Annotated in this window: 90 protein-coding genes and 2 tRNA genes (1 of these 92 only partly in view); 58 read left to right on the top strand and 34 right to left on the bottom strand. The window is 62.2% G+C overall.

Annotated features, from left to right (window positions below; translation table 11 throughout):
* On the top strand, window positions 1-607 hold the 3' end of the coding sequence (locus ACFWAD_RS11240) for an ABC-F family ATP-binding cassette domain-containing protein (RefSeq protein ID WP_003946255.1). 1,202 nt of this gene lie to the left of the window's left edge; 607 of the gene's 1,809 nt are visible here — the last part of the coding sequence; its start codon lies off the left edge, out of view; the stop codon is at window positions 605-607.
* On the opposite strand, the gene ACFWAD_RS11245 is transcribed toward ACFWAD_RS11240, so the two are convergent.
* Window positions 604-927: a TetR/AcrR family transcriptional regulator gene (locus ACFWAD_RS11245; protein ID WP_378543634.1), complete on the bottom strand. Its 324-nt coding sequence runs from the start codon at window positions 925-927 to the stop codon at window positions 604-606. The genes ACFWAD_RS11240 and ACFWAD_RS11245 overlap by 4 nt on opposite strands.
* A 219-nt stretch (window positions 928-1,146) precedes the next feature.
* Between ACFWAD_RS11245 and ACFWAD_RS11250 the strand changes: the two genes are divergently transcribed.
* Window positions 1,147-2,385 (top strand): DUF222 domain-containing protein, encoded by a 1,239-nt coding sequence (locus ACFWAD_RS11250; protein ID WP_378543637.1) that lies wholly within the window; start codon window positions 1,147-1,149, stop codon window positions 2,383-2,385.
* An 80-nt stretch (window positions 2,386-2,465) separates the two neighbouring features.
* Here the strand turns inward: ACFWAD_RS11250 and ACFWAD_RS11255 are convergent, their stop codons facing one another.
* A complete protein-coding gene (locus tag ACFWAD_RS11255) occupies window positions 2,466-3,953 on the bottom strand; it encodes an acetyl-CoA acetyltransferase (protein WP_378543640.1) in 1,488 nt (495 codons plus the stop codon).
* A gap of 142 nt (window positions 3,954-4,095) precedes the next feature.
* Between ACFWAD_RS11255 and ACFWAD_RS11260 the strand changes: the two genes are divergently transcribed.
* A complete protein-coding gene (locus tag ACFWAD_RS11260; protein WP_003946247.1) occupies window positions 4,096-4,920 on the top strand; it encodes an AraC family transcriptional regulator in 825 nt (274 codons plus the stop codon).
* A gap of 43 nt (window positions 4,921-4,963) precedes the next feature.
* Here the strand turns inward: ACFWAD_RS11260 and ACFWAD_RS11265 are convergent, their stop codons facing one another.
* Together ACFWAD_RS11265 and ACFWAD_RS11270 are read right to left on the bottom strand one after the other, a co-directional pair.
* Entirely contained in the window at window positions 4,964-6,721 is a 1,758-nt protein-coding gene (locus ACFWAD_RS11265; RefSeq protein ID WP_378543643.1) for an ABC transporter ATP-binding protein, read from the bottom strand.
* Complete coding sequence (locus ACFWAD_RS11270) at window positions 6,718-8,376, bottom strand: ABC transporter ATP-binding protein (protein WP_378543646.1); 1,659 nt, start codon at window positions 8,374-8,376, stop codon at window positions 6,718-6,720. The genes ACFWAD_RS11265 and ACFWAD_RS11270 overlap by 4 nt, the downstream gene beginning before the upstream one ends.
* Before the next feature lie 257 nt (window positions 8,377-8,633).
* On the opposite strand from ACFWAD_RS11270, the gene ACFWAD_RS11275 reads away from it, so the two are divergent.
* Genes ACFWAD_RS11275 through ACFWAD_RS11295 form a run of 5 tightly spaced genes read left to right on the top strand, consistent with a single transcriptional unit; the run spans window position 8,634 to window position 13,603 of the window.
* Window positions 8,634-9,521 carry a siderophore-interacting protein gene (locus ACFWAD_RS11275; protein WP_378543648.1) on the top strand — a complete coding sequence of 296 codons (888 nt, stop codon included), beginning with the start codon at window positions 8,634-8,636 and terminating at the stop codon, window positions 9,519-9,521.
* Window positions 9,518-10,645 carry a Fe(3+)-siderophore ABC transporter permease gene (locus tag ACFWAD_RS11280; protein WP_378543650.1) on the top strand — a complete coding sequence of 376 codons (1,128 nt, stop codon included), beginning with the start codon at window positions 9,518-9,520 and terminating at the stop codon, window positions 10,643-10,645. The genes ACFWAD_RS11275 and ACFWAD_RS11280 overlap by 4 nt, the downstream gene beginning before the upstream one ends.
* The gene (gene fepG / locus ACFWAD_RS11285; RefSeq protein WP_378539464.1) at window positions 10,642-11,691 is read left to right on the top strand and encodes an iron-enterobactin ABC transporter permease; all 1,050 of its coding nucleotides are present in this window, start codon (window positions 10,642-10,644) and stop codon (window positions 11,689-11,691) included. Before ACFWAD_RS11280 ends, fepG begins: the two co-directional genes overlap by 4 nt.
* Window positions 11,692-11,714: 23 nt before the next feature.
* On the top strand, window positions 11,715-12,566 hold the full coding sequence (locus tag ACFWAD_RS11290) for an ABC transporter ATP-binding protein (RefSeq protein WP_378543652.1): 852 nt from the start codon (window positions 11,715-11,717) through the stop codon (window positions 12,564-12,566).
* Window positions 12,563-13,603, top strand: coding sequence for an ABC transporter substrate-binding protein (locus tag ACFWAD_RS11295; RefSeq protein WP_378543654.1), 1,041 nt, complete (start codon window positions 12,563-12,565; stop codon window positions 13,601-13,603). The genes ACFWAD_RS11290 and ACFWAD_RS11295 overlap by 4 nt, the downstream gene beginning before the upstream one ends.
* Before the next feature lies 1 nt (window position 13,604).
* Here ACFWAD_RS11295 and ACFWAD_RS11300 read toward each other — a convergent pair whose 3' ends face one another.
* Complete coding sequence (locus ACFWAD_RS11300) at window positions 13,605-14,579, bottom strand: ABC transporter substrate-binding protein (RefSeq protein WP_378543656.1); 975 nt, start codon at window positions 14,577-14,579, stop codon at window positions 13,605-13,607.
* Window positions 14,580-14,650: 71 nt separating this feature from the next.
* The gene (locus ACFWAD_RS11305; protein ID WP_378539468.1) at window positions 14,651-15,292 is read right to left on the bottom strand and encodes a TetR/AcrR family transcriptional regulator; all 642 of its coding nucleotides are present in this window, start codon (window positions 15,290-15,292) and stop codon (window positions 14,651-14,653) included.
* A gap of 84 nt (window positions 15,293-15,376) precedes the next feature.
* On the opposite strand from ACFWAD_RS11305, the gene ACFWAD_RS11310 reads away from it, so the two are divergent.
* The 7 genes from ACFWAD_RS11310 to ACFWAD_RS11340 all read left to right on the top strand — a co-directional run bounded on the left by ACFWAD_RS11310 (window position 15,377) and on the right by ACFWAD_RS11340 (window position 23,359).
* Window positions 15,377-16,759 carry an MFS transporter gene (locus ACFWAD_RS11310; RefSeq protein WP_378543658.1) on the top strand — a complete coding sequence of 461 codons (1,383 nt, stop codon included), beginning with the start codon at window positions 15,377-15,379 and terminating at the stop codon, window positions 16,757-16,759.
* A gap of 51 nt (window positions 16,760-16,810) precedes the next feature.
* A complete protein-coding gene (locus tag ACFWAD_RS11315; protein ID WP_378543661.1) occupies window positions 16,811-17,803 on the top strand; it encodes an ABC transporter substrate-binding protein in 993 nt (330 codons plus the stop codon).
* The gene (locus ACFWAD_RS11320) at window positions 17,800-19,665 is read left to right on the top strand and encodes an ABC transporter ATP-binding protein (protein ID WP_378543664.1); all 1,866 of its coding nucleotides are present in this window, start codon (window positions 17,800-17,802) and stop codon (window positions 19,663-19,665) included. The genes ACFWAD_RS11315 and ACFWAD_RS11320 overlap by 4 nt, the downstream gene beginning before the upstream one ends.
* Complete coding sequence (locus ACFWAD_RS11325) at window positions 19,662-21,398, top strand: ABC transporter ATP-binding protein (RefSeq protein ID WP_378543667.1); 1,737 nt, start codon at window positions 19,662-19,664, stop codon at window positions 21,396-21,398. Before ACFWAD_RS11320 ends, ACFWAD_RS11325 begins: the two co-directional genes overlap by 4 nt.
* A 21-nt stretch (window positions 21,399-21,419) precedes the next feature.
* Window positions 21,420-22,061: a TetR/AcrR family transcriptional regulator gene (locus tag ACFWAD_RS11330; protein WP_378446472.1), complete on the top strand. Its 642-nt coding sequence runs from the start codon at window positions 21,420-21,422 to the stop codon at window positions 22,059-22,061.
* A gap of 97 nt (window positions 22,062-22,158) precedes the next feature.
* Window positions 22,159-22,659, top strand: a complete 501-nt coding sequence (locus ACFWAD_RS11335; protein WP_283301938.1) for a nuclear transport factor 2 family protein — start codon at window positions 22,159-22,161, stop codon at window positions 22,657-22,659.
* 25 nt (window positions 22,660-22,684) lie between these two features.
* A complete protein-coding gene (locus tag ACFWAD_RS11340) occupies window positions 22,685-23,359 on the top strand; it encodes a pyridoxal 5'-phosphate synthase (protein WP_378543670.1) in 675 nt (224 codons plus the stop codon).
* A 30-nt stretch (window positions 23,360-23,389) separates the two neighbouring features.
* Here the strand turns inward: ACFWAD_RS11340 and ACFWAD_RS11345 are convergent, their stop codons facing one another.
* Window positions 23,390-23,698, bottom strand: coding sequence for a hypothetical protein (locus tag ACFWAD_RS11345; RefSeq protein WP_283301934.1), 309 nt, complete (start codon window positions 23,696-23,698; stop codon window positions 23,390-23,392).
* 55 nt (window positions 23,699-23,753) lie between these two features.
* Here ACFWAD_RS11345 and ACFWAD_RS11350 point away from each other — a divergent pair, with 55 nt between their 5' ends.
* Window positions 23,754-23,930 carry a hypothetical protein gene (locus ACFWAD_RS11350; RefSeq protein WP_378543673.1) on the top strand — a complete coding sequence of 59 codons (177 nt, stop codon included), beginning with the start codon at window positions 23,754-23,756 and terminating at the stop codon, window positions 23,928-23,930.
* A gap of 87 nt (window positions 23,931-24,017) precedes the next feature.
* On the opposite strand, the gene pnuC is transcribed toward ACFWAD_RS11350, so the two are convergent.
* Both pnuC and ACFWAD_RS11360 read right to left on the bottom strand, forming a co-directional pair.
* Window positions 24,018-24,674, bottom strand: a complete 657-nt coding sequence (pnuC, locus tag ACFWAD_RS11355) for a nicotinamide riboside transporter PnuC (protein ID WP_378446474.1) — start codon at window positions 24,672-24,674, stop codon at window positions 24,018-24,020.
* On the bottom strand, window positions 24,674-26,278 hold the full coding sequence (locus tag ACFWAD_RS11360; RefSeq protein WP_378543859.1) for a peptide chain release factor 3: 1,605 nt from the start codon (window positions 26,276-26,278) through the stop codon (window positions 24,674-24,676). The genes pnuC and ACFWAD_RS11360 overlap by 1 nt, the downstream gene beginning before the upstream one ends.
* A 352-nt stretch (window positions 26,279-26,630) precedes the next feature.
* Between ACFWAD_RS11360 and ACFWAD_RS11365 the strand changes: the two genes are divergently transcribed.
* Window positions 26,631-28,265: a fatty acyl-AMP ligase gene (locus tag ACFWAD_RS11365; protein ID WP_378543676.1), complete on the top strand. Its 1,635-nt coding sequence runs from the start codon at window positions 26,631-26,633 to the stop codon at window positions 28,263-28,265.
* A gap of 3 nt (window positions 28,266-28,268) precedes the next feature.
* On the opposite strand, the gene pth is transcribed toward ACFWAD_RS11365, so the two are convergent.
* Complete coding sequence (gene pth / locus ACFWAD_RS11370; RefSeq protein WP_317554351.1) at window positions 28,269-28,841, bottom strand: aminoacyl-tRNA hydrolase; 573 nt, start codon at window positions 28,839-28,841, stop codon at window positions 28,269-28,271.
* Window positions 28,842-28,949: 108 nt separating this feature from the next.
* Window positions 28,950-29,558, bottom strand: a complete 609-nt coding sequence (locus ACFWAD_RS11375) for a 50S ribosomal protein L25/general stress protein Ctc (protein ID WP_230814263.1) — start codon at window positions 29,556-29,558, stop codon at window positions 28,950-28,952.
* 290 nt (window positions 29,559-29,848) lie between these two features.
* On the opposite strand from ACFWAD_RS11375, the gene ACFWAD_RS11380 reads away from it, so the two are divergent.
* Window positions 29,849-31,054: a GAF domain-containing protein gene (locus ACFWAD_RS11380; RefSeq protein ID WP_378543679.1), complete on the top strand. Its 1,206-nt coding sequence runs from the start codon at window positions 29,849-29,851 to the stop codon at window positions 31,052-31,054.
* On the opposite strand, the gene ACFWAD_RS11385 is transcribed toward ACFWAD_RS11380, so the two are convergent.
* Both ACFWAD_RS11385 and ACFWAD_RS11390 read right to left on the bottom strand, forming a co-directional pair.
* Complete coding sequence (locus tag ACFWAD_RS11385; protein ID WP_378543681.1) at window positions 31,051-32,511, bottom strand: FAD-dependent oxidoreductase; 1,461 nt, start codon at window positions 32,509-32,511, stop codon at window positions 31,051-31,053. The two genes, ACFWAD_RS11380 and ACFWAD_RS11385, sit on opposite strands and share 4 nt — an antisense overlap.
* Window positions 32,512-32,593: 82 nt before the next feature.
* Window positions 32,594-33,775 carry an aminotransferase class V-fold PLP-dependent enzyme gene (locus ACFWAD_RS11390; RefSeq protein ID WP_378543684.1) on the bottom strand — a complete coding sequence of 394 codons (1,182 nt, stop codon included), beginning with the start codon at window positions 33,773-33,775 and terminating at the stop codon, window positions 32,594-32,596.
* A 14-nt stretch (window positions 33,776-33,789) separates the two neighbouring features.
* Between ACFWAD_RS11390 and ACFWAD_RS11395 the strand changes: the two genes are divergently transcribed.
* The 5 genes from ACFWAD_RS11395 to egtD all read left to right on the top strand — a co-directional run bounded on the left by ACFWAD_RS11395 (window position 33,790) and on the right by egtD (window position 39,386).
* Window positions 33,790-35,064 carry an APC family permease gene (locus ACFWAD_RS11395; protein WP_378543688.1) on the top strand — a complete coding sequence of 425 codons (1,275 nt, stop codon included), beginning with the start codon at window positions 33,790-33,792 and terminating at the stop codon, window positions 35,062-35,064.
* Between the two features lie 78 nt (window positions 35,065-35,142).
* Window positions 35,143-36,366 carry an ergothioneine biosynthesis glutamate--cysteine ligase EgtA gene (gene egtA / locus ACFWAD_RS11400; protein ID WP_378543691.1) on the top strand — a complete coding sequence of 408 codons (1,224 nt, stop codon included), beginning with the start codon at window positions 35,143-35,145 and terminating at the stop codon, window positions 36,364-36,366.
* A complete protein-coding gene (gene egtB, locus ACFWAD_RS11405) occupies window positions 36,363-37,670 on the top strand; it encodes an ergothioneine biosynthesis protein EgtB (RefSeq protein WP_378543694.1) in 1,308 nt (435 codons plus the stop codon). The genes egtA and egtB overlap by 4 nt, the downstream gene beginning before the upstream one ends.
* A gap of 1 nt (window position 37,671) precedes the next feature.
* Entirely contained in the window at window positions 37,672-38,418 is a 747-nt protein-coding gene (egtC, locus tag ACFWAD_RS11410; RefSeq protein WP_378543697.1) for an ergothioneine biosynthesis protein EgtC, read from the top strand.
* Window positions 38,415-39,386, top strand: a complete 972-nt coding sequence (gene egtD / locus ACFWAD_RS11415) for an L-histidine N(alpha)-methyltransferase (RefSeq protein WP_378539482.1) — start codon at window positions 38,415-38,417, stop codon at window positions 39,384-39,386. The genes egtC and egtD overlap by 4 nt, the downstream gene beginning before the upstream one ends.
* A gap of 12 nt (window positions 39,387-39,398) precedes the next feature.
* Here the strand turns inward: egtD and ACFWAD_RS11420 are convergent, their stop codons facing one another.
* The gene (locus ACFWAD_RS11420; RefSeq protein ID WP_378543700.1) at window positions 39,399-39,743 is read right to left on the bottom strand and encodes a DUF4288 domain-containing protein; all 345 of its coding nucleotides are present in this window, start codon (window positions 39,741-39,743) and stop codon (window positions 39,399-39,401) included.
* Window positions 39,744-39,838: 95 nt separating this feature from the next.
* Here ACFWAD_RS11420 and ACFWAD_RS11425 point away from each other — a divergent pair, with 95 nt between their 5' ends.
* Both ACFWAD_RS11425 and ACFWAD_RS11430 read left to right on the top strand, forming a co-directional pair.
* A complete protein-coding gene (locus ACFWAD_RS11425) occupies window positions 39,839-41,380 on the top strand; it encodes a DUF222 domain-containing protein (RefSeq protein ID WP_378543703.1) in 1,542 nt (513 codons plus the stop codon).
* A 107-nt stretch (window positions 41,381-41,487) separates the two neighbouring features.
* Window positions 41,488-42,693, top strand: coding sequence for a PQQ-dependent sugar dehydrogenase (locus ACFWAD_RS11430; RefSeq protein ID WP_378543706.1), 1,206 nt, complete (start codon window positions 41,488-41,490; stop codon window positions 42,691-42,693).
* A 3-nt stretch (window positions 42,694-42,696) separates the two neighbouring features.
* On the opposite strand, the gene ACFWAD_RS11435 is transcribed toward ACFWAD_RS11430, so the two are convergent.
* From ACFWAD_RS11435 to ACFWAD_RS11460, 6 genes are all read right to left on the bottom strand, one after another.
* On the bottom strand, window positions 42,697-43,584 hold the full coding sequence (locus tag ACFWAD_RS11435) for a cyclase family protein (protein WP_378543709.1): 888 nt from the start codon (window positions 43,582-43,584) through the stop codon (window positions 42,697-42,699).
* Entirely contained in the window at window positions 43,584-45,164 is a 1,581-nt protein-coding gene (locus tag ACFWAD_RS11440; protein WP_378543712.1) for an SLC13 family permease, read from the bottom strand. Before ACFWAD_RS11440 ends, ACFWAD_RS11435 begins: the two co-directional genes overlap by 1 nt.
* Window positions 45,165-45,243: 79 nt before the next feature.
* Entirely contained in the window at window positions 45,244-45,900 is a 657-nt protein-coding gene (locus ACFWAD_RS11445) for a hypothetical protein (RefSeq protein ID WP_378539486.1), read from the bottom strand.
* 239 nt (window positions 45,901-46,139) lie between these two features.
* Window positions 46,140-47,120 (bottom strand): ribose-phosphate diphosphokinase, encoded by a 981-nt coding sequence (locus ACFWAD_RS11450; protein ID WP_003946284.1) that lies wholly within the window; start codon window positions 47,118-47,120, stop codon window positions 46,140-46,142.
* Complete coding sequence (gene glmU, locus ACFWAD_RS11455; protein ID WP_378543715.1) at window positions 47,117-48,607, bottom strand: bifunctional UDP-N-acetylglucosamine diphosphorylase/glucosamine-1-phosphate N-acetyltransferase GlmU; 1,491 nt, start codon at window positions 48,605-48,607, stop codon at window positions 47,117-47,119. Before glmU ends, ACFWAD_RS11450 begins: the two co-directional genes overlap by 4 nt.
* 90 nt (window positions 48,608-48,697) lie before the next feature.
* Window positions 48,698-48,768: transfer RNA gene (locus ACFWAD_RS11460), tRNA-Gln, on the bottom strand.
* Window positions 48,769-48,922: 154 nt separating this feature from the next.
* On the opposite strand from ACFWAD_RS11460, the gene ACFWAD_RS11465 reads away from it, so the two are divergent.
* The 11 genes from ACFWAD_RS11465 to ACFWAD_RS11515 all read left to right on the top strand — a co-directional run bounded on the left by ACFWAD_RS11465 (window position 48,923) and on the right by ACFWAD_RS11515 (window position 63,481).
* A complete protein-coding gene (locus ACFWAD_RS11465) occupies window positions 48,923-49,576 on the top strand; it encodes a TetR/AcrR family transcriptional regulator (RefSeq protein WP_095972137.1) in 654 nt (217 codons plus the stop codon).
* A gap of 189 nt (window positions 49,577-49,765) precedes the next feature.
* Window positions 49,766-50,407, top strand: a complete 642-nt coding sequence (locus ACFWAD_RS11470; protein WP_003946317.1) for a ScbR family autoregulator-binding transcription factor — start codon at window positions 49,766-49,768, stop codon at window positions 50,405-50,407.
* Window positions 50,408-50,693: 286 nt separating this feature from the next.
* Window positions 50,694-51,140 carry a holo-ACP synthase gene (locus ACFWAD_RS11475; protein ID WP_378539488.1) on the top strand — a complete coding sequence of 149 codons (447 nt, stop codon included), beginning with the start codon at window positions 50,694-50,696 and terminating at the stop codon, window positions 51,138-51,140.
* Window positions 51,133-51,375, top strand: coding sequence for an acyl carrier protein (locus tag ACFWAD_RS11480; protein WP_283301892.1), 243 nt, complete (start codon window positions 51,133-51,135; stop codon window positions 51,373-51,375). The genes ACFWAD_RS11475 and ACFWAD_RS11480 overlap by 8 nt, the downstream gene beginning before the upstream one ends.
* Entirely contained in the window at window positions 51,372-52,562 is a 1,191-nt protein-coding gene (locus tag ACFWAD_RS11485) for an acyl-CoA dehydrogenase family protein (RefSeq protein WP_378543718.1), read from the top strand. The genes ACFWAD_RS11480 and ACFWAD_RS11485 overlap by 4 nt, the downstream gene beginning before the upstream one ends.
* The gene (locus tag ACFWAD_RS11490) at window positions 52,559-53,515 is read left to right on the top strand and encodes an amino acid--[acyl-carrier-protein] ligase (RefSeq protein ID WP_378543721.1); all 957 of its coding nucleotides are present in this window, start codon (window positions 52,559-52,561) and stop codon (window positions 53,513-53,515) included. The genes ACFWAD_RS11485 and ACFWAD_RS11490 overlap by 4 nt, the downstream gene beginning before the upstream one ends.
* A complete protein-coding gene (locus ACFWAD_RS11495; protein WP_378543724.1) occupies window positions 53,515-54,501 on the top strand; it encodes a DUF1839 family protein in 987 nt (328 codons plus the stop codon). The genes ACFWAD_RS11490 and ACFWAD_RS11495 overlap by 1 nt, the downstream gene beginning before the upstream one ends.
* A gap of 2 nt (window positions 54,502-54,503) precedes the next feature.
* Window positions 54,504-57,080, top strand: a complete 2,577-nt coding sequence (locus ACFWAD_RS11500) for a glycosyl hydrolase (RefSeq protein ID WP_378543727.1) — start codon at window positions 54,504-54,506, stop codon at window positions 57,078-57,080.
* Between the two features lie 128 nt (window positions 57,081-57,208).
* Window positions 57,209-60,835 carry a transcription-repair coupling factor gene (mfd, locus tag ACFWAD_RS11505; protein WP_378543730.1) on the top strand — a complete coding sequence of 1,209 codons (3,627 nt, stop codon included), beginning with the start codon at window positions 57,209-57,211 and terminating at the stop codon, window positions 60,833-60,835.
* A 7-nt stretch (window positions 60,836-60,842) separates the two neighbouring features.
* Window positions 60,843-61,679, top strand: coding sequence for a MazG family protein (locus ACFWAD_RS11510; RefSeq protein ID WP_378543733.1), 837 nt, complete (start codon window positions 60,843-60,845; stop codon window positions 61,677-61,679).
* 320 nt (window positions 61,680-61,999) lie between these two features.
* On the top strand, window positions 62,000-63,481 hold the full coding sequence (locus ACFWAD_RS11515) for a sugar transferase (RefSeq protein WP_378543736.1): 1,482 nt from the start codon (window positions 62,000-62,002) through the stop codon (window positions 63,479-63,481).
* Window positions 63,482-63,495: 14 nt separating this feature from the next.
* Here the strand turns inward: ACFWAD_RS11515 and ACFWAD_RS11520 are convergent, their stop codons facing one another.
* The 6 genes from ACFWAD_RS11520 to ACFWAD_RS11545 all read right to left on the bottom strand — a co-directional run bounded on the left by ACFWAD_RS11520 (window position 63,496) and on the right by ACFWAD_RS11545 (window position 69,124).
* Window positions 63,496-64,017, bottom strand: a complete 522-nt coding sequence (locus tag ACFWAD_RS11520) for a YdcF family protein (protein ID WP_378543739.1) — start codon at window positions 64,015-64,017, stop codon at window positions 63,496-63,498.
* A 66-nt stretch (window positions 64,018-64,083) separates the two neighbouring features.
* Window positions 64,084-65,205, bottom strand: a complete 1,122-nt coding sequence (locus ACFWAD_RS11525) for a glycosyltransferase (RefSeq protein WP_378543742.1) — start codon at window positions 65,203-65,205, stop codon at window positions 64,084-64,086.
* Window positions 65,202-65,738: a DapH/DapD/GlmU-related protein gene (locus ACFWAD_RS11530; RefSeq protein ID WP_378543745.1), complete on the bottom strand. Its 537-nt coding sequence runs from the start codon at window positions 65,736-65,738 to the stop codon at window positions 65,202-65,204. Before ACFWAD_RS11530 ends, ACFWAD_RS11525 begins: the two co-directional genes overlap by 4 nt.
* Window positions 65,735-66,715 carry a GDP-L-fucose synthase family protein gene (locus ACFWAD_RS11535; RefSeq protein ID WP_378543748.1) on the bottom strand — a complete coding sequence of 327 codons (981 nt, stop codon included), beginning with the start codon at window positions 66,713-66,715 and terminating at the stop codon, window positions 65,735-65,737. Before ACFWAD_RS11535 ends, ACFWAD_RS11530 begins: the two co-directional genes overlap by 4 nt.
* Window positions 66,712-67,749, bottom strand: coding sequence for a GDP-mannose 4,6-dehydratase (gene gmd, locus ACFWAD_RS11540; RefSeq protein ID WP_378543751.1), 1,038 nt, complete (start codon window positions 67,747-67,749; stop codon window positions 66,712-66,714). Before gmd ends, ACFWAD_RS11535 begins: the two co-directional genes overlap by 4 nt.
* An 82-nt stretch (window positions 67,750-67,831) precedes the next feature.
* Window positions 67,832-69,124, bottom strand: coding sequence for a glycosyltransferase family 4 protein (locus ACFWAD_RS11545; protein ID WP_378543754.1), 1,293 nt, complete (start codon window positions 69,122-69,124; stop codon window positions 67,832-67,834).
* A gap of 408 nt (window positions 69,125-69,532) precedes the next feature.
* Here ACFWAD_RS11545 and ACFWAD_RS11550 point away from each other — a divergent pair, with 408 nt between their 5' ends.
* The 7 genes from ACFWAD_RS11550 (at window position 69,533) to ACFWAD_RS11580 (ending at window position 79,350) form a co-directional block, all read left to right on the top strand.
* Window positions 69,533-70,795 (top strand): hypothetical protein, encoded by a 1,263-nt coding sequence (locus tag ACFWAD_RS11550; RefSeq protein WP_378543757.1) that lies wholly within the window; start codon window positions 69,533-69,535, stop codon window positions 70,793-70,795.
* A 181-nt stretch (window positions 70,796-70,976) separates the two neighbouring features.
* A complete protein-coding gene (locus ACFWAD_RS11555) occupies window positions 70,977-72,281 on the top strand; it encodes a hypothetical protein (RefSeq protein WP_378543760.1) in 1,305 nt (434 codons plus the stop codon).
* The gene (locus tag ACFWAD_RS11560; protein ID WP_378543763.1) at window positions 72,278-73,714 is read left to right on the top strand and encodes an oligosaccharide repeat unit polymerase; all 1,437 of its coding nucleotides are present in this window, start codon (window positions 72,278-72,280) and stop codon (window positions 73,712-73,714) included. Before ACFWAD_RS11555 ends, ACFWAD_RS11560 begins: the two co-directional genes overlap by 4 nt.
* Window positions 73,711-74,514, top strand: coding sequence for an SGNH/GDSL hydrolase family protein (locus ACFWAD_RS11565; protein ID WP_378543766.1), 804 nt, complete (start codon window positions 73,711-73,713; stop codon window positions 74,512-74,514). Before ACFWAD_RS11560 ends, ACFWAD_RS11565 begins: the two co-directional genes overlap by 4 nt.
* Window positions 74,511-75,926 (top strand): hypothetical protein, encoded by a 1,416-nt coding sequence (locus ACFWAD_RS11570; protein WP_378543769.1) that lies wholly within the window; start codon window positions 74,511-74,513, stop codon window positions 75,924-75,926. The genes ACFWAD_RS11565 and ACFWAD_RS11570 overlap by 4 nt, the downstream gene beginning before the upstream one ends.
* The gene (locus ACFWAD_RS11575; protein WP_378543772.1) at window positions 75,923-77,743 is read left to right on the top strand and encodes a Wzz/FepE/Etk N-terminal domain-containing protein; all 1,821 of its coding nucleotides are present in this window, start codon (window positions 75,923-75,925) and stop codon (window positions 77,741-77,743) included. Before ACFWAD_RS11570 ends, ACFWAD_RS11575 begins: the two co-directional genes overlap by 4 nt.
* Window positions 77,744-77,937: 194 nt before the next feature.
* Window positions 77,938-79,350, top strand: coding sequence for a glycoside hydrolase family 71 protein (locus tag ACFWAD_RS11580; protein WP_378543775.1), 1,413 nt, complete (start codon window positions 77,938-77,940; stop codon window positions 79,348-79,350).
* A 3-nt stretch (window positions 79,351-79,353) separates the two neighbouring features.
* Here the strand turns inward: ACFWAD_RS11580 and ACFWAD_RS11585 are convergent, their stop codons facing one another.
* Together ACFWAD_RS11585 and ACFWAD_RS11590 are read right to left on the bottom strand one after the other, a co-directional pair.
* Window positions 79,354-80,553, bottom strand: a complete 1,200-nt coding sequence (locus ACFWAD_RS11585; protein WP_378543778.1) for a lipase family protein — start codon at window positions 80,551-80,553, stop codon at window positions 79,354-79,356.
* A gap of 29 nt (window positions 80,554-80,582) precedes the next feature.
* Window positions 80,583-82,226 carry a serine aminopeptidase domain-containing protein gene (locus tag ACFWAD_RS11590; RefSeq protein ID WP_378543781.1) on the bottom strand — a complete coding sequence of 548 codons (1,644 nt, stop codon included), beginning with the start codon at window positions 82,224-82,226 and terminating at the stop codon, window positions 80,583-80,585.
* A gap of 348 nt (window positions 82,227-82,574) precedes the next feature.
* Here ACFWAD_RS11590 and ACFWAD_RS11595 point away from each other — a divergent pair, with 348 nt between their 5' ends.
* Complete coding sequence (locus tag ACFWAD_RS11595) at window positions 82,575-83,870, top strand: hypothetical protein (RefSeq protein ID WP_378543784.1); 1,296 nt, start codon at window positions 82,575-82,577, stop codon at window positions 83,868-83,870.
* 15 nt (window positions 83,871-83,885) lie between these two features.
* Here the strand turns inward: ACFWAD_RS11595 and efeB are convergent, their stop codons facing one another.
* From efeB to efeU, 3 genes are read right to left on the bottom strand one after another with little or no spacing between them, the layout of a single operon-like run.
* Window positions 83,886-85,166, bottom strand: a complete 1,281-nt coding sequence (gene efeB / locus ACFWAD_RS11600; RefSeq protein ID WP_378543787.1) for an iron uptake transporter deferrochelatase/peroxidase subunit — start codon at window positions 85,164-85,166, stop codon at window positions 83,886-83,888.
* Entirely contained in the window at window positions 85,167-86,297 is a 1,131-nt protein-coding gene (efeO, locus tag ACFWAD_RS11605) for an iron uptake system protein EfeO (RefSeq protein WP_378539505.1), read from the bottom strand.
* Between the two features lie 14 nt (window positions 86,298-86,311).
* On the bottom strand, window positions 86,312-87,214 hold the full coding sequence (gene efeU, locus ACFWAD_RS11610; RefSeq protein ID WP_378543862.1) for an iron uptake transporter permease EfeU: 903 nt from the start codon (window positions 87,212-87,214) through the stop codon (window positions 86,312-86,314).
* 140 nt (window positions 87,215-87,354) lie between these two features.
* Here efeU and ACFWAD_RS11615 point away from each other — a divergent pair, with 140 nt between their 5' ends.
* From ACFWAD_RS11615 to ACFWAD_RS11640, 6 genes are all read left to right on the top strand, one after another.
* Complete coding sequence (locus tag ACFWAD_RS11615; RefSeq protein WP_378543790.1) at window positions 87,355-88,167, top strand: lytic transglycosylase domain-containing protein; 813 nt, start codon at window positions 87,355-87,357, stop codon at window positions 88,165-88,167.
* 213 nt (window positions 88,168-88,380) lie between these two features.
* Entirely contained in the window at window positions 88,381-89,667 is a 1,287-nt protein-coding gene (eno, locus tag ACFWAD_RS11620; protein ID WP_347874312.1) for a phosphopyruvate hydratase, read from the top strand.
* A 176-nt stretch (window positions 89,668-89,843) separates the two neighbouring features.
* On the top strand, window positions 89,844-90,413 hold the full coding sequence (locus ACFWAD_RS11625; RefSeq protein WP_378543793.1) for a septum formation initiator family protein: 570 nt from the start codon (window positions 89,844-89,846) through the stop codon (window positions 90,411-90,413).
* Window positions 90,410-90,955, top strand: a complete 546-nt coding sequence (locus ACFWAD_RS11630; protein ID WP_378543796.1) for a DUF501 domain-containing protein — start codon at window positions 90,410-90,412, stop codon at window positions 90,953-90,955. Before ACFWAD_RS11625 ends, ACFWAD_RS11630 begins: the two co-directional genes overlap by 4 nt.
* Window positions 90,952-91,917: an exopolyphosphatase gene (locus tag ACFWAD_RS11635; RefSeq protein ID WP_378543799.1), complete on the top strand. Its 966-nt coding sequence runs from the start codon at window positions 90,952-90,954 to the stop codon at window positions 91,915-91,917. The genes ACFWAD_RS11630 and ACFWAD_RS11635 overlap by 4 nt, the downstream gene beginning before the upstream one ends.
* A gap of 34 nt (window positions 91,918-91,951) precedes the next feature.
* Window positions 91,952-92,028: transfer RNA gene (locus ACFWAD_RS11640), tRNA-Leu, on the top strand.
* A gap of 91 nt (window positions 92,029-92,119) precedes the next feature.
* On the opposite strand, the gene ACFWAD_RS11645 is transcribed toward ACFWAD_RS11640, so the two are convergent.
* The 3 genes from ACFWAD_RS11645 to ACFWAD_RS11655 all read right to left on the bottom strand — a co-directional run bounded on the left by ACFWAD_RS11645 (window position 92,120) and on the right by ACFWAD_RS11655 (window position 94,893).
* On the bottom strand, window positions 92,120-92,806 hold the full coding sequence (locus ACFWAD_RS11645) for an ammonium transporter (protein ID WP_378543802.1): 687 nt from the start codon (window positions 92,804-92,806) through the stop codon (window positions 92,120-92,122).
* A 927-nt stretch (window positions 92,807-93,733) separates the two neighbouring features.
* A complete protein-coding gene (locus tag ACFWAD_RS11650) occupies window positions 93,734-93,928 on the bottom strand; it encodes a hypothetical protein (protein WP_378539510.1) in 195 nt (64 codons plus the stop codon).
* 287 nt (window positions 93,929-94,215) lie between these two features.
* Complete coding sequence (locus tag ACFWAD_RS11655; RefSeq protein WP_378539511.1) at window positions 94,216-94,893, bottom strand: tellurium resistance protein; 678 nt, start codon at window positions 94,891-94,893, stop codon at window positions 94,216-94,218.
* Window positions 94,894-95,273: 380 nt separating this feature from the next.
* On the opposite strand from ACFWAD_RS11655, the gene ACFWAD_RS11660 reads away from it, so the two are divergent.
* The 8 genes from ACFWAD_RS11660 (at window position 95,274) to ACFWAD_RS11695 (ending at window position 105,606) form a co-directional block, all read left to right on the top strand.
* Entirely contained in the window at window positions 95,274-97,496 is a 2,223-nt protein-coding gene (locus ACFWAD_RS11660; protein ID WP_378543805.1) for a putative bifunctional diguanylate cyclase/phosphodiesterase, read from the top strand.
* Complete coding sequence (locus ACFWAD_RS11665) at window positions 97,489-99,894, top strand: putative bifunctional diguanylate cyclase/phosphodiesterase (protein WP_378543808.1); 2,406 nt, start codon at window positions 97,489-97,491, stop codon at window positions 99,892-99,894. The genes ACFWAD_RS11660 and ACFWAD_RS11665 overlap by 8 nt, the downstream gene beginning before the upstream one ends.
* 46 nt (window positions 99,895-99,940) lie before the next feature.
* Window positions 99,941-100,792 (top strand): SDR family NAD(P)-dependent oxidoreductase, encoded by an 852-nt coding sequence (locus ACFWAD_RS11670; RefSeq protein ID WP_378539514.1) that lies wholly within the window; start codon window positions 99,941-99,943, stop codon window positions 100,790-100,792.
* 3 nt (window positions 100,793-100,795) lie between these two features.
* Complete coding sequence (locus tag ACFWAD_RS11675) at window positions 100,796-101,701, top strand: TIGR03619 family F420-dependent LLM class oxidoreductase (protein WP_378543811.1); 906 nt, start codon at window positions 100,796-100,798, stop codon at window positions 101,699-101,701.
* Between the two features lie 68 nt (window positions 101,702-101,769).
* On the top strand, window positions 101,770-102,456 hold the full coding sequence (locus tag ACFWAD_RS11680) for a nitroreductase (protein WP_378543814.1): 687 nt from the start codon (window positions 101,770-101,772) through the stop codon (window positions 102,454-102,456).
* A gap of 90 nt (window positions 102,457-102,546) precedes the next feature.
* Complete coding sequence (locus tag ACFWAD_RS11685) at window positions 102,547-103,683, top strand: class I SAM-dependent methyltransferase (RefSeq protein ID WP_378543817.1); 1,137 nt, start codon at window positions 102,547-102,549, stop codon at window positions 103,681-103,683.
* A 194-nt stretch (window positions 103,684-103,877) separates the two neighbouring features.
* Window positions 103,878-104,729 (top strand): Bax inhibitor-1/YccA family protein, encoded by an 852-nt coding sequence (locus tag ACFWAD_RS11690; protein WP_378543820.1) that lies wholly within the window; start codon window positions 103,878-103,880, stop codon window positions 104,727-104,729.
* A 121-nt stretch (window positions 104,730-104,850) separates the two neighbouring features.
* The gene (locus ACFWAD_RS11695; RefSeq protein WP_378543823.1) at window positions 104,851-105,606 is read left to right on the top strand and encodes an enoyl-CoA hydratase/isomerase family protein; all 756 of its coding nucleotides are present in this window, start codon (window positions 104,851-104,853) and stop codon (window positions 105,604-105,606) included.
* The last annotated feature ends 69 nt before the right edge of the window (window positions 105,607-105,675 follow it).

The raw sequence follows: 105,675 nt of genomic DNA on the forward strand, positions 1-105,675 counted from the left end.
GGGCTTCACACCGGCGCGTCAACGCACCCCCGTCGGTGACCTGTCCGGTGGTGAGCGCCGACGTCTGCAGTTGACGCGTGTTCTCATGGCCGAGCCCAACGTCTTGCTTCTCGACGAGCCCACCAACGATCTCGACATCGACACGCTTCAGCAACTCGAGGATCTGCTCGACGGCTGGGCAGGCACCATGGTTGTGATCTCGCACGACCGGTACCTGATCGAGCGAATCTGTGACACCACCTGGGCGCTCTTCGGTGATCGCAAGCTCACCAACCTGCCCGGCGGTATCGAGGACTACCTGCGTCGACGCGCCGCGATGGGGGATGGCGACAACCCGTCAGTTGCCTCGACCGCGAGTGGTGCGTCGAAGAGCAAGCAGGTTCGCGACGGTGCCGCGGATCGCGCTGCGCGCAAGGAACTTTCGAAGCTCGAGCGGTCCATCGCGAAGTTCGACGATCGTGAGAAGAAGCTGCACGCATCACTCGCCGACGCGGCCACCGACCCGGACAAGCTGCAGAAGCTCGGCGCAGAACTCAAGCAGGTCATCGCCGACAAGGAAGCCGCCGAAGAGCAGTGGATGGAGCTCTTCGCGGAGCTGGACGGCTAGGGGAACTTCGCCCCGAACTGCTTGGACGAGGTCATGTCGCGTTCGATCAAGATGGCAACAAATCGATCCCGACCACGCACCAGTTCCACTGCGAGGTCGGGATCGTGGAATGACGCGATGATCAGTTCGTAGCGGGCACGAGTGCGACCGGACTCAGGCCCCAGCCATCGGGTCACCTGTTGCTTGGGTGTCTCGCCCGGGCGAGGAAGATCACCGTCCAGAAGGTGTCGCACCACTTCGGCTATCAGTCCACGTTGGTTTGCGAAGTAGTGCCGTGCGCTGCCGTGTGGCACGCCGGCTACGTCCTCGACGCCACTCATCGAACAAACGCGAAACCCAGCCCGGCTCTTCTTTTTCGACATCCTGCTTGTGCTGTGCGTTGTTGCGATTGTGTGTTTCGCGGGATATGTTCTCTATCGCGTCGTCTTTGACTACTAGCTGAATGTTGATGTACTTCAACGGGTCTCGGGTATTCTTTGCTTTTGAAGTTGTCCGTTATGTCTCTGGTTATCGAAAGTATGTTCGATTAAACTTTGGGTATGGACAGTCGGGATGCGTGGCAGCTGGATGGTGAGGGCCTCAAGTGTGAGGTTCTGGATCTGGTGCGTGTCCGGCATGAGTTGCAGTCGCGGATGGTGTTGTTGATCGTGGAGATGTTTTCCCGGGAGACTGTGGTCGGGAAGGGTTTTCGGGCGATCGCGCAGTGGTTGCACGGTTCGACGAATTTGGAGATCGGTGAGTGCAGTCTGTTGGTCAGTCTGGCGCGGTTGTTGTTGCTCGAACCTGTTGTCGCCGATGCTTTTCACCGGGGTGATGTGGATGCGTTGAAGGCGCGGCAGGTGGCGTCGTTTTGTCAGCATCCGCCGAAGAATATGACGCCGGCGGATGTGGACAAGGCCCGCGGGATCCTGCTTCACTTGGCGTCGAAGAACATTGCGGATTGTGATGCGGTGCGGGCGGCGATCCGGCGGATCGAGAAGCAGTACGGAAAACGCGAAGACGGCGTCCCTGTCGGGGAGGATTCGGAGCGCAACGAGTTCTACGCCTCGAAAGGCCTGTACGGGCGCGTGTCGGTGAAGGGCGATTTGGATGCGGTCAACGGGGCCCGTCTGATCACGTTGTTGTCGAGCCTGTCGGCGCCGACACCGGAGAAAGACGGCGTCAAAGACGCCCGTACTCCGGCGCTGAGGCGGGCGGATGGGTTTTGCGAGTTGTTGCGGCGGTACGAGCGGGCGGGGTTGGGTCCGATCGAGGGCGGGGTGAAACCGCACATCACGGTGACCGCGTCGGCAAAAGATATGACGGACCTCAAAGCCTTGAAGGATCTACTGCCGTCGACTCAGGAACTGGGTTTCGCGTGGACGGATTGGGTGGGTCCGATCAGTATCGACACTGCCCGGATGTTGGCGTGCGACTGCACCGTGACGCGGATTCTGTTGGATGAGAACGGTGTTCCGCTCGACTGCGGCAAGGAAGCAAGGACCGCGACGGTGCCGCAAAGGCGGGCGTTGGCTGTGCGCGATGGAGGGTGCGCGTTTCCGGGATGCGGGACACCGCCGGGGTGGTGCGATGCTCACCATATTGTTCACTGGAACGATCGCGGCCCAACAGATCTCGACAATCTGATCTTGTTGTGCGGTCATCACCACCGGACGATGCACCACACCGAATGGCGGGTGGAGATCGGCCCGGATCGGAAGACTGTGTTCTATCCGCCGATGTCGATCGATCCGTTCCAGCATCCGATCGGTGGGAACAGTCCACCGACAGCGGCGTGAACCTCCACAACTGAAGGCTCGAGCACCGGGGCATCACCATGCCCCGGTGCTCACCGCTGTCTACTGTCAGAACGCTACTGTCAGAACGTGAGCGTGAGTCGCCCGTTCTCGTCGCTGATGTGAACAGTTCGCCCGATCGCCGGCGGGTTGTCACCGCGAAGCTGCGTCAGTTCGGCGGCATTCTCGGGACCGGTGTGACCGGCGACGCGGCGGCCGTCCGGCGTCGTCGCGATCACGAACCCGATCTCAGGCTCGCCGGTGCGGCCGTATTCGACAGAGGCCGTGACTATTTCCGCCGTGCCCGTGTAATCAGTGATCATTCCCGGAACCTCCGCAGTTAACGCGCGTGCGTCGGGGTCGCCGACGTACCCGTCAGCATGAGCAGAGGCGGACAGTAGTACGCAGTGCTGGTAGGTGAGGAATCCACCGTTGCCGTGGACGAGGGCAAGGTTCGCGCCGTCGCGAATTCGCCGGATGACCTCGGCGACGGAATGCAGTGTGTAGCTGTTGAGTGGCCCACCGAAGAACGAGTGACCTCCGGTGACACTCGGGATCGCGGTATCCGGGAGCCCGAGTTCACGGATCAACAGCTTGGGCACGATCGGGAAGCAGCTGTAGGCATCGACGATGTCGAGTGCGTCGGCACCGACTCCGGCACCATCGAGTGTGCGATGCACGGCGTCGTGCATCGCGGCTGAGCTGTCGAAGCCGTTGCGGCTGAGGATGTCCAATGGATCACTGGCGCCCGCGCCGCCCCAGAGGTAGACCAGTTTGCCTTCGTCGATACCGAATTCGAGGGCCGTCGACAACGAGCAGACGACAACGGCCGCAGCTTGATTGACGAAGGGCATGGCGTTGAGCATCAGTGGGTACGGCTCGGAGACCATCCGATTGCCGGGGCCGACGGTGCCGATCTCTTCCGCCGATCGGATCTCCGACGTCCAGGAAGCGGGATTCTTCGACGCCAGCTCCGAGAACGCGGCGTACATCCTCGCGGACCAGGCGAGCGATTCGCGGGCGCCGTGGCCCTCGGCTGCACTGAAGCAGTTCTCGAAGAGCGGGTAGACGCGCGTCGGCACGATGAAACCGGCGCGCTGCATTTCGGGGCTTCCCAGGTCGGTCGGATCGAATCCGGGAGGCCCTCCGGGCGCTGCCGTCCACCCGATCGAGTCGGGAGCGACTCCGGACTTTCGCAGCGCGGTGCTGCTGGCGTGCGATTCTCCGCCCACGAGCAGAGCAACCGAAGATTCACCGCGGGCGATGGACGCGCCGATCCGATCGAGGAGCGCCGCGGGCCAGTGGCCACCGATCGGCGAGGTAGAGGTGACCTTGGGGGTCGCGCCTAATCGTGAGGCAAGCAGCCCGGGGAGATCGTCGTACGACCAGCTGACTGTCTTGATCGCGAACACGGAATCGATCTGTGTTCCCAGTTCAGCGTGTCCACTGTCGTTCAATGCGGAGACGGTGGCATCGTGAATCAGATCGAGAGGTTCGCGGTGCCCGTCGGCTGGGTTCCAGCGCAGATCGCCGACGCCGACGATGACCGGTATTCGTGATGCGTCAACCATCGTGTACCTCTCGTTGCCGACCCGTAGCCGGGAGTTGCAGTCACGATATCGGGGACCCCGGTATGTGTAACTCGCGGGTCACAGTCAACATTTTTCGGGTTCCTATTTAGGTATGCCTAACGAAAGTCCTATACTCGTCATCATGACAGCTGTGGCAGAGAGAATCTCGGTGCCCGTGGGGCCGCGTTCCATCGATCACCCCTACTCGATGACAACGGTGACTCTGAAGCTCTCTCACCAGCGGCAGTGGGCACCGCATCGTCACCCTGAGCACGAGCTGATCTGGGGGAACTCCGGCGGAATGCTCACGGTTGTCGCTGACGGCATCACTTGGGAGGTTCCGCCTTCGGCCGGACTGTGGCTGCCCGCCGGCGCGTTGCATGCCGTGAAGGCGGGCCCAGGTACCGAGTTCTTCTGCACCTACTTCCGGCCTGAGGCTCATGCTGCCCCCTCGGGCGTTCCGGGCTTGTTCGGTGTCAGTGCTCTGCTGCGTGAGGTACTCCTGCACATGCATCGGCGGAACATGCCCGACGAGGCGCGTAGTCGCGCCGAGCGGGTGGCATTCGACATGCTGCAGCCGCTCGAAGTTGCTGCGGTGGAGGTTCCGATGCCGACCGATCCGCGGGCGCTGTTCGTTGCCGAAGCATTGGTCGCCAATCCGGCAGACCAGCGGTCGCTGTCGGAATGGGCACTGACGGCTGGCGGCAGCGTCCGTACGTTGACGCGAGTGTTCGCTCAGGGCACGGGAATGACCTTTGCACAGTGGCGAATTCAGGTTCGAGTCCGCGCAGCCCTGACGTATCTGGCTGCTGGAGTTCCGGTTTCGGTTGTCAGTAGGCGAGTCGGGTACGAAACTCCGAGTGCGTTTGTCGCAGTGTTCCGTCGGGTCACCGGTCGTACGCCCGGCAGCATGATGAACAAGGGGAGTGTGGCGCCCGAATCGGTGCCGTACCTTCTGCACGCTTGAGGTAGGTCGCACCGGGCGGTAGTGCCCGGTGCAACCGTCGCGGTCAACGTCGCGGCGCGGACCACGCTTCCCACAGTTCCGCGTACCGACCCCCGAGGTTGACCAACTCGTCGTGAGAGCCTTGCTCGACGACGCGGCCGTCGTTCATGACCAGGATTTGGTCGGCGTCGACGGCCTGTGAGAGTCGGTGTGCCACTGTTACAGCAGTGCGACCCCGGGTCAGGGCCAGCGCGGCATCGTCGAGGACCCTGGCTCCGGCGCTACCCGCTTCGGCGGTCGCCTCGTCGAGAATCAGCAGCGGCGGATCCAGCAATTCGATTCTTGCCAACGCGAGTTGCTGTGCCTGAGTCGCGGTCAGCCGGTGTCCACCGTCCCCGATTACGGTTTCGAGCCCGTCCGGCAGGGCCCGCAGCCAATCCGACGCACCGACGGTATCGAGCGCCGCGGTGATGTCGTCGTCGGTTGCCGACGGGTCAGCCAGCCGTAGATCCTCGGCCAACGTGCCGGCAAAGACGTGGACCTCCTGAGTCACGAGGGCCACCGCGCTCCGAGAAGTCGACCGTGGCAATTCGTTCCGGGGCACCGTCCCGATCTTCACGGTGCCTTCGGTCGGCTCGTAGGTACCCGCGATCAGTTTTGCGACCGTCGATTTTCCGGCTCCGGTTGCGCCCACGAGTGCCGTGACGGTCCCGGCCGGAATGGTGATGTCGATGTCTCGCAGAACAGGAGCGTCGCCGCTGCGGTACGAGAACGTCACCTCCTCCAAAGACGCTGAACTGTCGACGGGTTCATGTGGATCGGACGGCGCGGGTGGCACGGGCGCAAGGGTGACTCCGACCAGCCGAGCCAATGCGATTGTGCCTTCCTGCAATTCGTCGAACACGCTGAGAACCGCGCCGACCGGATCGAAGAGCCGGTGGAAGAACAATGCTGCGGCGGTGGCGGCGCCGATGCTGATCTGACCGTCTCGCACCAGCCAGAAGCCTGTGATCAGCACGGCGGACAGGCCGATGAATTCCGCGATGTTGAGTCGGCCGAAGAACCTGGTGCGTAGACGCGTGGTCAACAAGCTGAGCCGGACGGCCGTCATCGATCGAGATTCGATCTGTTCCAGGTGTGGCTGAGCCAGACGTAGTGATCCGACGGTGTCGGAGTTACTCAGTGAGTCCAGGAGTTGTTGCGCACGTGCACCTTCTGCCTCCCGCTCCTCGCGGTAGACCGGTGCCGACTTCGAGAGATACCAGCGCAGCGCCTGGATCTGGATGGGCGCCGCGATCACCGCGGCAATGGCGAATCGCCAATCGAGGCTGCCCAATCCGATCAGGGTCAACACGATGGTCAGTGCCGCGGTGGCAAAAACCGGAAGTGCTTCGGATACAGCGCGGGTCACCAAGCGGACGTCCCCGGTGATGCGGGAGACGAGATCTCCGCGCCCGGCTCGTTCGACGTCGCTCTGCGGAAGATCGAGAACCCGGACGACAACTTCTTCGCGCAGGTCGGCGACAACCCTTTCGCCGACGCCGGCGAGCAGGTAGTTGCTGACTCCGACGAGAAGGGAGGAGGCAACCGCGATGGCGACCAACGCGAGAGTCAGCGTGCCGATGCGCGAGACAGCGTCGCCGTCTCCGTCCGTCACAGCGTCGACCATCGCGCCGAGGACCAGCGGCGTGAGCAGGCCGATCGCGGTCGCAGCAGTCAGAGTGACGACGGCGGCGACGGCGGATATCCGGTGCGGACCCATCAACCGAAGTGCTGCGCGGCGTGCCTGTTTCGGTGTCGCGGTGGGGAGTAGTTCGTTCACAGCTCGATCACCCGATCGCAGATATCGAGCAGCACGGGGCTGCTGGTCAGAAGAAGAGTCGCGTGAGCACCGCGTACCTCGGCGATCCCGCGTGCAATTCGCGCTTCGGTGACGGAGTCGACGGCAGTGGTGGGGTCGTGCAGCACCAGGACCGGAGCTTCGCTCGCCAGTGACCTTGCCAAGGCGATGCGTTGTCGCTGACCGCCGGAGAGCGAATTTCCCTGCTCGGTGACTCGAGTGGCGAGGCCGAGTGGAAGGACCGAGATCACCTGATCTGCGGCGGCGGCAGCGATTGCCTCGTCACTGCGGCTGCCGATCGGTGCGAGTGCCTCGATGTTGTCACCGACTGTGCCGATGAACAGTGCCGCGTCGTGCGGCGCAGCCAGAACATGGGTCCGGAGCTCGTCGATGTGCAGTTCGTGAATGGCGTTGTCGCCGAGATGAATCGTTCCGCTCGAAGGCTCGATTCGACGAGCCAACGCGTCGACCAACGCGTCCGCCCAGGCCGCATTCTCGGTGACGATGCCGATGATCTCGCCGCGTTTGACATCCAGGTCGACTGGTGACGCTCCGGCCAACACGACGTCACGCAGCGTCAGGAACTCCGAGTGGTTCAGGGGTACAGGTTCACTCGCGGGTGTGACAGCCTCGTCGGTCCCGAGAAGCGCTGCGACGCGGTTGGCGGAAGCGCGGGCCCGTGCCAGACCGGCGCCGAAGTAGATGATGTCGATCAACGGACCTCGAAGGAACTGTGCCAGACCCACCACGGCCACGAATTCACCGACCGAGATGCTCCCGGATGCTGCCATCCGTCCACCGACGTACGCGATGACGGCCAGGAAAGCGCCGGCGATCGCCACGTTCGCGGCGGAGTACATCGCCTGGTATCGCTGTGCGCGAAGGGTTGCTTCCAGCGAAGTCCGGCTGGCTCCCCGATAACGCTGCGCTGCAGCGTCTCCGGCGCCGATTCCGGACAGGATCCGGAGCCCCGACAGGAGGTCTGCGGCCAGTGCACCGGCTTTGGCTCCCTGCCATTGATCGGTTTCGGCCCGGCGTTCGAGCGGTCGGCTGACCACCTGCATGAGGGCGAGCACCGGGGGAGTGCCGAGGATGACGAGGAGGCCGAGCGGTACCGAGATCACGAGTAGCGAGATCGCTGCGGTCAGTACTCCGCAGGCCGCGGCGAGTTTTGTGCTCAGTGTGTGCGTGAATCCGGCCACCGAACCCGCGTCGGATGTTGCGATCGAGTAGACCTCGCCGGGCATGCGCCGCGGTGACATGCCGTGCGGATCGAGGCCTCGTCGCGCGATGTCCATCCGCAAGCGGTGTGCTCCGTGCTCGGTGACGGAATCGGAGATGCGCGCCGCAAAGCGCCAACTGAGCAACAAGCCGGTGAAGAGAATTCCGAGAACGAGGATCCACTTTCCCAGTGCTGCCGCATCGCTGGTCGCCACAGCTCGGTCGATGACCGCACCGATCACCACCGGCACCAACGCTTCCGCGACCTGGTGGCCCGTGAAGCCGACGGACGCTGCCGCCAGCTTGGCTCCGCGTCCGTCGGAGGCGATCGCGCGTGTGATTACCTGGCGCGGCGTGATCGCCGGGCTGGTTGGGGGGCCGTTTGTATCGGCCGAAAGAAGTGGTGTCGAAGGCACTGGGTCCACGCTAGGGACCGTGGCCGGTAGTCAGAAGTCACACAGGTGCCAATACTTGTCGTGAACAGGCCATACGTCTGGCGGTGGCCGAATCGCGATAGTAGTTGGCCCCGTTGCGGCGGGGAAGGCATCGACTCATCGACAACACTGCAATAAATTAAGGTCTACCTTACTTAGCGCGGGTTAACTATGTCCGGAAGTCGGATTGATCCTCGTGTTCGGGTCCGGTTCATGTTCCATCGATGTTGGAGATTGTTGTGAGTCTTGTGTTCGGCGAGGTACTTCACAAGGAGTACGTGACCCCGGGAATGGTTCGTATCGTGTTCGGTGGGGAGGAGCTGACCGCGTTCGAAACCACCGGCACCGGCGACGAATACCTGCGTCTGCACTTCCCGGTCCCGGCCACGGGCAAGTTCGTTCTGCCGGCCGAAGATCCGGACGCGCCGCGCGGTTGGCGGTACCCGGAGGGCGAGGAACCGTCCCCGTGCCAGCCGTACACCGTGCGACGGTTCGATACCGAAGCCAGCCGCATGACGATCGACTTCGTCGTTCACGAGGGCGGCATCGCCAGCGACTGGGCACAGAAGGCCGAGATCGGCGACAAGTTGGCGATCGGAGAATCTCGCGGGCTCTACGAGCCGCCGGCCGACGCACGCTGGCAGGTATTCGTCGCCGACGCGACTGGACTCCCCGCACTCGGGCGCCTGATCGAACAGTTGCCCGCCGGCATCTCGGCAAAGGCAATCGTCGAGGTGGTGGACGAGTCTCACAAGCAGCAGATCACCTCCGCGGCCGACGTCGAGTTCATCTGGCTTGTCGGCAGCGGCAACGGTGTTGCACCGTCGAAACTCCCGGACGCGGTCCGGGCGATGAACCTGCCCACCGATCTCGGATACGTGTGGGTGGCCGGCGAAAGCACGATGCTCCGTGACATCCGCAAGTACCTTCGCCACGAACTGAAGTTGCCGGGTGAGCAGTACAAGGTCATCGGTTACTGGACCTACAAGGCCGAGGTGTGGAACGCGAAGTACGAGGCCCTCGACGAAAGTGTCCGTGCGGCACTCGATGCGGCCTGGGAATCGGACCGCGACGAGGAAGAGATCCGCGACGAGGTCGAGAAGACTCTAGAGAGCGCCGGCTTGTGACCGTTGGATTCGACAAGAGTGCTGTCGACAAAAGTGTTGTAGACAAAAGTGCAGTCGACAAACACACCGAAGAGCTGATCGACGAGTCGCTGCAAGAGAAGCAGAAGCAACCCGACGGGCTGGTATCGACCAACTCTCGTCGTATGGCAGGTCTTCTGGTGTGCCTAGTGGTGCTCGCCGCCGTGCTCCTTCTGAGTATCGCGGTGGGTTCGAAGACCATTCCTTTCGGCACCGTGATCGACGCTTTGGTGAACTACGACGACTCCAATGACCACGTGATCATCCGTGACCTGCGGTTACCGCGTACTCTGCTCGGTCTGATAGTCGGTATGGCGCTCGGTGTAGCCGGTGGCCTGATCCAGGCGATGACACGAAATCCCTTGGCTGACCCCGGAATTCTCGGTGTCAATGCCGGCGCGGGGTTCGCGATGGTTGTTGCCGTCGCGGTCTTCGGATTGACCAGCATCTGGTCCTACATCTGGTTCGCCTTCCTCGGAGCGGTGATAGCCACGGCGATCGTCTACACGTTGGGGTCGATCGGCCGAGGTGGTGCGACGCCCATTCGGCTGACCCTGGCCGGCGTTGCCATCGGCTCGGTGCTCGGCGGCATCTCGTCCGGCATCACCCTGCTCAACCCGACCGCCTTCGACCAGATGCGTCAGTGGAATGCCGGCTCACTCAGTGGACGTTCGTTGGAAATCGTTCTGGCCGTTGCCCCCTTCATTCTCATCGGACTCTTCCTGGCGCTCGCGTTGGCGCGCCAACTCAACGCCGTGGCCTTGGGTGACGATCTGGCACGTTCGCTCGGTGCCAACATCACCCGCACTCGTATTCTCGGCGTCATTGCGGTGACCTTGCTGTGCGGCGCGGCGACCGCTGCGGCCGGCCCGATCGGATTTGTCGGTCTGATGGTTCCCCACGTCGCGCGATGGTTCGTCGGGCCAGATCAGCGATGGATTCTCCCGTACACGTTGGTGTGCTCGCCGATTCTTCTTCTCTTCTCCGACGTCGTCGGCCGAATCGTGCTGCGCCCGGGTGAACTTCAGGTCGGCATCGTCACGGCCTTCATCGGTGCTCCGGTGCTGATCATGCTGGTGCGTCGAAGCAAGGTGAGCGGTCTGTGAGCATCGATTTCGGGCGCCCCACCACGGTGGTGCGCTCACCCAAAGAAGGCTGGTCCGCGCGGATCGACGTCCGTACGGTCACTGTCTGCCTCATCCTCGTTGCGCTTGCACTGGCGATCGGTGTCATCGCCCTCGGCAGTGGTGATTACCAGGTGCCGATCGGGGACGTCCTCGGCGCCCTGTTCGGCGAAGCTCCCGCGCGTATCCACATGGTCGTCGTGGAATGGCGTCTGCCCCGAGTTCTGTTGGCGCTGATGCTCGGTGCGGCACTGGGCATGAGTGGTGCGATCTTCCAGTCGCTCACCAGGAATCCGCTAGGTAGCCCGGACATCATCGGCTTCAACTCCGGTGCGTACACGGGCGCTCTGGTGGTCATCCTCCTCATCGGTGGCACTTATTACGAGATCGCAGTCGGCGCTCTGGTGGGCGGAATCGCCACCGCAGCAGTCGTTTACCTTCTTGCGTACAAACGTGGCGTGCAGGGATTCCGGCTGATCATCGTCGGTATCGCCATCAGCGCGATGTTGGGCTCGGTCAATACCTGGATGATCCTCAAGGCGAAGCTCGACGACGCCATGGCTGCCGCAGTGTGGGGTGCCGGTTCGTTGAACGGTCTCGGCTGGACTCAGGTGTGGCCGGTGGTTGTCGTGCTGGCCATCCTCATTCCGCTGATCCTGGTGTTGGGCAGGCGGATGCAGATGCTCGAGATGGGCGACGACGCCGCCAAGGCGCTCGGCGTCCGGGCCGAACCGACCCGGCTTTCCCTGGTTGTTCTCGGTGTTGCATTGACAGCCATGGTGACGGCTGCGGCCGGGCCCATCGGGTTCGTTTCGCTGGCGGCTCCGCAGTTGGTCAGACGATTGACCGGTAGTGCCGGAGTGACCCTGCTGCCGTCGGCGGCGATGGGTGGAGCACTGCTGATGATCAGCGACTGGGTGGCGCAGCGAGCTTTTGCACCGACGCAGTTGCCGGTCGGCGTCGTCACCGTCTCCATCGGTGGCATCTATTTTGTTTGGCTTCTCGCGCGAGAGGCACGTAAGCAGTGATCGGTGAAGGAACGAGGAACAGTGTGAACGAGACAAGTGCGGCCGCCGTCGTGCCTGAAAGGACGAATCGGCTTCGCGCCGAGGACGTCACGATCGGTTACGACAAGCGCGTCATCTCGGAGCACCTCGACGTCGAGATCCCCGACGGCGGCTTCACCGTCATCGTCGGTCCCAACGCCTGCGGCAAGTCGACGCTTCTGCGTGCATTGTCGCGGTTGCTCAAGCCGACGACCGGCAAGGTCCTCCTCGACGGCAAGGCGATAACGTCGTACCCGGCCAAGGAAGTTGCGAGGCGACTCGGGCTTCTGCCGCAGACGTCGATCGCTCCGGACGGCATCAAAGTCGCCGATCTGGTTGCGCGCGGACGTTATCCGCACCAGAAGCTGATCCGCCAGTGGTCCCGAGAGGACGAGGCCGCCGTCATCAAGGCGATGGAGGCAACCAAGGTCACGGATCTGTCGGCCAGACCGGTCGACGAACTGTCCGGCGGTCAGCGCCAACGCGTCTGGGTCGCTATGGTTCTCGCGCAGCAGACCCCGTTGGTGCTGCTGGACGAACCGACGACCTTCCTCGACATCGCTCATCAGATCGAGCTGTTGGAGCTGTGCCGCGATCTGAACGAGAACGACGGACACACGTTGGTGGCCGTGCTTCACGATCTCAATCACGCGTGCCGCTACGGAACTCACATCATCGCGATGAAGGACGGCGCAGTAGTCGCCGAAGGCCCGCCCGCGGAGATCATCACCGAAGAACTGGTACAGGAGGTGTTCGGCATGGCGTGCCGCATCATCGACGATCCGGTTTCCCACACACCGCTGGTCATTCCGCTGGGACGCGAGCGTCAGCGAAACAACGAAGGAGCAAACGTATGACACTCGTCCTGGATACGCAGGTTACCGACACGGAGTGGGCTCAGATCGTCGACCGCATTTCACGACGCCGATTCTTCGGTGGCGCTGCCGGTGTGGCTGCAGCACTGGCGCTGAGCGCCTGCGGAAGCTCCGATGGCGAATCCGACTCGGCCAGTGACACTCTCCCGTACATGTGGGCCGAGTTCAGTGGCGACGTTCCACGCGACCCCAAGCGTGTGGTGGTGCTCGACGGCCGGGTCGACCTCGAATTCGCGATGATGATGGACTACCCGATCGTCGGTTCGGGCAACTTCTGGTTCCCCGACGCCAAGGCGGGATTCCAGTTTCCCGGCCGCACCATCGAGGACGCGAGCTTCGTCAACGTCGCCGGCGACTTCTCCACCAACTTCGAGGCGTTGCTCGCTCTCGAGCCCGATCTGATCGTCATCACTGCGATCGGATACACCAGCGACTGGTACGGCACCGAGCGCTTGTCCTCCATCGCGCCGCTGTTGGTCGTCGGCGACGACGTCGAACCGATCGCCGGACACCCGGTCGACTGGCGAGGTGCGCTGATGGCGCAGGCGAGCCAACTCGACCGGGTTGCGATCGCCGAGGCTTCCATCGCGGAGTACGACGACAAACTCGCGAGACTGCGTCCGATGTTGCAGGAGAAGCTCGGCGGAAAGAAGATCGTGTTCGGCGTTCAGACGCCGACCGGATTCCTTGTGCATCAGCGGAATCTGCGGATCAGCGTCGCAATCGATGCCGGCCTCGACGTGCTTTTCCGTGACGACGACAATGCAGAGAACTCGTTCGAGTTGTCTTTCGAGCAACTCGACACCTTGGCTCCGGCGGATGTGATCATCGCGCAGGCACGCGATCAGGAAGCACTCGACGCGATCAAGACGCAGCCGACGTGGCAGCGGTTGCCTGCAGTCCAAGCGGGCAACGTGTTGACCAGCGACGCGCGATACAACCAAGGATTTGCGCTGACCGCGGCCATCTTCCTCGACGTTCTCGAGGAAGCGGCCGGGCGAATCACCGCTGGAGAGTAATTCAGGCGACGTTGCGGGCCTGGTCGAGTAGTTGTGCAACCTGCTCGAACCAGGCACCGTAATTGGCGTAGGTGTTGGGACGCTTGTCGTCGAAGTCGATCACCTGGTTCGCGGTCACCGCGGGCAGCTTGACGAACACGGGTGATGCTGCGAACGCTTCCGCCGACTTCGCGAACTGGAACACGATGTCCGCCGGATAGTCAGGGACCTGCTCCCAGCTGAGGTCGGCCCAGCCTTTGTCACCTCCCGGGCCGGTGAACTTCACGCCGAGTTCCTTCAGGTAGCCGAACTGAGCGAGTGCCGTTGTGCCTGCGTACAACTCGGAGCCGTCGCCGTTCAGAGCGAGTACTTCGATGTCGTCAACCTTGCCCGCAGCGGCTCGGATGCGCGCTGCCCCGGATTCGAATGCTTCCTTGCCTTCGCGCGCAGTTGCTGTGTCCGTGTCTCCGCCGAGAGCTTCGGCGAGTGAGGCGTATTCGCTCAACACGTCCGGCGTCGAAGAGCCGGAGAACTTCACACCGACAAACGGTGCAACATCGTTGACGGTCTTGCCCATCGGCTCGTCCCACCAAGTCCATCGGGTCGGGTCGTCGCTGTTTCCGTACCCGATGACCAGGTCTGGGTCCAGCGCCGCAAGAGCTTCCGCGCTGAGTTCACCTTCACGACCGACGACGGTCATCGTCGACTCGTCAGCGTGATCGGTGACGTCGGGATTGCCGACGCCGTAACCGAAGATGCCGACCGGCCGAATGCCGTAGTCCCACAGCGCAGCAGCGGAGTACGCGTCGACGACGATCCGCTCCGGGGCGTGATCGAGGGTGATCGTGTTTCCGTATCCCGTTGTGTAGCTCCAGGACTGGTCCGTCGAACTGGCCTCGGTAGAAGTTGATGCGTCGCTGCTGCCGCAGCCGGTGAGTAGGAGTGCGGCAACGGCGGGTAGTGCGGCGAAGCCTGCGAGCCTGCGAGTGATTTTCATGAGAACCTTCCGAACATGGCGAAATAAGCTAGGTAAGCCTAACCTGACATGTTGTTCGGGTGTCCTCAGGGTCAGTTGCTGCCCTGCCACATCTGAAGCCATTCGCTCCAGGACGGGGGAGTGGTCGACGGTTGAGGTCTTCCGTGACGAAGTCCGTCGAGCATGAACTCGAGATAGCGCGTGTGTATTTCGGTGGCGCGAACCCCCTCGATCGGCAGGGTCGGTCGTAGATGCACCGTCATGAGCATGACGTCTGCAGAAGTGAAGTCGGGCGGGACTTCGCCAGTATCGATGCAGATGTCGACCATCGATTGCAGCGCGGCCTCCAATTCTTCTGCGGCGCGGGTGACTTCGGTGTGTTCGGGCAACCTGCCGCCGAGGACGGGAATGAGCGGTCCCACCGATTCGGCAAGGTATCGCGAGAAGAACGTCTTCAGTACGGCTTCATCGGTGTCTGCGTTGCTCACGCACTCTCGTGCCAGGGTGGCGAGGTGGTCGATCGCCCAGACGCGTAAGGATTGCGCCAGTTCCTCTTTGCCGCGGTAGCGGCGATAGATGCTGCCGACGCCTACCCCGGCCCGGGTGGCAATCGCCGATACCGGTGCATTCCAACCCTGTTCGGCGAAGATCTCGCGCGCTGCTCGCAGTACGGTGACGTCGTTGTCTGCGGCTTCTCGGGCGCGTCCGGGGAGGCTCGCATTCTCTTTCGCCATTCCCACAGGCTAGCAATGCGTGGTTTACTCAATCGGAACGGAGTGCTCCGTTCCGATTGAAACCATGATTGGAGGAAGGTGTCGATGACAACCTTGGCGGAGGCGCCCACGCGATCCGGGAGTCGGGTGATCGCCGCACTTGCGGGGGCGGTGCTCGTCTACTCGCTCATGCAGACCATGTTGGTGCCGGCGTTGCCGGTGTTGGGTGAGCATTTTGATACGTCCGTGGCGGTGACCGGCTGGATCCTGACGGCATACCTGTTGGCGGCCGCGGTGATGGCTCCGATCGTCGGGGCGATGGGGGATCGATTCGGCGACAAGCGAGTCCTGGTGATCGTCCTGATCATCTTCGCTCTCGCGACATTTGCCGCGGCGGCCGCCCCGAATATCGGGGTGCTGCTTGTCGTTCGAGCTGTCCAGGGAGTGAGTATGGCGAGCTTCCCGCTCGCGATGGCAGTGCTGCGAAGAACGGTGGCCGGTCCCGAGTTGTCTTCGGGGATAGGTTGGCTCGCTGGGACCTTGGGAATCGGTGCCGGAAGTGCACTGGTGATCGGTGGTGTCATTCTCGAGTACCTCAGCTGGCAGTGGTTGTTCGTGATCACCGGGATCCTGATCGTGCTTGCATTGGTCGCAGTGGTGGCTGTGGTTCCGGGTTCGCATCGCCGGCCGGGTATGCCGACGGACTGGGCCGGTGCCGGCGCTCTGGCGTTCGGGTTGGTGAGCCTGCTCCTGGCGATCACCAAAGCCTCCGAGTGGGGAGTTCTGTCGCTCGGATTCTGGGGTCTGGTGGTTGTCGCGTTCGTCTCGTTCGCAACTCTGATTGCCGTCGATTCCCGCCACGACGCTCCGATCGTCGACATGCGAGTTTTTCGGGACAGGCCGATGATGATCACCAGCGCACTGACCCTGGTGTTCGGGTTCGTGCCCTACATCTTCTACCTCTGCCTGCCGCGGATCCTCCAGGCGCCGGAAACCTCTACGTATGGAAGTGGATTCACCGTTGTGCAGACCGGGTTGGCCCTCTTGCCTGCCGCTGTCCTCGTCTTCCTCGGTGGGCGTCTGACGCCGGCTCTCGCGCGGCGATACGGGCCGCGAGTGCCGGCAGTCCTAGCGCTGGCACTCATGGCGACGGGCGCGGTCGGACTCGCGATCTGGCCGAGCTCGGTGGTTGCGATCGTGCTGTTCTTCTCCCTCGTCGGATTGGGGAACGGCGTGGGGTTCGCGGTCTGTGCTCTGCTGGTTGCTTCGATCGTCCCGCCATCGGAAATGGCAGCGGCCAGCGGTGTCAACAGTGTGATCAGAACCGTCGGTTCGGCGGTGGGTGCCCCGGTGACCACAGCGGTCCTGGCGATCGGAGTTTCCGGCGACTCGTTCGTGGTGGCGTTCGTGATGGGCGCCGTCATCAGTGTTGTTGCATGTCTGCCGGCGATTGCACTTCCGATGACGAGGTCTGCACAAACGGCTTGAGTTATTGTAGGCTCCCCTAATCGAGACAGCATGTAACTAAGGCAGGGAGAGATGATGCGGCAGTGGGGCCTACAAGCAGCGGCACTCGCAGCGACGGCAACGGTCCTTGTCGGTTGCTCGTCGGGCAGTGATGACGCGGATGCATCGGAAGTAGGCGAGTCGTCGGCCGTGCCTGCACCACAGAAATTGCTCGCACTGGACGAATTTGCAGCGCTCAACGCGCTCACGCTCGGGGTCAAGCCCGATACGGTCTTCGCCACCCTGCAATCACAGGCGGCGAAGGAGATCTTGCAGAGCGAGGGTATCGAGGTGATCGACAAACCGACGTTCTTCCAGTCACCCGACGTGGAACAGATTGCGGCCGTCGATCCGGACAGGATCCTTCTCAGTGACGTCGGCTCGTTGACCTCGATCACCGCGCAGGCCAATGAGATTGCGCCGACGACGGTGCTCGCCTATGCGGCGCCGTGGCGCGAGGTTCTCGATACTGCTGCCATCGCACTGGGCCGGGAGTCCGAGGCTCGGCAGATCGTCTCGAGGCTCGAGGAGAAATTCGCAGAGGTGTCCGGAAGGGTCGAGGAGCAGCCACAAACCTTGTCCGTGTTGGTCGGATATTCGGGCGGCATCTACACCGTCATCCCACAGTCGCCGATGTCCTCGATCATCGGAGAAGCAGGGTTCGGGCGCCCCCAAGCCGAACTCGAAGCGAAGGTCGGCCCCAACACGGGGGTTGCCACGTCCTCCGTTTCGGGCGAGGCGGTCGGGCAACACGCAGCGGACGCGATGATCGTGACGTCGGGAAACATCTACGACGGCGCCCTTGTTCACGCAAATCCGCTGTTCAACGAGGTTGCCGCCGTGCAGGCCGGACGCACCGCGGACGTGAGCGGTGAACTTTGGTTCGGCAGTTATCCCTTCGCGGTCTACTGGATCCTCGAAGATCTCGAGGCACTTGCCGATCGCACTCTCACCGGCGCGGAACTCCAGGGTCATATCGCATCCGACGCCGACGCAGTCACCCGATGGAAGGCGTTCTCGAAATGACGACAACACAGGAAAAGTCAGCAGACGTTCCACCCGAGGAGGCAAACGCGCCGCATGGGTCTGCGGCCGAAGCCTCACTGGCCAAGGCCGAAGCGGCGGCGCACAAGAGCGCGTTACGCGAACTCCTTGCGCCAGTTCGCACACGGACGACCATCGCGATGGTGATGCAGGTGATTGCCGCGGTTGCTGCCATCGTCCCCTACGTTGCCATCGCCGAACTGGGCAAGACACTGATCGTGGGCGGCGACATCGACTCGTCTCGCGTCTGGACGATCGTGTGGGTCGTCGTCTTCGGCCTGGGCATGCGTGCGTTCTTCGGTGGCGGTGCGTTGATCGTCACGCACTTCGCCGACGTGAATCTCCAAGCTGTGCATCGACGCCGAATCGCCGCGACACTCGGGCGACTTCCTCTGGGCTGGTTCACCTCCCACTCGTCCGGAACCGTGCGCAAAGCTGCGCAGAACGACATCTCCGATCTCCACTATCTGGTTGCGCACAGCGCCGTCGAGACCACCGGAGCCATCGCGGTGCCGCTCGTCGGACTCGGCTACGTGATTTCGATCGACTGGCGTCTTGGATTGGTCGCGATTGCCACGCTCCCGATCTACATGATCGCCTATGCGTCGATGACCAAGGACATGGCCGTCAAGATGAGCCGGATGAATGAGGGCATCGCGGCCATCAGCAATACGATCGTCGAGTTCGTCACCGGCATCGCAGTGGTCAAGACTTTCGGTCAGGACAAGCAGTCACATTCTCGATACCGTGATGCCGCCAAGGCTTTTGCCGTTTCGTACGAGGGTTGGGTTCGCCCGATGCTGCGGACCGAGGCGCTGGCCTCGATTGCCTTGAGTGCGCCGGTAGTGCTGGTGGTGAACCTTGGTCTCGGCTCGTGGTTCGTCCACTCCGGGTGGGTGTCACCCATCGACGTCCTGACCAGCTCTCTTGTCGCGATGGTGATTCCGGTGTCGGTGACGACCATCGGTTTCGGTATGCAGGCCCGCCGTGAGGCTGCCGCCGCTGCGGCGCGGCTGATCGCGCTGTTCGCAACCGACGCACTGCCGGAAACCGATCATCCGAAAAAGCCCGCGGGGAACGAAGTTCGATTTTCCGGAGTCTCTTTCGCCTTCGACGACGGGGCCGACGTTCTGTCCGACATCGATCTGACGCTGCCGGAGGGTACGGTGACGGCGTTGGTCGGACCTTCGGGTTCGGGTAAGTCGACACTGGCGACGCTCGTTCCCCGATTCCATGACGTGCGTACCGGATCCGTGGCCATCGGCGGTGTCGACGTCCGGGACGTCGCCACCGACGAGCTGTACCGCCACGTCGGATTCGTTCTGCAGGACGTGCAGCTGGTCGAAGCAACTGTTCTCGACAACATTCGGCTTGCCCGCCCTCAGGCGTCGCAGGCCGAGGTGAAGACTGCTGCCGCAGCCGCGCAGATCGACACCCGAATCGAAGCCCTCCCGAGAGGGTACGGCTCTGTGGTCGGGGTCGACGCCAGGTTCTCGGGCGGTGAGGCGCAACGAGTCTCCATCGCGCGGGCGATTCTCGCGGACACTCCCGTTCTCGTGCTCGACGAGGCGACCGCGTTTGCGGACCCGGAGTCCGAAGCCGATATCCAGGAAGCATTGTCGCGTTTGACGGTGGGGCGCACGGTGCTGGTGATCGCGCACCGGTTGGCTTCGATCGTGAGTGCCGATCAGATCGTGGTCCTCGACGCCGGGCGGATCGTGGAGAAGGGCACGCACGATCAGCTGGTGGCGAATGGTTCGACGTATGCCCGGATGTGGGCGAGCCACAGTCGGGCCGACAGCATTGCAGGTACGTCTGACGCAGCAGGAAAGGCCAACTCATGATTCGCGACCTCTTCCGGATTCTCGGCCCGCAGAATCAGGGACGCTATCGAGAGTTCCTGGTGTGGGCTGTGTTGTACGGCGTGATGCAGGGTTTGGCAGTGGCATTGCTGGTGCCGACCGTGCGGGCACTGTTCGAGCAGGACTGGGGAAGTTTCGTTCGGTGGCTCGCCGCCATGGCTGTGTGCGCGGTGATCAGTTCGATTGCGCATTACCTGCAGGCCATCAAGGGATTCGAGTCGGCGCTCACCTTGCTGCGGACGATGCATCTGCGCCTCGGTGATCACCTCGTCGCGCTCCCTCTCGGTTGGTTCGGTGCCGGCAGACTCGGCCAGGTATCGCAGGTCGCCAGCAAGGGCACCATCTCGGTGATGGGGGCGGCCGCGCATCTGATGACACCGATCATCTCCGGAATCGCCAGCCCGGCAACCATTGTCGTGTGCATGCTGTTCTTCGACTGGCGGCTCGGGCTCGCACTGGTGGTCGGCGTCCCGATTCTGTTCGCAGCAGCACGCTTTGCCTCGGCGATGACCGCCAAAGCCGACGATCAGGCCCATGCCGCGGCGGTCGAATCGAACAATCGAGTGCTCGAATACGCGCGTTGCCAACCGGTCCTACGTGCTTTCGGACGCACCCACGGGGTGTACGAACCGCTCGACGACGCGATCGAAGCTCAGCACGCCGCAGGTCGTTCACAACTGTGGTTCGTGGTGATCGGTTCCGTGGTCAACGGGATCGCCCTGCAATTCGTGTTCTCGGCCGTGATCATCCTGGGCGCGTTCCTCGCGCTCGGCGGCGACATCGATCCGGTCACCTTGATCGCGCTACTGGGGCTCACCGCACGGTTCATCCAACCGCTGGGTGAGATCGGCGAGTTCGGCGGCGCAATCAGAATGGCACGCAACGAAATCCGCCGAATGTCCGAGATCCTCGAAGTTGAACCACTGGTCGAACCCGAAACCAGCGGGTCGGCGACGGGGGAGACGGCCGTGCAGTTCGACGCCGTCGACTTCGGTTACACCGACGGCGGGCAGGTTCTGCGGAACATCTCCTTCGACGTGCCGCGGAAGTCGCTGACGGCGTTGGTCGGTCCGTCAGGGTCGGGCAAAACCACCGTCACCCGGCTGATCTCGCGCTTCTACGACGTCGACTCCGGGGTGGTGCGTGTCGGCGGCGTCGACGTGCGTGACCTCACGAGTGCCGATCTGATGTCGCAGTTGTCCTTGGTCTTCCAGGACGTGTATCTCTTCGACGACACGTTGATCGCGAACATCCGCCTCGGCCGCCCCGAAGCCACGGACGAGGAAGTCTTCGACGTCGCTCGGATCGCCGGCGTCGCGGAAATCGTCGAGCGACTTCCGCGGGGTTGGGACACCCGCGTCGGTGAGGGCGGGACGGCACTGTCCGGTGGAGAGCGGCAGCGAGTCTCCATTGCGCGTGCACTCCTCAAACGTGCACCCATCGTGCTGCTCGACGAGGCGACGGCCGCGCTCGATCCCGAGAACGAGGCACACGTTCAGCGTGCGATGCAGGAACTCGCCAGCGAAAGCACACTGCTCGTGATCGCTCACAAACTGTCGACCGTCGTGGCCGCAGACCAGATCATCGTGCTCGGTGACGACGGATCAATCGTCGAAGTGGGAACTCACGAAGTTCTCCTTGCCGCCGGTGGGAACTACGCCGCGTTCTGGAATCAGCGCCACCGTGCGTCGGGATGGCGGTTGGTAGCAGGCTGAGCAGGTGGCAGGCTGAGCAGAATGCAGACCGGAAAGAAGACAGGGCGGCCGCCGACGTTGTCGAGAGTGGACATCGTCGAGGCCGCCCTGGCTGGTGATCTGAGTGAATTGACCATGCCGAGTGTGGCAAAGCGTCTGGGCGTCAGTCATTCTGCTCTTTATCGCTACTTCGCCGACCGTGAAGCGCTGCTGCGGGCCTGCTCGGATCACGTTGTGCGTCAGACTGTGTGGCCGGACACGGATCGTCCGTGGCGTGAATTTCTGAAGGACCTCTGCGACGTTCTGTGGTCCTCGTTCGAGCGCTACCCTGGTCTCGCCCAGGTCGGTCTCGCTGTTCCGGGCACGCCGCCGGCGATAATCGAGATCGTGGAGAAACTGGTCGGTTCGTTGACTGCGCAAGGCTTCACACCACACGACGCGGTACTGGCGGTTGACTTCATCTCCGAGGTGACGATGACTCAGTTCGCGATGATGGCGGCACTGGACAAGACCGTCAGTTCTGCGGATTCGCGTTCTGCACGCCAGGCGTATCAGGAGAGTTGGAATGCGTCGGAGTCGTTGATCGAGGGGATCGGCGACGAATCGACGTGGCACGGACGCGGTTGGTTGGACGAGAAGATCACGATCATGCTCGACGGCCTGGAAAAGCGTGTTATCGGCTGACATTTCTACTAGCTTTGAGAGTAATGCCCGTTTATGCGTGATACAGGCTAATGTGCACACATAGGACGGGTGGTTGCTGCACCGGGAGGCGGGGATCATGGATCTCGAAGCGATTGTTCTCATCCAAAGACTCAAGTACCGATACGCACGCGCCTTGGACACCAAATCGTGGGTCGAATTCGCCGACACTCTGACCGTCGACGCCACCGCGATCTACGGAGAGCAACTCAGTTTCGATTCCCGAGATTCGTTCGTCTCCTTCCTCGAGAACACTCTCGGCTCGCACATCATCACCGAACATCAATGTGGGCAACCCGAGATCGACGTAGACGGAGACACCGCAACCGGGATCTGGTGCCTTGCGGACACGGTGGTCATCCCCGAGGACGGCATGCTGCTTCGTGGATCGGCTTTCTATCACGACAGATACACCCGCTGCAGCGACGGTGAATGGCGAATCTCCCACACGAGCTACGAGCGCACCTGGGAATCGGTGGTGGCGCTCGCCGACATGCCGAGTTTTCGATTGACGTCCAACAAGTGGGCACTGCTGCAGCAACCCTCGTTCGGTGACTCGATCGTTCGCAACGTCTCCTGAAGCCGCCCGCGATTAGAGTCGGCTCATGGTTGACGCAGATTTCTCGCTGCCGGACGTCCGGGCATGGATTCGCGGTATTCCCGCACTGACCGGAACTCCGCCGCCGGCGCCTGAACGTTTTCCGGAGAACCCAGGAGAGTTGTTCCTCGACTGGCTCCGTGCGGCCGTGGCCTTCGGTGTCGTCGAGCCGCACGTGTGTGCGCTCTCGACCGTGGACGGCGACGGCATGCCCGATTCCCGCTTCCTCATCCTCAAGGACGTGACTGAGCGTGGGTTCTGGTTCTCCAGTTCGGCTGCATCGCCGAAAGGTGTTGAGCTGAAAGAAAATCCGCGGGCATCGTTGGCGTTCTACTGGCGTGAGACGGGCCAGCAGGTCCGGATTCGCGGATTGGTACGCGAGGGTGACGACGCACTTCGGCGCCGAGACTTCGTCGAACGCTCCGTCACGGCGAGAGCGGTGGCGACGGCAAGTAAGCAGAGTGAAGTGCTCGAAGACTTCGACGCGTACGACATGTCGGTGGCCGCTGCGGAAGCAAGAATCGGCGACGACCCAGGGTTCGTGTCGAAGGACTGGCGTGCGTGGTGCCTCGAGCCGGAGTCTGTCGAGTTCTGGCAGGCAGACTCCGGGCGTCGGCATCAGCGGTGGTTGTACCGGCGTGGCTCGAACCGAGCATGGACACGCGCAGTGCTGTGGCCCTGAATAGCGGGGCCCTGAACAGCTGGGTCGAGCTCAGCTGGCGCTGATTTCCGGCGACACGAGGTTGACGACGATCGACTGTCCGCCGAGCTTGGCGTGGATTTCGGGATGTTCGAACCCCGAGGACAACAGGTAGCTGCCGAGCATCGTGAGCAACTCGTCCAGATCCATCGTGGGATCGGAGGAATGCGTGCTCGAGGGTGAGGCCTGATTCGCGATCAGTTCGGTGTGGGTGAGACGCCCGGCCACTCGAACTGCGGCTACGCCCATCGCGTCGCGCCGTACGACGGTACGACTCCGAGTTTCGAGCGTCCTCGATGATTCACGTGTTGAAGCTGGCACTGAAAGGTCCTCTCCGCTGCTGTGTGCGGCCGTGGTCCGGGAGGGGAGCGGAAACGTGAATGCATCCGACTGCTTGGGTGCGGTCGACAGAAAATCAGCTGTGGCGGTGGCGCTGCCGGAACCGTTGCCAGTGGAAACGCTGCTCGCAGAACCATTACCCGCGGAACCATTACTCGCGGAACTACTGGCTCTCGATCCGTTTCCGGAACCGTTGGGACCCGTTATTCCGTGAGAATTCTTGTCTTCCATTGTTTCGCTCCTGATGCCCGTAAACAGACCGCTGGTTTGCTTAATCGACGCAAACATACCAGGAGTTCGTTTACGGTCGCACCCCTTGTGGAGTTCGACGTTGAATGCGCAGCCACATCGCGAAACCCCACAGTACGAAGAATGCGTAGACCAGATAGAGGATTGCCGACGGGTAGTACCCGGCCCGGAAAAGAAGGGGAACACCGACGGCGTCGACGCCGATCCAGATGAGCCAGAACTCGGTCCAGCCGCGTGCCATGCCGTACGTCGCGAGGATGGAGCCGGTGAAAATCCAGGCCTCCGCCCACGCCCCGTACGAGCCGAGAAGGTCGAAGATCCAGGCGAAAGCGATTGTGCCGCTTGCCATGACGGCGATCATGGCGAAGCGCTCGCGAGTTGTCGCCCAGTGCGGCAGGACTGCGCGACCGGAGTCGCGTGCCCCACGTCGCCACTGAGTCCATCCGTAGACGCTGACAGTGATGAACAACAACTGACGGCCGGCTTGGCCGTAGAGATTGAGCTCTTGCGGCGTGTGGAAAAGCGCGCCCATGAACACCGTGAACAACAAGGCATTTCCGGCTATACCGACAGGCCACGCCCATACCGAGCGTCGTGCGCCGGCGATCGCGGAGCCTATTCCGAACGCGTTTCCGATGATCTCTCGCCAGAGAATCGTGGCGCTGCCGATGTGCAGTTCGGCGTCGAACAGCGCCTCGATCAGGCTCATCAGTCCGCAGCAGCGACGAGGGGTTCGAGCGTCAGATCCGGAAGTTCCTTCTGGATGTACTGCAGGCGCCACTTGTCGCTGACAAGGGCGAGCAGAACACCGTCGGATCGGGTGAAGACCTCCACACCGCGCTGACGGTTCAGCTCGACCTCGGACGCGGCGTCGGTACGACGGGCCAATGCATAGCCGAGGGGTTCCATCTTGGCCTCGACGTTGAACTCGGCCTTCATGCGTGCCGCGACAACTTCGAACTGCATCGGGCCGACGGCCGCCATGACGGGGGAGGCGTCGCCGCGGATGTCGTTGCGAAGAATCTGGACGACGCCCTCGGAGTCGAGTTGGTCGACGGCGCGGCGGAACTGCTTGTACTTGCCTGCGCTTTCGGCGCGCAGGATCGAGAAGTGTTCCGGCGCGAACGACGGAATCGGCGGGAACTCCACCTTCTTCTCGGTGTACAGCGTGTGGCCGGGCGCGAGGGCGGTGGCGTTGACGAGGCCGACGACGTCGCCGGGGAACGCGGACTCGACAGTGGAACGTTCGCGGCCGAACACCGTTTGCGCGTACTTGGTCGTGAAGGGCTTGCCGGTTTGTGCGTGCGTGACGACCATGCCGCGCTCGAACACGCCGGAGACGATGCGCATGAATGCCAGACGGTCACGGTGCGCGGTGTCCATACCGGCCTGCACCTTGAAGACGACCGCACTGAACGGATCGGTGACCTCGCGCGGCTTGCCGCTGACGTCTTCGCGGCCTCGCGGCGGCGGCGCCAATTCGACGAGGGTGTCGAGGATCTGGCGGACGCCGAAGTTGAGCATCGCGGACGCGAAGATCACCGGGGACGTCTGACCGGCGAGGAACATCTCCTGATCGTGGTCCTGGCCGGTAGCGGAGAGCAGTTCACTCTCCTCGGCCGCGGTCTCCCACTCGGAGCCTTCCTTGGCGAGTGCGGCGTCGGCGTCCATGACCTCTTCGGGGGCGATCTTCGCGCCGCCGGCGGTACGGGTGAAGCGGACGTACTCGCGAGCCGCACCGTCTTCGCCGCGTCGCAGCAGTCCGCGGAAGTCGCCGGCGATGCCGACGGGCCAGTACAGGGGAGTAGGTGTGAGGCCGATGCGCTCACTGATCTCGTCCAACAATTCGAGCGGGGTCTGGCCGGGACGGTCCCACTTGTTGATGACCGTGATAACCGGGATGCCGCGGTGACGACACACCTGGAAGAGCTTGAGTGTCTGCGGTTCGAGGCCCTTGGCGGCGTCGATGAGCATGACGGCCGCGTCGACGGCAGTCAGGACGCGGTACGTGTCCTCGGAGAAGTCGGAGTGGCCGGGGGTGTCGACGAGATTGATGACGTTGATCTGATCGTCGGGCGTCTCGGACGAGTGGTAGTTGAACTGCAGTGCGGTGGAACTGACGGAGATGCCGCGGGCCTTCTCCATCTCCATCCAGTCCGAGACTGTCGACTTGCGGCCTGCCTTGCCGTGGACGGCTCCTGCCTCGGAGATCTTCTTCGCGTGCAGTGCCAGCGCTTCGGTGAGCGTCGACTTTCCGGCGTCGGGATGCGAGATGACGGCGAAGGTGCGGCGACGCTCCGCCTCGGCTGACAAACCCTTGGTGGTCGTCGTGACCGCAACCGACCCGCTCTCGGTGGAATCGGGGCCTTCGGTGTCGGACTGGACAGTCGAGTCGGAAGGGACGGTCGAGTCGGACGGGGTAGTCAACGAAGAACCTCTCGAAGTGGGCGTCAGTGCCGGCGACGTGCCGGTGCGCGGACAGGTGGAGAGTGCGGCAGCACAACAGAGAAAGGATACTCGCAGACCACGATGCAATAACCACTGCGGCGTAACACTCGGCGAACGATCGCTGATTATCCAAGTATGTGTGTGTTCGAACACACAGCCATTTGTGTCCTGCGAAGAGTTGCACTGATCGAAGAGTGACACTGACCGAGGAGTTGCGTTGAGCAAGTTCACCGAAGAGATGTATGCGACCGCCGCAGTCACCGACCGCGGCCTGGTGACGGGAGAGCCCGACAACGCTTTCCGTCAGACCTGGGGCGACATCCACCAGGAGGCGCGGCGCATGGCCGGCGGCCTGGCCGAGGTCGGTATCGACCGTGGCGTTGCGATCGGCATTCTCGCTGGACAGCCCGTCGACATCGCGCCTGCCTGCCAGGCGACGTGGATGCGCGGTGCGTCGGTGACGATGCTGCATCAGCCGACCCCCCGAACGGATCTGGGTGTCTGGGCTCAGGACACCGAGACGGTGATCGACATGATCTCGGCAAAAGCCGTGATTCTGGGCGCGCCCTTCGATGCGGCCAAGCCGCTCCTCGAAGAGCGTGGCATCACCGTCGTGACGGTGGACGAGCTTCGTGGCGGAACGTCGATCGATCCCGTGGAGACGGTCGAATCGGATATCGCACTCCAGCAGTTGACGTCCGGTTCCACCGGTTCACCCAAGGCCGTGCAGATCACGCACGAGAACTTCTACACAAATGCCTACGCGATGATCAACCGCATCAAGTTCTCCATCGAAGACGACGTGATGGTGAGCTGGCTTCCGCTGTTCCACGACATGGGCATGGTCGGGTTCTTGACGGTTCCGATGCAGGTGGGCGCCGAGGTCATCAGCATCACGCCGATGGATTTCCTCCGCACCCCGGTGCTGTGGGCGGAACTGATGGGCAAATACGGCGGAACTGTCACGGCCGCACCGAACTTCGCATACTCCCTCTTGGCGCGTCGACTCGCACAGGCAGAGGACGGGGCGGTCGACCTGTCCAGCGTCCGGTACATGTGGAACGGTGCCGAGCCGGTGGATCCCGACACGATGGATGCCCTCGCCGAGGCCGGCGCGCGATTCGGTTTGAACCCGACTGCGCTGGCTCCCGTGTACGGAATGGCGGAAACCACCCTGGCGGTGTCGATTCCGGATCCCGATCAGGGCCAGGTTCTCGACTACGTCGATCCCGATTTCCTCGAGTCGATGTCTCGCGCGGTGCCGTCCAATCGTCCCAATGCGCGCGCCCTTGCGACGCTCGGAAAGATGGTGCCTGACCTCGAGGGACGCATCGTCGACCGTGACGGCCAGGTGCTGCCGGCCCGAGGCGTCGGAATCATCGAGGTTCGCGGCAAGGCAGTCACCCCCGGATATGTCACAGTCGACGGACACAAGCCGGCCCAGGACGCCGACGGTTGGCTCGACACCGGTGACGTCGGTTATTTCACCGAAGAAGGCCTGGTTGTGGTGTGCGGGCGAGTCAAGGACGTCATCATCATGGGCGGCCGGAACGTGTATCCGACCGACATCGAGCGGGCGGCCGGAAGCGTTGCCGGTGTGCGCCCGGGAAATGCAGTCGCCATTCGCCTGGATGCCGGCCAGAAGCGTGAGAGCTTTGCCGTCGCGGTCGAGACCAACGCTTTCGAGGATCCGGAAGAGGTCAAGCGCATCGAGCGCGAAGTGGTCCACGCCGTGGTCGCCGACGTCGGCGTGCGCCCTCGTGCCGTTGCGGTCCTTGGTCCCGGCAGTATCCCGAAGACGTCGTCGGGAAAGCTTCGCCGCGCCAATTCAGCTGCCCTGCTGGGTAACTGATTGTCAGTGCAGACGGTTCTGGGCTGCCTCGAGCCCGAGTTCGAGCAGTAGCTCCACTGCATCCGCAGCTTCTTCGCACACGAGATCGAGTTCTTTTCGCTCCGTGGACGAGAACGGCTTGAGAACGTAGTCCGCCGGGTCCATGCGGCCCGGCGGGCGACCGATCCCGACGCGCGTGCGCAGGTAGTCCTTGGTGGTCAACGAGCTCGAAATGGACCGGAGCCCGTTGTGGCCGCCTTCGCCGCCGCCGAGTTTGAGCCTGACGGTCCCGAAATCGAGATCCAGTTCGTCGTGGACGACGATGATGTTCGCGGCATCGACCGAGAAGAATCGTGCGAGACCGGCGACCGCGCCGCCCGAGAGATTCATGTACGAGCGCGGCTTTCCGAGGATCACGCGTCGGCCGGCGAGGCGACCTTCGACGATCTCGGCGCCACTCTTCTTGTGTACGTTGAACTTTCCGCCCATGCGTCCGGCAAGGGTGCCCGCGACCATGAAACCGACGTTGTGCCGGGTCTTCTCGTACTGCGGGCCGGGGTTGCCCAGGCCGATGACGAGGGCGGTATCTGTGCTCAACGGACGCTACTTTCTGGCTTGTTCTTTTTCCTGCTACGCGCGAACGGCGCGTCACTCCGAATCGGAATGACGCGCCGCGCGCAGTGAGTTCTGTAGGAACCGAGAGGATCAGGCCTCTTCTGCAGCCTCGTCGGCGGCGGGAGCTTCTGCGCCCTCTTCGAGGTCAGCCTCGGTCGGTGCAGCAACGACGTTGACGATCAGGGTGTCAGCGTCAGCCTGCAGGACGGAGCCGGTGGGCAGTTCGAGCTGGCTTGCGAGGATCTGGGTGCCGATTTCGAGGCCCTCGACCGAAACCTCGATCTGCTCGGGGATGTGGAGGGCGTCTGCCTCGATGGAGATGGTGGATGCATCCTGCGCGACCATGGTGCCTGCAGCAGCGTCACCGACGACTACGACGTGAACGTCGATGGTGACCTTCTCGCCCTTCTTGATGACGAGGAGGTCAGCGTGCTCGATGTAGCTGCGGATGGGGTGCACGACGACCGACTTGGTCAGTGCAACCTGCTCCGTGCCCTCGATGTCGAGGGTGAGGATGGCGTTGGTGCCCTGCGCGCGGAGGATGCGAGCGAAGTCGCGAGCCGGCACGTTGAGGTGGCGGGGATCTTCGCCGTGGCCGTACAGAACCGTGGGGACCTGGCCGTCGCGACGTGCGCGGCGAGCAGCGCCCTTGCCGAATTCGGTGCGGACGACGGCGACGAGGTTGTTTTCTTCAGACATGATGAAACGGCTCCTACAACTCACGGGGTTCGTGCTCGGTTTACTGACGTGTGGTTTTGCCTGCGAAAAGGGGGACAGGCGCGCACACGGCCAGGAGCGAAACGCTCGAGCTGAGCCGTAGCCGCGTCGATCACGGTAAACCTGCAACGTGTGGAACTGCTGCGATTCACCCTCGCCGAGACAACTTTGGATACGTTACCGGAGTTTGCTCGTCGCCGCTAATCGCAGGTGGCGGCGACCTGGCCGTGTGGACGTGGTTCGCGTCACATCGAAAGCGGTAGCCTGACGGAGTGACCACCCTGGGGAACGCTCCCGAAGGCAGTCGGCTCGGTGCCGTCGTGCCGGGTACCGATCTGTCGCAGCATGCTCGCCTACTCAGTCGGGTGCACGACGCAGTTCTCTCCGGGCAGGAACCACCGGCGCAGCCGCGGACCGTCGTGGCACGGTCGTGGTCGAGAGTGGCTGCGGGCGGGCTCACGCCGGATCACTGCGGCGCGTCTGCTGTCGCTGATTTCTCCGAGTTGGAGTCGAGGCGTTCGCGTACCGCACTGCGCTCGGTTCTGCCCGAGTTGCGAACCACTCTGACCGAGGTGGCCGAGGACGCGGGCTTCATCGTGGTCGTTGCCGACGCCGACGGTGTCCTGCTCTGGCGCGAGGGGTCGAAGGCGGTCAAGCGGGCGGCCGACGCACTCGGATTCGCAGAAGGTGCGCGATGGTCGGAGCAGTCGGTGGGTACCAATGCGATAGGTACCGCGCTGATCGAAGATTCTGCGGTGCAACTCTTCTCGGCCGAGCACTATGCGCCGACTCACCACAATTGGTCGTGTACCGGTTCACCCGTGCACGATCCGCGGACGGGCGAGATCCTGGGAGTGGTGGATATCAGTGGGTCCGCAGCCTCGGTGCATCCCACGACCGTCGCGCTGGTCCGCACCGCGGTTCGCCTCGCGGAGGCGACGCTGTGGCGCGAGCACGCAGCTCAGCTCGAGCGCCTTCGTTCGCGGGCAGCACCGTTGTTCGCGGCCGGGACCGGTCCGGCATTGGTGGTCGACGAGTTCGGTTGGGTGGCCGGCGCCAGCGGGATAGCCGCGCCCGACCGAGTTGCAGCGCCGAGCGCGGGAAAGCCCGTCATCGTGCCAGGGCTGGGGATGTGTCTGCCCGAGCCCCTCGGGGACGGCTGGCTGTTGCGCACCGGCGTCGGCGGGCCGGTGATCGAGCTGGAGCTGTCCCTCGGCGCATCGCCGCAGGTGACGGTGCGTGGTGACGCCAATTGGACGCGAGCGCTCTCCCCGCGGCACGCCCAGATCTTGAGGGCCCTGGCAGCGGTCGGTTCGGCGGGCGTGGACGCTGCAGGCCTGAGCGAAGTGCTCTTCGGTGATCGCGAGCATGTGGTGGCAGTGCGCGCCGAGGTGTCCAGACTGCGGAAACACCTCGGCGCGGTCCTGCAGACTCAGCCGTACCGCTTTGCCGACGGCGTGCGGGTCGTGGTGATCTAGCGCGCCGCGCTGATTCCGGCGCGTCGTCCGAAGAAGCTGCCGTCGCCGAGGCTGGTTCCGCTGGCGTAACCACCTGCGCACACACCGGAAGTGCACCGGCCCGCCGCGAACAATCCTGGAATCGGCACACCGGAGACGTGCAGGACCTCGGAGTCGACGGTGGTCTTCAACCCGCCGAGCGTGAATCCGCCGGTGCGTCCGCGCAGATCGATTGCCGCGAACGGGCCGACAATCGGCTTCACCCACTCGCCCTTCTTCCCCAGCACCGGGTCCGACCCTTCAGCCGCGTGCCGGTTGTAGAGGTCGACGGTCGATTGCACCGATCCGGCGGGCAACCCCATCTCGGCTTCGAGTTCCTCGACGGTTTCCGCCACCCAGCTCGGCTGCGCGCGCAACTGCGCACTGGACGACTCGGCATTCATGCCTTCCTCGTATGCAGCTTCGTCGATGACGAGGAATGCCTGGTTGTCCTGCTGGAACAGCGTTGCCTGGCCGATGCGGCCGGGGTAGGTGTCCTCGGGGATGTATCGCTGACCGCGGCCGTTGACAAGAATGCCGCGCACCATCAACTGCGGGTCGCAGAAGAACGCGACCTCGGTGGCGTCCATGTGCGCGGTGTCGGCGCCGAGTGCCTGACCGATCTGGATTGCGCGGCCGTCGTGCGCCTCGATGGAGGCCGCCGGGTGGCCGAAGATACGCGGTGCATTCGAGCGCACCATCTCGTTGTTGTACGCGAAGCTGCCCATCGCCAGCACGACGCCCTTGCGTGCGCGAATCGCGACGTCTTTGCCGTAACGCCTGGCGACGACGCCGACAACTCGATCGTCGTCTACCACCAGAGTTTGGACGCGTAGATCGTATTCTGCTCGGACACCGAGCTTTTCGGCCGTCTCGACGAGTGGCTTCATCAGCATGTAGCCACCGCCCTTCTCGCCGGTGTTCTTCTCGGACATCTGCGGAACGTGTCCGCGGGGCGCGGCATCGACGAGGGTGTTGAACGGCGCGGCGTTCTCGCCTCCCGAGTACATCAGGCCGTCGTCGTACGGCGGTTCCCAGCCGGGCTGACCCCAGAAGGACTCCTTGAACGGAACGCCGGCATCGACGAGCCAGTTGTAGTGATCGACACTGCCCTCGCAATACGCGTCGATCTTTGCGTCGTCGGTTCCGGGGCCGAGCGCTGCCTTCATGAACGTCTTCATGTTCTCGACCGAATCCTCGAACCCACACGCCTTCTGCAGCGGCGTTCCACCGCCCAGATAGATGAATCCACCCGCCAGCGAAGCTGCTCCACCCCAGCCGCCCGTTCGCTCCAGGACGAGAACCTCGGCGCCGGACCGCGCTGCTTCGATCGCAGCGGTGACGCCGGCGATGCCGTATCCCGCGACGACGACGTCGGCCTCGTAGTCCCAGGTGGTGATGTCGGCAGCGGAGATCGGTTTGACGGTGGGGTCGGCCATGCGAAGCGTCCTCTCGGAAGGCGAAACTACTGGTCACCACACAGTTGCAGTTTCGACTTCCGCAGATCAGGCATGGTCCCGGTCAACGGGAGGTTTGCAAACTCCTGACCGCGCCCAGAAATGTGTCCAGGTCGGCTTCGTCGACGAAGTAGTGCGGCGATGCGCGAACCACGGCGTCGAGTCCGCGGGCATCCATGTCGAGGAGTGTGGACCCGCGACCGCTGACGGTGACGGTGATGTTCTGTGCTGCAAGCTGATCCCGCACCAGGTGCTCGGAAATACCGTCGACGGTGAAGGAAACGATGCCGCTCAGATGGGTTCCTCGATCGCGGACTTCGACTCCGGAAATCGCTGCCAGACCTTCCCTCAATGCGCAGGCTCGGGATTCGATCTGCTCCCACACCGTGTCGGTGCCGATCGAGAGCAGATAGTCGGCGGCGACGCCGAGACCCAGGCGCGCAGCGACACTCGTTTCCCAGAGTTCGAATCGTGTTGCATCCGGCGCAGGAACGAAGCTGTTCTCGCTGGTCCATTCCGCTCCGTGCAGGTCCATTGCAGCGGGTTCGAGCGCGTCGACGAGTCCGGGGCGGACGTACAGGAATCCGGTTCCGCGTGGCCCGCGGAGCCACTTGCGGCCAGTGGCGCTGAGCGCGTCGACGCCGAGTTCGGTGACGTCGATGGGCAACTGGCCGACGGACTGGCACGCGTCGAGCAGGACGAGAGAGCCGTGGGCTCTGGCCAATTCGACTACCTCACGGACCGGGTTGATCAAGCCGCCGTTGGTGGGGACGTGTACGACGGAGACGAGTCGAACCCGATCGTCGAGCATGTTCTCGAGTGCCTCGAGGTCGATGCATCCGTACTGATCACTCGGAATGACCTCGACGCCGGCGCCGGTGGAACGCGCCCGCCCCAGAGCGGCGATTGCGTTGCTCGCGTATTCGACTCCGCTGATGAGGATTCGATCACCAGGTCCGAGTGGAACGGCAGCGTAGAAGTCGTTCCATGCGCGGGTTGCGCTGTCCGTCAACGCGATATCGGTTGCCTGGGCGCCGATGACCCGGGCCAGTGAATGCGGAACAGCAGCCAGTGCGCCGCTCTGGCGAGCAGCGGCGACGTACCCGCCGACGTCGGCTTCACGTCGCAGGTGCTCGATCATGGTGGTCAGCACCGGCTCGGGCGGGAGCGAGGATCCCGCGCTGTCGAGGAACACCTTGTCGAGGCATCCGGGAGTGTCGCGGCGGATCGTGTCGAGATCGAACATGGCACCTTCCGTTCATGTCGGTGTGGTTCAAACTACCTGTGAACGAAGCTGTCCCGATGGAGCGAAGACTGAGCACGGCCGACGCCGTGGTGATCGGCCTCGGCGCGATGATCGGCGCCGGAGTCTTCGTGGTGTTCGCGCCCGCTGCCGCCGTAGCGGGTACCGGGTTGCTGCTCGGCCTGGCGATCGCAGCGTTCGTCGCCTACTGCAATGCGACATCGTCGGCGCAGCTTGCGGCCAGATACCCCACTTCAGGTGGGACCTACGTCTACGGACGTGAGCAGCTCGGACCCTGGTGGGGGTTTGCCGCAGGCTGGTCGTTCGTGATCGGGAAGATCGCGAGTTGCGCGGCAATGGCTCTGACCTTCGCGACGTACGTTGCTCCTGCGGCCTGGCGTGTTCCCGCCGCCGCCCTGGTGGTCGTGGCCCTGGTGGCGGTCAACTACCGCGGAGTGACGCGTACGGCGCAGATGGCCAGGGCCATCGTCGCCGTGTCGACGACGGCATTGTGTGTAGCACTGGTGGTTGCCGTGGTGGGACCTGGTGCAGTGCGTGAGCTCCCGGACCTCGTGTTCGGGTCGTGGTACGGAATTCTGCAATCGGCGGGGCTGCTTTTCTTCGCCTTCGCCGGTTACGCCAGGATCGCGACGCTGGGGGAGGAAGTGCGTGATCCGCGCCGCACGATTCCGCGGGCGATTCTGATTGCACTCACCGCCGCGGTTGTGCTCTATGCGCTGGTAGCGGTGGTGCTGTTGGTGACGTTGGGGCCTGATCGGCTGGCGAATTCGGCGCGGCCCCTGGCCGATGCAGTGGGCGCAGCCGGGTGGAACTGGGCCGTTCCCGTGGTGGTGATCGGTGCCGCGGCGGCGTCGGCGGGGGCGCTGCTGGCTCTGATCGCCGGGGTGAGCCGCACTGCGATGGCAATGGCCCGCGAGAGTGATCTGCCCGTTGCTCTCGCTGCCGTCCATCCACGGTTCGCAGTCCCTCACCATGCCGAACTTGTGGTCGGAGCTGTTGTAATCGCTTTGGTTTCGACAACCGATCTTCGGGGCGTGATCGGCTTTTCGTCGTTCGGAGTGCTGCTCTACTACTTCGTCGCGAACGTGAGCGCGTACAGCCAGCGCGGAGTGGACCGGATGTATCCGAAGTGGCTGCAGGCAGTCGGGGCGGCCGGTTGTGTCGTTCTGGTGGCCACACTTCCGTGGATCGCGGTTGTTTCCGGGGTAGGTGTGGTTCTGGCCGGTTGTGGGTACCGGTGGATACGACTGAAGAAATTCAACGACACGTAACACCACAATGGGTGCATCTCGGACGTAGGCGTTCTATCGTCGGTAACGACCGCGAAGACCGCCCGAAGGGGAAGTCGAATGGTGACAGCAGCGTTGACAGCAGCACAGACCACGCAGGTGGATTCGCGTCCTGCGGCCGAGGCCTACGTCGGTGGTGTGTGCTTCAAACAGGGGCCACCCCGCTTGGTCGGAGCCGAGATCGAGTGGCTGACCAGGCAAGATCCCGGTGGGGAGCGGCCATCCGCCGCGACGCTGGCAAGAGCACTCGGGCGGCACGCACCCACCAGTATCGACCCGGATTCACCGGCGGTTCCGCTTCCTCGTGGCAGTCTCGTCACCGTAGAACCCGGCGGACAGATCGAACTCTCGTCCGCTCCGCGCACGTCCGCCCGCGAACTGTGTGACTGTCTCGACGAAGACCGTCGGACTCTCGAATCTCTTCTCGCGTCGTACTCGATCGAAATCAGTTCGGCTGCCGCCGACGTCGCCCGCCCCCCTTCCCGCATTCTCCGGTTGCCGCGTTACTGCGCAATGGAATCCCGCTTCGCCGGGATAGGCCCGTACGGCACCTTGATGATGTGCAATACCGCAGCAGTGCAGGTCAGTGTCGATGCCGGCGGGAGTCCGGAGTCGATCGCCCAGCGTTGGCGGCTCCTCGGGGACATGGGTCCCGCTCTGACCGCTGCGTTTGCGTGTTCTCCACGCTTGCAAGGGGTTCCGAGGGGAGATTGGGCTTCTCAACGCATGCGGACGTGGCTCGAACTCGATTCCTGGCGCACCGCAGCAATCCCGGAAGCGCAGGACTACGCAGCCTGGGCGCTCGACGTTCCGCTCATGTGTGTGCGAAACGAAGGCGATGATTGGACGGCTCCGCGTGGCGCGACGTTCGCGGACTGGATCGCCGGCGCCTTGGATGCCGAGATCGGACGTCGCCCCGTCTGGGCGGACTTGGACTATCACCTGTCCACGCTGTTCCCGCCGGTTCGCGCTGTCGGCCATCTGGAGGTTCGCTACATCGACGCACAACCGGGAGATTTGTGGCGAGTGCCGATAGCAGCGATCGACGCGTTGCTGTCCGGGCCAGCCGTGATGCGCGAGGCGAGTGATGCTGCAGCGTCGACGGCCGGGAGGTGGCGGGATGCGGCAGAGTACGGTTTGGACGACGTCGAACTGCGTTCGGCTGCAACATCTCTGATGTCGCTTGCCGCGTCCTACGCGCCGGAGCCACAGTTTGTCCGTCTTCTCGATGCCGCAGCCGAACGGTGTTGTCGCGCAATTGTGCCCGGTGAGAGCGACACATGACGGGGGAGATCACCAAGGAAGCGGTCGAGGCCGTACTTCTGCGAGCGCGTGAGCGGTCGACGCTGCTCACCGACTGCGTCGACGATACCGAATTGATCGCGCAGCATTCCCCGTTGATGAGTCCGCTGGTGTGGGACCTGGCGCACATCGGCAATCAAGAGGAACTCTGGCTGGTGCGCGATGTCGGTGGCCGCGATCCGGTGCGTAGCGACATAGACGAGCTGTACGACGCTTTCAAGCATTCGAGATCGTCGAGACCGACACTTCCCCTGCTCAACCCGGCCGAGGCGCGCGAATACGTACGTACGGTTCGCGGGAAGGTCTGGGATGTGCTCGAAGCCAGCACGTTCGGGCGCACAGAACTCGACGTGGACGGCTTTGCGTTCGGGATGATCGCGCAGCACGAACAGCAACACGCCGAGACCATGCTCGCGACACACCAATTACGTTCGGGGCCCGCGGCACTCGTTGCGACACCCGCTCCGCAAGCTGCCCGCATGCCGGAACTCGACGAGATCACCATCGCGGCCGGCTCCTTCGTCATGGGGACCGACGACGAGCCGTGGGCACTCGACAACGAGCGCACTGCACATCAGGTCTATCTCACCGATTTCGCAATCGACAGATTCCCGGTCACCAACGGGCAGTTCATCGAATTCATCGAGGACGGCGGCTATTCCCGACCGGAACTGTGGTCCCGTGACGGTTGGCGGCATCGCGTCGACGCGAAACTTCGTGCGCCTCTGTTCTGGGAACATGACAGTTCGGGTTGGTGGCACGAGACTTTCGGCGTCGAGGCTCCGGTCCCACCCGACAAGCCGGTTGTGCACGTGAGCTTCTACGAAGCCGAGGCCTACGCGTGCTGGGCAGGTAAACGGCTTCCCACCGAGGCGGAATGGGAAAAGGCCGCGCGGTGGGATCCGGAATCCGGGAGATCACGACGGTTCCCGTGGGGGGACGCGTCCGCCGACGAGAATCTTGCCAATCTCGGTCAGCGCCATCTCGGTCCAGCGGGCGTCGGCTCGTACCCGGCGGGTGCGTCGGCAGCAGGTGTCGAGCAGTTGATCGGCGACGTGTGGGAGTGGACCTCTTCGGGTTTCCATCCGTATCCGGGTTTCCGGGCCTTCCCCTACCGGGAGTATTCGGAGGTGTTCTTCGGCGGCGACTACAAGGTGTTGCGAGGGGGCTCGTTCGGGACCGACAGCGTTGCCTGCCGGGGGACGTTCCGCAACTGGGACCATCCGATCAGGCGCCAGATCTTCTCGGGTTTTCGCTGCGCCAGAACGATTTCGGGTAGATCCTGACATGTGTCGGCACCTCGGGTATCTCGGGCCGCCGCGTTCGGTTCGTGAACTCATCCACGACGGCGAGAACTCACTGATGCGACAGTCGTGGGCACCTCGCGAGATGCGTGGCGGCGGGACCATCAATGCCGACGGATTCGGCGCGGTGTGGTGGAACGACGGAAGGCAGGGGCGGTATCGCAGCATTTCGCCGATCTGGTCGGACCCGACCGTCGACGAGACGTTGTCCCACATCGTTTCCGGATCCGTTCTCGCCGCCGTCCGTTCCGCGACGGAGGGGATGGCCGTCGAGATCGGTGCCTGCGCACCGTTCGTCGACGGAACCTACGCTTTCAGCCACAACGGAGCGGTATCCGGTTGGCCTGGTTCACTTGCCGAATTGGCGGCAGAACTTCCGGCCGTCGAACTGCTGAAGATGCCCGCCCCGACGGATGCTGCCTTGTTGTGGACAGTGCTTCGGCATCGGTTGACCTCGAAGCCCGCGGAGGCCGCCGTGACGAGCCTCGTTCACGATGTGGCTGCGGCGGCACCGGATTCACGACTGAACCTCCTGTTCGGCGACGGGCAGGAACTGTGGGCCACGGCCTGGGGCCACACGTTGTACACGCGGGTCGACGAATCGCGGGCCCTGATCGTTTCCGAACCGTTCGATCGATCGCCGGACTGGGAGCAGGTGCCGGACCGGCACATCGTCTGCGCGCGTCCTGGCCACTTGATCATCACCCCGATACCGATGGGAGAACAATGAAAACCCCTACGCTCGAGGTTTATCTGACACCGGCCGAATCGGTCGACGCATTGCGAGCCGAGGCCAGGGAGGGTCTGACCGCTACGCCGAAGTGGCTCTCGCCCAAATGGTTTTACGACGCGCGTGGAAGTGAATTGTTCGAGGAGATCACGGCCTTGCCCGAGTATTACCCCACCCGTACCGAGCGCGGCCTGCTTACTCGGTACGCCGACGAGATCGCTGCGTTGACCGAACCTGAGATCCTGATCGAACTGGGTTCCGGTTCCTCGGAGAAGACGCGTTTGCTGCTCGATGCAATGACGGCTCGTGGAACTCTGCGAACGTATGTACCGCAGGATGTTTCGGTGACGGCGCTGGAAGGCGCGGCGCGGCAGGTCGGTGCCGAATTCCCCGGAATCGACGTGGTCGGGGTGGTCAGCGACTTCACCGGTTCGCTGCATCATCTACCCGGTGGTGGACGGCGGGCGCTCGCGTTTCTCGGTGGAACTCTCGGCAATCTCGTTCCGGCAGAACGCGCCGAGTTCCTCTCGGGCATTGCAGCCGTGCTCGATCCCGGTGAAAACCTGATCCTGGGCGTGGGATTGGTGATCGATCCTGCAGTCCTCGTGCCCGCATACGACGATGCTGCCGGTGTGACCGCGCAGTTCAATCTCAATGTTCTCTCGGTCCTGAACAAGCAACTGGGAGCGAACTTTCCCTTGGAGGACTTCCGTCACGTCGCGCTCTGGGATGCCGAGAACGAGTGGATCGAGATGCGGCTGGAAGCGCTTCGTGAACTCTCGGTCCGGATCGACGACCTGGATCTGGAGATCACCTTCGCAGCGGGCGAGCAGCTGCGAACTGAGATCTCGGCGAAGTTCACCGAGGACAGGATTGCTGCGGAGCTCGCGTCCGCGGGCTTCGGGGTACGGAAGGTGTGGACGGATGAGGATCAGCGCTTCGCGCTGTTGTGCGCGCAGCGGGCGTGAGGTGGGCGCACGTCAGAGGATGCTGTCTCCTCCCAAATGTGCCTCAAAAGTTCTGTAGGCGGCAATATTTGAGAAGTGTCGGGAGTAGAGATCTGCTGTGCCGGTCTGGACCTTGTCGGACACCGGGGCAAGATCCACGAGATGCGCGAGTTTTACATAGGACTGATCATCGCTCGCGCCGACCGGATACTCCTGCTCGCCGGCCTTGCGTTCGAATTTCGACTGCGCCTCAGCGGGGTCGCCAGCCCAGATGAGATAACAGTCCTCCCGGTAGAAGCACCCGTCCCCGTCATTCTTCCCCAACTCGAATATCGCTATGCCGAAGTACGGTTGATCTCGTGTCGGATGCTGAGTCATGCGATTGAACGTAGTGACATCGGAGCGCAAAGGGTATCGGTGAATACCCCGGGATTCCGCAAAACTTGTCGGTGGGTGCCCGTAGAATCGCTCATATGTTCGAATCGAAGACTTCCGCGGACGCGCTGTTTCGGCAGCATGCGGAAATCGCGCGCGCCCACTTCCTCGAGATCGACGCGGTCACTGCGCTGTACCTGGACCGTTGTGAGGAGGATGCCGCGGTTGGAGTCAATGAGGCTTTTCAGGGTCGATTCGCGCACGTGGAGATCGCGTCGATACTGAGCATTACGGAGTACGCCGCGCAGAAAATGATTGCACTGGGATGTGACCTGCGCTGGCGACTTCCGCGGGTGGCGGCCGCTTTTGCTTGCGGTGACATAGATCTGGCCAAAGCGACGGCACTGTCCGAAGCTCTCGCCAATGTTTCCGAGCACGTGCTCGATGAGATCGAGCGACTCCTAGTGGACGGTGCCTGCCGCGCAACCGGTAACAAGTTGAAGGCGCGCGCACGAGGTCTCATTGCTCGGCACGACCCTGATGGGGTGCGTGCCAGGCGAGTTCGTGCGGAGGCCGATCGGGACGTTCGGACGTGCGCGTCGCACGACGGTATGTCGACTCTGGACGGAATGCTTCCAGCGGTCGGCGCTCAGACTTTGGCCACCAGACTCCGTGCGATGTCGATGCAGGTGTGTGGTTTCGATCCGAGAACTTTCGGGCAACGTCGTGCCGATGCGCTGATCGCATTGGCGGAAGGAAAGACGTCGTTGGATTGTCAGTGCGACGGCGATTGCACCCGTCGGGATGACTCGAAGACCTCCGTGCTCCCGATTGCGACAATTCTTGTGGGTGTCAATGCTTCCACCGTGCTCGGATTCGACGACCTGCCAGGCTATTTGCAGGGGTACGGCCACATTGATGCTGACCTTGCGCGCGCGATCGCCGCGGACAGTACATGGCAGAGAGTCCTCACCCGCGCACCGTCCGAGGTGCAACGGTGTTCGAATGCCGGGACGGTTGGGCCCGTAATTGACGTGGGTCGGTCGATGCCCTCGCCGGCGGTCTTGCCCGCCGTGGCAAGGGGCCATCGCTCGACGCGGGACAATGGTTCTCGGCGCACCGAGTGCACTTACCGGCCGTCCGCAGCGTTGGCGAAGATTGTAAGGACGCGAGACGGCACGTGCCGCTTTCCGAATTGTGTTGTGCGTTCTGATAGTTGCGACATCGATCACACGGTGCCGTTCGATCACGGCAGCCCCGCCCAGGGAGGACCTACTGCGGAGCGGAACTTGGCCTGTCTGTGTCGAAAACATCACCGAATCAAGACGATTGGCAGGTGGTCGGTGAAGCAAATCGGAGGTGGTCATTTGGAGTGGGAAGACCCGTCAGGGCGTCGAGCGGCTACCGCGCCCGTCGGCCCGTTCTGCGACCCCGAACTGAGTGCCACCGATGCGGCGAGACTGAATTTCGTGGATGAGTATGCGCTGGAACGACGTTTCGGATTGCGGGACAGGGGAGTGGAAGCGGATCTCGAGTACCTCCTGGACTGGAATGTGCCCGGCTGGCGGAAGACACGATCTGCCTCGAGGCGGACCGCGTCCACATTGGCGAACGTTTTGCCGGAGATTGCAGACTTCTGAAGGGGTTTCGTTGCCCTATGGCCTGCAGGTATGCCGCGACGGCCCGAAAAATGGTGTTTGTCTGTTTATAGTGAGGCGCAGAACGGTTTCCGACCCGAGGAGAACGCGTGCGTCATCCGAAGCTCGCCGCATTGACCGTGGCCCTGACTGCAGTACTGGTGATGCCGGTAACGCAGAGCGTGGCTCAACCATTCCCCTTCGACCCCGGCAGTTTCGGCAACGGAAGTACAGGGTCGCTGGGCGGTGAAGACCCGGACATCCCCATCGAGAACACTCTCCCGCAGTTGTCGGTCACCACACTCGTCGACGGACTCGATCACCCCTGGGACGTCGCGGTGGCCCCGGACGGTGCAATCCTGACGGGACAACGATCCGGCGGATTCTTCGTTCGCCGAGGCGACAACACGACAGGTCCAGTCGCTGCTGACCTTTCGGATCTTTACGCGCAGTCCGAAACCGGCCTCATGGGCATCGCGCTTGCCCGCGACTTCGCTCAGTCGCGCACCTTGTACACCTGCCAGGGGTTCAGCGCTGGGGGAGTCACGGACGTTCGAGTGATCTCGTGGACCGTCGACGCCGGATGGACCGCGCTCACTAGAACCGGAACTGTGTTGCCAGGAATCCCGGTCTCGTCCGGGCGCCACGGGGGTTGCCGAATTCTTGCGGCCCAGGACGGAACGCTGTTCGTCGGGACAGGCGACACCGCGACGCCGAGCGTTCCGCAGGATCCGAATTCGCTGGGCGGCAAGGTCTTGCACATCAACACCGACGGAACTCCGGCGGCGGGAAATCCGAATGCAGGCAGCCCTGTCTACACGCTCGGGCACCGCAACGTCCAAGGTTTGGCCGTGCAAACCGGAACCGGCCGGGTGTACTCGGTTGAGCAGGGCACGAGCGTCGACGACGAAGTCAACCTGCTTACCCCCGGCGGAAACTACGGCTACCGTCCGGATCGTCTTCCCGGAACGTACGACGAATCCGTGCCGATGACAGATCCCGTGCGCGTGCCGGGAGCAATTGGGGCAGTGTGGCGTTCAGGTAGCTCCACGTTGGCTACCGCCAGCGCCGCCTTCACCGGCGGAGCCGCGTGGGGTGCCTGGGACGGTGCACTCGTGATGGGTGGTCTCAAGAGCAAGGAACTGATCTTTCTCCGCCTCAGTGCCGACGGCCGTTCGGTCGACGCTCAGACCTTCGGATTGGTGAACCAGTTCGGGCGCTTGCGCTCGGTGACTCCGACGGCGGACGGCTCGCTCCTGGTGACCACGGACAACGGAACAGGCGACAAGGTGCTGCGGGTGACACCCACGCCCTGATCTTCAGTAGCAGGCGATAACCCGGCACGGACCACCGGATCCGCCGGCATGCGTCGGCGCTCCCACCATCACGGTAGCGCCGACGGCTGGAAGTGCGGACAGGTTTGCAAGGGCTTCGACCGCGTACTTTCCTGAGCCCAAAGCGCTTCGGTGAGCCCCGTGGGTCGTGCTTCGGCCTGCGTCGATGCTGAGGGTGTCCGATCCCACGGCGACTATGTCGCGCTCGGACACCAAGAAGTCGATCGCCTCGGGATCGAACCCCGGTGTGTGTTGCACGCCGAGTGCATCTCGATTCGTGAAGGCCCCACCGGCACCGGCCCGGGTATCCCAGCCCGAGTTCATCGCCACCAGGCTGCGGGGAGCAATAGTCCCGTGGAGGGTCTCCCAGTCGAGGACGTCCTGGCGGGTGAGCAGTGTGTCCGGGTCGGCGGAGGCTCGGGCGCTGATATCGATGACCGCAATCGGCACGACGAGGTCGGCGACCGGAATCTTCTCGACGGTGATTCCGTCCGCACTGGCGTGTGCGGGCGCGTCGATGTGAGTGCCGGTGTGTTCCTCGAGGCGGAGTTCGTTGAGGTAGAAGTTTCCGCCGAAACCAGCGGACCCGAGCGAGCCCAGAGAGCCGCCGGCGTCGGCGATCTTCGCCAGGTTCCTCATCTCGAACGAGCGCGCGCCCGGCCACACCGGGAATTCGGGCGACAGCACGTGCGTCAGATCGACGATGGTCTGACCCGCCGGCGCTGCCGACGCAGTGGGCTGCACCGCGCCGGCCACGACGGTTGCGCCTAGCGCCGTAGTGCCAAGTGCCGCGAACATCGATCGTCGGCTGACCTTCCTGCCTTCTCGTCCGATCGATTCGTAGACCTCCGACAACACCTTCGGTGAGCACATCAGAAACTCCAGATCACTGGGATCAACACTGTGGCAACTACCAGGAACCACAACAACATCGGGAGCCCGAGCTTCCAGTAGTCGCCGAACTTGTACCCGCCAGGGCCCATCACCATCATGTTCGCGGGAGTGGCCACGGGCGTCAGGAAGGAGGCCGCGGCAGCGACGGTGACCGTCATCAGAAGAGGCAGCACCGAGATGTCGAGTTCGATGGCGACCGAGATGGCGATCGGCGTGATGATCAGCGCGGTCGCGGTGTTGCTGATCAGCTGACCCAGAGTCGCCGTCACGACAAAGAGTCCGGCCACAACGACATAGGGGCTTGCACCGCCGACGACGTCGACGAAGGCATGAGCGAGTTTTTCGGCTGCACCGGTCTGCTGGATCGCGGTCGAGAGCGGGATCATTCCGCCGACGAGAATCAACGTGGTCCACGAGATGGACCGATGCGCCTGCTCCACGCTGATGACTCGTAGCAGCACCATCGCACACGCAGCGAGGAGTCCGGCTATCGCCGACGGCACCAGTCCGAAGGTCAGCAACACGACCATCGCCGCGACGACGACGAGGGCGATGACCGCGCGGGTTCCCAACGGGGCTGCCTGCTTACGGATCTGGGCAGGCGCGTCGACCACGAGGACGTTCGGATCGACCGCGGTGTGGGTGTCGAGATCGTCCCAGCTTCCTTGTAGGAGAAGCGTGTCACCGGCCGCCAACTTGACGCCCTTGGGGCCGCAGTCCTCACCGGCGCGCTGGACTGCGAGTATCACCAGATCTCCGCTGTCGGTCACCATGCCCGGAAAAGCCCTGTCGCCGATCATTTCCGAGCGCGGCGGGATGATCACTTCGACCACGCCGTCGTGCTTGGTGATCAAGGGCTCTGCGGACGGCGCATCGTTTCCCATGAGCTGATACTGCTTCGCGAGGGTCTTGGCATGCCGGCTCAGGTCAGGCGACATCGACGTCCCCGCACGATGGGGGAGAACGTGAGGACCGAGGAGTACGGCGATCGCAATCGTTCCCAATACGAGCGGCGCACCGACCAATGTGAAACTGAAGAACCCGAAAGCACCGGCCCCGGATTCCTCGGCGGCTTCGGAAACGATGATGTTGACCGGTGTTCCGGTCAAGGTGAGCATCGATCCGGCATGGGCGGCAAATGCCAACGGGAGAAGCAGTTGTGACGTCGATTTGCCGAGACGAACCGCCAAGACGACCACCATCGGTACCAACGCTGCTACGGCCCCGTTGACGCTGATCAATGCGGTCAACGCGGCAACCAGCAACATGATCGCACTCACGAGACGGACTCGGGATTCGCCGACTTTCGCCAGCAGTTTCTCGCCCGCCCACGTGGTGACACCGGTGGCGTCGAGGGCTTCGCTGACGACAAAAAGCGCGGCGATGAACACCACCGTGGGATCGCCGAATCCGGCGAGCGCCTGCTCCATCGTGATCACACCGGTGGCGTACAGCGCCAGGGCAGTGCCGATCGCGATGATGCCGACCGGGATTCGGCCGATCACGAACAGCGCCACGACCAGTGCAAGCACGACAAAAGTGATGGTGATGTCATTCACGATTCGTAAAGGTACCTGCTCAGACAGAACGGCCCCGTCTCGCAAGCGAGACGGGGCCGTGGGATGGACGCGAGGAGAATTAGTTGGAGGCGGCGATGCGGGCCTTCTCGAGCGCGGCCAGCGTGCGAAGAACCGTGGCCTTCTGCTTGTTCAGATCGCTCAGTCGTGCGCGAGCCGGCAACCCTTGTGCGAGTTCGGCGACCTTGATCTGCTCGTCGATCGAACCGAGCTGATCAAGAAGCCCCAGAACGCGCGTCTGGAGCGTGTCGATGTCCACGGTGTCTGTCTTGACCGGAGCGGCAACGCGCGTCGCTGTGCCCGTGCTGGAGGGGCGAGAAGCCCGCGCGGGTGACGTGTCGGCGACAACCGTTGCGGCGCGGGGCCGAATCGCCTTGCGAACAGCGGCCGCATCGGGAAGGACGTCCATGCGGATCTCGTTCAGGACTCGGCGTGCCTCGCGTGCGTTGACGCGGTACTCGCGCTCTTCGTCGTCGTCGGACTGCAGCGTGCCGCCGAGCGGGCGCAGACCGTACATCCCGAGGAAGCGCTTGGCGTCGTCGATGATGCCTTCGTTTTCACGGCATTTTCCACAGCGAGGTTCGTTGCGGAACATGTCCACGGAGTTGTCGTCTCCGCACCAGACACAAGATCCTGGGCGCCACCGCCGGATCGTCGGAACTGATGAATTCAGGGAATGAGATTCGGGCCGGGATTCCAGGGTTTGCGCGTCGATCACGACGAGCCACACTAGGCGAAGATTGCGGCGCGGTGAACACCACCCCAACATCGACCTGGGTTTCTCGACGCGGGCGTGATCAAGATCATGCTCTTCATCGCATTTGCTGGTATTCGTGTGTCGCACAGGTGGTTTCATGATGACCGGGTGGTCTGTTTTCGTGGGGTTCGCGAAGACGACTACGGGCGCGTACCGGTGACCGTGAAGTCACAGGTACGCGCCCGTAGTGCAACGGAAGACTAGGCGCTGCCGTTGAACAGCGAAGTCACAGAACCGTTCTCGAAAACTTCCTTGATGGTGCGAGCCAGCAGCGGTGCGATGGACAGCACCGTCAGCGTCGGGAACTTCTTCGACTCGTCGATCGGAAGTGTATTGGTGACAACAACTTCCTTCGCGCCACACGTCGACAAACGCTCGGCCGCAGGGTCGGAGAGGACGCCGTGGGTTGCGGCGATGACGACGTCACCCGCACCGGCCTCCTTGAGCACCTTGACCGCGCCGGCGATGGTTCCGCCGGTGTCGATCATGTCGTCGATCAGGATGCAGGTGCGACCTTCGACCTCACCCACGACGCGGTTGGACTTGACCTGGTTGGGCACCAACGGATCGCGCGTCTTGTGAATGAACGCCAGCGGTGCTCCGCCGAGCGAGTCGGCCCACTTCTCGGCGACACGAACGCGGCCCGAGTCGGGGGAGACCACCGTGATGTTCTCGAGGTTGTATCCCGCGCGAATGTGGTTGGCCAACTGGCTGTGTGCGTGCATGTGATCGACGGGACCGTCGAAAAAGCCCTGGATCTGGTCGGTATGCAGGTCGACCGTGATGATGCGATCGGCGCCGGCGGTCTTGAGCAGGTCCGCGATCAGGCGAGCGGAGATCGGCTCGCGTCCGCGGTGCTTCTTGTCCTGGCGGGCGTACGGGTAGAACGGAAGAACGGCAGTGATGCGCTTCGCCGATCCACGCTTGAGCGCGTCGATCATGATGAGCTGCTCCATCACCCACGTGTTCAGCGGTGCCGGATGACTCTGCAGGACAAACGCGTCGGAGCCGCGAACCGACTCTTCGAATCGAACGAAGATCTCACCGTTCGCGAAGTCGCGCGCGGTCTGCGGGGTGACGCGGATGTCGAGTTCCTTCGCCACCTGCTCCGCCAACTCGGGATGTGCGCGACCCGAGAACAACATCAGGTTCTTCTGGTTGTCGATCCAATTCGCAGTCACTGGTTCATGCCATCCTTTTGTACTTGCCGGTCGATCTGGTGGTGATCTGTGCTGTCAGGTTGTGCAGCCGCTGCAGCGGCGTCGGCTGCAGGAGTTCCGGGTCGATTTTTCTGGACCCAACCCTCGATGTTGCGTTGCGCTCCACCCGAGACGGCAAGCGCCCCAGGCGGTACGTCGTTCTTCAAGACGGTGCCCGCACCCGTGTAAGCGCCGTCTCCCACGACGAGAGGGGCGACGAACATGGTGTCGGAGCCTGTTCGGACGTGCGACCCCACCACAGTACGGCTCTTGTTCACCCCGTCGTAATTGACGAAGACGCTCGAAGCTCCGATATTGCTGTGATGGCCGATGGTGGCGTCGCCGACGTAGGTAAGATGCGGAATCTTCGAATGCTCGCCGATGTCGGCGTTCTTGGTTTCCACGTAGGCGCCGATCTTGCCGTGTTCGCCGAGGCGAGTATTCGGCCGGAGGTAGGCGAACGGACCGACGGTTGCGTCCGCGCCGATCACGGAGTCGGTCCCGTGCGAGCGGACGACAGTCGCACGCTCCCCGACGCTGACGTTGTCCAAGGTGGTGTCAGGGCCGATCACGGCGTCTTCGCCCACCGACGTCGTGCCGGTCAACTGAACTCCGGGCAGGAGCGTCACGTCCTGTGCGATTCGCACGCCGCAATCGATCCACGTGCTCGCGGGATCGACGACGGTGACGCCGGCACGCATCCACGTCTCGAGGATCCGACGGTTCATCTCGCGGGCAAGTGTCGAGAGCTGCACGCGGTCGTTGGCGCCCGCGACGAGAACCGAATCCGCGATGTGCTGCGCACGAACACGCTTGCCTGCGCGGCGGGCGATCATGATCACATCGGTGAGATAGAACTCGTGCTGTGCGTTGTTGGAGTCGAGAGACGCCAGAGCGTCGCGCAGAGTCTCGAAGTCGAAGGCGTAGACACCTGAATTGACCTCGGTGATCGAGCGCTGCGAATCGGTGGCTTCCTTCTCCTCGACGATGGCGTTGACTTCGCCGTCCGTCGTACGAAGGATCCGTCCGTAGCCGGTGGGGTCGAGCGCCGTCGACGTCAGCACCGTTACTGCAGCCGCGGGAGCGGCAGTGTGCTGAGCGAGGAGGTCTGCGATTGTCTTGCCGTCGAGCAGCGGTACGTCGGCGGCTGTGACGAGTACGGTTCCGGCGAAGTCGGCAGGCAGTCCCTCGAGTCCGCAGCTGACGGCGTGCCCGGTGCCCTTCTGCTCGTCCTGAACGGCGACGGTGACGGGGCGGCCCAGTTCACCCGCGACTGCGCTGACCGCTTCGGTGACACGCTCACGATCGTGACCGACGACGGTCACCAGGTGCGTGGGGTTCAGTGAGGTTGCCGCGTGAAGCGAATGTGCCAGCATGCTGCGTCCGGCGAGAGTGTGGAGGACCTTGGGAGTCTTCGACTTCATTCGTGTACCGGCACCCGCTGCGAGAACGATCACGGCGGTCTGCACTGGTTTGAGCTCCCTCTGTCGATCAAGCTGTCGATCAAGCTGTCGATCACGACATGCATTTCCGCTCGGAAAACCCATGCTGTTCACCGGCTCCGCCGCCAGGACTCGAACCTGAACTATCTGAACCAAAATCAGAGGTGCTGCCATTACACCACGGCGGATTGCCACGCATTGCCGAGCCTTGCGGCCGAACGCGCGAAAGAATAATCGCATGCCGACCCGCCGTAGGTCGAACCGCTCCTCCGATTCGGCCCCCGAAGTCCCGATAGGCTGAGCGTCCACAGCAGTAATTTGTGTGTCGGCGAGAGGAAGACAATGGCGACGGTGTCCGGTTCGGGTGGCGGGGATCCAGTTCCCGAACGAGCGACACGGATCCGGATGACCGGTACCCAACGTCGGCAACAACTGATCGAGATAGGGCGGGCACTGTTCGCCGAACGGGGATACGAGGCGACCTCGATCGAGGAGATCGCCCAGCGAGCGAACGTGTCCAAGCCGGTCGTGTACGAGCACTTCGGCGGCAAGGAGGGGCTCTACGCCGTCGTAGTGGACCGGGAGATGTCGCGGCTTCTCGAAATGATCACGTCTTCGCTCTCACAGAATCGCTCGAGAGTTCGAGTCGAGCGGGTTGCGTTGGCTTTGCTCACCTACGTGGAAGAGCACACTGACGGATTTCGGATCCTCGTGCGTGATTCGTCCGTTGTCGCTCCGAGTGGGACGTATTCGAGCTTGCTCAACGACGCGATCAGTCAGGTGGGCTACCTGCTCGCTGGCGACTTCTCCAGACGCGGTTTCGACCCCGGACTAGCAACGATGTACGCCCAGGCGCTTGTCGGCATGGTGTCCACGACGGCTACGTGGTGGCTCGACGAACGGACTCCGTCCAAAGAAGTTGTCGCCGCTCACCTCGTGAATTTGTGTTGGAATGGCCTGACGAATCTGGAAGCCGACCCACAATTGGAGGGTTAACCAGGCGCGCCTGCCACGCAGAGATGGATCGCGGTCTAAGCTGTGTTCGCTGTATCACGATCGTTTGATGGGCAAATGTCTCATTTGTTTGCAGGGTGGGTTGAATGCCGAACCGTGCCTTCCATTTTGACGCTGTGAACGGGTAAGACCAAGGATTCGTTCGATGTGTGGTGATTGGAGGCCGGATCGATGGTGAGGCAAGAGCGGGCAGAAGCCACCCGTGATTCGGTGCTGCGCGGAGCAGCGGGGGTGTTCCTACGCCTGGGCTATGCCAATGCCAGCTTGAGCGAGATCATCGCCGAATCACAGGTGACCAAAGGCGCCCTGTACTTCCATTTCGGGTCCAAGGAAGAACTCGCGCGGGCGGTGATCGACGAGGGTTCGGCACGTTTCGACGCGAAATGCGAACTCTGGTTGGACCGTCGCACTCCCGCACTCGAGTCGTTGATCGGTATTTCGTCCGTCATCGTCGACATCGGTGCGCACGACGCCATGGTTCGTGCGACTTTCCGCTTGTTGGTCGAGATCGGGGACTATCGGGGATCCGGGCCGGCAACGCTGGATGTCTGGCTCGACATTTACCGCGAACTTGCCAGCCGTGCGGCCGACGAAGGTGATCTGCGTTCGGACGCGGATTCTGCCGATATCGCGCGCTTCCTGTTGGAAGTGGCGTCCGGAGTTCGGCTGATGGCAGCGGCGACCGGGACTGTTCGTGAGCTTTCGGACTCCATGAAGGCATCGTGGAACCTGATACTTCCGATCGTGGTCCCGGAATCCAAAGTGGAGTATTTCAGACAATTCGCAGCTAGGCGTCTCGCCAGCGATCACTGAAAGCCCTGGATCTCCGCGCAGCTCATTGGTGAATTTGTTGCAAATGTCCTGGTAGGGAGATTGTTCTCTTTGTTCTGCATTCGAAACAAACTGAGAGTATGTTTATAGTGTTGAAGGGAATCTGGAGGTCCGATCTTGCCGACAATCTTCGGATTGCGGTATGTTCTACCGGTAGCTGAAGAATTGCTGAGTCTGCAGGTTTGTCAGGGCAGGGTGACGGCGTCGACGCACCGGGCAGCATAGGGGGCTGCCCGGCGTGTACGACCCCAAAAGGGGGAGTCAGAAAATGGGTGACACTGCACCGACGCCGATGCTCGACATCGGTCCGCGAATCGGCTGTGACGTCGTGAACGTCGTGGATGTCACTCGAAGTATCGACCTCTTCGGACGAAGGTATCTCGATCGGACCTTCACTCCTCATGAATTGCAGACGTGCGCCGGGCCGGCCCGGGATCAACGACTGGCTGCGCGTTTTGCTGCCAAAGAGGCCGTTGTGAAGGTGCTCAGGCCGGGTGACGTTCCCGTTCCGTGGAACTCCATAGAAATCACTCGGGCCGAGTGGGGTGGTTGTGGGGTGACTCTGTCCGGCAATGCCGCGGAACTCGCGTGGGCTCAGGATCTGAACGACTTTCAAGTATCTATCTCGCACGAAGCAGACGTGGCCATCGCAATGGTGATCGCAACACGCTCGGGCGCTCGCATCGAAAAGAAGGACGACATCGCTGATGATTGATCAGGCAATTCGGAAAGTGCTCGTCGAGCACGGTCGGCTAGCAGTCGACGTGAGCACGATCGACGGCGAGGCCGATCTTTACGAGTTGGGTTTGACATCGCACGCGAGCGTGAATGTCATGTTGGCGCTGGAGGACTCGTTCGACATCGAGTTTCCGGACGAGTTGTTGCGGAAGAGCACCTTCGCGAGTGTCAAGGCGATAGAGGGCGCATTGGCAGAGTTGGGTGCTGCATGAACGCTCCGCAAGCGCAGTGCTCCACCGGGACGGCTCTCGAGCGGGCCGTACGGTTAGCCGACGAAGTTGCAGCGGTGTGGGCCGACGAAGTTGACGCAGAGGCGAGGTTTCCGCGTGAAGCCGTCGACGCCATGCGAAGCGAAAGGCTGCTGTCCGTCGCGGTACCGAGGGAACTCGGCGGCGAAGGTCTCTCGCTGCAGGAGGTGTCGCAGATCGCCCGCGTGATCGGAACGCGCTGTGCCGCAAGTGGAATGATTTTTGCGATGCATCAGACGCAGATCTACTCGCTGGTCAAGCATGGCAATACCGAAGCGCTCCGCGAGTTCGTCGAAGAAACTGTCGACAAGCAACTGCTGTTGGCATCGGCGACTACCGAGCTGGGAATCGGTGGCGATGTCAGCCGGAGTTACTGCGCTGTAGAAGATTTGGGCGGCCATCTACTACTGATCAAGAATGCGCCCGTCATTTCGTACGGTGAGCATTCCGACGCGATAGTCGTGACGGCTCGGCGAACACCCGAGAGTCAGCCCAACGATCAGGTTCTCGTGGTGTGCCGTACCCCAGACCTGACGCTCGAACGCACCACCGAGTGGAACACGCTGGGGCTGAGGGGAACTTGCAGTCTCGGTTACATCCTTCGGGCCACCTCGACGCCCGAGATGGTCGCCGACGTACCGTATTCCGATATCTCCACCCACACGATGCTCCCGGTCTCGCACGTCGTGTGGAGTTCGGTGTGGTTGGGAATCGCCGACGCGGCAGTCGAGAAGGCGCGCAAGTACGTGCGTGCCGCCGCCCGCAAGCAGCCCGGAGTCACGTCCCCCGGAGCGCTGCGTCTCGCCGAAGTTGCTGCTTCGGCACAACAATTCGCCGATCTCGTCGACGCTTCTGCGCGTAGGTACGACCGCGCAGTCCGCGCTGAGGAAGGCGCTGCCGATTTCGAGGCGACGGGCGCGGTGGGCTTTTCGCTCGCGATGAACAACCTGAAAGTCACAGCCTCCACTGCGGTGGTGGAAATCGTGGGGCAGACAATGTTGATCTGCGGAATCTCCGGATATCGCGAGGACACCGAATTCTCGCTCGGCCGCCACCTTCGTGATGCGCACGGCGCAGCGGTGATGGTGAACAACGATCGAATCATGGCAGGTTCAGCTCACATGGCTATTGGATACCGGGGAACGCTATGACAACCGAGATTGTGACAACCGAAACCGCGACAACCGAAACCGATTTGGATCGGGCCCGAGCTGCATTTCAACGCGAACTGCTTGTCGAAGGACTTCTCGTAGAGACGGAAGTACCGGGACTGTACGGGCGTTCCGGGGTGTTCGAGGACATCGTCGACGGCATCGATCGAGTGGTGGTTGCAGCGGGGCCAGGCGCAGCTGCGACCCGCCTGCGGTTCCCGCCGGTGTTCCCGCGGAGCAGTTTCGAGCGCACCGACTACATCGCTTCGTTTCCCAACCTCACCGGCGCCATCAACACCTTCGCCGGTTCCAATCGCGATCACGCGCGACTGCTGGCCGATCGCGCCGATGGGCAATCGTGGGATCGCCATCTCGAACCGACCGAGACCATGCTCGTGTCCGCAGCGTGCCATCCCGCCTATGCGCGGCACACCGGAGTTCTCCCCGAAGGTGGGGTATTGCTGGACATCTACGGTTTTTGCTTCCGGCACGAACCGGCGATCGATCCGGCTCGTATGCAAGCGTTTCGGATGCACGAGTTCGTGACGATCGGTGACGCCGCAGCAGCGCGAGCGCATCGAGAGCACTGGATCGAGCGGGGACTCGAGGTGCTCGGCCTACTCGAGCTAGATGCCACCCCAGTGATCGCCAATGATCCTTTCTTCGGGCGCGCCGGAAAGATGCTTGCAGCCAACCAGCGTGAAGAGAATCTCAAGACAGAACTGACAGTTCGGCTCTACGGAGACCTCGACGAGGGCACGGCCATCGTGTCCTCGAACAACCATCTCGACCATTTCGGGGTCAACTTCGACATCCGAACGGCCGAGGGGGAGGTGGCGCACAGCTCGTGCGTCGGGTTCGGGATGGAGCGAATCGCGTTGTCCCTGTTGCGGACTCATGGTCTTGATGTGGCTGCGTGGCCAACTTCCGTTCGTGAACGAATGGGCATCTGATGTCACGTCTCGTCGATATTTCACCTGATCGCTACCGGCCACACGCGTTGCATCAGGACGACCGGGTGTGGGCGCAGACCAACTGCTACACGGATCTGTGGATCGAAGTGTTGCATTCGCTGGGATTGGACCCCGTCCCGGCATTGGCGTGTGCCTTCTCGTCGCGGTTCGACGGGACTCAGTGGACGTTCCTCAAGCTCAAGGCGGAGGACATCTACGCGTTGTACGGAATCGAAGTCGCCGAGATGAACGTCTGGCGGGCACCGCTGATCCATGTCGAGGACAACCTCGCGGTCGGGATGCTGTCGACGGTCGAGGTAGACGGATACTGGCTTCCCGACACTCTCGGAACGAGCTATCACGAGGGGCACACCAAGACCACGATCGTGCCCAATCGGATCGATCGCGTTGCCGGCGAACTCGAGTACTTCCACAACAGCGGGTACTACATGTTGCGAGGTGAAGACTTTTCCGGCGTTTTCGATCTCGATCGTTCCTCACTTCCTTCGTTCGTACCCTACGTCGAACAGATCCGGCTCAATCCGGTTCACGCGACCAATGCCGGAAACATCGCTGAAGTGGCTCGACGGAACGTGGCGGTTCGAGCGGCAGGTAATCCCGTGCGAGAGCTGGGCCGCAGGGTGATCGACGACCTGGAGTGGGTGCAGGGGGCTGGCATGGATGCCTTTCACCTCTGGTCCTTCGGGCTTCTTCGTCAATGCGGTGCCAGCGCGGAGCTGGCGGCGGACGCCAGTGAGTTCCTGGACACTGCAGGTTTCTCCGGGATGGTCGAGGCTGCGCCGGATTTCCGCAAAGTGGCGTCCGGGGCCAAGAGCGTGCAGTTCCAGATGGCGCGCGCCGCCAGGGGCCGCGCGGTCGACCCACGTGAGCAACTCGACGAGATGGCCGTGTCGTGGAAGAGGGCGATGGAAGTCGTTGCCGACACAGTCGGCGTCGACTCACATCGACACCTGAGGTTGGTCTAGCAGTGACTCGCTCGTCAGCGGACCTGCTGGCCGGCGCGATATGGCGATGCGCTGCAACCGAACCCGGTTCCGTGACCGATCCGGCTGCCCTCGAAACCGTGACCGAGTGGATGACAGCGCCCGTGCCGGGAACAGTCGCCGGCGCGTTGCGTGAGGCGCAATCCGATGCCAGACAGGCAAAGTCTGTTACAGCGTCCTCCGACTGGTGGTTCGTGACTACCGTGGTTACGACCGGTGAGGGGCCGTGGTTGCTCCAGTTCGACGGTGTGACGGCGTTTGCCGACGTCTGGATCGACGGTGTCCTCGTCGCGTCCACCGAATCCATGTTCACGCCTGGGGAAGTGAGCATTCCGGGCGGAGACGGCGTAGGCAAACGTGTCCAGGTGGCTGTTCATTTTCATTCTCTCTCCGCGACTTTGAGATCGAGGCGCCCACGAGGTCGTTGGCGCTCGTCGATGGTCCGCGAACAGGGTCTTCGGTGGATCCGAACCACGATGCTAGGTATGGCTCCCGTATTCAGTGGTGCGCCGGTACCAGTGGGTCCGTGGCGAGGTATCCGGCTGTTGGACAGGGGAGTCGCCACCGTCGTCTCTGCCGTCAAGCAGGCGAGTGTCCACGGCACAACCGGTCGCGTTGCCGTCAGTGCTCGGCTCACCGGATTGCCGGTCTCGCTGGAGTACGTCACCGTGCGTGTCGGCGAACACTCGCAACAATTCGCTACGGCTACCGGGCCGGACGGATACCTCGAGGTGTCCGGCATCGTCGAAGTGCCGGACGCGCAGTTGTGGTGGCCGCACACTCATGGCCCCCCGCGTACTTATCCGGTCACGATAGAAACGGACGGAGTCGCCGAGCACCTCGGTTCGGTTGGCTTCAGGACGGTGGAGGTCGACAGATCCGATGGTGGATTCCGTCTGTATGTCAACGGCATCCGGGCGTACTGCCGTGGTTCGGTGTGGGTGCCGACCGACCCGATCTCGCTTCAAGGCGACGGCGACACCACACTTGTATTGGAACGGCTGGCCGAGGCCGGTCTGAACATGATTCGAATTCCGGGAACGATGGTCTACGAGAGCGACCACTTCTGGGACGAATGCGCGCGTCTGGGCATTCTCGTGTGGCAGGACATGATGTTGGCGACGCTTGACCCGCCTGACACTGACGAATTCTTCGAACTTGTTGCCGCCGAGGTCACTGCGTTCCTGCGCAGGGTGCGTGGAAATCCAGCATTGGCAGTCTTCTGCGGGGGCAGCGAGACCGAACAGCAGCCCACCATGTTGGGCTTGGTCGATCAACACATTCCGCTCATTCATTCGAGACTGCCGGAGCTGATCTCGACGCTGGCACCCGAACTCGAGTACGTGACGTCGTCGCCCTCGGCGCCTCCCGGGGGGGAGCAATTGGCTACGCATGTCGGAAGCGGGGTCGCTCACTACTTCGGGGTGGGTGCCTATCGTCGTCCACTGGCCGACGTGCTCAGCGCGCGAGTTCGTTTTGCGACCGAATCATTGGCATTTTCGATTCCACCGTCGAATGCGGTGATCGAGAACGAATTCGGTTCGATCGCCGTCGCAGGGCACCACCCGGCATGGAAAGCCGCGGTGCCGCGGGACAACGGATCGTCGTGGGATTTCGAGGATGTTCGGGACCACTACGTCCACACCCTTTTCGGCGAAGACCCTCGTGAACTCAGGTGGTCAGACCCGGAACGCTATCTCGACCTGGGACGCGCAGCTGTATGTGAGGCGTTCGCATCGACGCTCGGCTACTGGCGTCGCCCGGACTCTCGGTGCGACGGCGCCTTGACACTCGCACTGCGAGACCTGGAGCCCGGACCGGGATGGGGGGTCCTCGATTGGAGCGGCAGTCCCAAGGCTCCGTGGTTCGTGCTCCGTCGGAGCGCCAAACCGATCGCGCTTCTTGTCACGGACGACGGTATGGATGGATTGCGGCTCGACGCGATCAACGAGACCGCCAATCCTGTCGTCGGCGAGATCAGGTTTCGAGCACACAGTCGGTCAGGTGTCGTCCCGGTCGACGTCGCGATACCGGTCAAGGTGGAAGCGCATTCAAGTCTGACCTGGTCCGTGGACAGTCTTGTCGGCCGTTTCACCGACCTCACCCACGTCTTTCGGTTCGGGGCGCGGACGTACGACGCCGTCACCGTCACACTCGAAGACGAGGACGGCGGTTTGGTGGACGAAGTGGTGCATCTCCTGGGGGGTCCGGCGCGGCCCCTCGAGCGGTCGGTCGGGCTTGTCTCTACTGCTCGTAGCGTCGGCCGGCCTCGAGGCCTCGGGGACGAAGAGTGGGTCGTCGACGTCACGACGGATGCTGCCGCCCAATACGTAGCCCTCGAACTGCAGGGCTTCGAGCCCGAAGACTCCTGGTTTCACCTCGCGCCGAACGGTCGCAGGACCGTACGTCTACGGAGAACCGGCAAGGCAACGAAGGTGATCGGCCGGGTTCGGGCGCTCAACTCTCACACCAGCGTGGCCGTGACGCCGCCGAGTGCACCGGCCACGCAATCCTCTCCGGCTAAGCGGACGTCGAAGAAGACGAGTGCTAGGGGAAACTGAACGGATCGGACTGCGCTTCGAGATCGCGCACCGATAGAATCGAACCGGCGCACAACTCTGCCTCGGTGGGGATCTTGCGCTCGGGCTGTGCGTCCGCAACCCGTCATCACTGTTCAGGAGCGCGTTCGTTGACTTCCTTGTCCTCTGCCCAGACTGCGCTCGCTGGACTCGCCGAGGTCGCCCTCGCAGACGCCGCATTCACTTCGGTGATCGACGCCATCGGCGCGGCCGCTTTGGACATCGTGGCGCCGCAGCCGGCTCGGCCATTCATCGCTGCTGCTCTTGCCGCTCGGACGCCAGTGCTGCTGGTGACCGCCACCGGTCGCGAAGCCGACGACCTGACGTCAGAACTCACCGAGATGCTCGGCGGAGGTGTCGCGCAGTTCCCGTCGTGGGAAACATTGCCGCACGAGCGACTGTCGCCGAGCGCGGACACCGTCGGGCGACGGGTGGAGGTACTGCGCAGACTCGCCAGACCAGACGATGCCTCGTACGGTTCGCCTCTTCGGGTGATCGTCACCACGGTGCGCTCTCTCGTTCAGCCGATGGCACCAGGTCTGGGCGAGATCGAGCCGATAACGTTGCGCGTCGGCACCGAGATCGATTTCGATTCCGTTCTCGTACGTCTGGTGGAGATGGCGTACAGCCGTGTCGACATGGTGGGAAAGCGTGGTGAGTTCGCGGTCCGCGGCGGCATTCTCGACCTGTTCTCGCCGACGGCGGATCATCCGGTGCGAATCGAATTCTGGGGTGACGAGGTATCGGAGCTTCGCTACTTCTCGGTTGCCGATCAGCGTTCGCTACCGGACGTCGACGTCGATTCCGTGATTGCGCCGCCGTGTCGTGAGCTGATTCTGACAGCTGATGTTCGCGATCGAGCTGCGGCACTCGCTGCTGAGAACCAGGCTGACGCGTCGTTGGTCGAGATGCTGGACAAGATCTCGGCAGGCATCCCCGTCGAAGGCATGGAAGCTCTGCTCCCGGTTCTCAAACCCGGTGAACTGCAATTACTTTCCGATGTTATTCCCGAAGGGGCGCACATCCTTCTGTGCGATCCGGAGAAGGTGCGCACCCGCGCCACCGACCTGGTGCGCACCGGCCAGGAGTTCTTGGAAGCGTCGTGGACGGCGGCGTCGATCGGCGGCGCCGCACCGCTCGACACGTCGATCCTCAACGGCGGAGGAGTCGATCTCGGCGCCTCCGCGTACCGGTCGCTTCGCCATGTTCGCGAATCTGCCGAAGCTGCCGGCCGACCCTGGTGGACGGTCAGCCCGCTGGCGTCGGGAAACGGTGAAGAACTCGAACTCCCGGTTCAGGCGGCACCGCAGGTGCGTGGTTCCGACGACCTGTTGGCCGAACTGTTCGTCAGCCTCCGGGCACACGTGAGCACGGGCGGTCGCGCGGCGATCGTGGTGGCAGGTGCCGGAACGGCAAGCCGCGTAGTGGAGCGACTCGGTGAAGCCGAAGTGCCCGCCAAGATGCTCGACGCCGGCGCTACCCCCGCCCGCGGACAGGTCGCGGTGCTCCGCGGATCACTGCATGACGGCTTGGTACTCGCCGGCGACGACTCGACGCCCGGGATGGTGATCGTCACCGAGTCAGATCTGACGGGCAACCGTGTTGCCGCGGTCGGCGACGGTAAGCGCTTGCCGGCCAAGCGCCGCAATCAGGTCGACCCCCTCGCGCTGTCAGCTGGGGACATGGTCGTGCACGATCAGCACGGTATCGGCCGGTTCGTCGAGATGGTCGAACGAACCATCGGCGGGGCGCGTCGTGAATACCTGGTCATCGAGTACGCGCCGAGCAAGCGTGGTCACCCGGGTGATCGTCTGTTCGTCCCGATGGAATCGCTCGATCAACTCTCCCGGTACGTCGGCGGAGAGTTGCCGGCGCTGAGCAAGCTCGGTGGATCCGACTGGGCAAACACCAAGCGCAAGGCCCGCAAGGCCGTTCGTGAGATCGCGGGTGAGTTGGTTCAGCTCTACGCGGCGCGTCAGGCAGCCCCCGGGCATGCGTTCGGCCCGGACACGCCGTGGCAGAAGGAACTCGAAGACGCATTCGCATTCACCGAGACCATCGACCAGTTGACCGTTATCAGTGAGGTCAAAGCCGACATGGAGAAGCCGGTTCCGATGGACCGAGTGGTGATCGGTGACGTCGGTTACGGCAAGACAGAGATCGCCGTTCGTGCCGCGTTCAAGGCAGTACAAGACGGCAAGCAGGTGGCTGTGCTGGTGCCCACGACTCTGCTTGCACAGCAACATCTTCAGACCTTCACGGAGCGAATGGCGTCCTTCCCGGTGAAGGTGCGAGGGCTGTCGCGTTTCACCGATGCCAAGGACTCGAAGGAAATCATCGCCGGCATGGCGGAAGGTGAGATCGACATCGTCGTCGGCACTCACCGGTTGCTGCAGACCGGAATCCGCTGGAAGGACCTCGGGCTTGTGATCGTCGACGAGGAACAGCGATTCGGAGTCGAGCACAAGGAACACATCAAGGCGCTACGCACCCACGTCGACGTCCTGACGATGTCGGCTACCCCGATTCCTCGTACTCTCGAGATGAGCATGGCCGGGATCCGCGAAATGTCCACGATCCTCACGCCGCCGGAAGAGCGTCACCCGATCCTCACCTACGTCGGTGCGTATGCGGACAAGCAGGTGGCCGCGGCCATTCGGCGTGAACTTCTACGCGACGGCCAAGTCTTCTACGTGCACAACCGCGTCAGCTCGATCGACAAGGCAGCCAAGAAGATCCGCGAACTCGTTCCGGAGGCTCGCGTCGTCGTGGCGCACGGTCAGATGAACGAGGACACTCTCGAAAAGACCGTGCAGGGCTTCTGGGAGCGCGACTTCGACGTGTTGGTCTGTACCACGATCATCGAAACCGGCCTCGACATCTCGAACGCGAACACGCTGATCGTCGAACGTGCGGATTCACTGGGGCTTTCGCAATTGCATCAGTTGCGCGGCCGAGTCGGGCGTAGTCGCGAACGTGGATACGCCTATTTCCTGTACCCGGCCGAAAAGCCTTTGACGGAAACGGCGTACGACCGACTGGCAACGATCTCGCAGAACTCCGACCTCGGCGCAGGTATGGCAGTCGCGATGAAGGACCTTGAAATTCGTGGAGCCGGAAATGTCCTCGGCGCCGAGCAGTCCGGCCACGTGGCGGGCGTCGGGTTCGATCTGTACGTCAGGCTCGTGGGAGAGGCAGTCGAAGCCTTCCGGGCGGCAGCCGACGGCAAACCGATCACGATGGACGAGGGCACGAAGGAGGTCCGGATCGACCTGCCTGTGGACGCACACATCCCGCCCGATTACGTCACCAGCGACAGACTCAGGTTGGAGGGGTACCGCAAGCTCGCGGCCGCGACGGATTCCGACGGTATCGCCGCCGTCGTCGAAGAACTGGTTGATCGTTACGGCCCACTGCCCGAAGAGGTTCGACGGCTGATCTCGGTGGCCAAACTTCGACTGCTCTGCCGCGAGTATCAACTGGAGGAAGTCGCCGTCACCGGAACTCAGCTCAAGATCTCGCCCATGGCACTGCCCGATTCCAAACAGATCAGGCTCAAGAGGATCTATCCGAGCGCGCAGTACCGGGCAACGACCGGGCTCGTGCAACTCCCGCTGCCACGTACCGGCGGAGTCGGCTCTGATCGCCTCCGCGACGTCGAACTGCTGCAGTACATCGCGGACTTCATCCTGGCGATAGACGGGCGAGCCGCGGGTGCAGCCCTTGTCGAGGCGTGAGCGCACGGTGAACGAATCGCCCGTCGTCATACTGCTTGATCCATTGCGGCCGCACGTCTTTCCGCTTGCGGCACTGCCGTTCTTGTCCGGCGTGCTCGACATCGACCCCGACGTTCCCGAGTCGGTTCGCAGTGCACTGCCGATCCCGACACCAGGTGCCACTGTGACTGTGATGATGGACACCCCAGATCAGAGGATCGAGGCGTTGTCTGCTGCTGGGGTAAGGGTGATTCGCGCCGAACCCGTTCACGGCGATCGACTGGTGGAAGCGGCGTCGATCATGGACCGATTGTGGAATCGAGGCGGTTGGGAGTCGACTCAGACACACGAGAGCCTCTCGGTTTACCTCGTAGAGGAGACCTACGAGGTGCTCGACGCGATTCGAAGCGACGACGAGAGCGATCTCCGTGAAGAACTCGGCGACCTGTTGCTCCAGGTGTTGTTCCACTCGCGGATTGCTCAATCACACGGCGTTTTCGAATTGGATGACGTGGCAGGCGCATTGATCGCGAAACTTGTCCATCGCAGCCCGCACCTGGTCAGTTCAGGGGTGGTCGACATCGCTGAACAGGAGCGTGCGTGGGACGCATTGAAGGCTGCCGAGAAGGCGCGAGCGTCGTCCATGGACGGCATCGCACGGTCGCAACCGCCTTTGCTCCTCGCCGAGAAAGTACTGAGCAGAGCGGCCAAAGCCGGTGTGATCGAGAGCACCGATGAAGCCGACCTGGAAGCCCTGATCGAACGGTGCCGACGCGCCGACACCGCACTGCTGGGGGCCCTGGACAGGCTGATGGCCGACATTCGGAGACGTGAGGGACGACGTCTCGAAAACGTGGAGGATTAGCCCACTTTGACGTAATTGCCCGGTAATCATCTGGCAACCGGAAAATAGCTTGGGTTCGGTGAGTGCAGTTAAAACAAACCTAAGGTATGTTTACGTACGGAATGAGCAACACGGGGTCGTTTTATCGTACGAAGTGGCCTTTGATCGGCGGTTATGTAGGGAGTCCGATGACAGTTCACTTCTGCACTGCGAGCAGCGAGGTACGGCAACCGGCGGGGTGTTGCCGTACCTGGATGCTCGCTGTGGCTACCGATCAGCGACCCACTGAAGCCGTTCGGACCTACGGAAGCCGTTCGAATGACAAGAAAGACTGATGGCAAATGAGCGTTCATGCTGAAGTGGGAACCCGGTCGGCGACACTGCAGGATTCCGCTGATGTCGGCACCGACTGGCGCCGTGCATACCGGAAGCGAATCGCCGTGAGCGATTCGATCACGGTCCTGTTCGTGATCGCACTCGCTCAGATCGGCAGTATGTGGCCGCATCCCATCGAGTGGCTGACACCACTCAAGCTGATCGCGTCTGCAGCGCTGGGAGGGCTGTGGATGATCGCGCTCGCACGCGGACGTAGCCGTCATCAGTCGATGCTGGGTGAGGGCAGTGACGAGTACGAGAAGGTGCTGCTCGCTACCGGTCAGGTCTTCGGAGTGGGTGCTTTGGCTGGGATTATTCTCGGCGTAGGAATCGCGCGTAGCTATCTCATGATCGCGCTGCCCGTCGGGCTCGCTGCGTTACTGCTCGGGCGTTACCTCTGGCGACGCGACATCCGAAAGAAGCGTGCAATCGGGGATTGCCGCAACTCGGTGCTGTTGGTCGGTGGACACGCGTCCGTCGTTGCTACTACGCGAGCCTTCGTACGGGATTCCTCTGCAGGCTACGACGTTGTGGGAGCGTGCATTCCGCGTCGGGCGACCGCGTTGGACGATCACATCGTCGTCGACGGCGCAGCAGTCCCGGTATTGGGCAACGAGTTCGAGGTGGTCGAGGCGATGCGCGCAAGCGGCGCAGACACCGTCATCGTCACCGGAACCGAAGACCTCGGGCAGGTGGGCATACGTAAACTGATGTGGGACCTCGAAGCCGAGGGTGTCGACATGGTGGTTTCACCGGTGGTAGCCGATGTGTCGAAGGCTCGCTTGATGTTTCGCCCCGCGGCGGGACTCCCGTTGATTCACGTTGCGCGGCCACGCTACCAGGGCGCCAACCGGCTTGCGCCCGCTGTTTTCGACGCGGCGTTCTCGATGATGATGATCCTCCTCGTGGCGCCGCTCATGATCGCCGCTGCCGCTGCAGTCAAGTTCACGTCCAAAGGCCCGGTGTTCTACAAGGCCGAACGCATCGGTCTCAACGGGAAACCGTTCCCCATGTTCAAGTTTCGTACCATGGTGGAAGGTGCCGACCAGCAGGTTGTCGATCTGATGGGGGACAACGAAGGTGCGGGAGGGGTGTTGTTCAAGATGCGTGAGGATCCACGAATCACGTCCGTCGGCAAAATCCTTCGTCGATTGAGCATCGACGAGCTACCGCAGTTCTTCAACGTCATTCGCGGAGAGATGAGCGTTGTCGGTCCGCGGCCGCCGTTGCGGCGCGAGGTCGAGATGTACGACGACGAGGTTGCCCGGCGCCTGCTGGTCAAACCAGGCATCACCGGTCTCTGGCAGGTCAGTGGACGCAGTGACCTCTCGTGGGAAGAATCTGTTCGACTAGACTCTTCTTACGTGGAGAATTGGTCTGCGGCGCAGAATATCTCGATCATCACCAAGACCGTATCCGCAGTGCTCAGGAGCGACGGAGCGTACTGACTGGCCAGAGACCGTCAGCATTCCTGGAACTGGGCGCGAACGTACCCGGCGGTTTGCCACACGTAGTTTGCGGCCCAGACCCAGAATGGAAGTGGTCGGGGGTCCGCGACTACGTTGATGTCACCGTCCCAGCAGCGGTTGATGATGTAGCGACTGCGCGAGACATGGGGAACGAAGGTCACAACGATGACGCGCTTCCAACCCTGTGCCTCTGCGCGACGCCGAATCTCCTGTCCCTCACCCCGAGTCGTCGATGGATCTGGTTTGAAACAGCTGATTTCGAAGTCATAGGTTCCTTCGCAGATTGCGTTGATCTTCGGATCATTGCTGCGATACGGATTCGAAAAGATTATCTGGGGGGCGTAGCCCTGCTCGGCCAGGGACAGTCCGTACTCTTCTCGGCCGTCGTGATCGCCGCCGAGAACAACTATTGCGTCGGCCATTTCGGGTGTGTCGATCACCGGATCGACGTAAACCGGCCAGCCGGCAGCGGTGATTGCAGCAAGTCCGCCGACCACCCCGCTGAGAACGAACATGCGTCGACGAACCTTGTGTCGAGTGGATTTCACAATGACTTCCTGTATTGCGGATGTGGGAGCGGCTCAGAGCCCGTACTGGGATTCGAGTACCGCACGGACGCCAGGCATTCCGAGGCGTTCGCGAGCAACACTTCGTGCGCGGTCGCCCATCTCTGCGGCGGCGACGGGATCGCTCAAGAGCGACGAGATCGCAGCAGTCAGTGATTCGGTGGCGTCATCGATCACGAGGCCACACCGACCATCGCGGATCAGTGGTGCGAGGCCGCACGTGTCGGTGACGACTACGGGCAGTCCAGCGGCCATCGCCTCGAGTACAGACATCGGAAACGGTTCGTTCACGGAGGGCAAGACATATACCGCGGCTTGACGAAATCGTGCGGCAGACTTGTCGAACGGTAGTGGGCCTTCGTACTGGATCGAATTGCTATGTCCGGAGCGTTCGATCAGTCGGTTGACGGCTTCTACTTCACCCTCATCCGGTCCGACTATCGAAAATCTAGCCGCGTGTCCGCTGTCCAACAACTCTTTTGCGGCTTCGACGAAGACCTGGGGTCGCTTTCTTGCCTGTAGTCGTGCGAGATAGAGGACCTCGGGCGGGTCGCAACTGTTGACTGGTCGTGACTCGAGGTCTTCGGCCTCGGGAATCCCGTTGTTGAGTTCCACCAAGTGGACGCGACCGTCTCCGACGACGGACTGCAGGTCTGCGTGCTCTCGTTCGGTCAGATAGAACACTGTCCGTGCTCGTTTGAGGACCGGGATCGTGAGAACAGCGTCCAACGGTTTTGCCAGCAGTTTGTCCGTCTCGTCGATCATCCCGTGAGTCTGTGCGAAAACTGGAATACCGTATGCAAGAGCCAGCTTCGCTGCAGGAAGTGTCACCAGGTCGCGCGCGAGATGAATGTGCACGACGTCGAATTCTCGGATGTGCTTGTGGAGCCACACAAGCATCGACGGCGCGCCGATCCCCGCGTACCCGATCGTCGGGATCACGGTCCGCGCCGGAAACAATTTCAGAGCTATTCCCTGCTCGTGTGTAGGAGGCTTTGCGTACCCACGCTCGCCTGCAGCGATGGTTACGTCGTGACCATTGTCCTGCAATGCTTTCGACTGATTGAGGGCGACCCGAATAGGCCCTCCGTAGGCGGCGTCCGGTGAGAAGAGAGTGACGATCTGCAGTATCTTCATCGTGCAGCGCCCGCCCGTGGCGCCAACATCGTGGTTCCGGCGGGAACATCCGACGTCACCAGGGCCGTTGCGCCGACGATTGCGTTATCCCCTATCGTGACACCGCGGAGTATCGTCGCGCGGGCCGCGATCCATGCCTGGTCACCGATGACGATGGGGGCATTGTCGAATTCGAATGTGGGACTTCGGTGATCATGGCTGCCCGCGCACAGTAGAACATCCTGCGAGATAGCGGTGTTCGCCCCTATGGTGACGGGTTCGAGATTGAGTATCCAGGTTCCCTCGCCGATCCACGAGTCTGCTCCGACCGTCAGTTTCCACGGCCAGTGGATACGGACGCGGTGTCGAATCAGGACCCCGTCGGCGATGTCTGCTCCGAATCTCCGGAGAACTGCAATGCGTATTCCGTTGGGACACCACCAATGAGAAAGCAGTACACCCGAAATTACGAGCCAGAAGATTTGAACCAGCGGGCCGCGACCCTTGTCGTATCCTGCACCGGTGAACCCGGACAGAGTGCGGTCTGTGCTCACAGTCGGACCGCTGCAGACGCGTCCTGGACATGCTCGCGATACCAGGCAACGGTCGACTCGATGCCCTCGCGGGTTGAGATCTGGGGTTTCCAGCCGGTGGCCGTGAGTGTGGACACGTCTAGTAGCTTGCGTGGTGCACCGTCGGGCTTGCTTGTGTCCCAGTCCATTCGGCCTTCAAATCCCACTGCTTCGGCCACAATGTTTGCGAGATCTTTGATGGTTTCGTCGTGACCGGTACCGACGTTGACATGTCCGGACTCGTCGAAGGTGTCGAGTAGGTGCAGGAGTGCGTCGGCCAAGTCGTCCACGTGAAGGAATTCTCGTCGCGGGCTCCCCGAACCCCAGTTCGTGACGGATTCGATTCCATCTTTCTTGGCTTGGTCGAGTCGACGGATCATCGAAGGAAGTACGTGCGAAACGTTCTCCGAGAAGTTGTCGCCGGGTCCGTACAGGCTTGTCGGCATCGCCGAGATCCAAGGCAACCCGAACTGCCTGCGAACAGCCTGGACCTGGATGATTCCCGCAATCTTGGCAATCGCATAAGCGTCGTTGGTCGGTTCCAGATGGCCGTTGAGCAACTGATCTTCGGTGATCGGCTGTGGTGCCAGGCGAGGGTAGATGCACGACGACCCGAGGAACAACAATCGATTCACGCCGTGCCGCAGCGCTGCGTCGAGCACATTGGTCTGGATCTGGAGGTTGTCGGAGATGAAGTCGACCGGGTAGGTGTCGTTCGCGACGATTCCTCCGACCTTCGCGGCAGCCAAGACAACGCACGACGGTTTGGTGGCTTCGAAGAAGTCGAAGACGTCTGCGCGGTTTCGGAGATCGAGTTCGGCAGATGTGCGACCGATCAGGTCGGTGAAGTTGCTCTGCTCGAGCTTGCGCCAGAGCGCGGATCCCACCAGTCCCTTGTGCCCGGCGATGTATGTCGGGGCGCTGCGATCAAGAGGTGCAATCGAATTCGTTGTGATCATGAGAGCGAGATCTTCCAATCAGGGAGATTTGGCGTGTCGATCCAAGGTGTGCCGGCATGCGCCAATGCTGCGATGTCGGCGTCCATCATGATTCGAGCCAGTTCTGGGGTCTGTACTGTCGCTTTCCAGCCCAGTTTGTCCTCGGCCTTGCCTGCGTCGCCGACCAGAGCGTCCACCTCTGTCGGTCGAAGATAACGAGGGTCGAATTTGACGTACTTCTGCCAGTCGAGACCAACATGTTCGAATGAGGCCACAACAAAATCCTGGACCGTGAAGTTTCCTCCGGTGGCCAACACGTAGTCATCTGGTTCGTCGACTTGAAGCATCCGCCACATGCCCTCGACGTACTCGGGTGCGTAGCCCCAGTCCCTGACCGCGTCCAAATTGCCCAGGTACAGGGAATCTTCGATTCCGGCCTGGATCCGGGCGACCGCACGCGTAATCTTCCTCGTGACGAATGTTTCACCGCGGCGGGGTGATTCGTGGTTGAAGAGGATCCCGTTCACCGCGTGAATTCCGTATGCCTCACGATAGTTTCTGGTGACCCAATACGAATACACCTTCGCGGCACCGTACGGCGACCGCGGATAGAACGGGGTCGCCTCGTTCTGGGGAGGCGGACTTGCCCCGAACATTTCAGAACTCGAAGCCTGGTAGAAGCGGCACTGCAATCCCGTCATGCGGACTGCTTCGAGCAAACGAATAGACCCGATTCCGGTTGTGTTGCCGGTGTGTTCAGGCTCGTCGAAGCTGACCCGAACATGCGACTGTGCAGCGAGATTGTACACCTCGTCTGGTGCGATCTTCGACAAGAGGGTGACAAGTCGTGCACCGTCGGACAAGTCGCCGTAGTGCAAGAACAGCCGTGCACCCTGTTCGTGAGGGTCTTGATAGAGGTGATCGATGCGTGACGTGTTGAAAGTGGATGCGCGTCTGATCAATCCGTGTACTTCGTAGCCTTTGGCCAACAACAGTTCTGCCAGGTAGGAACCGTCCTGTCCGGTGATCCCTGTGATGAGTGCGCGTTTGGTCATCGAGCGTCAGCTGCCTTGTCTGTGTTCGTCGTCTACAGATCCGAGTCGAGATGTGTGAGTTTTGTTCCGAGCGACTCGCGTTCTAATTGCGGGCGGCCACCAGCTCGCGGATCCACTGTTCGCATTTGTCGATGGACGCGGTTTTGCCGACCGAGGTAGCGCAGTACTGGACTCCGGCGGCACCAAGTTTGGCGGAAGTCTCCGCATCGCCGGCGAGTTGTAGGGCCGTGGAGAGCAGGCCGGCAGGATCACCGTTCTGAGTGACGACCCCGGCACCGGAGGCACGGATCTCGTCGGCAGTCGTGGATGCCACGTCGGTTGCGGCGACAATCGGGGTACCGCTGCTGAAGTACGACGTCAGCTTGCTCGGCACTGCCATCCCGACGATCCCGGGCGCCTCGTTGACCAGCAGAACGTCAGCGGCGGCCATGGCAGTGCGGAAATCATGGTCGTCGAGTGGGCGGACGAAGTCGATTCGATTGACTCCGACTGCCGCGGCTTCGAGGTTCGGTCGCTGATTGCCGTCACCGACCAGAACGAATCGGATTGGCAGACTCTGCTCGTCGGCGAGTCGAGCGGCCTCGACCACATTTTCCAGACCTTGTTTCACACCCATGTTTCCGGTGTGCAGAACTATGGTTTCGTCAGGCGACCAACCGAATTTGGTGCGTGCGGCGGTGAGATCGTCCACATCGATCGGCGCCACATGCGTCCAGTTCCGAACGACTGTGACTCGTTCGCGTGGGACGTGAAGTTCGTTGACGACATGGTCGACGAAACGGTCATGGACGACGGCGATTCCGTCAGCGGACTTCACGACAGCCGCCTCGAGCCTCGACGTTGCGCGGGCACTGCGGCCTGTCATCGCTCCGGTCTCCACGACGCCTTGACCGTACAAGTCGTGCACCCAGACCCCGATGGCCGGACGATTGGGTGTCAGCCGAGCACGTCCGAGGACCATCGCAGTGGCCAGTAATGCCGGACTGGTGCATACGATTACGTCAGGTGTGTTCCATCCGGAACTGGCGGCACGTGCGCCGAAACTCAGCTCCATCTTGATTCGTCCCAAGGCGTTCGGTGGGCTGGGCACGAAGTGACGGCGTCGGTGAACGTGAACGCCGTTCACGACCTCGTCGATCGACCGTCCCTGGTAGGCAGCGTCGATTTCCCACGCCGGATAGTGCGGGTACCCGGTGACGACGTGCACCTTGTGCCCGCGCTCGCCGAGAGACTCGGCAAGGTCCGTCATGTACGGCGCTATCCCCGTGGTTTCGGGCGCGTAGTTGATACCGAGAATCGTGATGTTCAGCGAGTCGACGGTATCACGATCGGATAACTCGAAAGTCGCGGAGACACCACCAGGATTGTCATGCATCTGTTCGATCTGTGTACTGATGACGAACCTCCAGTTGGGAAACTGCGCTTCAAACAGTCAAATGGTTTGGTTTACGCTATTTAAGCCGCATCTCCACGGTTTATCAACCGAGATCATGTCGTGCTTCGGTCGCCGGGAGCGATGTTGCTGCATCAAATGGGGTGAGCCTGTATGTGCGTAGTGTTAACCAGCAGGTTGCAGCAGTGTGATGGGTGGACTGGCGTCGATGGGCAATTTCGAATGTGGCGGAGCGCACTGGCGGAAGGCGGAGATTTCGATCCGGCCGCGGGTTCCCACGGAGGCTCTGCAAAACTCGCTGAAACCGGCGCACGGTTGTTTTGCCGCGAACGAAGGGAAATTGGTCGGTGAAGATTGAATTTCGGGCAAACGTGATCGTGGAGGGATGAAGTGAAGGTCGATCCGCTGGCAAGCACGTACTGCTGTCACGCACAGGAGTCCTTCGGCCCAGTCGATAGGGCTGGTGTCGCAGCCGTTGTCAACGAGTGGATCTCGGAGACTTTCGAAGCGGGTATCGGGGTCGTTCCCCGTATTTTCGAGATGCGTACCGCTGGTGAGGGTTCGCCTACTGCCTCGTTACACGAACTGGGTGCCGTCGAAGGATTGCGCATGGCCGACGTGTCCTCGGCGATAGGCGTCGAGGTATTCGACCGGGCATTGTTCAGGTATTTCAACGCGCGACGATTCAGTGACCCTCGCGAGATCACTGTCGTCGTTGCACGCAACATGATCGGCCTGATCTATTCACACATGTTTGGTGACGAGACGGTCTTCATGCCGAAATCAGAACGACTCTTTCTTGCGTTGTCGGGTCTGGATCCGACGCTTGGTCCGCACTTTCCCGCGGTGCACAGATTGTCGAAGCGTCGGATCGTTGCCGCCGGGGCTTTGATGGCGTCGACCAATCCCTTGATTGCCGCGACGTCCCTGAGGCGAATCCTCAGTGGTACAAGAATGTTCCAGCGTGAGGTGGTGAGTCGACGGGCATCGGGAAACGCAATCGCGGCTTCGGCTGTATCCGCGGAACCTGTTCGAGGGTGGTGGCTCTCTGTTCGTTTGGTTGCCGCACCTGGAACCCGTGTGCCTTCCGTGTATTTCTATTGCGCAGTGCTCGCGGCTCTGGAGTGCGGCCCCGACGTCACTCATCACGTGGTTGTCGACCTGCGATCGGCATCGCCCCTGCTGGCGAGGACAGGGGGGAATGCGTTCAGTCATATTCCTTTCCGGGCAGATTGGACAGCTAGTAGCCCCCTCGAAGTGGCTTCGCAGGTTCGGTCGAGGATTCGCTCCGGCGAGGCGCTCGTCCGGCGTGCTGCTGGGGAGTTGGTCGGACGGTGCAATAGTCGGTCCCCGGCCGACCCTGATGGCGTGGCGTCCCCGATGGTGCTTGCAACTACGATGTCGTGTTTTCGGGTGCCAGGTGATCGAGATCATGCATTCAGTGGTGGTGATCTGGCGTTCGCGAGGGGAATGCAGACACTCGAGCCGGCAGTTCTCGCGTCGAACATGCGCACGACGGGCCGCTACGCGGACTGTACATACAGCCACTCGGGTCATTTCGTCGATCTCGAGAAGATGCGTTCGGCCGTGAACGCTGCGGCCGCCTACCTCGGGCTTCGAATCGCGGTCAACACTGGTTCTCACTTCGACTAGAGAAGGTTCGACTAGAGAAGGTTCGTCTGGAGGAGGTTCTCTCTCTGGAGGAATACGCGACGGCCACCCCGGCTACTTCACAGTAAACAATCCTATAGACTGTTTCAGGTGGGCTGAGCCGACCGACGGTTTCAATTTGATCGCAGTCTGGAAACACCGCGTGTGCAAGGGAGGTGGGGTCGTGGCAGGTCTGAAGCTACGAGTGCTGTTCAGTGCGGGTGACCAAGTGCTGTCCAGCGTAAGTAACGCGTTGATTCTGTTCGCGATGGCCGGACCGTCCTCCGTCAGTGAGTTCGGTCTGGCGATCCTTGTTTTCTCCATCCTCACGGCTGCGCTCGGATTCGTTCGAGGTGCAGTTGGCACACCCCTGCTGTTGATGAGTGCCTACAGTCGCAACAGGATTCGCGCGGAGAGCAGACATGCGATCTCGGGTGCTGCCATCTTCGGAATCCTGGTCGGGATCGTCGCCCTCGGAGTCTCGGTTTTCCTTCACGAACCGCAGGTGGGGATTGCATACGCCGTCGCCGCGCCGGTTGTTCTCGCGCAGGATGCCTTGCGGTTCACCGCGATGTCGATGGGAGAACCGGAACACGCGTTCTTCAGCGATGCGTTGTGGGCGAGCGCGGCGTTCGGTGTGCTTGTCGTGACTTGGATTCGACCAGAGGCACTTTCGATCGCCGAGATGATTTGGTTGTGGTCCCTCGCCGGAGCGCTTGCACTCGTTTACCTGATGATTCGCGTACAGACGCTACCGCGACTGACTGGTCTGTATCGCTGGTGGGCGTCGTTCTGGACTCATCGAATCCGGTTCGGATTCGAGAGTGGCATCGACCAACTGGCTGCAATCGTGATCGTCGCGGTGTCCACAGCCTTCATCGGAACGGTGGCTGCCGCGTCTTTGCGCGGAGCAGTGACCGTCCTGGGTCCGTTCGCCGTGCTGATCAGTTCGCTTCCTCTGATTGTCATTCCCGAATCGGTTCGGGCCGGCCACACCGCGCGCCAGGTGTGGAGCACACTGCGTTATGCAGCGTGGCTCACATCTGCGATGGCGGCAACGATCGGATTCGCCGCTCCCTTCCTTCCCGATGAACTCGGCCGGGTCGTTCTCGGAGAGTCCTGGGCCGAGGCTCGCCATGTTCTGCCGTTTCTCGGACTCGAGTACGCGGCGATCTGTTGGATAGCGGGTGTTTACAATCTCTATCGCACTCAAGGAGCCAGCGGCCGACTGCTCAAGCTGCGAATCGTCCAGAGTCTCACGGCAATTGTCATCTGCAGTGCGGCTGCAGCCCTTACTGGAACCGCGGTCGGAGTCGCGATCGGACTGGCGCTTTCGTCCATCCTGGTTGCAGTCTGCCTGGTGGTCGCTGCGGAACGGAAGCACTCCGGCCGTGAAAGCCCTGTGATCGTGCCATCCACTGTCGATCGTTCCGAACCCGGCGACCTGCGCCGAACACGAACAGGCGCACTGGCCGGGACGACCACGTGAAAACAATTTCCAGCGGGCGGACAAAGCCTGACGAGTTCGCGGAATTCGACGTCGGTCGGCAAGACTCGTTGATGCCACCACTGATTGCGATCTGGACCGCGGTGATCATGGTGATCATCGTGCCTTTCGCAGTCGTCGAGTTCACTCCGACACCCCCAGGGCGCGTATGGATGGCGGTACTTGCCGTCACCACGATCTCGGGATTGCGCTATGCGTGGATTGTGGGCGAGGGCTTTCGTCGGCTCGTCGAGATGTCGTTCTGGGTTTTCACCTATGTCTTCATGGGTCTTGCTCCACTTGCCCAGCTCCGCCTGCGAGAGATTCCTCCTACGACGCCCCGAGTGGATCCGTCCCTCAACTCGACAGCGGTGTTGATCGTCCTGCTGGGGATCGGCGGTTTCCTGGTCGGAGTAGTGTTCTCCGGAGCGGTGTGGCGTCGAATCAGAGACACACGATGGGGAAACGCCACGAGCGTGCGTGTGGATCCCGTTCGGGTTTTGATTCTTGCCGGTTGCGCCCTTGTCGCCAACGCGTACTACATCAAGAAACTCGGTGTAGGGACGCTTCTGTCGAGCCGAAGTGCCGTGGTGGAGCAGGCGAGTGCGTCGCTGGGGCAATCGACGGTCGCCAGCATCATCGGCGCCGTCGCGATGATGTCCTTGCTCGTCGCATTCATCGCGGTGGTCAAATACCGTGATCAGAATCCGGGAGCGGATCGTCTGTTTCTTCTCTGCGCCATCGTGCTCGGAGCCGTGCTGTTGTTGACGTTCAATCCGATCTCGAGTGCAAGGTATCTGTTCGGTACTGCAGCACTCGCCGTGGCGGCACTTTTCGGACTCTTCGCAACCCGCGTTCGTTTCCGTGTGGTTGCCCTGCTTGCCGTGGCTGCACTTGTCCTGGTCTTTCCGCTCGCCGATGCGTTCAGGTACAGCACGTCGGCACAGTTCAAGACAAGCTCGCCTCTCGAATCGCTCACGTCTCCGGACTACGACGCATTTGCACAGGTCAACAACACCGTCAACTTTGTGAATACGCACGGGGTTACCGATGGTAAGCAGGCACTCGGAGTTGTTCTTTTCTGGATTCCGCGGACTATCTGGCCCGGCAAAGCCACGGACACGGGCATCCTGCTCGCGGAGAGCCGCAACTACACGGTCAAGAACCTTTCTGCACCGTTGTGGTCTGAGTTGTTCGTCAACGGTGGATGGATTGCGTTGATTGCCGGAATGGTTGCTTTGGGCTTGATCGCAGGAATTCAGGACAGAAGAATTGAATCGTCGCTGCGCGAGGCCAGGGCGCCGACAATTCTCGCCTGCATCCTGCCCTTCTACCTGATCATTCTTCTCAGAGGATCACTGCTGCAAGCGATGTCGTACTTCCTTGTCATCATCGGCTGTGCATTCTTCGTCTCACGACGGGAGGTGACTCGATGACTCGGACGATCCGATTCTCGTCGAGAATCTCCTCCCGTCGCCCGCTGGAACGAGTGGGCCTTGCTCTGCTGGTGGTATTGGTCGTTTGTGCGACGGCGCTGGCCGTGCGTCAGAATTCGGCTGCCGAAAACGGCCGGTCCGCCCTCACGGCAGCGACAACGGTTCCTCAGTTGCCGCCGGACACAGCGCCGGCATCGATGTGGTTCGGCGACAGCTTCACTGCGGGCATCAACGGAATCGGGCTCGGGGCATACCCGAGAATCATCTGCGTCCGGATGGGGTGGGACTGCAATGTCGATGCACAGGGAAGCACCGGTTTCACCAACGACGGCGCACCCGAGTATCAGGGAACTACAACACGATTCGCGAATCGACTTCCGGTGTCGATCGAGAGGTATCGAGCGGACATCATTTTCGTGGACGGTGGGCGAAACGATCTGCACATGAGTCCGATGGATTTGTTTCCCGTCATGACGTCGTACATCGATGCCGTCCGGGATGCATGGCCGGACGCGCGTCTGGTGATCATCGTGCCGACATACGTCACACCTGTGCCGTACGACGGATACGACCCATCCGTATCAGCGCTGCGAAGTTACGGGGAATCGGTTGCCGCGACCGTGATCGATCCCGTTGCCGACGGTTGGTATGCCGACGTGGACCTCGCGACACTGAAATTCGAGGACGGTGTGCATCCGAATGCCGTGGGGAATGCAGTGATTGCTCAGAAACTGGTGGAATCGCTGACCGCCTCCGGTGTGATTCGCGAGGGCGCGCCTAATGGGGGGATTCTGCGATGAACCCGTCCCGCTTCTTCGAGGTCCTTCGTGACAGGTGGATTGTCGTCGGCATCTCGACAGCGCTCGGTCTGCTGGTAGGCGTTCTGCTGACATTGCTCACGCCGACAACTTTCAAGTCCTCGACCCAACTCTTTCTCACCACGCCAGGGTGGGGAACACCGACCACTCTGGGCAATGCCGATTCGAGCCCTTTCCAAGGTGACGAGTTCTCCCAGCAGCGAGCGGGTACATACACGCGTCTGTCGGAAGGTTCCGACTTCTCGGCCAGGGTCGCAAGTCGTCTGGGCGAGAGTGGTCTTCGTGACGTCGAGAGCATTTCGGTTCGCGTTGTGCCCGACACCGTGTTGCTCGAAATCTCTGGGACCGCCGACAGCGCAGACCGGGCGTTGCAACTGACGAATGCGGCTTCGGACGAGATGAACGAGACGATCCGGCGGCTCGAGACACCGAGTGGGACGTTGATCCCGACTGTTCAGCCGCTGACTGTCGCCACGGCGTCAGCACCGACGAGCCCGGCTGGCCCGCAGACGATTCCGAACGTTCTTCTGGGGTTGGTCGTCGGATCGATGGTTGGACTGACGGGTGTGACCTTGGCTGCCGCGAGGTCGAGAGCAGTTCAGAGTGTCGACGAATTGGCGGCCTGGACGGGTCTACCGGTGCTCGAGTCCATCCCGTACCTCGGTGACAGGGGATCGTCCGCCGAGGAAGGCGATCAGTCGGCATTAAAGAGTTCTTTTGCGCGACTGCAGTTCAACCGAGACCTCATCGGGGCGGGTACGCCCGCGTCGCCCGTGCTCGTGACCGCTGCCGACGAGGGGGAGATCAGCAGGTTCGCAGCTGGCGGCATCGCCGATGCTGCTTGCACTCTGGGATATTCGGTGGTTCTCGTCGACTGCAACTTCCGATCCTCGCGGGCGCAGATCGAGTTGGGGGTCACCGACATCGTCATGTCGGACACCACTCTCGACGATGTCCTGGCCTCGACGCCACTGCGGCCGACTCTCCTCCGGAGCGGTTCGCCGACCGAAACTCCCGACAGAGTCATCGAGTCTGAGTCGTTCAAGCGCATATTGCGAGATCTGAATGCCAGGTTCGACGTTGTGGTTGTCTTCGACTCCGGCGGAACGCAGTACGCCGACTCGAGCCGATTGGCCAAGGTGTGCCGTTCGATAATCCTTGTCGTTCAATCTCATTCGACAAACAGGCAGACGTTGACGACGAAGATTCACGATCTGGAAATCGCAGGTGCGAAGATCGAAGGCTCGGTCCTGCTGGCTACCACGCGCCGAACACAGCGACGGGCAGTGTTGCCCGGCGGTGGGCCAGACACAACTGACTCGGTGGCAAGTCACACGCTACGGCGCGACGGAGACACACGCACACAGCGGTCTCCAAGAAAGGCGAACACATGAATGCACTCAGCACTGCCGTGCGAATCCTGAGACGGGGGTGGGCAATACCTGTCTTCGCTGTGCTCGGCTTGATCCTCGGTGCCTTCATGGCCATCTCGAGTCCGTCGTCCTACACGTCGACAACTGTGCTGTTCATCGGCTCGCCGATCAGTGCTGACTCGGCTGGCGCCTATCAGGGCGATCTGTTTTCTCAGCAACGTGCGGCGACCTATGCCCAACTGTTTTCGAGCGACGATCTGGCGGTCAAGGTAATCGACGACCTGGGACTTCCAATGAGCGGACACGAGTTGGCCTCGCAAGTTTCGGCGGCAGCAGTAGAGAAAACCGTGCTCTTGCAAGTCTCCGTCACGGATTCGACGGCCGAAGGGTCAGCCGGCATCGCCAATGCGTATGCGAAGAATTTCGCACAATATGTCGGGCAGTTGGAGACCCCTAACGGTGGTGGCCGTCCGAATACGTCTGTCCAGGTGGTCACCGAGGCCAACGCTGAAGATGCCAGTGGGGGTTCGAATCTCGTGATGACGTCCCTGTTCGGCCTCGTTGGTGGTCTAGTCGTCGGCGTCGGCGTCCGGGTGCTCGTCGGGCGGCTCGATCGATCAGTTCGAAGTGCTTCCATGCTATCGGCCGTTGCGGGTGTACCGATTTTGGCGACAGTTCCGGAATCGACTTCGCGGGGATCTCACGCTCTGACGTTCCCCTCCGACGGAGCGACTGCGTATGCCGAGTCGATACGCAAGCTCAGGACGGGTATCGAGTTCGCCGGGCCGAGTGCCGACGCGATCCGTTCGGTCCTCATCGCTTCACCTCGGTACTCGGAGCCTGCGGGTTGTCTTGCAGCCGATCTCGCGGTTGTCCTGTCCGAAGCGGGACGTCGAGTGCTGTTGGTGGACAGTGACTTGAGGTCGCCGAGCCTGGATTCATACCTGGGTATCAAGCCGGCAGCCGGCTTTTCCGACGTTCTTGCCGGCGCGATTCCGCTTGTGGACGTGCTCGTTCAGGTACCCGGTCGCTCATTGACTCTGTTGCCCGCCGGCTCGATACGATCCGATTCCGGTGACGCCATCGCATCGGTCTCGGCACGCGAGATGCTTTTGGAAGCCTCCGAGAAATTCGAATACACGATCGTCGTGGGTCCACCGTTGTCGCTCTATTCCGATTCGGCTGTGATCGGCTCAGTCGTCGACGGCGTGGTTCTTGTTTCAACACAGAGTATTTCGTCGGTCGACGAGGTGGCAGGCGCAGCGACCACACTACGCGCTGCCGGTGCGAACCTATTGGGTGCGGTGCTGACGGGTGTCGGACGTAGTGGCTCGGTCAAGGGCCGTAGCCGAGTGAGCATGGTGGACGAGCCTGCGGCGAACGAGCCTCTGGTGAAGAATGAATCGAATGAACCAGTCGGCGCGTGGCCTCCCGTCGAACGACGAGCTGCTGCGCAGGGAGTCCACGCAGAACCAGGTGTTGGATCGACGGGGAAGAATGAAGTGGACAAGCATGATTCGGGCGATTCGGGTGATTCGGTCGAATCTCCGGCCGAAGATATGCGCATCGATTTCGACCAATGGGAGCCGGCAGAGACCGAAGGGCGCTACACGCGCAGTGATCTGGACAGTCCCACAGTGGCAATCCCTCGCTCGATGCTCCGCACGAAGGTCGCGCGGAAGGCAGACCGCTCGAGCGACGAGTTGCCGACCGAGGAGCGGGAGGTAGGATCACTCGGTGGAAACGGCGATTCCGATTCCAGGTCGAATCACCCGCCGCAAGCTTCGGATTCTTTGCAGCAGAATCAAGTTGGAATGCCCTTCCCCGGTTCTGGATGACAACGTCACCGGGCATTGCGGCGTAAGGCCTTGCGCGAGAAGGGGTGGTTGATTCGGTGAACGCCGATGCTCGAAATCGGAGACGGGTGAGTATCGAAGGTTCGCGGGGCAGGAAATTCCGTGCAATTGCCATCGGAATTACGCTGGTGTCGTCAGCGCTTCTCGTAGCGGCCGGCTTTCGACTCTCTGATGGAGTGGGCCGAACTGCGAAAGTTGACGAGACGGCGTCGTCGCATCTCGCCTTTGATGTTCCGGTCTACGGACAGTCGACCGGCAAGATTGTCTTTGCACACTACTTCCCGCCTTATCCCGTCTCGATCGACAATCTACCGTCGGGCGAGGACTATTACGCCACGCAGTATCTCAACCCGAACGGTGAACGAGGTGCACACGCCGCAGTCGGAGGGTTCCTCCGGGACCGGCCACAATCACGGCCCGTTTCAGCCGACCCACAGTGGAGGCAGCGAGATCTGCAAGACGAAGTTCGGCAGGCAATCGACGCGGGAATCGGTGGCTTCTCGGTTGACATTCTGACGAAGTCGTCGAACTCGTTGTGGTCTTCTTCCGTTCCGTCCGAACTACTCGCGGCTTCGGCGGCGGTCGATCCTGCGTTCGAAATAATGTTGATGCCGGATATGAACGGCGAACTCGGAACATTGGACCCTGCGAATCTTGCAGATGAGTTGTCGAAGTATGCGTCATCGCCGTCAGTCTTTCGATTGACGGACAACAGGGTCGTGATTTCGCCGTTTCTTGCCGAGAAACACGACCCGGCGTGGTGGTCGCAGTTTCTCGAAATCATGAAGGCCCGCTACGGGATCGAGGTAGCCTTCGTTCCGCTCTTCCTCAACTCCACTACGAATATGGATTCATTCGCGTCGATAAGCTATGGAATGTCGACGTGGGGTGGACGTAACCCCGCCTTCAACCCAGTGACGGACACAGGGATCGGTTCTCCACTGGATCAGGCGAACCGAGCGCATGCCTTGGGCAAGATATGGATGCAGTCGGTCTCATTCCAGGATGCGCGTCCCAGTCAATCGGTTTTCGACGAAGCGCAGAATACCGGAAATCTCCGAAACACCTGGCAGATTGCGCGGGAGTCGAATAGTGAATGGGTGCAACTCATTTCGTGGAACGACTACAGTGAAGGTACGGCGTTTGCGCCGAGTGAGGGACACGGTCGGGCACTGCTCGATCTGAACGCATATTTTGTCGACTGGTTCAAAACCGGAACGGCACCGACGATTACACGTGACGTCGCGTACGTCAGCTACCGGAACCAACTGTCGTCCGCGCAACCCACACTTCCCTCGGAGTCGCCGATGATTCTGCGTGCGGGATCGTCCCCGGTTCGCGACACGATCGAGGTTTTGACATTCTTGGTCGAGGGTGCAGAAGTGAAGGTTACGGTCGGCGGTACGACGACCACGTGCAGTGCTGATTCCGGGATGGATGTGTGCACCGTTCCTGCTGCGGTCGGTGCCGTCTCGGTCAGTGTGGTTCGGGACGGCACGGAAGTGACTTCGGTGAAGACACATTCCGACGTCGTATCCACTCCTGCGGTTCAGAACATGGAGTACCTGGTCGATTCGAGTTTTCGATGACAATCAGCAGTCCGACGGCGGCGACTCGCCTCTGAAGCGTGCTTGGAGCCAGACTGCGGTCTCCGACCCCGGATCCAGATTGTTGTGAGTTTGGCCTGCCCTGACGATGTGCTGCACCGAATCGCCGAACGCGCAAGCATTGTCGACAGCCTCTTGCACCCACTGCGGACGAATCGTCTCGTCAGCGTCGCCGTTGATGACCAGGAGTGGTCCTCCGGCCGGACGCTGCGGCAGGGCGATCGATGTGAGCCAGTCGCGCAAGACTGCTCCGGCCTCGTCGGAGCTCGGGAGAGTATCGGCGGGATTCAGTCGTGATGCTTGTTCGCCGCGTTCTTTCAACGCCGGACCCGCACATGCCAACCACATCGCAGAGTTACTCGAAAGGGCGCCGTGTAGGTAGTTGCCGGGATCGGTGCCGGGTCGGGCCGTGGTCAGCCCAGATACTACGTACGACATCATGATCTGCTGTTCATGCGTGAGCCACTGCGACTGAGCCAAGTCGGCGAGCTTGGACAGATCTGCGGCCGGAGCCAACGCCACGGACCCGACGAAATTTAACTCGGGCGCGTAGAAACCGGACAACTCCGCCGCCGCCCACGTCGCCTGTCCACCGATCGACACGCCGAGTCCTGCCCATTTCGCGGCTGTGTCCGGGACCATTTCTCGCGCCGCGCGAACTCCGTCGATCAGGTTGAACGCGCTGGTGTTCGGGTCGAGGTACGGGTTGGTGCCGCCGGCCGGGCCAAGCCCTTGGTAGTCGGTCATGACCGCAACGAATCCCAGCTTCATCAAAGGGACGATCGTGCTCGCGTAGCCCAGGAGATCCGGGTACATCGACGGTCCACACTCCGCCGTGACTCCCGTTGTGCCGTGACCGACGGCGACAACAGGCCGCCCGCCCGGTGGTGGATCGCCTTCCGGCACGAAAACGATTCCGGACACGACCGTTGAGCTTCCGTCCAGGCCTGAAGTTGATCGGTATGTGATCTGGTGGGCAGACGCGCCCATTTCTGCTATCAGCGGATCGACATCCTCGAAGACAGTGGCGCTTTCCAGTTTCCCTCTGGCCTCGACAGCGACCGCGCTGATCACAGGGAGCGGCGCAGATGTCGGAGTCGGCTCCGCTGGAGTTGTGTTGGCTGCGCAACCGGTCAGAAGCGCCGCTGTTGTCACTGCAACGACTACGAATACGTGAGACGACATACGAATACCGTCCCGTGTCGATGTGCGAATCATGCTCCGAGTCGCTCCTGGTCGCGCTTCGGCACAGCGAGGCTTCGATCTGCGAACGCGTCGAGTGCCGATGCGACGATCAACCGGCCAACGCGTTCTCGCGAACTGCGGTGGAAAAGATTGTGCTCGCCGGTGCCAGAAAATGTGACGTGTGGGGGGTTCTTCGAAGTCGACAAACGTGTCAGACCTCGTCGGCCTCGGTTCGCTTCGAACCAAGCTTCGTCTTCTGGCGAGAGGGACACCGCAGTTTTTGTCCCGCGGCGGGTCAAGGTGCGAAGCATCGACTCGGGGGCATTGACCAGACCGAGGAAGCCGAGACCGAGCCACACCGGGTAAGGCACGTACCGCTGGGCTCGACGTCCGGCGTTGCGAATTGTTCTGGCCACGATGAAAATTCGGTTTGCAACGTCAGACTCCATTGCATCGACGTGTGCTTTCTTCACCGGTGGTCGTCGATTGTTGATCGACCAGTTCACGATGTTGAGAAGCACCACCGACCGTGCCCCGCGCTGGCTTGCCACGTAGGCGCCCATCCATGCGCCGGAACACATTCCGACGTGCATCCGGCGCGACGGAGGTAGGTCGAGGGTGTCGACGAGGTCCAGCACATTGCGGCGCGCTTCCGGAGACACGATGGGGGTGTTCTCGTCTGTGGAGACAGTTCCGCTGTCTCCTGTGCCCATCCTGTCGAAGCGAATCGACCGGATGCCATGCGAGGCGAGAGTTCGAGCAGACTCGACCCACAGCCTCGCCGGCCCGATCCGGTGCTCGTTCGCGGTGCTGTGAAAGATCGCAGTGGCAGCGTGGCTCGCAGTCGTGCGGGATGCGGTGGAGATTGCAAAAAGTGATCCGGTGGACCGTCGTTCCAAGATTTCCCAGACTTCTTCGCCGTCGTCAGTCGTCGCGACATGCGCCGCTGACGTGATCTCTGGATCGACGAAAGTCTTGTCCTCGCCGAATTGTCGCGACACCCAACTCGAAATTCGTTGTATGTCGTGCGTAGGCACCGAGAGTACGAAACTGCTGGGGGAAACGAACTGATTCTGCCGTTCGACGAATACGCGTTCAGCACCGGATCGCTCGAGCATCCGAACCGTGCGGGGCGAATCAGCGAATTCAGGGCGAATCGCGGCGAGGACTTTTGTCGACGAACTCGGATCGAACGTGCTGAGGTCAAGTCCGGAAAGGTCTTTCATCGCCGCGGAAGCCAGCAGGCCGCCGACGATTGATGTGCGGTCGTCGTGGTGGGGGTCGTCGTCGACGGAAACGCGGTACAGCGAAGTCAGTTCTCGAACGTAGGACCTACCGGATATGACCGGATCCCACAAGACCATCGCACGTAGGTCTCCAAGTGTATCCACGGTGGATGCGGCGAGTAGTGCTCCTGCGCGCAAACCTGTGACGGCAACGGACTCGATACCTGTGCGCCGCACGTACGCAACGGCTGCCGCCACGCTGGCCTGCCAGTGCGCAACTGCTAGCGGGTCGTCCTGCCGACCGGACGAATCTCCCTGTCCCTCATAGTCGAAACGAAGAGCGAGGAATCCGTGCCCGGCAAGTTCCTGGGCGAGTTGGCGCAGTCCCCGATAAGCGCTGATGTGTTCCTTCGCAAGGGGTGGACATATGACGACGGCACCGCGCACGGCAGCATCCGTAGGCAGGTGAAGCGAGGCGAACAGTGCCCCATCACCAGGGCCTGGAATCCACGTGTCAATCGTGCGAATCCCGGTCGGTGTCTGGCGGTCGCGGAGGTGTCGGGTGGTACTCGCCAGCTGGGTGGGGTGGGGTATGTGTAGTGCGGACATCACAGTTGTCATGTTGGCCATCGATTTGTTCAAGGACCTCTCCACACATTGATTCGGCCTGCCAGTTTCGCGTAGTTCTCCGGTCTCCGAGGGATCCGGTAAACTTCCCGCTACGGATAACATACCGCAAGTATGTTTAGTGACGAATAAACAGTGCAAGGGTTGGATACGGGGGTGCGTACAGCGATGGATCCAGTATTCGGTGCGTCGTTGGGCGCTGCATCGGTTCGTATAGTTCGCGCCGACTCCCAGCCGGAAACCGGATCCGAGAGCGGCGGTCGATTCCTGACTCGCACGGTAGGCGCATTCGACGCATCGCCGGCGCGGACAGCCGCGATTCACCTGGTTGCTGCAGTTCGCGGGGACACGTCGCGGATGGTCGTCGCGGTTCCCGACGAGCGACAGAACGTAGCGCTCGAATCGGAATTGCGTGCCCGAGGTATCGAGGGCGCTGTCACCGTGCCGGAAGCAGTGGCCGTTGTCGCGTTGGTTCGAACTTCCGGTGCGGCCGACGGTTTTCGGCTACTGACGGTTCTCGATATCGGCCGAACTGGAGTGACTGTCTCGATGATCGAGATCGGAACCGCGACAACTATCGCGTCCACGCGGTCGACCGCGCTCGCCGGTGACAGGCTCGACGGGACCGTCGCGGAGTTGCTGTCGGCAACCGGTCCTGATGCGGCTTTCGACGGCGATGGCGTGTTCGACGCACGCGCAGTCAAGGAACACCTCGCCAGCGGCTCCCGTCGTGCGCAGGTGATGCCCGTTCCCGAATCCACGTGCATCCGTTTCGATTCGGTTGTCACACGGGAAGTCGAAGACACGCTGATGGTGATTCGAGAAGTTGCGGCGCGAGCCCGGTGCGTCCCCGACGCCTTGGTCCTCGTCGGGGGAGGCGCCCGAATATCACTGGTGGAGAAGATTCTCGAGCGAGAGTTTTCGGTACCGGTGATCAGGCCGGCCGAGCCCGAGCTCGCCTCGGCCAAGGGCGCCGCACTGATAGCCGAGGTCTTACATCAGGAACACCACCTCGGCTCGGAAATCACGGATTCGGAAATCACGGATTCGGAAATCACGGATTCGGAAATCACGGATACGGAATTTCCGGATTCGGAAGTCGCGGACTCGGAAATCGCAACGGATGCGGTAGAAGCGTCTCCCGATGAGGCCGACGTGCACAGCGTCGGTGTAACCGAAGAAGGCACCGAATCGGATTCGCCACCCGCAGGTGGACTTGGGAGAATGCAAATCCTTGTGGGCGTGGGGTTCTCGCTGGTTGCTCTGACCAGCTTCCTCGCGTGGGCAGTGCTGCGCCCGTTCTCGGATCCGGCACAGGCGGAACCGCCGCAGGCGCAAACAACTGAGATTGTCGCGCCGGTACCTACTTCGGCATTGCTGCCACCGACTACGACCGAGGCGATCGATCCACTGACTGAGCGGAATCGGGCGCCGGTCAATTTGGTGCGTTCGTGGAGATACTGAACCTGGAGATGCTCATCAGGTGAACAGTTGAGAACTCCAGTCCTTGCCGTCGGCGAGACCTCCGGGGCAGGCGAAGACTGCAGAACCGACGTGCTGGATGTATTCGTTCAACGCATCGTGTCGTGAAAGGTTTTGCTGCATCGGAACAAACTGCTCGACTGGATTGCGGCAATATGCGACGAAGAACAGTCCCGCGTCCAGGTGGCCGAAGCCGTCGGAGCCGTCTGTGAAGTTGTATCCGCGGCGCAGGATCTGAATCCCACCGAGTTCCTCGGCCGAGGCCAGACGCACGTGTGAATCCTCCGGGATGACGAAGTCGTGTCCCATTTTGGAATCGAGATCGAGTTCGTCGAACTCGTCCTTGCCACCGAGCGGCGCTCCGCTGCGTTTGGATCGGCCGATGACGGCTTCCTGCTCCTTGAGAACTGCGCGATCCCACTGCTCGATCAGCATCCGAATGCGTCTGGCGACGAGGAACGATCCGCCTGCCATCCAGGCCTGATCGTCGTTGGGGTCGACCCAGACGTGCTGGGCGAGTGCGTCTGGATCTTCTGCCTTGATATTCGCGGTTCCGTCCTTGAACCCGAACAGATTTCGTGGTGTCGCCTGCGTGGTCGAAGTCGAGGACGTTCGTCCGAACCCGAGTTGTGACCACTTGACCGACGCGGTCCCGAAAGCGACTCGTGCGAGGTTGCGGATCGCATGCACGGCAACCTGGGGATCGTTGGCGCACGCCTGGATGGCGATGTCACCCCCGCTGCGATTCGCATCGAGGTTGTCAGCACGGAAGTGGGGGAGATCCAGTAGGGCAGCAGGTTTCTTGTCAGCGAGCCCGAAACGGTCGTCGAAAAGGGACGGTCCGAATCCGATGGTCAGGGTGAGTTGCGACGGCGCCAGATCGAGTGCCTCGCCGGTATCACTCGGTGGCGCGTACGGACCGTCGCCGGTCGCGCCGTCCTCGGTTGCTTCCTGACCCGCAGTCATTCGTTCGGCCATCGCCGTCCACGTCTGCAGGAGCGAGATCAGTTGGTCGCGTGATTTTGTCGTCACGTCGAAAGCGACGAAGTGCATGCGATCCTGGGCCGGCGTCGTGATGCCTGCCTGATGTTCACCCCGGAAGGCCACCACATCTGCGTGATCGGCGCCGGAGTTCTCGTCGGCGGTCACCCGTCCGATGACGGCACCGGCACCGGCCAGGACGGCGCCGGCTCCCACGGCGCCGAACAGTCGGCGCCGTGAGACTGCATGTGGTGCTGCGTTTTCCGCAGCGGGAGTGCCTTCTGGTGAATCTGTCATCTATTGTCCCGCAACTACTTCCTGGACCTGGCTGACCTCGGCGGACAGGGCATCGATTTTACGCGAGAGTTCCTGACGCTGTGCCTCGGTAACGGTGTCGTAGTACACAAATCCGTCGCCGACGCGGAATTGTGCCAGCGCGGCGTCGAGGTCGGCGAATCGGTCGGCGATGCGCTGGGCGAGCTCGGGATTACGTTCCTGCAGAATCGGATTCAGCGCCGCGATCGCAGCTTGTGAGCCGTCGACGTTGGCCTGGAAATCCCACAGGTCGGTGTGCGAGAAGATGTCTTCCTCACCGCTGATCTTGGAAGTCGAGATCTCGTCGAGCAGTCCTTGGGCATCGCCGGCGATCTTGGTGGGATCGATCGTGTAATCGTCTGCGTTCACCTGGTCGGCAAGGTACTGGATGTCTTCGAGTAGCTGATCTGCGACTGCGTTGGTGTCCGGCTGCAGCCCGGTGACCCACAGATCCTTCTCGAGTCGGTGGAATCCGGTCCAGACCTGACCGGGCTCGAGATCCGCTTCGCGAAGGTCCAGCTTGGGATCGAGTTCGCCGAAGCTCTCGGCTTCGGGCTCGATGCGCTCGTAGTAGGTACGTGCGATCGGGAACAGTGCCTTTGCCTGGTCGACGTTGCCGGACTGCACGGCGGCGACGAACTGCGCTGCGGTGTCCTGCAACGCGACGATCTGGCTGCGGATGTACCGACGGTAACCGTCGGCAGCCTCGGCGAGCTGGCCGCTCTCGTCGGTGGCTGCTTGCGAATCGCCCGTGACGACGAAGTCCTGACGGATTCCGGTTCCGACCATGCCCGGTTTGCACGCGAGCTGATAAGTCGCGGCCTCGGGGAGGGAGACGATCAGCTGACGGGTCAGGCCGGGGCCGATGTTCTCGACCTCGCCCATCGCTCGATCACCCTCGGCGAAGACGTAGAACTCGGTGACCTTGGAGCCGTTGTTCGTCACCTGGAAGGTCGACGTGCCGGTCGTCCCCGTCGTGGCGCTGACTTCGCACGAGTCGTCGGTGGCGGTGACGACGATGTCACCGTCGCTCGCCGTCGTCTTCTCGGTGCATGCGGCGAGGGAGAAGGGAAGTACCGCGGCCGTGGCCAGTACGAGGGTGGATTTACGCATGTCGGCAATGCCTCTCAGGATTTTTCGGGAACATGTGTGTCGTGCGCAGGCGGGGCCGTCGGCTCGGACGGCTTCGACGGAAGCGGACGAAGGAAGAGCGCGAGAACGACGACGAGGTACACAACCCACGCGGTGGCTTGCAGGACAGTCGGATCCGGTCGGAAATTGAAGATTCCGGCAAGGACGGTGCCGTACCAGGTCGACGGGTCGTAGCCGGGCGTCAGGTTGAACGCGAGAGAGGATCCGCCCGGCAGGACGTTTCCGGTCTGTAGAGCACGAACACCGTACGAGAGGATTCCGGCGGCAACGACTATGAGGAAGATCGCCGTGTACCGGAAGAACGTCGTCAAGTTGAGGCGGAGGGCGCCGAAGTACATGGCCACGGTCAAGGCTGCGGCCAACAGAATTCCGAGGAGCAGTCCGACCAGCGGCCAGGAGCTGCCTGCGGTGTTCTCGGCGTATCCGACCATGAGCAACGCCGTCTCGACGCCTTCACGACCAACCGCGAAGAACGACAGCGACAAAATGGCGACGGGGCCAGCGATCAGCGCCTTTTCCATTCCGGCTTTCAGATCCCCGGAAATGTTCTTCGCTGCCGTGCGCATCCACAGGACCATGATCGTGACGATGACGACGGCGATCAGGGAGGCAACGCCTGCGATGATCTCAGCGGTCAAGCCGTCGACCGTCGATGTTCCGTAGTGGATCGCGAAGAAGATGATCGCCACCATCGCGACGGCGATCGCGACGCCGAGCCACACCCATTTGAGTGCGTCCTTGCGCTGAGCCTTCACAAGATAGGCAGCGAGAATCATCACCACGATGCCCGCTTCGAGGCCTTCGCGTAGACCGATCAGGCCACTACCGAATAGCTGAGTGGCAACTGACGGTGTGCTCGCGGCAGCGAGTACCGACACGGGCACGGGCGACTCCTGACTGAGTGGGTGAAACAGGTTCGGACAGCTTCATGAGGCTAGGCCAGCCTTAACTCAGAAAAAGATACTCCACAATCAGCGGGGAACCATGCCCTGACCTGTGCTTTTACTGTTCTTTACCAATGGACTCGGGAGTAGTTCGCTCGCATGTGGATGATGGAAGGGTGTACCGAACCCCCGCTGCCCGCAGAAGTCCCCGGCGTCTTTCGAGAGCCGTCGCCGCAGTAGCTGCCGGAACAGCTTTGCTGGGCGTTGGCGCAGTGGCGTGTGGATCGAACGAACCGAAAGTGGCCATTCCGGAGGGCATACCCCCAGGTAGCGGCTCTCCGACACCGCCGATCGACATCAACGCTCCCGGTCGCAGTGCCGATCAACTTGCCGATTGGGCGGCGGGATTGTCCGACGACATCGGGATCGGTACGACTGCGCTCGAGGCATACGGGTATGCCGCTGCGGTCATGGCCGAGACGCTTCCCGGCTGCGGAATCGGGTGGACAACTCTGGCCGGTATCGGCAGCGTCGAGAGCCGCCACGGGACCTACGACGGTTCGTCGGTCGACGCGCTGGGGCAGGTCGCCCCGATCATTCGGGGAATCCCTCTTGACGGTGGCCCGGGAGTTGCCGAGATCCCCGACACCGACGGCGGAGCGATGGACGGCGATCCCGTGCACGACCGCGCCATGGGGCCCATGCAGTTCATTCCTGAGACGTGGCTCAAATGGGGCGTCGACGCCAACGGCGACGGCCGCGTGGACCCGGACAACATCGACGACGCCGCCCTCACCGCTGCCCGCTACCTGTGCGCACGCGGGGGCGACCTCACTACCGCAGCCGGCTGGCAGCAGGCGCTGATGGCGTACAACCTCTCGGGCGACTATCTCGCGCTGGTCCGTGATCGTGCGTCGGCATATTCAGTCGGGGTTCGGCCGGACTGACGGTGATCGACCGCAGGTCGGGGCCATGACCGCGCGTCGATAAAGAAGCCTTCGGCCGGTGCGGTTAGGCTGTGTGCTGGCACTACAGAGGTGCTGGCACTGCAGAGGCCCAGCCGCGATCGTGGTCCTCTTTCGACCGGAGGGGTCGGAGCCCAAGTGTCAAGCACGCAGTGCGTGCCCCAATGCGAAGCCCATTCGAAGGAGAACCACACAGTGGCCAGTATTGAGCAGGTCGGAGCTCGCGAGATCCTTGATTCCCGTGGCAACCCCACGGTTGAGGTCGAGGTTCTGCTCGAAGACGGAAGTTTCGCCAGGGCTGCGGTGCCGTCCGGCGCTTCGACCGGTGAGCACGAAGCCGTCGAACTGCGCGACGGTGGCGCGCGCTACGGCGGCAAGGGCGTCGAGAAGGCCGTAGAGGCTGTGCTCGGCGAGATCGCTCCTGCCATCATCGGCATCGACGCGACCGAGCAGCGCACGGTCGACCAGGCGCTGCTCGACGCAGACGGCACTCCGGACAAGTCCCGCCTCGGCGCAAACGCTTTGCTCGGTGCCTCGCTTGCCGTCGCTCGCGCCGCTGCCGAGTCCTCGGGCCTGGAGCTGTTCCGTTACGTCGGTGGCCCCAACGCTCACGTACTCCCCGTCCCGATGATGAACATCCTCAACGGTGGCGCACACGCCGACACCGGTGTCGACGTCCAGGAATTCATGGTTGCTCCCATCGGCGCACCGAGCTTCAAGGAATCGCTGCGCTGGGGCACCGAGGTCTACCACTCCCTGAAGTCGGTTCTCAAGGAGAAGGGCCTCTCCACCGGTCTCGGTGACGAAGGCGGATTCGCTCCGGACGTCGCGGGCACCAAGGAAGCACTCGACCTCATCACGATCGCCGTGAACAAGACCGGCCTCAAGCTGGGCACCGACGTCGCGCTCGCTCTCGACGTCGCCGCCACCGAGTTCTACACCGACGGCACCGGCTACAAGTTCGAGGGCAAGAACCGCACGGCGGCCGAGATGGCGGCGTTCTACGCCGACCTCATCGACGCATACCCGCTCGTCTCCATCGAGGATCCGCTCGACGAAGACGACTGGGACGGCTGGGTTGCGCTCACCGATCAGATCGGCAACAAGATCCAGCTCGTCGGCGACGACCTTTTCGTCACCAACCCCGAGCGTCTCGAAGAAGGCATCGTCAAGGGCGCGGCCAACGCACTCCTGGTGAAGGTCAACCAGATCGGCACCCTGACCGAGACCCTCGACGCCGTCGATCTCGCTCACCGCAACGGCTACAAGACGATGATGAGCCACCGGTCCGGCGAGACCGAGGACACCACCATCGCCGACCTCGCAGTTGCCGTCGGCAGCGGCCAGATCAAGACCGGTGCTCCGGCCCGCAGCGAGCGCGTTGCCAAGTACAACCAGCTGCTGCGTATCGAGGAGAACCTCGGCGATGCAGCACGTTACGCCGGCGAGGTTGCGTTCCCGCGCTTCGCTTTCGAGGCCTGACGGAAATCTAAGATTCAGTAGTGTCTGCACAGCGCGGTAAGCCACGATCCCCCGGCGGAAGTCCGGGGGGTCGTGGTTCCCGTCGTGGAGACACACCGTCTCGTGCGCGTCGCGACAGCGCCCGACGCCCACGGGCGTCGGAACCTTCGGTAGATCCGGCAGCAGTTGATTCCGCTGTGACAGACCCCGCGCAGTCGGGTGCCTCGACAGAGAAGGCGTCGGCACGCGGGTCGAAGTCGGCTCGAGGGAAGAGCGGAACCAACAAGTTCTGGTCTCGGCTTCCCAAGTCGGACAACACCATTTTCGGGTTGTCCACCAGCCGGGCCGTGGTGCTCGCGATGGTTGTACTCATGTTGGCGCTGACACTGGCTGTGCCGCTGCGTACTTACATCAGCCAGCGATCGGACGCCGCGCAGGTGGCGGCCGAACGTCAGGTGCTCGAGGAAGAGCTGCGAAAGCTGCAAGGGCAGAACGCACGCTTCGACGACCCTGCGTACATCGAAGCTCTTGCACGAGAACGCCTTCGGTACGTCAAACCGGGCGAGACCCCGTTTCAGGTTCAGCTTCCCGGTGACTACAAGGAACCGGAGAAGAAGCAGGAAAAGGAAACACCGCTGACAGGTCCGTGGTATCGCGATCTGTGGCAAACGATTTCGGAACCGCCAGTGGTTCCCGAGACGACGACACCGGCCCCGATGCCCTTGGCGCCGATAGAGCCAGAAGAACAAGGAGTACCCACCGGGTGAGCAACACGTCCGAAAATTCCCCACAGGTTTCACAGGCGGACCTCGACGCCGTTGCCGCTCAATTGGGCCGTGAGCCACGCGGAGTGATCGAGATCGCGTACCGCAGCCCGGACGGTCAGCCGGGCGTCGTCAAGACTGCCCCCAAACTTCCGGACGGAACACCGTTCCCGACGTTGTACTACCTCACCGACCCGCGACTGACTGCCGAAGCCAGCCGTCAGGAATCCGCCGGCGTCATGCGTGAGATGACCGAACGTCTGACGCAGGATCCCGAACTTGCCGCGGCTTACCGCCGGGCGTACGAGTCGTACCTCGCCGAGCGCGACGCGATCGAATCTCTCGGTACCGACTTTGCCGGTGGTGGGATGCCGGATCGCGTCAAGTGCCTGCACGTGCTGATGGCGCATTCGCTTGCCAAGGGTCCCGGCGTGAATCCGCTCGGTGACGAGTCCGTGGCGTTGGCCGGTCACGGAAAGCTCCGCGGCACTGCAATTCCCGCGGACTGGCCTGGCATCGACGATGCCGACACCACCGACCAGTGACTCGCCGTGTTGCCGCAGTTGATTGCGGTACCAACTCCATTCGACTGCTGATCGCCGACGTCGGAGCTGACGGTCGTCTGGTGGATGTCCGACGCGAGATGCGCGTTGTGCGACTCGGTCAAGGCGTTGATGCGACAGGGGCGTTCGCGCCCGAGGCCATCGAACGCACCAGGGTTGCGCTCGTCGAGTACGCGTCGATGATCGCCGACGCCGGAGCAACCGCCGTTCGCATGGTCGCCACCTCGGCTACTCGCGACGCTGCGAATCGGGAAGACTTCTTCACGATGACGCAGGACGTGCTCGGTGCGGTGATTCCCGGATCCGGAGCCGAGGTCATCACCGGCGACGAAGAGGCACGTCTCTCGTTCAGCGGTGCTGTGGGAGAACTCGATCCGTCGGAGGGCCCCTTCGTGGTGGTAGATCTCGGCGGCGGATCCACTGAAGTTGTCCTCGGCGAGGCGTCCGGGGTCCAAGCTGCGTACTCCACCGACATCGGCTGTGTGCGCGTCACGGAGCGGTGCTTACCGTCGGATCCGCCTACGGCAGAGCAGGTTTCCGAGGCGACGGCTTTTGCGACCGCGAAACTGGCCGAGGCGTTCGAGGCCGTACCCGTCGAGAAGGCGCACACGTGGGTGGGTGTCGCTGGAACCATGACGACGCTGGCCGCGATCGCGCAGGATCTTCCGGAGTACGACGCCGAGAAGGTGCACCTGTCGAGGATTCCCTTCAAGCAACTGTTCGACGTGTGTGAGCGTCTCATTGCCATGCCGCGGGTTGATCGTGCTGCCTTCGGTCCGATGCATCCGGGGCGGGTGGACGTCATCGGCGGCGGAGCGATCATCACCACGGTGCTGGCTCAGACCTTCGAGGCCAAAGCCGGGATCACCGAACTGATTGTCAGCGAACACGACATCCTCGACGGCATCGCGATGTCGATAGCCCAGACCGACCCGATAGTCTGATCCCTGCCGCACCCGACCAGTCGGGTGCGTCAAGGCCCCCATAGCCCAATTGGCAGAGGCAACGGACTTAAAATCCGTCAAGTGTCGGTTCGAGTCCGACTGGGGGCACCAAGTAATCCGCCTGCACAACGAATCGAAAAACCCCGCTCGTCCTCATACGGACGGGCGGGGTTTTTCGTGGAGCAACGACTGGTTGTCGGGGCTACTGAGCCCAGACGGTCGTCCCTGCAGGAGCATTCAGCGTGTTGACGAGATCGATACCGGCCACGACTGCCGCGCCGCCGCCGCCGAGGATCGTTCCGGCGACACCGCCGATGCCGGCTCCTGTCGCGAGACCGCCCAAGCACAGTGCCGCAGCGACGGGGAGACCGACGATGGTCAAGCCCAGCGGAGCGCCGACAGCGCACCCGATTCCGGCGCCGACGATGGTGCCAAGCAGACTGCCAACCTGAGTGCCGAGACCGAGCTGGCTCTGGAAGTGTGCGATTGCTCGATCATTTTCCTCGGGCGAGGCGACGGGCGTCCATTCCTTTGCCGCAGGCGCACTCTCGGGCCGAGGGGTGGCCTTCGCCGAATCGGTGATCGGTGTCAGCGTGAGGGTCTTACCGTCTTCGCTGATCGCACGATCGAAGGGAAACTGCAGATCTCCGAGGTTGTATGCGAGAGGCAGGGAAACCAGGTCGGCTCCCTTGCTGTCCTGCAAGATAACGGACTTGCCGTCGCCGGAGACCTTGAACAGCCCGGCGTCGATGGTGGTGACGATCGACTTGTCGACGACCTTCGCTTCGTAGTTCACGTCGGTAGACGGATCAGCCGATGCGATCCCTGTTGATGCTCCGACTGCAGCGACCGCCAGAGCAGTCACAGCCGCTTTCTTGAAGAAACCCATAGTTCATACCCCGTGTTCGCCTGCGTGTACTCGCAGAAACTCGACAACTTCGGACATTGGTAAACCCCCGACAAAGCCTTCGTATTAAAGCAGACCGAAGTGACAGAAGGGATAGTTGCGCTCGGGCCGACCGGAAGCGCCCGGTCTAGTCGAATTTGCCGTTTGCAGTACCAATTTATCGAACGTGTGTGCGAAAATATGGAGATGCGGTTGACCGAGCGATCCCCGGACCGCTGCCCGAATGGACATCGACTCACGGCGAATACGTGCCTTGTCGGCTGGGAGGTCTGCGGGTGTGCCTCGACGGAGAATGGCGGACACAGGACGCATTACTGCAGGCGATGTGGTGAAACTGTCCGGACGCCGGAGTGTGTCGGCGTGGATCCGCAGAAAAGTCGGTGGGGTTGAAGTGCTGTTACGTTGTGTTTCAAAGAGATTCGGGAGAGCCTCACCCGGCGGATCGGCGCCGGGTGAGGCTGGTGGATCAGGTAGGCGGCGCGACGGGTGCGTCGCTGCTTCCTCCCGAGCTCCCGCTCGATGAGCCGGTGCCGAACAGTAGACCGAAGAAGCCGGAGATTGCGCCGAAGAAATCGAACATGGGCGAGCCTTTCGCGAGGACGAATGCGGTCACGACAAGTGGCCGACTTGCGGTGGTGTTCAGAGAAGTTCCGTCGACACTGACGGCGAAGGCGTCGGACGAAGGCCGACTGCCGGATGAAATGTACGATTCGTCCCGGTTCGATACAAGTCTTCCCCGGGTAACAGTTACTTGAGGCTTAAATTACCGGGGGTGCCCTGCCTGCTTGGGTGGGGCAACCAGGCAGGGCAGTGGTTGGCCGTCCCTCTCAATACCGACCTACGGCGAACCATTGGCGTTGAAGGTACCCACACTTCGTGATGCGCGCCACTTACGTACCAGTACCTTCGTTAGCCGAGGTCAGTGGTGGCGACGACGGAAGTCGCCGACGTCCCCGCGGGGACGTGGTTCATGGAGAAATCGCGGTCCCGGTCAGGGTTGACGACGCTCGCCAGTAAGAGCATTGCGGCGACGAAAAGAATCCCCGCGGCGAGGTAGGCGATTCTCACGGGCAGGCGAGGGCGGCGATCTGAATTCGTGGACATTCACGTTCTCCATCAGTGCAGTGGTGAACGTTTAATTTAACAATCAACTAGTACGAGCGCGGCGAACAGTGACGCAAGATACGAAAAGACCCTCGATCTCGGGGGAAATCGAGGGCCTTTCCGGTCGAACGTCGGCGTCGCCAAGCACATAGCGTCACCGACCCACTATCGGTGTCGAGCGTGACCCCTCATGTCCGACCCCACTTCTCGACACTATCCAGTAATTTGCGACATTGGGGACGATTCGGACTTTGTCCATCGGATGGGGGATGCCCCGGCCGCGACACCTACTTTCGTCCGGCTGCCCATTTCATTCCCCAGTTGTATGCCCGATCGAGATCGGACTGACTACCGTTGATGTACCGCACCTCGCGGGTAACCGTCACGCCCTGACCTGAACTTTGGATGAGCGCGATCGCGCACAGTCGCTCCTGGTTACTGGCGGAGTCGAGTCGCACTTCCACCTCAGGTCCGTTGGTGGGATACAGGGTGACTACGCCGTCCACGGCCGCCCAGTTGGGGGCCCCGTCGTAGATCATCGCGAAGATGAGGATTCGCCGGAAAGCGCTGGGGTCACCGAGATTGACGTGCATGTTCTCGCCGCCGGTGTTCGCGCCACTGCGGTCGTCACCGTCGAGCGAAATGTACGGCGGGGAAGTCAGTGAGCCGAAACTGTTGCCCAAGGCCTGGACTACTCCTTTGGACCCGTCGGCGAGTTCGTAGAGGCATCCGAGATCCAGGTCGACCGCGCCGGAGCCTGCGCCGGCGAGCTTGGCGAGGAAACCGGTCTTCTTCGGTGGCGCTCCCTGTGACCAGTTGAGGTTCACGCGCATATTGCCTTGTCGTTCACCCGCCTTCGCGAGGTTGACCGTCGGCGCTGATTTGGTGAGCGTGATCTTGCTCAGGCTGACCGGTGCCTGCGACGATGTGGACTCGCCGGAACGTCGGGTGTAGTCGATTGCCATCGTGATAGTCCTTGTCTGAACTCGAATGAGTCCGATCGTGTTACCCGTCGAGGAATCTCCACCGACGTGATCGGCGATCTCCGGCCATTGTCCCTCATGTCCGGATTTCAACCCGAGGACGCGCAACTCGCTGCGCCAACCACCGCGCAGACCAGCAGTTTGCTGATTACTGTGTCTATGGGCGGACCTCGCTCCGAAACAGGTCGGACGTACTGGTTGACACGGCAGTGTCCATTTACGGGAGAATTGCTCAGTCGGACGTCCGACTCAATTTTCGAGTGGGAGAGGGAGGGTAAGTGATGTCGGTCCTCTCTCGTCTGCAACCGCACCCGAGAGAAAGACTGACACCTGCGCAACGCGATGACGTAACGCGTGAACAGATGGCCGTCACCTTCGGCGTGCTGCCATGGGCTGCAGCTGTCCACCTCGTCGTCACACTTGGGTTGGCGCTGTTTGTGATTCCACCGGATAGCGGGCTGTTGCCGCGCCTGTGGCCGATCCTTTCCGCGGTGATCGGGTTGGTGGGTATGTTCGTCGGACTCGCTATCCGCTTCGAACTGATCGCACCGACGTACCGGATGTCGTACGTGTTTCTCATCGTCGAATTCGCCGTCGTCGGGATCCTGTATTCCTCGCTTGCACTGGTCCTCTACCCGATCCTGGACGATTCCGGCGATCTGATCCTGATAGCGGTCACCACATCCATCACCGGGGCCGGAGCCGTGGCCACCGCGATGTTGCGGGTGGTGGGGCTCACCTGGGTGCTGTCCAATCTCGTCATCCTCGGGGTGGCATTTTGGCTTCAACCTGGACCCGAGTTCGAACGAATACTTATTGGAATGATCGCCTACGGAGCCGCTCTGATCGGCGGCACGATAGTGGTCTCGGGCAATCTGGAATCGCGTTACCGAGCTGAGCTGAGCGCAGCGTCGGAACGATCGGTCGTGCAGATGCTTCTCGAAGATTTCGAAGGCAACGCCGGGGATTTCGTGTGGGAGACGGACCAGAAAGGAAAGTTCAACCGAATCCCGACGCGGCTCGCGGTCGAAGCGGGGCTGGACTCCACCGAGCTGCAAGGAACGGCGTGGCAGGACCTGTTCATGGAGCTGGGCACGTTACGAATCCCGGGCGGAATCGATGCGCTCATGGAGTTGCAGCAAGCCCGCCACACGAAAACTGCATTCGTCGACGTCCTCGTTCCTGTCCGAGTGCACGGAGAAATCCGGTGGTGGCAGGTGTCCGGGCGGCCGCGACCCGGCCGCACACCCGACGAGTTCGTCTGGCGAGGAGTCGGTTCCGACGTCACCGAAGTGAAACTGCAGAGCGACGAAATCGTGCGGATGGGTCGGGTCGACGCACTCACCGGAATGCCGAATCGGCACAGCTTCTGGACCGAGCTGGAACGACTGCTGCGCGATCCGTACACAAGCGAGAGCGGCCTCGCGTTGGCCATGCTCGACCTCGACAACTTCAAATCGGTCAACGACACACTGGGACACACCGTTGGCGACGCGGTTCTGCGGGAGGTCGCGGATCGCCTGTCCGAAGCCGGAGGGGTGTCACAGTTGTTCGCGCGCTTGGGCGGAGACGAGTTCGCGATTCTATTCACCGATGTGGGTGACAGTTCGCACGTGCGAACTCTGCTCGGCCGCTACATCGAAGCTCTCCATGAGCCGATCACAGTGGCAGGCACGCGGTTGGAGATCGGGTGCAGCATCGGGTACTACCGCCCTGACGCTCTCCCAGCCTCCGCCGACGAGTTGATGGGCGCAGCAGACTTGGCGTTGTTCGCCGCGAAGGAATCCGGGCGTGGCGCTGTACGCGAGTATCGAGACTCGATGAAGTCCGTGGCAGATCGGCGCGCCCGCCTCCTCGAGGATCTGGGGAACACCGTGTCCGACAAGGACCTCGAACTCGAGATGCTGCCCCGGATCGACGTCGTCTCCCGCGAGATCGTGGCTGTGGAGGTGCGTGTGATCTGGCACAACGCGCGGCTCGGGGCTGTGACGTCCGCAGAATTCATGAGTGTCGCCGACGACACCGGTTTGGCGTACTCGCTCGGGACAACAGTTTTCGAGCTGGCCTGCGCGGCGGCGTCACGCCTACCCGATCACTTGCGGGTAGCAGTCGCGGTATCGACGCGTCAGCTCGAATCGGATTCCTTCGTCGACTCGATAGGGGATTCGCTTCGACGATCAGGTGCCAGTGCCGACCAACTCGAACTCCAACTCAACGAATCCTCGGCCATCACCGACGAGTCCAGGGCCGCGTTGCACGCCATCGCGGAAATGGGGGTATCGCTGACGGTGGACGAGTTCGGCGCCGGATTCTCCTCCCTGGCATCACTGTCCGGGCTTCCGTTCACGAGAGTTCGGATCGAACGCTCCATCTCCGGTGCGGCGCCCGGCGGCCGGCCGATTCTCGAAGCTGTCGTGGATCTGGTCGGCGCACTGGGAATGGAAGTCGTCGTCTCGGGAGTGGAGAGTGAGGAGGACCTGAAGTCCGTGGCCGCAGCAGGAGTGCGGACTGTCCAGGGATACGCCGCCGGCGGAGTCATGTCGGTCGACGAGGTTGCACTGGCGACAGCAGGCCATCATGGATGACCCGGCAGCACTCCGTAGGCGTCGTGTCGAGACGTCGGTGCGCAAGCTCGGTCGAAGCGGCTCGGAACAACACCTTTCGGATTACGATCGCCGTCGTCTACTCGATCGACGGCTGCGGTTCACCGCGCGGGTTCTTCCGTGGTCGTTTCTGACCGCAGCTGTTGCGTTGTCAGCGATCGTGGTGCTCTTGCCGGTGGATGCCGGATGGTTCAGCTTCGCCTGGTCGAGTGTCATGCTGTTGTCGAGCGCCGGATTCAGTGTTTATTGGCTGCGGCGCGCGCGTCTCGGCGTCTCCGAGTCGCAGACCACCGAATTGGTGGTGCTCACAGTCGAAATCGTTGTCTGGGGAGTGCTCCTGGCATGCTTGGCTCTCGTTCTCTTCCCGATGCTCGACCCTGGTGACGAATTGGTACTGAGCTCGACGTTGATCGGCGGGATCGCGGTCGGCGTATTTCCCACGATGATGTTTCGCGGAATCACTGTCGTCTGGATCAGCCTCGTCGGGGCCGGTCTGGCTGGAGCGTTTTGGACAGAACCGGGCACGTCGCGTTACGTACTGATCGGGGTGCTGGTCATCTTTCTGGGTTCGCTCTACAGCGGAACATTGCTGTTGGCCAACCTTTTCGAGAGACGGCTACGTGCCGAGCTCGTCGCCGAGGACGAACGAGATCTTGTGGAGTTGTTGCTCAACGATCTCGAAGACGGTGCTCAGGATTGGCTCTGGGAGACCGATTCGCGCGGTATCGCCAGTACCGTGTCGTATCGATTCGCCGAGCAGGTCGGTCTACCGGCAGCAAAGATCCGGGGCCGCACCATGCACGAGATTCTGATCGGGATCGGCGCATCCCGAACAGGCGCGGGCAGGAAGTCCCTAGCTCTCCTCGCTGCGAATTTCGAAGCAGGGACGGCGTTTCGGGACCTCACACTGCAGGTCGTCGTACGGGGCGACACTCGCTGGTGGTCGATGTCAGGGCACCCCGGCAGCGGTGAGCGGTCGGACTACGGATGGCGCGGTGTCGGATCCGATATCACGCACTCCTATCACCAGCGTCAGAACATCTTGCGACTGGCGGAGGTCGATTCGCTGACCGGGCTCAGAAATCGGTACAGCTTCAACGCTCAACTGTCGTCGCGGCTTCGGGACGGGCGCAGAGTGTGGTTGGCGATCTTGGATCTGGACAACTTCAAGTCGATCAACGACCGGTTGGGCCATCACGTCGGAGACGACGTGCTTCGTGATGTAGCGAGCAGACTGCGCAGCGTTCTGCGATCGAACGAGATCTGTGGACGACTGGGGGGTGACGAGTTTGCCATCGCCTTCGACGACATCGCCTTCGACGACATCGCCTTCGACGACATCGGGAATGCAGACGAGGTGCAGGAGCGATTCCAAACAATTCTCGACGCATTCGAACGACCATTTTCACTGGTCGGCAATCAGATTCGCATTCGCGCGAGCCTGGGCTACGGCTCTATGCCCGACGACGCCGACAGCCTCGAAGACCTGGTGATTGTTGCCGACCTCGCGCTGTACCACGCAAAGGAGAGCGGTCGGAACCAGATCCGCGCCTTCGATGCGAGTTTGCGCGATCGTGCGACCGGTAGGGCCAGGGCACTGCTGGATCTTCGTCGTGCGCTGATCGACGAAGAGTTCGAGTTGGTCTATCAACCGCAGGTTTCAGCCGCGACGGGAGTTGTCGTCGGGTTCGAGGCTCTGCTGCGGTGGAACCATCCGACTTCAGGTCTCGTCTCGCCGGGAGACTTCATTTCGGTCGCCGAGGAAACTGGCTTGATCGTGCCAATTGGTGCGGGCGTTTTGCGGGCTGCCTGCACGGCGGCGACAAGGTGGCCGCAGGACATTCGGGTTGCCGTCAATGTCTCTCAGGTTCAACTGCGTTCGAGTCGATACGTCGAATCGGTACGCCGGACACTGAACGAGGTGAACCTCGATCCCAGCCGACTCGAGATCGAGGTGACCGAATCGCTGGTCATCGACGACGCGGACCGAGACGTATTGGTACAGCTGTCGGCGCTCGGAATCGCCATTGCGATGGACGACTTCGGCACAGGGTTCTCCTCGGTTGCCAGCTTGGCCCGCCTGCCACTCGATCGGTTGAAGATTGACCGGGCGTTCGTCGCACCACTGGACGCGGATCCCTCGAATTCGAGGTTCGCTGTCCTGCGAGCCGTCATCGCGATTGCCAAATCTCTCGGGCTCGACACCGTCGCCGAGGGTGTCGAGACTGAGCGGCAGCGCGCGATAGTGATCGAGTGTGGATGCGACGTGATCCAGGGGTACCTGGAGGGAGTGCCGATACGGGCAGCCGAAATTCCGGACTACTTGAATCGGCGACTCGGCGGTCCGCCCAGGCTGGGTGCAGCGGCTACCACTGAGTGAGAACGTAGTGCCCGTTTTGCGAATCGATGTGTGACGGTACGCCGAAGTGATTCACATCGAACTGCAGAAGGGTGTCTTCGTGGAGGTCGGATCGGCGTACTCCCCAGGGCCGATGTTGGTGGGTAAGAAGGCAGTGGTCACAGGTGGCTCCCAGGGAATCGGAGCAGCGATAGCTCGGTCATTCGCATCGCACGGCGCGTCAGTTCTGGTTGTCGACGTGGCTCCGCTGAACGAGAGCGAATTCGACTCCGCTGCAGGTGGTTCGATCAACCATCTCGAGTACGACGTGCGGGCGCGGGAAGTCCCCGTCGCGTTGACCGAATTCGCGCCAGATGTCCTGGTGAACAATGTGGGGCATTTCCTGAATCCGCCGACAGCGTTCACCGGTACCGATCCGGGTTTCTGGTCCGAGGCGGGCAACATCAATTTCGATCACGTCGTGCGCCTGACCCATGCCCTGCTTCCCGGCATGATCGACCGCGGAACCGGTGGATCGATCGTGAACCTGACGACGGTGGAGGCGCATCGAGCGATCCCCGGCCACACCATGTACTCGGCATACAAAGCGGCGCTGACGCAGTTCACTCGGAGCCTGGGCGTCGAGATCGGTCGAACCGGAGTGCGCGTCAACGCCATTGCGCCGGATCTGATCGAGTCGGTACAGGTGCCGTATCGCAAGATCGTTTCTGCGGACGACTGGGACAAGTGGCCGGGGTGGGCGCCGTTGGGTGGACCAGGCCAGCCGGTCGACATTGCCGGTCCCGCACTGTTCCTGGCTTCCGACCTGTCGAGATACATCACCGGAACTGTCATCCACGTCGACGGCGGCTCGCACGCTGCTGGTGGCTGGTTCCCCACAGAAGAGGGCGGCTGGACCAACCGGCCCCGAAAGGCTTGACACATGACAACTTTCAGTCTGAATGTTCCCAATTTCGGCACCACTCTCGCGGAGGGCTCCTACGGCAAACTTGTCCAGGTCTGTCAGAGCGCGGAAGCCGCCGGCTTCGACCGGGTCCTCGTGACCGATCACGTGGTGATGGGCTCGGACAACTCGGCGTACACGTGGTCGGCGTTTCCCACCGAGCCTGACGCCAACTGGCTCGAACCGCTGACCGTGCTGGCTTTTGTTGCCGGACAGACACAAACGATTCGTCTGGGTACCGGAATCGTCATCGCCGCACTGCGCGGGGGAGCGGTACTGGCTAAAACTGCCGCGACACTCGACCTGCTCTCCGGCGGCCGCCTCGACCTGGGCGTCGGAACCGGTTGGCAGGAACGCGAATACGAAGCTGCCGGTATGGACTTCGGCAAACGAGGACCTCTGCTCGACGACGCTCTCGCCGTGTGCCGGGCCCTGTGGAGTTCGGCGCCCGCGAGCATCGACACTCCTCGACTGACATTCGACGACGTGTACTGCGCGCCCCGGCCGTCCGCAGGAATCCCGATCTGGGTGTCGGGTTCGCTCTCCAAAGCGGTCGTACGACGCGTCGCAACCTGGGGCGACGGATGGATTCCGATCATGGGCGCCGTCGACGACGACCTACGTGTTGGGATCAACGTCATCGGCAAGGCAATGGCAGATCTCGGACGCGATCCGGCGGAACTGCAGATTCGGGGGCGATTGACCGTCGTTCGCGGGGCTGACGGTTCGATCGACCTCCCGGCGACGATGCTCAGTGCCGAACAGCTGCTCGAATCCGGAGCTACCGATGTGCTGGTCGCGCTGGCAGCGGTTGATCCCGACCCGGATGCGGCGATGGAGGAGTTCGGCGAACTGGTGGGTGCCTTCGCAAAGGTGACCCGCTGACCATCGCGTCGAGACGGTAGTTCTATCGTGCGAAGTGTTGTAGTGCAGCCTGATCGAGGAGAGAACAAATGACCGAGAGCATCGTCGTGGATACGAGCCTGGAAGCCTTGCTCGATGCCCGGATCAGCTGCCGCGCCTACCAGGACCGCCAAGTGCCGCGTGAGGTGATCGAGGAGATCCTTCGGCTGGCGCAGAAGACGCCGTCGTGGTGCAACACGCAACCGTGGCAGGTCGCGATCACGGAAGGGGAGGGCACCGAACGATTCCGCGCCGGCCTCGGTGAGTACGTGATCGCCAACGCCCAGGAGTCGGACTTCGAGTTCCCACGCCAATACCAGGGCATCTACAAGTCGCGTCGGTTCGACTGCGCGATGGCGCTCTATTCGAGCGTCGGAATCGAGCACGGTGACCGCGCCGGGTCCGCGGCGCAGACGATGAAGAATTTCGAGCTCTTCGGCGCTCCCCACGTCGCGATCATCACCACCGACGAGGCATTGGGCACCTATGGAGCCGTCGACTGCGGGTTGTACGTGAACAGCTTCTTGCTCGCGGCCCAGAGTCTGGGTGTGGCCACCATTCCGCAGGCGGCACTCGCAGGCAGTTCCAAGTTCATTCACGAACACTTCGGCATCGACGACACCCGCAAGGTCGTCTGCGCTATCTCGTTCGGATACGCCGACACCGACCACCCGGTGAACGGATTCCGCACCGAACGCGAAACCGTCGACAACGTCGTGCAGTGGATGTCGAACTGACGGGGATGTCGAACTGACGGGGATGTCGAACTGATCACCTGCTGGTCCGGGGATTGAGTGTTGCGTAGTTCCACCTGAAAGACTGGTGGCATGTCCGACACACCCGAACTGTTCGATCGTCTGCGCCGATTCCCCGATGTCGAGGCACCCAATCTCTTTGCCGTCGATGCGGCCGATCGCCTGATCCTCGACGAGGCCGCCGACGCTCTGGCCGCCGCGCCGGCGGACTCCGTCGTCGTGATCGGCGATCACTACGGTGCGCTGACCGCCGGTGTTGCGCTCGTTCACGGAATTGCCGGCGTGCGGGTTCATCAGGATCCGCTCACCGGAGAACTGGCACTCGCGAACAATGCGCGCGAACTAGGTTTCAGTGACGCCTTGACCTCCCACGGACTGGACGAGGAGTTGCTCAGCGGCGCCCGCGTCGTGCTCACGCAATTGCCGCGTAGTCTCGCCGAACTTGCCGAGATCGCTCAACTGATCGCACTCCATGCCGACCCGGCAGTACGGGTCTTCGCCGGTGGGCGTGACAAGCACATCACCCCGGCGATGAACAAGGTTCTCGGCGAATCGTTTTCCGACGTCAGCGCCTCACGTGGGCGTCAGAAGTCGCGCGTACTCAAGGCGTCGGAACCCAAGGCCGATGTTGCGATCACGTTCCCGTTGACCGAACGCCTCGACGAGTTCGATCTCGACGTCGTTGCTCACGGCGCAGTGTTTGCCGGTGCGAGCCTGGACATCGGCACCCGGTTGCTCCTGGAGAATCTCGGCAAGATAGCGGTCGACCCGTTGAGCGATGTGGTCGATCTGGGTTGTGGCAGCGGCATTCTCGCGACGGCGATCGCACGCAAGTTCCCGGACGTGCACGTGATCGCGACGGATCAGTCCTCGGCAGCCGTCGCTTCGGCACTGGCGACCGCGTCCGCAAACGGCGTCGGCGATCGGGTGAGCGGTCTGCGCGACGACGCGATGAGCTCGCTGCCCGACGCGAGCACGGATCTGGTTCTGTTGAACCCGCCGTTCCACGTCGGCGCGGCGGTTCACACCGGTGGAGCGCTCAAGATGTTCGAAGCCGCCGGTCGCGTCCTGCGCCCCGGCGGGGAGCTGTGGACTGTCCACAACGCGCATCTGGGTTATCGCGAACCGTTGAAAGCCGCGGTGGGTCCCAGTGAGGCGATGGCGAAGAACGCGAAGTTCATCGTGATGAAGTCGATCAAACCGTCCTAGTATCGAAAAGGGACGAGTGTCGAAGAGTGTTGACCTTCCGGAAACGCGCCGGGAACTACAACGGATGCTTCGACGTTGTAAATTACGAGTGCTTTACTTTTAGTTAGGTACACGGACCGTGTCGGAAACTCGGATCCGTCCGGCGAACCCGCGACGCACCCGTCGTAGGCCACCACGATGAAGGGATGATCACGGTGCGCACCACCAGCAACCCGGTGTTCCGCAATCTGCCCAAGCAAGAGGGCAACGGATACGCCTCGTTCGGATCTGCGACGGCGGGCGCCTCGCAGGCAACCCAGCAGTTCGGTCAGCCGCAGTACGCTCCGGCTGAGCCGTACCAGACCGGTCCCACCTCGCGGGCCATGACGATCGACGACGTCGTCACCAAGACGGGCATCACGCTCGGTGTGCTGACCATCTCGGCATTGGTGTCGTACTTCCTGGTCAACAACAACGCCGACCTCGCAGCCCCGCTGGTCATCGGCGGCGGTCTCGTCGGCCTGGTACTGGTTCTGGTCGCCACGTTCGGCCGCAAGATGGACAACCCGGCAATCGTGTTGGCATACGCCGTCGCGGAGGGTCTGTTCCTCGGTGCGCTGTCGTTCATGTTCACCAGCGTCGAATTCGGTGGCGTCGGCGGATCGGCTCTGATCGCGCAGGCAGTCCTCGGTACTTTCGGTGTGTTCTTCGGAATGCTGGTGGTCTACAAGACCGGTGCGATTCGGGTGACCCCGCGTTTGACGCGAATGATCATCGGTGCGCTCATCGGTGTTGTCGTTCTGGCGCTCGGCAACCTCGTCGCCAGCTTCTTCACCGAGGGTGGACTGGGACTGCGTGACGGCGGAACGTTTGCGATCATCTTCAGCCTCGTCTGCATCGGCATCGCGGCCTTCAGCTTCCTGCTCGACTTCGACGCCGCTGATCAGCTGATCCGCGCGCAGGCTCCGGAGAAGGCGGCCTGGGGCGTCGCATTCGGCCTCACCGTCACCCTGGTCTGGCTGTACGTCGAGATCCTGCGTCTGCTGAGCTACTTCAACAACGACTAGTTCTCGAGTCGTTCCGGAACACAAAAGAAGGGCCCCGCGAGGGGCCCTTCTTTTGTCGTCTGTGGGCGGTTACGGTGCTTTGATGCCTAGCAACTGCTTGGTTTGGAACGAAGGGGAGCGAATGTCGACAAACACCACTGAACCCGTCCTGGTCGCGGATGCCGGAGCAGTGCGAACGCTGACCTTCAACAATCCGAGCCGCCTGAACGCTTTCAATGCGGCCGGCTTTCGAGCGCTCACCAAGGCGCTCGACGACGCGGCGTCGGACGATGCCGTGAGCGTGGTGATCCTCGAGGGCGCGGGCAAGGCATTTTCCAGTGGCGTCGACCTACGCGCACTGGCCGAACCCGGCACGGACAATACCGACTTCGGCGACGCATTCGCGCCGCTGATCGTTGCGCTGGTGGAGTTTCCGAAGCCTTTGATCGCCGCGGTGCACGGCGCCGCCGTCGGCATCGGCCTGACCATGCTGCTCTACTGCGACGTCGTCTACGTTGCCGAGAACGCACGCTTGCGGGCACCGTTCACCTCGCTGGGCACGGCGCCCGAAGCTGCCAGTAGTTGGTTGCTGCCCAAGGTGATCGGAACACAGCGCGCCGGCGAGCTGATCCTGTCGGCCCGGTGGCTCAGCGGCATCGAGGCGGCTGACTACGGCTTGGCGACCGCAGCTGTAGCTGCCGACGAGGTACATGCGCGTGCCCGTGAGAGTGCCGAGCAGATTGCCGCCAACGTCGGACCGGCAGTCCTGGCCGCCAAGCGACTGCTCCGTCACGGTTGGGCGGAAGAGGCTCGCGCCGCCGTGCAGCGTGAGGACGAGGCTGCGCGAGAGTTGATTCGCGAGTTGGGGAGTTTTGCTCAGAAATTCACGACAACATGAAAAACCGCGAACATTGAACACGACCACACGAAAGCGGCCGCCCGGCAGAAGCCCGGGGGCCGCATTAGA

The organism is Rhodococcus sp. NPDC059969 (assembly GCF_042738325.1).
In the GTDB taxonomy this organism is placed as follows: domain Bacteria; phylum Actinomycetota; class Actinomycetes; order Mycobacteriales; family Mycobacteriaceae; genus Rhodococcus_F.

Excerpts from the sequence above, each read along its gene's own strand:
- ACFWAD_RS11480 (WP_283301892.1), top strand. The coding sequence starts at position 51,133 with ATGATTGATCAGGCAATTCGGAAAGTGCTCGTCGAGCACGGTCGGCTA.
- ACFWAD_RS11475 (WP_378539488.1), top strand. The coding sequence starts at position 50,694 with ATGGGTGACACTGCACCGACGCCGATGCTCGACATCGGTCCGCGAATC.
- ACFWAD_RS11420 (WP_378543700.1), bottom strand. The coding sequence starts at position 39,743 with ATGACTCAGCATCCGACACGAGATCAACCGTACTTCGGCATAGCGATA.
- ACFWAD_RS11660 (WP_378543805.1), top strand. The coding sequence starts at position 95,274 with ATGGCCGTCACCTTCGGCGTGCTGCCATGGGCTGCAGCTGTCCACCTC.
- ACFWAD_RS11695 (WP_378543823.1), top strand. The coding sequence starts at position 104,851 with ATGTCGACAAACACCACTGAACCCGTCCTGGTCGCGGATGCCGGAGCA.
- egtB (WP_378543694.1), top strand. The coding sequence starts at position 36,363 with ATGACGGGGGAGATCACCAAGGAAGCGGTCGAGGCCGTACTTCTGCGA.
- ACFWAD_RS11245 (WP_378543634.1), bottom strand. The coding sequence starts at position 927 with ATGAGTGGCGTCGAGGACGTAGCCGGCGTGCCACACGGCAGCGCACGG.
- ACFWAD_RS11490 (WP_378543721.1), top strand. The coding sequence starts at position 52,559 with ATGACAACCGAGATTGTGACAACCGAAACCGCGACAACCGAAACCGAT.
- ACFWAD_RS11470 (WP_003946317.1), top strand. The coding sequence starts at position 49,766 with ATGGTGAGGCAAGAGCGGGCAGAAGCCACCCGTGATTCGGTGCTGCGC.
- egtC (WP_378543697.1), top strand. The coding sequence starts at position 37,672 with ATGTGTCGGCACCTCGGGTATCTCGGGCCGCCGCGTTCGGTTCGTGAA.
- ACFWAD_RS11315 (WP_378543661.1), top strand. The coding sequence starts at position 16,811 with ATGATGCGGCAGTGGGGCCTACAAGCAGCGGCACTCGCAGCGACGGCA.
- ACFWAD_RS11340 (WP_378543670.1), top strand. The coding sequence starts at position 22,685 with ATGGTTGACGCAGATTTCTCGCTGCCGGACGTCCGGGCATGGATTCGC.
- ACFWAD_RS11485 (WP_378543718.1), top strand. The coding sequence starts at position 51,372 with ATGAACGCTCCGCAAGCGCAGTGCTCCACCGGGACGGCTCTCGAGCGG.
- ACFWAD_RS11535 (WP_378543748.1), bottom strand. The coding sequence starts at position 66,715 with ATGATCACAACGAATTCGATTGCACCTCTTGATCGCAGCGCCCCGACA.
- ACFWAD_RS11595 (WP_378543784.1), top strand. The coding sequence starts at position 82,575 with ATGGATCCAGTATTCGGTGCGTCGTTGGGCGCTGCATCGGTTCGTATA.
- pnuC (WP_378446474.1), bottom strand. The coding sequence starts at position 24,674 with ATGAGCCTGATCGAGGCGCTGTTCGACGCCGAACTGCACATCGGCAGC.
- ACFWAD_RS11545 (WP_378543754.1), bottom strand. The coding sequence starts at position 69,124 with ATGCATGACAATCCTGGTGGTGTCTCCGCGACTTTCGAGTTATCCGAT.
- ACFWAD_RS11675 (WP_378543811.1), top strand. The coding sequence starts at position 100,796 with ATGACAACTTTCAGTCTGAATGTTCCCAATTTCGGCACCACTCTCGCG.
- ACFWAD_RS11255 (WP_378543640.1), bottom strand. The coding sequence starts at position 3,953 with ATGGTTGACGCATCACGAATACCGGTCATCGTCGGCGTCGGCGATCTG.
- ACFWAD_RS11685 (WP_378543817.1), top strand. The coding sequence starts at position 102,547 with ATGTCCGACACACCCGAACTGTTCGATCGTCTGCGCCGATTCCCCGAT.
- ACFWAD_RS11520 (WP_378543739.1), bottom strand. The coding sequence starts at position 64,017 with ATGTTCGTTCTCAGCGGGGTGGTCGGCGGACTTGCTGCAATCACCGCT.
- efeO (WP_378539505.1), bottom strand. The coding sequence starts at position 86,297 with ATGCGTAAATCCACCCTCGTACTGGCCACGGCCGCGGTACTTCCCTTC.
- ACFWAD_RS11650 (WP_378539510.1), bottom strand. The coding sequence starts at position 93,928 with ATGTCCACGAATTCAGATCGCCGCCCTCGCCTGCCCGTGAGAATCGCC.
- ACFWAD_RS11320 (WP_378543664.1), top strand. The coding sequence starts at position 17,800 with ATGACGACAACACAGGAAAAGTCAGCAGACGTTCCACCCGAGGAGGCA.
- ACFWAD_RS11495 (WP_378543724.1), top strand. The coding sequence starts at position 53,515 with ATGTCACGTCTCGTCGATATTTCACCTGATCGCTACCGGCCACACGCG.
- ACFWAD_RS11525 (WP_378543742.1), bottom strand. The coding sequence starts at position 65,205 with ATGAAGATACTGCAGATCGTCACTCTCTTCTCACCGGACGCCGCCTAC.
- ACFWAD_RS11330 (WP_378446472.1), top strand. The coding sequence starts at position 21,420 with ATGCAGACCGGAAAGAAGACAGGGCGGCCGCCGACGTTGTCGAGAGTG.
- egtA (WP_378543691.1), top strand. The coding sequence starts at position 35,143 with ATGGTGACAGCAGCGTTGACAGCAGCACAGACCACGCAGGTGGATTCG.
- ACFWAD_RS11570 (WP_378543769.1), top strand. The coding sequence starts at position 74,511 with ATGAACCCGTCCCGCTTCTTCGAGGTCCTTCGTGACAGGTGGATTGTC.
- egtD (WP_378539482.1), top strand. The coding sequence starts at position 38,415 with ATGAAAACCCCTACGCTCGAGGTTTATCTGACACCGGCCGAATCGGTC.
- ACFWAD_RS11655 (WP_378539511.1), bottom strand. The coding sequence starts at position 94,893 with ATGGCAATCGACTACACCCGACGTTCCGGCGAGTCCACATCGTCGCAG.
- ACFWAD_RS11615 (WP_378543790.1), top strand. The coding sequence starts at position 87,355 with ATGGACTCGGGAGTAGTTCGCTCGCATGTGGATGATGGAAGGGTGTAC.
- ACFWAD_RS11665 (WP_378543808.1), top strand. The coding sequence starts at position 97,489 with ATGGATGACCCGGCAGCACTCCGTAGGCGTCGTGTCGAGACGTCGGTG.
- ACFWAD_RS11425 (WP_378543703.1), top strand. The coding sequence starts at position 39,839 with ATGTTCGAATCGAAGACTTCCGCGGACGCGCTGTTTCGGCAGCATGCG.
- gmd (WP_378543751.1), bottom strand. The coding sequence starts at position 67,749 with ATGACCAAACGCGCACTCATCACAGGGATCACCGGACAGGACGGTTCC.
- ACFWAD_RS11395 (WP_378543688.1), top strand. The coding sequence starts at position 33,790 with ATGTCGGTGTGGTTCAAACTACCTGTGAACGAAGCTGTCCCGATGGAG.
- ACFWAD_RS11375 (WP_230814263.1), bottom strand. The coding sequence starts at position 29,558 with ATGTCTGAAGAAAACAACCTCGTCGCCGTCGTCCGCACCGAATTCGGC.
- ACFWAD_RS11300 (WP_378543656.1), bottom strand. The coding sequence starts at position 14,579 with ATGAAAATCACTCGCAGGCTCGCAGGCTTCGCCGCACTACCCGCCGTT.
- ACFWAD_RS11435 (WP_378543709.1), bottom strand. The coding sequence starts at position 43,584 with ATGTGCTCACCGAAGGTGTTGTCGGAGGTCTACGAATCGATCGGACGA.
- ACFWAD_RS11310 (WP_378543658.1), top strand. The coding sequence starts at position 15,377 with ATGACAACCTTGGCGGAGGCGCCCACGCGATCCGGGAGTCGGGTGATC.
- ACFWAD_RS11565 (WP_378543766.1), top strand. The coding sequence starts at position 73,711 with ATGACTCGGACGATCCGATTCTCGTCGAGAATCTCCTCCCGTCGCCCG.
- ACFWAD_RS11335 (WP_283301938.1), top strand. The coding sequence starts at position 22,159 with ATGGATCTCGAAGCGATTGTTCTCATCCAAAGACTCAAGTACCGATAC.
- efeB (WP_378543787.1), bottom strand. The coding sequence starts at position 85,166 with ATGACAGATTCACCAGAAGGCACTCCCGCTGCGGAAAACGCAGCACCA.
- ACFWAD_RS11575 (WP_378543772.1), top strand. The coding sequence starts at position 75,923 with ATGAATGCACTCAGCACTGCCGTGCGAATCCTGAGACGGGGGTGGGCA.
- ACFWAD_RS11325 (WP_378543667.1), top strand. The coding sequence starts at position 19,662 with ATGATTCGCGACCTCTTCCGGATTCTCGGCCCGCAGAATCAGGGACGC.
- ACFWAD_RS11645 (WP_378543802.1), bottom strand. The coding sequence starts at position 92,806 with ATGGGTTTCTTCAAGAAAGCGGCTGTGACTGCTCTGGCGGTCGCTGCA.
- ACFWAD_RS11295 (WP_378543654.1), top strand. The coding sequence starts at position 12,563 with ATGACACTCGTCCTGGATACGCAGGTTACCGACACGGAGTGGGCTCAG.
- ACFWAD_RS11465 (WP_095972137.1), top strand. The coding sequence starts at position 48,923 with ATGGCGACGGTGTCCGGTTCGGGTGGCGGGGATCCAGTTCCCGAACGA.
- ACFWAD_RS11250 (WP_378543637.1), top strand. The coding sequence starts at position 1,147 with ATGGACAGTCGGGATGCGTGGCAGCTGGATGGTGAGGGCCTCAAGTGT.
- ACFWAD_RS11260 (WP_003946247.1), top strand. The coding sequence starts at position 4,096 with ATGACAGCTGTGGCAGAGAGAATCTCGGTGCCCGTGGGGCCGCGTTCC.
- ACFWAD_RS11680 (WP_378543814.1), top strand. The coding sequence starts at position 101,770 with ATGACCGAGAGCATCGTCGTGGATACGAGCCTGGAAGCCTTGCTCGAT.
- ACFWAD_RS11385 (WP_378543681.1), bottom strand. The coding sequence starts at position 32,511 with ATGGCCGACCCCACCGTCAAACCGATCTCCGCTGCCGACATCACCACC.
- ACFWAD_RS11585 (WP_378543778.1), bottom strand. The coding sequence starts at position 80,553 with ATGTCGTCTCACGTATTCGTAGTCGTTGCAGTGACAACAGCGGCGCTT.
- ACFWAD_RS11305 (WP_378539468.1), bottom strand. The coding sequence starts at position 15,292 with ATGGCGAAAGAGAATGCGAGCCTCCCCGGACGCGCCCGAGAAGCCGCA.
- ACFWAD_RS11390 (WP_378543684.1), bottom strand. The coding sequence starts at position 33,775 with ATGTTCGATCTCGACACGATCCGCCGCGACACTCCCGGATGCCTCGAC.
- ACFWAD_RS11515 (WP_378543736.1), top strand. The coding sequence starts at position 62,000 with ATGAGCGTTCATGCTGAAGTGGGAACCCGGTCGGCGACACTGCAGGAT.